Genomic DNA, 115,343 nt, shown 5'->3' on the forward strand with positions numbered 1-115,343 from the left:
TGAAGAAATCTGTATTGTCTAAAGGCATGTGAGATTGATTGGTAGTAACTCCCCAAGCAAAAGTTCCTTTGTCTTGTTGAGTGTTTCCTGCTAAAATTTCGAAAAATTCTGTAATTGCTAAAGAGTTTTTAGACAAAACAGCAACTTTATCTCCTTTCTTAAGGTTTAAGTCGATGTTAGAGAACAATAATTCTCCGTCTTTCGTTTTTTCAAGACCTTTTACATCTAAAATCTGATCACCAACTTCTCTTTCCATTTCAAAAATAATAGCTGGATATCTTCTAGAAGAAGGCTTGATATCATCGATGTTTAATTTATCGATCATTTTCTTTCTTGCAGTTGCTTGCTTAGCTTTTGCAACGTTTGAACTAAATCTCGCGATGAAATCCTGAAGTTCTTTCTTCTTTTCTTCCGCTTTTTTGTTCGCCTGAGCTCTTTGTCTTGTCGCTAACTGAGAAGCTTGGTACCAGAAAGAGTAGTTACCAGTGTAAAGGTTTAATTTAGCATAATCTAAATCTCCGATGTGCGTACAAACGGTATCTAAGAAGTGACGGTCGTGAGAAACCACAATTACTGTATTTTCATAATCAGCAAGGAAATCTTCCAACCATGAGATTGTATCAATATCAAGGTCATTCGTAGGTTCATCCAAGATCAACACATCAGGATTTCCGAAAAGCGCCTGAGCCAAAAGAACTTTTACTTTGTCTTTATTCTCTAGTTCGCTCATCATTTGCCAGTGCATATCGTCTTTGATACCTACATTTGAAAGCATAGTTTGTGCGTCAGATTCAGAGTTCCATCCACCCATTTCATCGTATACAACACCTAGTTCACCGGCTTTAATTCCGTCTTCGTCAGAGAAGTCTTCCTTTGCATAAAGGGCATCCATCTCTTCTTTTATTTCAAATAATTTTTTGTTTCCTCTTAAAACCGCTTCCAGTACAGTAAATTGATCGTAAGCAAAGTGATCCTGCTCAAGAACAGACATTCTTTTTCCAGGTTCCAAAGATACGTGTCCTGTTGTTGGGTCTTGTTTTCCTGTTAATATTTTAAGGAATGTAGACTTTCCTGCACCATTTGCTCCGATGATTCCGTAGCAGTTTCCTTTGGTAAACATTATGTTTACCTCGTCAAAAAGAACTCTTTTCCCGAATTGTAAAGATAAATTAGATACTGTTAACATATAGTTTTGTAAATTTGGCGCAAAATTACGAAAAGAATTTGGGTAAATTATAATAATGTAATACTCAAGTTTTTATATGAAAGCAAATTTTGTATATTTAATAACAAAATTTAATATAATGAAGATTGAAAAAACAGTCAGGATACTCAATAAAAGGGCTAGATTTGAATATGAAATTCTCGAAGAAATAGAGGCGGGAATGGTGTTGACCGGTACCGAAATTAAATCTTTACGCTCCTCTAAAGCATCTATTACAGAAGCTTTTTGCCAGTTCATCGATGGTGAATTGTATATCATTAATATGATGATTGATGAATATAAATTAGGCACTTTTTATAATCATAAAACAAAAAGGGAACGAAAGTTGCTCTTGCACAAAAGAGAATTGTTAAAATTTGAAAAAAAACTTAAGGATGCAGGGAATACAATAGTTCCGTTAAAACTTTATATTAATGATGGAGGAAAGGCTAAAATTCTTATTGCTTTAGGGAGAGGTAAAAAACTCTTTGATAAAAGAGAGGCAATAAAAGATAGAGAAAACAAACGAAACCTCGATAGAATATTAAAGAAAAGTTAAAAATCATCCTGAAAACTTTGTTTATAAAGAAAAATTATATTTATTTTGCAATATCAATTATTTAATCATTTAATTCTATGAAAAATCTAAAATTAGGAATTTCAGCATTGGCGCTTACGGTTGCCTCTACTGTTTTCGCTCAGACTACCAACAATCCGTGGATGATCGGGGTTGGTGCTCACGCGGAAAACCATACAGCACAGCGTGGTAATTTCAGTAACACGTTTTCTGCTACTAATTTGACGAAGAATATGTTCAATACGAACAATTTTTCTATTACACCACCACTTTCTAAGTTAACAGTTGCTAGAAACATTGGTAAAGGTTTAGTTATTGATTGGCAAACCTCTGTAGGAAATGTTGACAACAAAAGACTTAACATGGGTAAAGAGTTCATGTTAATGACTGGTCTTGGTTTCCAAGCTAAAGCTGCTGGTTTAATTTGGGACGAAGAGTCTTGGTTTGATCCTTACTTGAGAGTAGGTGCAAACTATTTAAGACATGATTACACTGCTCTTACTTTCCCAAGACAAACTTTCATCAACGGAAACCCTGCAGAAATGACATCTAATGGAGAAGATGGTATGGAAATGGGTAAAGCAAATCACTTTACAGTATCTACTGGAGCTGGTGTTAACTTCTGGTTAACTAAAAACTTCGGTTTGGGTGTACAAGGTGATTATGTTTCTACTCCAGGTGATAAAGCGAACTATGCTAACTTCTGGCAAGCTTCTGCTTCTTTGAACTTTAGATTCGGAAACAGAGACAGAGATAAGGATGGTATCTTAGATAAAGACGATTTATGTCCAGATACACCAGGTTTACCAGAATTCCAAGGATGTCCTGATACAGACGGTGATGGAGTTCCAGATAAAGACGATCAGTGTCCAGATGTTGCTGGTCCAGTTGAAAACGGTGGATGCCCTTGGCCAGATACTGATGGAGATGGTATTATCGACAAAGATGATGCTTGTCCTACAGTTGCAGGTCCTGCAGAAAATAACGGATGCCCTTGGCCAGATACAGACGGTGATGGTATCTTAGATAAAGATGATGCATGTCCTACAGTTGCTGGGGTTCCAGAATTCCAAGGATGTCCTCCTCCTCCTCCAGTTGATCCAATTGAAGTTGTTATTACAAGAGAATTCAAAGATCTTTTATTTGACTTCAACAAAGCTACAATTAGAAAAGAATCTAGTGGTAAATTAGATACAGCTGCAAAAATCATTAAAGATGCACCAGCTCAAAACTTTGTAATTGTTGGTATGACTGACAAAAAAGGTAGTGATGTTTATAACTTAAACTTATCTAAGCAAAGAGCTGCTTCAGTAGTTGCTGCTTTAGAAGCTAGAGGTGTAAACCCATCAGTATTGAAATCTATCGGTATCGGTGAACAAGATGCACAAGTACCAGAAACGGCTTCTGATGCTGAAAGACAAGCTGACAGAAAAGTTGTTGTAAGAGCTATCTCTGGATCAGAGTGGGAAACTTACAAAAAATCTGACTTACCAGTTAAAAAAGCTCCAGCTAAGAAAAAAGCTCCAGCTAAAAAGAAAAAATAATTAATTTTTCTAAATAATAAATACCTCCAGATTTCTGGGGGTATTTTTTTTGTTGTTGATTTTGAGTAATTTTGTCAAAATTTAAATTATAAAATGGGAAGAGCATTTGAATATAGAAAAGCCTCAAAAATGGCACGTTGGGATAAAATGGCCAAGACTTTTTCTAAAATAGGTAAAGACATAGCTTTAGCAGTAAAAGCCGGAGGAACAGATCCCGAAGCTAATCCTGCATTAAGAAGATGCATCCAAAATGCAAAGGGTGCCAATATGCCAAAAGACAATGTTGAAAGAGCAATCAAAAAAGCTGGCGGAGCTGATGCAGAAAACTATGAAGAGATCACTTATGAAGGTTATGGACAAGGTGGTGTTGCATTTTTCGTAGAATGTACAACCAATAATCCAACTAGAACTGTTGCCAATGTAAGAGCAATCTTCAATAAATTTGACGGTAATCTTGGAAAGAATGGTGAATTAGCTTTTATCTTCGACAGAAAAGGGATTTTCACGATCGATTTAGCTAAAATTACAATGGATTGGGATGATTTTGAAATGGAAATGATTGACGGTGGAGCAGAAGATGTTGAAAAAGATGATGAAGAGGTAATGATTACAACTGCTTTTGAAGATTTCGGTTCTCTATCTCACAAATTAGATGAGCTTAAAATAGAAGCTAAAAGTGCAGAATTACAGAGAATTCCGAATAATACGAAAGAGGTTACTCTAGATCAGTTTAAAGCAAATATGAAAATGCTTGATCGTTTCGAAGAAGATGATGACGTGCAAAACGTATATCACAATATGGAAATAACAGACGAACTTTTAGAGTCTTTATAGAAATAAATTGCTGTTTATAGCAAAGTATTATGTTTTGCCACGAATGCATGAATGTAAAATTTGTTTATTCGTGGCGATTTTTTAATATAGTGTAACAACAAAATAATATAGCATTCATATACAATTCATTTTCAATTAGTTTCTTTGCATAAGAATCAATTGTGAAATCGCCATCCTTGGTAAATGTAAATACTAATTGATATGGCGATCACTTTTGATCATTAGTAAGATAAATATCTGCAATTTGAAAAGAAACGTTGAACTTGTTATCATTTCGGATGTACATTTGGGAACTTACGGATGTAAGGCCAAAGAACTTCTACGGTATCTAAATTCTATTCAACCGAAAACGTTAGTTTTAAATGGTGATATCATTGATATTTGGCAGTTTAAAAAGTCTTACTTTCCTAAGCCTCATTTGAAAGTGATCAAAAAGATCATTTCATTCGCTACAAAAAATACAGATGTCTATTATATTACCGGTAATCATGATGAAATGTTCAGAAAGTTTACCGATTTCGAATTGGGCAAACTCAAAGTTTGCAACAAACTCTGCTTGGAAATTAATGATAAAAAAACATGGATCTTTCATGGCGATGTTTTTGATGCATCAGTACAACATTCAAAATGGATTGCCAAGCTTGGCGGAAAAGGTTATGATCTTTTAATTGTCATTAATAATGTTGTGAATTGGTTTTTAGAAAAAATGGGTAGAGAAAAATATTCATTTTCAAAAAAAATCAAGAACAATGTAAAAAAGGCGGTAAAGTATATCGGCGATTTTGAATTAACAGCTTCTGAACTTGCTATTGATAATGGTTATGATTATGTAGTTTGTGGTCATATTCATCAGCCTCAAATGCGTGAAGTTTCCAATAAAAAAGGTTCATGTACTTATCTTAATTCCGGAGATTGGATCGAAAATTTATCTGCTCTCGAATTTAATCAGAACGAATGGACAATCTTTCATTATGAAGATCACAAACATTTGCTGAAAGATGATGAATCTGAGGAAATTCAGGATATCAATAATTCGGATCTTTTGAAAATTGTAACTCAATTTACGTAGAATGAAGATTTTGTATGCATTTCAGGGAACAGGAAACGGTCATGTTGCTCGTGCGCAGGAAATTATTCCTATTCTTAAAAAATATGCTTGCGTTGATACTTTGATCAGTGGTCACCAATCTCAATTAAAGGCTGATTTTCCCATTAACTTTCAACATAAAGGTGTTTCTCTGCTTTATAATAAAACGGGCGGAATTTCCTATAAAAAAATCCTTTTTGAAAATAATTTTCTCGAAGCTTTTAAAACCATCAGACAAATCGATTTAAGCAAATATGATTTAATTATCAATGATTATGAGCCATTAACAGGATGGGCTTGTAAAACTAAAAATTTAAACATGATTGAGCTGAGCCATCAAGCTTCAATGAGTTTTAAAGAAACCCCAAAACCTGCAAAAAAAGATTTTTTAGGAAAATTGATTTTAAAATATTACGTTCCAAGTGAACGAAAAATTGGTTTTCATTTTGAAAATTATCATCCACAAATCAAAAAACCGGTCATCAGAAGAAAAATCAGAAATCTGAATCCTGATAAAAAAGGATTTTATGTGGTGTATCTTCCTAGTTTTTCTGATGAAAATATCATTAAAGTTTTAAGTGAAATTCCTGTAGAATGGAAAGTTTTTTCCAAACACAGCAAACTTCAGAGAAAGGAGAGAAATGTTGAGATTTTCCCAATTGATGAAATTCAATATTTAAAATATTTCGAAAACTGTGATGGAATTTTATGCAATGCAGGATTTGAAACTCCCGCTGAAGCTCTTTTTATGGACAAAAAACTGTTCGTAATTCCCATTCATAATCAATATGAACAGGAATGTAATGCATGTGCTTTAGACAAAATGGGAATTCCGAATTCTAAAATTTTAGATGTAGAAGAAATTAAAAACTGGGTCGCTTCAGATCTTCATTTTCAAGTAAATTATCCCGATGATATTGAAGATATTCTTCTGAAAGAAGTTTTAGCTTTGTAAAAAAATATCTTCTACATCATTCATTCTTCTCATCACGGCTCTTGCGTAAGAACAATGTGGATAAACTTTCCAATTGTTTTCTCTTGAAAATTTAATGGCTTCTTCTACCAAAAATTTTCCCATTCCGCGACCTTCAAATTCGGGATGAACTAGTACAAAAGAAATAATCAATTTATTGTCTTCAGGGAAAATAGTATAAGTCAATCTTCCAACTTCTTTGATTTCATTGTTGATTGTAATGACTCCGCCGTTTCCGGATTTATTGTTTTCGAATTTCATATTTATATTTTTGATTTAAACTAAAAATACAAAAACTGCACCGATTGCAAGCGAAGTTTAAATGAAGAAGATGTAAATGGTTAATTCGTTTCACTTGCTAGTTTATTTAGATTCAACAAAATTTCCTAGAATTTCTTTTTTAAGTGGAATCTTTTAAAAGAAAATATTAAATATTCCGTTTAATTCTTAAATTTGGCTAATGCGAAAATATCTTTATCTCATCATCTTATCACTTTCTCTTGTGAGTTGCTATACTTATCAGGTTAAAAAAACTGTGGATACAGCAATTGATAATAAACAGGCATCTAAAAATAACGCAGCTCTTGCAAATACCAATACTCCACAAACGGAAAGTATAAAGGCTAAATCTCAAAACCAAAGCCAAAATTCACAACAAACACCGGCTCCAGTGAATGTTCAGGAGAAACTTGCACCTAATAAAAATGTTAAAATTGATGTTGATGGCCGAGCTTATAAAGTAATTGTTGATCGATGGGAAGGAGACAGTCTGATTGCTCATCCGGTTCATAGCCGTGATAAAGTTCTGAAGTTCCATAAGAACCAGATTAATGCCGAAAAAATTGCTGAAAAACGCTTTTCACAACCTATTGCAGATATTATTACTGTTGTAGCTTATGCGGGTATTGGTTTCGGAATTTGGTCTCTTTTGCAGTAGTTTTTAATTTATAAAGAATATTTTTTCACTATTAAGGAGTTAAAAAAAAATCTGCTATAAATAAATTTTAGAAATCAATAAATTGATTTTGATTAAGTATCACTAAGCGTAACTCTTAAATTCTTAATGTTAATATTTCTAAAGTTTAAAAAAGATTCTAAAAATATTTAAAAATTAACGATTGACTAAATATCTTTCCCTGTATAATAATTGTAATCTTTAATAATAATTCCGATAAACTGTCTTTCGGTCATTTTTGTAGGATCTACTTCCAGTTTGAGAATACTTTTTATTTTGTCTGAAAGTTTTGTAATAACCTGTCTGTCGTCGATTCTCAGAGCTTTTAAGTAATTATCTTTTATAATTCTCATATCGTTATCGCTTAATCCGATTACTTGTGAAAAAGTGGGAATGTAGTCGGGATTGATGTTTTCAAGAATTGTATGAGAAATATTGATGTTATTTTTAAGTGAAATCACCGCTGTTCCCGAAGCCATGTCTCCTAATCGCTGATTATTTTTAGAAACAATCATAGAAACTAAACCTACAATTCCTGCGAATGTTGTATCAATCAATCTGAAAACCCATCTTATCAGATAATCTCCAAAACTTGCCTGGTAACCGTCAATTTTTACCACACGTATTTTCATTACTTTTTTTCCGGGAGTTTGTCCTTCCATCAAGCTTTCCAGAACAAGTGGATAAAGAGCAACAGGTAATGTGAGAACGATATAAACTGCGTTTTGAGACCATGAATCTAAACCATCTAAAATATATCCTAAATTGAAAATATTAAAAAATAAATAGAAGATTGCCACAAGATAAGCCACCTTAATGAGAAGATCGATAATGTACGCTACCATTCGTTCTCCGATACTTGCCGTGATAAAATTAATATTTACATTTTGGGAGGTATTAATCGCAATTTGAGACATAATTTTTATTATTTTAGCCTTACAATTATGAGAGAGGTTTATTTCATTAAACAAAATAAAGAAAAATGGTTGGGAATTGAGCAGGTTGTTCAAGGGAAAATTAAAAAAAATCCTGATGACCTGTCTTCGTTGTATATCAACCTTGTCAACGATCTTTCTTTTGCCCAGACTTATTACCCCAAAAGCAATACAACAGTTTATCTTAACCATCTTTCGTCTCAGATTTTCCAAAAAATTTATAAAACTAAAAGAGTTGAAGAAAATAGACTTGTTTATTTCTTTAAAACAGAAGTTCCTTTGATTGTTTACGAAAACAGAAGATATTTAATCTACTCCTTTTTGTTCTTTATATTTTTTATGCTGATCGGCGTTCTTTCGGCAATTTATGATAAAGATTTTGCGAATCTGATTTTAAGTGAAAGTTATGTGAATATGACTATCGAAAACATCAAAGAAGGAAATGCAGTCGGTGTTTATCAGGATGGTTCAACTTGGGGAAGTACCATCGGAATTACTTTCAACAACATTATCGTTGGTGCAAAATTATATATTTACGGGATTTTTGGTGGACTTGGAACTTTGTATCTTCTGATGCAAAATTCTGTGATGTTAGGAACTTTTCAGTATTTTTTCTACGAACACGGAGCTTTAGGAGACAGCGCAAGAGGAATCTGGCTTCACGGAACATTTGAAATTTTCAGTATGGTGGTTGAAGGAATGTGTGGTTTGATTCTCGGAACATCTATTCTTTTCCCGAAAACGCTTTCAAGATTTAATTCTTTTAAAAACGGATTCAAAAATTCATTCAAAATATTTTTAAGTACAGTTCCCTTTACCATTTGTGCCGGAATTATCGAAGGCTACGTAACAAGACATGCTTTAAACATGCCTTTGTCGCTCAATCTTTTTATCATTTTTGGCTGTTTGGGAATCATTGGCTTTTATTATTTTGTTTATCCACATATTGTTAACCGGAGAATAAAAAACACAATCAATGATGCAGTTTTATAAAAAAAGAGATTTCGGAGCGTTTATTAGCGACAGTTTTACCTTTTTCAAATTGTACGGTAAAAACTATTTCAGAAATTATATTCTGCTGAATGGGCTTTTGCTTATTCTGTTGGTGGCTGTATTTATTTTTGGTTACAGAGAATTGTTTATGCAGATTTTCGGTTCCAATATGAGTGGCGAAAGCTATTATTTCGAATCTTATTTTGAAGATAATATCGGAATGTTTATCGTAGTAGGATTGCTTACATTCTTGCTTTTTTTAATCATGATGATTGTCAATTATCTCTTCCCTGTTTTTTATCTTAAAAGATTGGCGGAAGGAGAGATGAAAATAAAAACCGATGATATTCTTGGTGACTTTAAAAAAAATGCAGGCAAAATAGGAAAGCTTTGTTTAGGAATGGTTTTCGTTGTGACACCGCTCTCGCTTATTGTAATGGGAATTTCTTATGCGATGATATTAATTGTTATCGGATTTTTTCTCATCTTATTAGTTTATCCGGTTCTATTTAATGTGGTCACCTTTTTAATGTACGATTACTTCAACAGCAAAAGAGGTTTTTTTGAAAGTTTAAGCTACTCTATACGATCTCAATTTTCTTACACGAATGGAAGAGAAAGATCTCCATTCTGGAAATATTGGGGTTCTACGGTCGTTATTTCAATTATTCTGTATGTAATTACGACCATTTTTACTGCAATACCGATGTTTTTTTTCATGTTGAAAATTACGACTACTGAGCCTGATGCAAATTTTGAACAAAATCCATTTGCCGGAAGTTTCGGAATAATGATGTTCGTGACATATGGAATTTCTTTGTTGATATCATTCTTTTTGTCGAATATGTTATACGTAAATTCAGGATTGATGTATTACGACAGCCGAAGAGATTTTCACCAGAAAGTAGAGCTGGAAGAAATAGAAACGATTGGAATCAATGAATAAATTTCTGGTTTTTTTACTGATTTTTCTAAATCTTGGGGTTTTAAAATCTCAGGAATATGAAGATGATGATTTTTCTGAAGTTTATATCGAAGACTCTGTGGTGACTTCGCATTACAAAAATATGTATGTTGCAGATTCTGTTTTAAAAGCGAATCCTCAAACCGAAAACACCGTTTCCCCAAAGAAGTTTAAAGAAAATCTGCCTTCAAGATACAAAGGAAATGAGTTTGATTATTCGACCTCAAAACCCAGAGAATCGTTTTTTGACAAACTTCAACGTAAGCTCGCTCAACTTCTTCGTAGTATTTTTGGGGAAACCAGTTTAGAAACTTCTTCACAGATTACAGGTGTTGTTATCCGCCTTTTTGCCATCATCGTAGTTGGATTTCTCCTGTATTTTATCGTTAAATATTTAATCAGTACCAATGGAAGTTTCTTTTTCGGTAAAAAGAATAAAAAAATTGAAATCAACGAAGAAGAGCTTCATGAAAACATTCATGAAATCAACTTTCCACAAAGTATTGCTAAGTTTGAAAATGACGGAGATTACCGTTCTGCGGTTCGGTATCAGTTTTTATATATTCTTAAAAAATTAAGTGATAAAAAACTCATCCTTTGGAATCCCGAAAAAACAAATAAAGATTACGTTTCCGAACTAAAAGCGGCACATCTTAAAAATGAATTTTACAACCTTTCCTATATTTTCGATTATGTTTGGTATGGCGAGTTCAGTATTGATGAGCAAAGCTATGGTAAATTTAAAAACCAGTTTCACGGATTCAAACCTTAATTAAACTTCTTAAAAATGAATAAAACTTTCAAAATATATGCTGTTATTTTCATCATTGTTATGGTGATTTTGGCATTGCTTGAAGTGAATAAAAAGGAAGTTACAGACTGGCGAAAAAACTATGATGTCAATCAAAAATCACCTTTCGGGCTCTTTGTTTTTAATAAAGAAGTCAAAGATTTGTTTAAAAACAATCTTACGAAACTTGATGTTGCACCTTATGATTATTACACTGAAAAAGATAAGAAACCACACAATATTCTCATCGTAGAAAGCGAAATGGATCAGGAATCCTGGAATAAAATTTTAGATGAAGTTTCCAAAGGTTCAGATGCAATGATAATTGCGAATCGACTTCCAAAAAATATTTCAGATACGATTGGTTTTTATGGTTCAAAAATTTCTTATGAAGACCAGAATATTCTAAAACTGACGGATAAAAAATATCAGAATGATTTTATTAAATTAGATAAATTCCCATCGGGAAGAGGTTTTTCTTACATTAAACCGAATGTTCAGGTTTTAGGAAAAACGGTCGAAGAAAACAATAAAGATCAGGCAAATTTCATCAAAACACCATTCGGAAAAGGAACAATTTATGTGCATTGCGAACCGCTTTTTTTAACGAATTATTATCTTTTGCAATCAGGAAATGTAAGATATGCGCAAAGTGTTTTTTCATATTTGAAAGACAGAGAAACTTTATGGTTTGTAGAAAGCAATACCAAAGAATCTCGTTCATTATTGCGTTTTATTCTTTCTAATCCGGCTTTAAAATATGCTTGGTGGGTATTTTTAGGAGGATTGGTTTTATTTATATTTTTTAATGTAAAAAGAAAACAACGAATCGTCCCAATTATTGAACCGTTGAAAAATACTTCTGCAGAGTTTGTGAAAAGTATTGGTAATCTTTACTTACAGGAAGGTGATTTCCATGATATGATGGCAAAAAAAGCTCAATATTTTTTAAATAAAGTAAGGCTCGATCTTCTCATTGATACCCAAGATCTAGATGAAGAATTTGCAAAAAAACTTCAACTAAAAACCGGAAAACCTGTAGAAATGGTTAATGAAGCAATCGTTCTGATCAGAAAAGCACAAGACCCTTATGCAAGCGTAATAAAAGAGGATCTAGCAAGAATAAATAGTCTCTTGGATGAAATTTTAAAATAAGAATGGTAATGAGGAAGGCTCCGTAGGAGTCTGACCTTTGTAGAAAAAAAATAGAAATGTGAAAATGAGCTCTGTAGGAGCGAAACGTTCAAAATAATAAAAACAAAATAGAATGGAAAATAACGAAGAACAAAATTTAACAAATCAAAATTCTATTAATTTAAATAAAGAATCAAAAGATCAGAGCCAATTTGAATCGAGAATTGATATGATTGAGCTTCGTGAAAATTTAAATAAAGTAAAAACGGAAATTGCAAAAGTAATTGTCGGTCAGGAAAATATGGTCGAACATCTTTTAGCAGCTTTACTTTCCAACGGTCACGTTTTGATTGAAGGCGTTCCGGGAGTTGCAAAGACCATTACGGCAAAATTATTGGCGAAAACTATTGATGTAGATTTTAGCAGAATACAGTTTACACCGGATTTAATGCCTTCTGATATTTTGGGAACGTCAATTTTCAGTATGAAAAATTCTGAATTTGAATTTAAAAAAGGACCAATTTTCTCAAGCTTTATTTTGATTGACGAGATCAACCGTTCTCCTGCAAAAACTCAGGCGGCTTTGTTTGAAGTAATGGAGGAGAAACAGATTACAATTGACGGAACCCGTTACGAAATGGATGAACCTTTCCTTGTTGTTGCTACTCAAAACCCAATCGAGCACGAAGGAACTTACCGACTTCCGGAAGCTCAGCTTGACCGATTTTTATTTAAAATCAATGTAGGTTATCCGAATCTGGAACAGGAAGTTGCAATTATAAAGAATCAACATGACAACAGACTTGAAGATAAGACTGAAGCGGTAAACAAAGTGATTACGGCACAACAGTTAAATAATTATCAGAAATTGGTAAAAGAAATTATTGTTGAGTCTCAACTGATCGAATATATTGCCAAAATTATCATCAATACAAGAGAAAATCAGTTTTTGTATTTGGGAGCTTCACCAAGAGCAAGTTTGGCATTATTAACGGCTTCAAAAGCTTTTGCAGCACTGAGAGGGAGAGATTTTGTAACGCCCGAAGATATCAAAGAAGCAAGTTATGCCGTGTTAAGACACAGAGTAATCGTTTCGCCGGAAAGAGAAATGGAAGGTTTAACTGCCGATGAAATTATCAGACAGATTTTGGAAGGAATAGAGATTCCTAGGTAAGTTGCAGGGAATAATAATTTCAGAATGTCGATGAACATTATGTTTGTCATGCTGAAAGTATCTCTACAAAATTTATTAAGATTCCTCCGGAATGACAAAGATTCAGCTTAATTTTAAATACTAAACGGTTAATAATTATAGAAATAAAAAACCTAAAATCTGCAACCTTGAAAAGACTATACATCAATATCCGCTTTTTTTTCGCACTCATCGGTGTAGGAATGCTCTATGTTTTAGCGTTTTTCTTTCCGTTTTTTATGATCTTAGGACACAGTCTTTTATTGCTGATCTTTCTTACTGTTTTTGTTGATTATTTGCTTATTTTCAGAGATAAAGATGCTGTTTTAGCACAAAGAATTTTACCTGAAAAATTATCAAATGGTGATGAAAATGCAGTGAAAGTTGATATTAAAAACAATTACAGTTTTAAAATTAATGTAAAAGTTATTGATGAAATTCCTTTTCAATTTCAAAAGAGAGATTTTTTGATAAGAAAGGAAATTCAATCAGGAAAAAATACATTATTTCAATATTTTTTAGAACCAAAAGAACGTGGGGAATATAATTTCGGAGCTTTAAATGTTTATGCTTCGTCACCGATTGGTTTCATTTCAAAAAGATTTATATTTCAGAAAGATACTTCCTTGGCTTCTTATCCGTCGTTTGTTCACTTAAGAAAATATGAACTGATGGCACTTCAGAACGAATTTTTATTAGGCGGAATCAAAAAAATCAGGAAACTGGGACACACAATGGAGTTTGAGCAAATCAAAGAATATGTTCCCGGTGATGATGTGAGAACGATTAACTGGAAAGCGACCTCAAAGACCAATCGTTTGATGGTGAATCAGTTTCAGGACGAAAAATCGCAGCGTATTTTTATTTTGATTGATAAAGGAAGAACGATGGAAATGCCTTTCAACGGCTTAAGTCTTCTCGATTATTCGATCAATGCGACAATGGCTTTGTCACATATTATTCTGAAAAAAGGTGACCGAGCTGGAATGATGACCTTCTCAAAAAAAGCTGAAAATAAAGTTGCTGCCGAAAATAAATCAGGACAATTAAGAAAAATTTCTGAAGCTTTATACAACATTAAAACCGATTTTTTTGAAAGCGATTTCAACAGATTGTATCAGGATGTAAGATATTCCATCAATCAGAGAAGTCTGGTTTTGCTTTTTACCAATTTTGAAACTTTGGATGGTTTAAACAGACAGATGAAATACTTAAGAGGAATGGCCAAAAACCATTTGCTGGTCGTAGTTTTCTTTAAAAACACGGAGATACAGAAACTGATGAATACCCATCCTGAAAGTATGCAGGGAATTTATGATGAAATCATTGCCGAAAAGTTTGAGTTTGAAAAGAAACTCATCATTCAGGAATTAAGAAAATACGGAATTTACTCAGTCTACACACTTCCCGAAAATCTGAATGTTGACGTGATTAATAAATATCTTGAAATAAAAGCAAGAGGGATTTTGTAGATTTGCAATAAGAAATAAGCAATAATGAAAATTACTTTAAACAGAATAAACGACGATTTTTTATTTGAATGTACCAATGCTCAGGGAAATTCAATTTTGTTAGATAATACCTCTCAACTGGGAGCAAAAGGGGTTTCACCAATGGAAAGTGTTTTGATGGCAGTTGCAGGATGCAGCGGAATTGATGTGGTTTCAATTTTGAAAAAACAAAGACAGGAAATTATAGGATTCAAAGCTGAGGTAGAAGGCGAAAGAGTTGCTGTAGATGATGCAAAACCATTCAAATCAATTAATGTAAAGTTTTTATTGGAAGGAAATATCGATCCTAAAAAAGCTTTGAAAGCATCCGAATTATCTTTCGAAAAATACTGTTCGGTTTCAAAAACTTTAGAACCTAATGTAGAAATCGGGTATGAAGTTTTTGTAAACGGAGAAAAAGTTGAGGGATAAAGCAATAGAGTGGGAGAGTTTTAGTGTTTGAGAATTATTGAATAAGAAAATATTTTCAACAACTCTCAAACACTACTTCACTCAAGCTCTCCAACCCAACTAAGCTAGTCTCGGCTTCATCAGTTTTGCCACAGTTGCAGTCCATCCTGTTTGATGCGAAGCTCCAACTCCGCGACCATTATCTCCGTGGAAATATTCATAAAATGTGATGTAATCTTTGAAATTTGGGTCGTAATTAAATTTATAATTCCCGCCGTTGAAAGCGCGTTGTCCGCTTTCATCTTTCAGAAAAATAGAGCAGAGTCTTCCGCTGATATTTTGGGCAACTTCATCTAAATTTTTCTTTTCGCCACTTCCGGTAGGAAATTCTACTTTTAAACTGTTTCCATAATAAAAATGGAAACGTTGTAAACTTTCAACAATCAGGAAATTGATAGGGAACCAAATCGGACCGCGCCAATTACTGTTTCCGCCAAACATTCTGCTATCGCTTTCTGCAGGTGTATAATAAACAACATTTTTATTACCATGAACTGTGAACACAAAAGGATTTTCTTCATAAACCTTAGACATTGCACGAATTCCGTAAGAACTTAGAAATTCTTTTTCGTCCAACATTCTTGTCAGAACTTTTGTAAGTCGGTTTTTACGAAGAATACTCATCAAATGTTTTCTGCCGCTTCCTTCTTCATCCCAGTGAGAAACTAAAGAAGTCAGTTCAGGTTTATTTTTTAAAACCCAATCCATTCTCTCTCGGAAATTAGGCATTTTACTGAGCAAATGATGATCGATAATTTCAACTGCAAACAAAGGAATTAAGCCTACAATACTTCTCAGCCTTAAAGAAACACTTTCTCCGTTTGCCAACTGTAAAACATCATAAAAGAAGCCGTCTTCTTCATTCCAAAGACCTTCTTTTCCTTCACCCATGTTTTCCATGGCTTCGGCAATATAAAGGTAATGCTCAAAAAACTTGATGGCCATATCTTCATAAACCTGATAATATTGAGCCAATTCCATAGAAATTCGCATCATGTTGAGCGCATACATGGCCATCCAGCTTGTTCCGTCGGCTTGCTCAAGATGTTCACCGTCTTTCAGTTCCATATTTCGGTCAAAAGCACCGATGTTATCTAGTCCTAAAAATCCGCCGCCAAAAATATTTTTCCCGTTTTTATCTTTTCTGTTGACCCACCAGGTAAAATTCAACAATAGTTTTTGAAAAACTTTTTCAAGGAATAAAAGGTCTGGTTTTCCGTTTGTTTTTTCATCAATTTTAAAAACCCTGAAGCACGACCATGCATGAACAGGCGGATTGACATCACTCAGATTCCATTCATAAGCGGGCATTTGTCCGTTCGGATGCATATACCATTCCTTAGTAAGCAAAAGCAATTGATTTTTCGCAAAATCAGCATCAATAATGGCAAAAGGAACGCAATGGAATGCCAAATCCCAAGTTGCATACCAAGGATATTCCCATTTATCAGGCATTGAGATGATGTCTTTATTGTGAAGATGTTCCCATTCTGTATTTCTTACATAATGATTAAAATCTCTCGGAGCTTCATAATTAGGGTCGCCTTTCAGCCATTTTCCTACATTATAATGATAGAATTGTTTGTTCCAAAGAAGTCCTGCAAAAGCTTGTCGCTGCACATTTTTTTCATCGTCATTAAATATATCCTGCTGAATTTCATCGTAAAATTCATTCGCTTCATTAATTCTTGCATTAAAAATATCATCAAACTGATAAAAAGCATCATCCATATCATACGGTGACAACCTGAATTCAAAAACTTCAGATTGACCTCCTTCGATAATTTCATCAATGATGAAGGCTGCTTTTGTACCCTTTCTTTCAGGATTTACAGTATTTTGCTGATGAATAATATAATCGTTGATTCCATCTTTATAGTAAGTATTTTCAACAGACGGAGTGCCATGAAGTTTAGGATGATTGGTTTCATTCTCACAGAAAACCTGTTCTGCATTTTTATTTTTTGAATAAAACTTTTTAATAGGAATACTGTCGTGAACCACATTGATGCAGCCTTCTTTTCCTCTTTCTACCTGACCTTTGTATTCATTATAACCCCATTTCCAGTTATTTCTAAACCAAGTTGTAGGTAAAATAACAATCGGGGCAGCTTGGTTACTTCGGTTACAGACCGTAACACGAATTAAGATATCATGAGCATCAGATTTACAGTAGTCTATGAAAATATCGAAATATTCATCTTTATCAAAAATTCCGGTATCGAAAAGTTCATATTCAGGTTCTTTTTTGGTGCGTCTTGCATTTTCTGCTACAATTTCGTCGTATGGAAATTCGTTGATAGGATATTTGTACACCATTTTCATATAGCTGTGAGTAGGTGTATTATCAAGATAGTAGAAAATTTCTTTAATATCTTCTCCGTGATTTCCCTGCGGATTGCTCAAGCCGAAAAGACGTTCTTTTATTCTTTTATCTTTTTTATTCCAAAATGAGAGAGCAAAACAAAAAAGTTGTTTGGTATCCGAAATCCCCGCGATTCCTTCTTCTCCCCATCGATACGTGTGGCTTTCTGCAATATCGTGGTTGGCAAAATGCCAAGCATTTCCGTTGGGGCTGTAGTCTTCACGCACATTTCCCCATTGTCTGTTGCTTACATAAGGTCCCCAGTTTTTCCAGTCTTTATCTTGTAATCTTTGCTTTTCGATATTCATTTTCAGCCATTTTCATTGCTAAGTTAATTTTTTTGATAAATAATTCCAATTTTTTTAATCTGAATAATTATTAACAACCTTCTCAAAACCCTGCTGCGATTACGTTTGGTATTATTTGTTAATTTTTTTTAATTTTTAAAATAAAAAGTTTTATCTTTGCACCATTCGTTCATTTACATATTGAAAATGTTATCAAGAAAGGTTGAGGGATTAGACCCTGTGAAACCTTAGCAACCCTTTGCGCAAGCAGAGAAGGTGCTACGTTCTACCAAATAAATTTATTTTGGACAGATAACTTACTGAAGTTCTTTTCAGCCATTCTTCTCATGGCATTTTCAAATTTATTTTTAATAATATATAATTTGAAAACAGAACTGCAACATATTAATTTTTTGTACAAAACCGATTCTCAGAGAGAATATCATATCCCGTTAAGCTACCAGCTTTTTGGGAAAGAACTCTTTTCAGCACCCATCATTTTGATAAATCATGCCTTAACCGGAAACTCGAATGTTGCCGGAGAAAAAGGTTGGTGGAAACAACTGATTGGCGAAAATCAGGTAATTGATACAAATAAATATACTGTACTCTGCTTCAATATTCCCGGAAATGGATATGACGATTTTTTTATTGACGAATATTCAGATTTTACCCCTTCAGATATTGCAAATATATTTCTGAAAGGTCTTGAATCTTTAAATATTAAAAACATATACGCTCTGATTGGAGGATCTTTAGGAGGTGGAATCGGTTGGGAAATGCTTTCGAAAAAACCTGATTTAGCTGAAATTTTTATTCCGATTGCCTGTGATTCTAAAACTCATGATTGGTTGCATGCTCAATGTCTCGTTCAGAAATTTTTATTAAATGGAAATGAAGAACCGTTGCAAAAAGCCAGAGTCCATGCAATGTTGTGCTACAGAACGCCTCAGTCTTTAAACGAAAGATTTCAAAATAAATTTAATCATGAAAAACAACAGTTAGAATCTGAAGACTGGCTGACTTATCATGGTAAATCTCTTGCCGAAAGATTTAGTTTAAAATCTTATCAACTGATGAATCATTTACTAATGAATATTAATGCAAACGAAAATATGTTAAAGAAAATTCAGGCACGAATGCACATGATCTCTGTAGATACAGATCTATTTTTTCCTGCCTCTGAAATCAGAAGCGGCTTTGAAAAGCTAAAGGAAAATAAAGAAGATGTTTTCTATCACGAGATCAAATCAGTTCATGGGCACGATGCCTTCTTAATGGAATACAGTCAATTAAATAATATCATAAATAACATTTTGTAGGAAAAAAAGAGTTTAAGGTAACTCTGTCTTATAAAAAAAATAAAAAAGGTTACAGATGAAAAGTAATGCAAACGAAATAAAATTTTTAAAGAACAGATCGATCATCAAATTTGAAGGAGAAGATTTTTTAGGTGAAATAGGGATTGATGGAAGAGTGTTTAAAGCGCTTACATTTGCGCGTATCAGTGTAGGAATAATTTCTCAACAGGCGGTAGAAAACGGATTGTCAATTTTGGTACACGAAGATGATTCTGAAAAAGCAGTAAACTGTCTTATCGAAGAGTTTGCTACGGAAAGAAAATCAGGAAAAGTTACCCAGATTTATAGTATCAACAATGTTTCTGTTATTGGTTTTGTGGCAGAGGATTTAAATAAAATACTTTCTGAACTGGCAAGAAATAACGTTTTTCCATTGTTGTTAAACCAGAATTCAAGCGAGAAACGTATCAATATTGTTGTGACATCTTCTCAGGATGAGAAAACTAAAAATATCATTGAATCTGAAATTTTCAAAAAACCAAAAACAGTTCACTTGGCAATTATCGGTCACGGAAATGTGGGGAAAACGTTGATAGAACAGGTTTTACATTCTTCGGAAGAAATTAAAAGAAGAAAAAATATACATCTGAAAGTAGTTGCTGTTGCTAATTCAAGAAAAATTGCTTTCAACAAAAAAGGATTTGACAACCAATGGAGCAATGAGGTTTTTGCCTCTGAAAAAACCTCTAATGTAGACGAATTAATTAATTTCTCTAAAGAAAATCAGCTTGAAAATCTAATTGTTGTTGATAATACAGCAAGTACAGATTTTGTTAAAAACTACCATGCTTTGGCAGAAAACGGGTTCGATTTAGTTTCTTCAAACAAAATTTTCAACACACTTCCAATCGAAGAATATCGTAAACTAAGATATACGTTGAACAAAAACAACAAGCGTTATTTGTATGAAACCAATGTTGGTGCAGGTTTGCCTTTAATTGATACGATAAAACTTTTACACCTTTCCGGTGAAAATATTACAAGAATAAAAGGTGTTTTTTCAGGAACATTGAGTTATGTTTTTAATAACTTCTCTTTGAGAGATGATAAATTTTCAACCATCGTCAATGAAGCTTTAGAAAAAGGTTTCACAGAACCAGACCCAAGAGAAGATTTATCAGGAAACGATGTGGCGAGAAAATTATTGATTTTGGCGAGAGAATTAGATTTGATTAATGAATTTAATGACATCAATATCCAAAACCTAGTTCCGGAAGCTTTACTTTCTATTTCAAAACAGGAATTTCTTTCAAGATTGGAAGATTTAGATGATGAATACGATAAAATTAAGAAAAATCAGGAGCCTGGTCACGTTTTAAGATACGTTGGAGATTTGCATGGAGATCTACAGAAAGAAAAAGGCAACCTGGATGTAAAATTGATTTCAGTTCCTGCAACTTCGGCTTTGGGACAGTTGAAAGGTTCAGATTCTATTTTTGAAATCTATACCGAAAGTTATGGTGAAAACCCAATTGTCATCATGGGAGCCGGAGCTGGAGCAAAAGTAACAGCAAGAGGCGTTTTCGGAGATATCTTAAGATTAAGTGAAACTAAATAATATTAATATAACAGTTTAATAATGTAACAGTTTACCAATATTTATTACAACTGTCATTCTGATTGAAAGAAAGTGAAAAGAAGAATCCTATTGTTATATTGTTAAACTGATACATTGTTACATTTTCAAACTATATGGAAAATTTCGAAACCTTAGCCATAAGAACCCAAACTGAAAGAACTCAGTTTGACGAGCATTCTACGCCTTTATACCTTACTTCAAGCTTTGTTTTTGAAGATGCGGAAGATATGAGAGCGAGCTTTGCCGAAGAAAAATCAAAAAATCTGTACAGCCGATTTTCAAATCCTAATGTTACAGAATTCACCGATAAAATTGCAAAAATGGAAGGCGCAGAAGCAGGTTATGCTTTCGCTACGGGAATGGCGGCAATTTATTCAACTTTTGCCACTCTGCTCAATGCGGGTGATCATATCGTAAGCTGTCAGTCGGTTTTCGGCTCTACGCATACGTTGTTCACAAAATATTTCCCAAAATGGAATATCGAGACCACTTATTTCAAAGCAGAGGATTCTGAAAATGTTGAAAAATACATTCAGTCCAATACGAAAATTTTATATCTGGAAACGCCGACCAATCCTGCGATTGAAGTATTAGATTTAGAATTTTTCGGAAAGATTGCAAAAAAGCACAATCTTATTTTCATTGTGGATAACTGTTTTGCAACTCCATATCTACAGCAACCGATAAAATACGGTGCAGATATCGTTGTTCACTCGGCTACAAAATTAATTGACGGTCAAGGTCGTGTTTTGGGTGGAGTAGCGGTTGGTAGAGAAGATTTGATTCGTGAAATTTATCTTTTTGCAAGGAATACCGGACCAGCAATGTCGCCTTTCAATGCATGGGTCTTATCTAAAAGCTTGGAAACTTTGGCAATCCGTGTAGAAAGACACTGCGAAAATGCTTTAAAAGTTGCTGAGTTTTTAGAAAACCATCCAAATGTTGATTTGGTAAAATACCCGTTTTTAAAATCACATCCTAATTATGAGATTGCCAAAAAACAAATGAAATTAGGTGGAAATGTTGTTGCATTCGAAATAAAAGGTGGTATTGAAGGGGGCAGAAACTTTTTAGATAAAATAAAAATGTGCTCACTTTCTGCAAACTTGGGAGATACCAGAACGATTGTCACGCATCCTGCATCAACAACGCATTCCAAGCTTTCCGATGAAGAAAGAAATGAAGTAGGAATTACTGCAGGTTTGGTTCGTTGCTCGGTAGGTTTAGAAAACGTGGAAGATATTATTGCAGATTTAAAGCAGGCATTAGATTAAACTAATTTGAGCAGCTTTATCCGCCTGAATTTATCCTGAGCTTGTCGAAGGATCTCGTTCAAGTCGGGCTGCAGAGATTCAGCGTAAAACCAGCCTTGACAAGGCTTAGAAATAAAAAGTTTGAAATAAATAAAGAGTCCTGAAAGGACGATTTAAATCAGAATAGGATAAAATCCTATTAAAATGAAAAGAACAATTTCAAAAAAAGTAAAATGAAAAATTCAGAACAACTATACAAAGCATTATCCGAAAGAATTTTAATTCTCGACGGAGCGATGGGAACCATGCTTCAGCGATACAAATTCGAAGAAGAAAATTACCGTGGCGAGCGTTTTAAAGATTGGGAGCATCCAGTAAAAGGAAACAACGATCTTCTTTCTCTTACGCAACCCGAAGCAATTGAAGAGGTTCATAGAAAATACCTCGAATCTGGAGCCGATATTCTGGAAACCAATACATTTTCCGGAACTACGATTGCGATGGCCGATTATTACATGGAAGAGTTGGTCTACGAACTGAATTACCAGTCTGCAAAAATTGCCAGAAAAGTTTGTGATGAGTTCACCGCTAAAAATCCGGACAAACCAAGATTCGTTGCCGGCTCTATTGGTCCTACGAATAGAACGGCAAGTTTAAGTCCGGATGTAAATGACCCTGGTTATCGTGCGATTACTTTTGAAGAGTTAAGATTAGCTTATAAACAACAGTCAGAAGCTTTGTTAGACGGCGGTTCAGACATACTTTTGGTAGAAACAATTTTCGATACTTTGAATGCAAAAGCTGCATTATTTGCAATTGATGAAATTCAGGAAGAAAGAGGAATTGAAATCCCGATCATGGTTTCAGGAACGATTACCGATGCTTCAGGAAGAACGTTGAGCGGACAAACCGCAGAGGCTTTTTTGATCTCAGTTTCGCATTTAAATTTATTAAGTGTAGGTTTCAACTGTGCTTTGGGAGCAAATCAATTAACGCCTTATTTAGAAACATTAGCGCATAATTCAGACTTTTTTGTTTCGGCATATCCTAACGCAGGTTTACCAAATGCTTTCGGGCAATATGACGAATCTCCCGAATTTATGGCTGAGCAGATTAGAGAATATGTAGAAAAAGGATTGATCAATATTATTGGTGGATGTTGTGGTACAACGCCGGAACACATCAAAGCAATCGCTGATTTAGTTGATAAATACGAACCAAGAAAAGTGAAAAATTTTGTATGATTTTTGATTGTTGAAAATTTAGAACGAGTACACAAAATACTTTTTTTAAATACAAAAACAACGATCCCATGGAAAAGCCAATTTATCTCAAAAATCCGGACGACGCCAAACTGTTTAATGAATTAAGAAAAAGAGTGAACCAGCGAGTAGAAAAACTTCCCCCAAACAGAGATGTTTACATTAAGATCAAAGCCATTATTTTGCCTTTGATCTATTTTGGCTTGTATCTATTTGCTCTTTTAAATGCAGATCAGCCGTGGATTTATATTTCTAGTTTTGTGCTGATGGGAATCTCTCTGGTTTTAATTTATCTGAATTTAATTCACGAAGCAGCTCACAATAATATTTTTAAAAGCAAAAAACTGAACAGTCTTGTATTGCAGATTTTTGATTTTGTGGGAGCTAACTCATACATCTGGAAAAAAAGACATATTGCAGCTCATCACGCTTACCCAAATGTTGACGGTTGGGATACCGACATCGAACAGAGCGGACTTTTATTAATCGTTCCATGGATTAAAGCAAAAGGAATTCAGAAATATCAGCATTTCTTTTTCTTTTTGGTGTATCCGCTTTATTTATTTAACTGGATGTTTATCAGAGATTTTAGAGATTTTTTTGATAATGAAAGGGTGATTCTGAAAACTCAGGGAAGAATTCCGGTTTCAGAAAAAATTAAGATGATAAGTTTCAAACTGTTTTACTTTTTTTATCAGATTGCCGTGCCTGTTTTATTTTTTAAAGTTTCCATAGGATTAGCTTTGGGAGCTTGGTTTTTACAGGTGATTGCAGCAAGTATTTTTGCACTTTTTGTGTTGTTGCCTTTGCATCCGCTTCCAGATAATGCTTTTCCGAAATTGGATGAAAAAAATGCACTTCCGTTCAGTTGGCTTCGCCATCAATTGGAAGTTACGAATGATTTAAAAGAAAATAATTGGTTTGTGAGAAACATGTTAGGAAACTTCAATTTTCACGTTGCCCATCATCTTTTTCCGAATTACAGTTATATGTATTATAACGAAATCACCGAGGAAATTGAGCAGTTTGCCAGAGAATATAATCTGGGTTACAAGCGATTTCCAATTTTTACTGCTTTAGGCAAACATGTTGATTTGCTGAAGCAAAATGCGAATAACGCTTATTTTATTTTAGAAGAATAATTAAATGAAATATTTAAGATTATCAGGGCTTGAACCTCTGATTATTACTCCGGAATCAAATTTCATCAACGTTGGTGAAAGAACGAATGTTGCCGGATCTAAAAAATTTTTAAGATTAATAAAAGAAGAAAAATTTTCTGAAGCCTTAGATATTGCCAGAGATCAGGTTGACGGTGGAGCTCAGATTCTTGACGTTAATTTTGACGACGGTTTGATTGATGGAAAAGCTTCCATGATTAAATTCCTGAATTTGATTGGTTCTGAACCGGATATTTCCAAAATTCCAATTATGGTCGATTCTTCCAAATGGGAAATTTTGGAAGCAGGTCTTCAGGTTGTTCAGGGGAAATGTGTAGTGAATTCTATCAGCTTAAAAGAAGGAAAAGAAGAGTTTGTAAAACATGCCAAAGCAATCAAAAGATATGGAGCTGCCGTTATTGTGATGGCTTTTGATGAGGTTGGTCAAGCTGACAATTATGAAAGAAGACTTGAAATCACCAAACGTTCTTATGATATTTTGGTTAATGAAGTTAAATTTCCTGCAGAAGATATTATTTTCGATTTAAATATATTTCCGGTGGCAACCGGAATGGAAGAACACCGTAGAAACGCAATCGATTTCATCGAAGCAACACGTTGGGTTCGCCAAAACCTTCCTTATGCTTCGGTGAGTGGAGGAGTTTCTAATGTTTCGTTTTCTTTCCGAGGAAATGATACAGTACGAGAAGCGATGCACTCGGTTTTTCTTTATCACGCCATTCAGGCCGGAATGAATATAGGAATTGTAAACCCTGCAATGCTCGAGGTTTATGATGAAATTAATAAAGAACTTTTAGAACTCGTTGAAGATGTAATTCTTGATAAAAGAGATGATGCAACGGAGCGTCTTTTAGATTATTCTGAACGGAATAAGTCAGTTAAAAAAGAAAAAGTTGAAGAATTAGAATGGCGTACTCATCCTTTACAGGAGAGAATTACGCATTCTTTGGTGAAAGGAATAGACCGTTTTATAGAAGAAGATGTAGAAGAAGCGAGGTTACAGTCTGAGAGACCACTTCATGTAATTGAAGTTAATCTGATGACCGGAATGGGCGTCGTTGGTGATTTGTTCGGAAGCGGAAAAATGTTTCTTCCACAGGTTGTAAAGTCTGCCCGTGTAATGAAAAAAGCAGTGGCATATTTGCAGCCATTCATCGAAGCTGAAAAAGATCAGGCACAGAAAGCAAACGGGAAAATTTTAATGGCAACCGTAAAAGGCGATGTTCACGATATTGGTAAAAATATTGTGAGCGTAGTTTTGGGATGTAACAATTACGAAATTGTCGATTTAGGGGTGATGGTTCCTGCTGAGAAAATTATACAAGCAGCAATTGAACATAAAGTTGATGTTATTGGTTTAAGTGGATTGATTACGCCAAGTTTGGATGAAATGGTCTACATCGCATCAGAATTGGAAAGGCAGAATCTTAATTTTCCTTTGTTGATTGGTGGTGCAACTACTTCAAAAGCGCATACTGCAGTTAAGATAGATTTAAAATATAAAAATGCTGTCGTTCATGTGAATGATGCTTCCAGAGCGGTAAATGTCGTAAGTTCTCTTTTGGGAGATCGGAATAAAGAATATGTAGACGATCTTAAAAATGACTACTCAGATTTTCGTGAAAAGTTTTTGAACAGACAGGTTGATAAAGAGTACGTTTCTCTGGAACAAGCAAGAGCTGATAAATTTAAAATTGATTGGGAAAATGAAGAAATATTCACTCCTAATCAACTAGGAATTCAGGTTTTTGAAAATCAGGATTTAGCAGAATTGATTCCGTTCATCGATTGGTCTCCATTTTTTAGAAGTTGGGATTTGCATGGAAAATATCCGAATATTCTTGAAGATGAGGTTGTAGGTGAACAAGCCAAAGAACTATTTGCAGACGGACAGAAAATTCTAAAGAAAATTGTTGATGAGAAGTTATTAACAGCAAAAGCCATCTTTGGAATTTTTAAAGCCAATTCAAACGAAACTGATGATATTTTGATTTATAATGAAAATAATCAGGAACAAGTTAAATTTTTAACCTTAAGACAGCAGGTTCAAAAGTCAAAAGGAAAAGATTATCTGGCGTTAAGTGATTTTATTGCCCCAAAAAGTACCGGAAAAACCGATTATATGGGAGCTTTTTGTGTAACAACAGGTTTCGGAACTGATGAATTATCAGATCAATACGAAAAAGATAATGACGACTACAATGCCATTATGGTAAAAGCCATCGCCGACCGTTTTGCAGAGGCTTATGCTGAATTTCTGCATAAAAAAGTCCGTACAGAATATTGGGGATATGCCAATCAGGAAAACTTGAGCAACGAAGATTTAATTGCTGAAAAATATAAAGGAATTCGTCCTGCGCCTGGTTATCCCGCATGTCCTGATCACTTAGAAAAACATGCGATTTGGGATCTTTTAAAAGTAAAAGAAAACATTGGAGTTTACCTTACCGAAAGTTTAGCTATGTTTCCTACGGCGGCTGTTTCAGGATATTATTTTGGAAGTCCGCATGCGAAATATTTTGGTTTAGGAAAAATCACAGAAGAGCAGGTGAAAGAATATTCAGAAAGAAAAGGAATTTCTTTGAGAGAGGCTAAGAAATGGCTTTCTCCAAATTTAGCAGACGGAATTTAATTTTTTGATTTTGCGGCGGCGAAGCCGCCGCAAAATCAAAAAATTCTTTAAAAAATTAAAACTTACTATTATTAAATGAAAATCACAGACCATATAAAAAACGCAAACGGAAAAACTTTATTCTCCCTCGAAGTAGTTCCGCCTCAAAAGGGAATCGGAATTGAAGATTTATATAAAAATATTGACCCTTTGATGGAATTTAAACCGCCATTTATTGATGTAACGACTTCCCGAGAAGAATATATTTATATTGACAAAGGAAATGGTTTGATGGAACGCAGAATTACCAGAATGCGTCCTGGAACTTTGGGAATTTGTTCAGCAATTCAACATAAATATGGAGTTGATACTGTTCCGCATTTGCTTTGCGGAGGTTTTACAAAAGAAGAAACAGAATATCTTTTGGTAGATTGTATGTATCTCGGAATCGATAATATTATGGCTCTTCGTGGCGACGCGATGAAAGGTCACCAGTATTTTGAGCCGACTTTAGGAGGTCATGCAAGTGCGATGGATTTAGTCAATCAGATCAATAATTTAGGTCGCGGAAAATACCTCCATGATGATGAACAAATTTGTGACGAACACAACAAATTCTGCATCGGAGTTGCTGGTTATCCAGAAAAACATATGGAAGCTCCTTCAATGAATTATGATTTAAAATGGCTGAAACAAAAAGTAGATGCAGGAGCAGATTATATCGTAACGCAAATGTTTTTTGATAATAAAAAATATATAGAATTTGTGAAAAAAGCTCGTGAAATGGGCATCACAGTTCCAATTATTCCGGGAATAAAACCGATTGCAACAAAAAAACATTTAAAATTATTGCCACAGGTTTTCAAAATAGATTTACCTGAAGATTTGATCAATGCTGTTGAAGGTGCTAAAAATAACGAAGCCGTAAAACAAATCGGTATTGAATGGGCAATTGCACAATGTAAAGAATTATTAGATTTTGGGGTTCCCGTTCTGCATTTTTACTCGATGGGGAAAAGCGATAATATTAAAAAAATAGCAGGAGAGTTGTTTTAATAAAATACGGCTGTTCATTTGGAACAGCCGTATTTTTGTTTTTTATTGATTTAAGAAAGTAACTAATTTTTTCAAGTCTTCCTCCTTATCAAATTTTATTTTATTTTCTTTGAAGAAAGTATTGAGTACTTCTTTTTTATCTGCGAATTGATCAATTATCTCTTTCTTGTTTTTCGGATTTTTTATAAACCCATTTTCTGTTTTGATGTAATAAATAGGATCTAAAGCTTTAAATACAGCTGGCCTATCAGTTGCGTAAGAGTTTACTGCAACTACTGCATCAATAAATTTAGTTTTAACTTTTTTATATAGAATGTTCTTTCCATTTACTAATTCGAAAAAGTAGCCAGATAGTTCATCATTAGTTTCTAATCGTACTAAAGTTTCTTTAGTTGTTGTAAAAGTCACTGTTGAAAAATTTTCATTCTTTGGAAGAACATATGGCTTGTCTTCTTTCATGAATTCAACTTCATCATTATAACTATTATATTTAGCTGGAGCAGATTCATTTGATCCAGAAAATTTAGCCACAATATATCCTTTGCTATAATAAGGGCTTCCTTGGATATCACTATAAGACAAATTTTTGCCAGCGCTTGGAGAGTTTACTTTATTAAAAATTGCATTATCTTGGGGTAAAAACTGTCCATTGTTTGCTAAAGAAAAGTTGGCTTGAGCGTTAATTGCTATTGCAAACAAAAATAATATGCTTGAAACTATCTTTTTCATTTTTAAATAATTTTATATACAATACAAATCTACAAATAAAATTCATTAGGTGTGGAGTTATATTTGTTTTTTTTGTGTTTTGATTGAGTTTATAATATGTAAACGCTAAATGATTTGAAATATTGTTAATTTGAGAATCAGGATTGTATTGAATCTTTAAAAATTATAAACATCTCTCGATTTAAATTTTATAATATTAATAATTTAAATCACAATTCCGGATGCCTCTCAAACTCTTTATCCCTATCAAAGAGATACCGGTAAGTTGCCAGTTTTCTGGTAACAGTCGTATCAAGATTTTCTGCGATTTTTATCATTTTAGGATTAAAATTACCAATCCATTGTAATTCAGTGGTTTTGAAATCAGTGTGCTTTCTTAGATGCTGAGTTCCTTCCCAAATCATGTATCCTTCAATACCTTTTTTCTGCCATTCAGGAACCACACCGAAAACGAGACCCACCATTTTCTCATTCTTTTTGAATTTTTTAACCCATAAAAATTTTAATTTTTCAATAATTCCGAATTTTCCGTTCAGGTATTTAAACCATTGATTCAGATCCGGAATATTCATCCACATGGCAACAGGTTTTTCATTTTCATAAACGAACCAAGAAATATGTTCATTAATGATTGGTTTCATTGTTTTAAACATTTTCAGAGTTTTTGATTCATCTAAACACTTTCCTCCACCGTGTGAAGCCCAAGCTTTATTGTAAATTAAGGTAAAATCTTTTGCAAATTTCTCCAAATTGTTCTTTTTCATCGGTCTTGCCGAAATCTCAGGATTTTTACTGTGTTTCGCATGCATCACGGTAAAAACTCTTGAAACTTCTGCGAAAATAGGTCTTGAAAAACACAATTGTTCGAAATAAATATTGAACCCGTAATTTTCAAAAAGCTCTTTATAATAAGGAAAATTATAATTCATTCCGTATAAAGGTTCTATAAAACCTTCTGTTAGAAGTCCCCAAAATTTATCACGTTCCCCGAAATTGATAGGTCCGTCCATCGCTTCAATTCCTTTTTCCTGAAGCCAGTTTTTGCAATGATTAAAAACAAAATTGGCAGTTTCCTGATCGTTGATGCAATCGAAAAAACCAATTCCGCCGGTAGGTTGATTCTGTTCGTAAGATTTATTGATGAAAACAGCAATCTTCCCTACAGTTTCAGATTTTTTTTTAAATAAAAACCTTACACACTCTCCGTTTTTATAAAATTTATTTTTCTCAGGGTTAAAAACTTCGTTAATGTCTTTGTCTAAAGGTCTGATATAATTTTTGTCATGTTGATAAAGTCTTGCTGGGAAATCGAGAAACTCCTTTTTTTGATGGGTATTTTGTACTTCTTCAACAGTGATCATAACTTTTTAACAGAATAAAACCGAAAGGTAATATTTTTCAGTATAAATTGAAATAGCCGAAAAGATTTTATCCGTATTTTTGTTGAAAAATTATTTAAAATGGTTGATTTTACCGATAACGATGATGATATTTTTACAGGAAAAGAGCATACCCCAATCCGTGAAGATGCTTTTGAGAAATCGCCACAGGAAAAAATAGAAAAAATTACCGAGCTTTTTGGTGAGATTATGGAAACATTAGGTCTCGATATGACCGATGATTCTTTGAAAGATTCTCCGAAAAGAGTTGCGAAAATGTATGTTAACGAAATTTTCGGAGGTTTACTTCCCGAAAACAAACCCGGAATTTCTACCTTTTCAAACAAGTACAAATATCGCCAAATGTTGGTGGAAAAAGATATTACGGTTTACTCTTTCTGCGAACATCATTTTTTACCGATTATAGGAAGGGCGCATGTTGCTTATATTTCAAACGGTGAGGTAATTGGTCTTTCAAAAATCAACAGGATTGTAGATTATTATGCAAAAAGACCACAGGTTCAGGAGAGATTGACGATGCAGATTGTAGATGCGTTGAAAGAAGCATTGGGAACAAAAGATGTCGCTTGTATTATTGATGCTAAACATCTTTGTGTAAATTGCAGAGGAATAAAAGATACGGCAAGTTCTACAATTACGGCAGAATTGAGCGGGATTTTCAGAACCAATCCAATTACGAGACAAGAGTTTCTACATTATGTAGGAAGCCATGCAAAACTGGATTATTAAATACCTGAAAAATGAACAGATTCTCACCTTTATTTCGACAAAGCAATCTGAAATTTGTTGTGATTTTATTGGGAATTGTTTCTTGCGGAAAAGAAAAGAGCAAAATAGCCACTTGTATCGAAGCCCGTCAGCTTGCAAAAGCAGATTTCGAAAAACAGAAATACGTTTTTTATGAATATCAATATTTAAATGATGATAAATCAAAAAATATTGATTTTGTAAATATTTTGAAACAAAAGAACATTAAAGTTATATTTAAGACAAAATATCCTGTTTCTTGCTTACCTGATGAGAGAGATAAACTTGAAGAAAGCAAAATTTGCTATCAAACACAGATGAACAACAGTATTACGGCTAAGTTTGGGCATAGTTTTTTGGATAGTGCAAGAATAGGAGTACAAAAAAACAATGATCTCAAATTGATAAAAATAATCAAGAAATGATAAAATTTAAAAAAGTTTCAAATCAGATATTCATCACAACCATTATTTGTTGTTGCTGTGAATGCTGGTGTTAAAAGATTTCTTTCTTTTAATATGTGAAACTGTAAAATAAATTTAAAAAATCATTAAATCAAAAATAAATGCAACTAAAAATATACAACTCTCTTGCGGGAGAAAAAGAAATATTTAAACCAATTTTAGAAGGAAATGTTGGAATGTACGTTTGTGGACCGACCGTTTACAGCAATGTGCATTTGGGAAATGTGCGAACTTTTCTTTCTTTCGATTTTATCTACAGAAGTTTAACGCATCTTGGGTATAAGGTAAGATATGTAAGAAATATTACTGATGCAGGTCACCTTACCGATGATGGAGATGTTAATAACGACCGTTTTGTAAAGCAAACCCGTCTTGAGAAATTAGAACCGATGGAAATTGTGCAGAAATATACTGTAGATTTTCACAAGGTTTTAGATATGTTCAATCTACTGCCTCCGAATATTGAGCCTACTGCGACTGGTCACATCGTAGAGCAGATTGAGCTGACTCAGAAATTAATTGAAACAGGTTTTGCTTACGAAAGCAACGGTTCTGTTTATTTCGATGTTTTGGAATATAATAATAGAGGTTTAAACTACGGTGAACTTTCAAAACGTAACATCGAAGAACTTTTTGCCAACACAAGAGATTTAGACGGTCAAGGAGAAAAGAAGAATCCTCAGGATTTTGCACTATGGAAAAAAGCTTCTCCTGCGCATATTATGCGTTGGAATTCTCCTTGGGGAGAAGGTTTCCCGGGATGGCATCTTGAATGTACTGCGATGAGCACGAAATATTTAGGTGAAACTTTCGATATTCATGGTGGTGGAATGGATTTGAAATTTCCACACCACGAATGTGAAATTGCACAGGGAAAAGCTTGCAACGGAGCTTCTCCGGTAAATTACTGGATGCACGCTAATATGTTGACGATGAATTCTCAGCGTATGAGTAAATCAACCGGAAATTATATTTTACCAATGCAACTGGTTTCTGGTGAAAATGATTTTTTTGAAAAATCTTTTCATCCTGCGATTGTTCGTTTTTGCTTTTTACAGGCACATTACAGAAGTGTTTTAGATATTTCTAATGATGCAATGTTGGCGAGTGAAAAAGGTTTCAGTCGATTAATGGAAGCTTTAAAAATATTAAATTCAATCACTCCGAATGATGAGAAACAGTCTGGTTTTAGTTTGGAAGATTGGAAAACCAAGTGTTATGATGCTTTAACAGATGATTTCAATTCACCTGTTCTGATTGCTCATTTATTTGAAGCGGTGAAATTTATTTTTGCTTTAAAAGATGAAAAAGAAACGATTTCAGCTAAAGATCTGGAAGATTTAAAATCTACATTAAATGCTTTTGTTTTTGATGTGTTAGGATTGCAGAATATTGAAGAAAATAATAATGAAAAATTAGATCAGACGTTACAGGTTTTAATTGAATTAAGAAATCAGGCAAGGAAATCTAAGAACTTTGACCTTTCAGACCAGATTAGAGATAAACTTTTAGCAGAAGGAATTGAGCTGAAAGATGGAAGAGAAGGTACAACTTACGTTTTGAACTAAAGAAAGTTTTTCAATTTATATCTCTCGCAGATTTTAAAGATTGCCCAGATTTTTTAAAAATAATTATCTGATCAATCTTTAAAATCTGCGAGAGTTTTTTTATGCTGAAAATTGTTATATTTTTAATAATATTTTTTCAAAATACAATTCAAAAATTGTTTAACTTAGTAAGACTAAAACAATTACAAATAAAAATTAACACATGAAAAAACATTTATTCCCTATTATTTTATTATTACTTGGAAATACAATCAATGCGCAACAAGATTTTTTTGCATTGGCAGGAAAAGATTCTCCAAGAATTGAGTTTAATGATTTCCGCGTAATGAATTCAGACGGAACTTCCGGTGAAAGTATTTTCGGAGTTTCTTCAGAGGCAAAAGTGATTTCCCAATCTAAAACAACAGCAGTTACTGAAGATAAAACTTCTTACAACCATGCTCAGTCAATGAATTTGGCGGCTTTAGCTTTAGATTCTTCGGGCAATAATTTGGTGTATATGCCAATGTTTTCGTCTAATATCTATGTTTTAAATCAAAAAACAAAAGAAATTACTTTAGTTGAAAATACTGTGGCAAGAGTTACTTCTTGTGATATCAATTCTCATATTACAAGAATGGCAACCGGTTATGACGGAAATATTTATGTTATTAATAATGCAGGAACACAATTTATTCAAATCAATAAAAAAAACAGTCAATACATTGTAAATGATTTAGGCATTATTAAAGATGATGCTTCGAACGGCAAAAATTCTTTTACTGCGATGGAAACAGGTTTTGGCGGCGATATGATTGCTGATGCAGATAATAACTTCTATGTTTTTGCAGCTTCTGGAAATGTATTTAAAGTTTCAACGAAAGAATTAAAGGCAAAATTTGTAGGTAAAATTACAGGCTTACCTGAAGCGTATTCTGTAAATGGAGCAGCAGTAAATTCTAAAGGAAAAGTAATGATTGCAAGCGCAAAAGGAGCTGCTTTGTATGAATTGAATCTTAATAACTTGGAAGCAAAACAACTTCCGGGTGAACAGAATTTGCATATTTATGATTTGGCAAGTAAATACTTTGCAAACGACAGAATTGCGGCTGTAAATACTTTGGCTAATATTGACATTTATCCAACAAAAGTTGATGAACAAACGATTACGGTGAATGTAAATGATAAGGCTGTTAAAGGAAATATTAAAGTGAATATTTTTGATGTTTCAGGAAAATCGGTGATGTCAACAACTTTATCTGTAAAAGACGGAAACCTTAATCAGCAGATTCAGCTTAGAAATCTGGTAACCGGAACTTATGTGGTGAGCATCACAGAAGAATCTGGTAAAAACTTATTGTCTAAGAAAATTTTGGTTACTAAATAAATTGACTTTTTTATAATATTTAAAGACCTTTCTTCAGTATTGAGGAAAGGTTTTTTAATGAATATTTGATATTGCAACAGCTTGTTTCTCAATTTTTAAGCGTATTTTTAGGGAAAATAGACATCGATGAAATTGTATTTTAATATTGAATATCATGCAAAACCAGGCGAGAGACTAAAACTTATTGTTGATGAAAAAGATTCTGCTGCCCGAAGTTACATGATGTTTCATACCGAAAATGGTTTGTGGAAATGTGAAGTAGATTTTTTTTCTAAATCAATTGCTTACAAATATCAGCTTAAAGACGAAAGAGGAAATATTTTGCGGGAAGAGTTTGTTCTGCATCATTTGGGTTTTCCTCACAACTATAAAGAGTTTTTAATTTTCGATGAATGGAACAGCAAAAACTTTCCGGAAAATTATCTGAACAATAAAATTTTAAGAAACAAACTTTCCCAATTAGTTCCACGAAAAATCTCGGTCTTAAAAAAACACACTCATTTATTCAGAATTGAAGCACCGGTTTATAATCCTAACTGGGAAATTGTTTTAATAGGAAATACACCTTCTTTAGGTAATTGGAGCTATGAAAATTCAATTCATTTATCTCAGACTGATTTCGGGATTTGGGAAGCTTCTGTTGATATTCCTGAAATTCAGCTTATTCAATATAAATACGCCATTTTTGATACAATTGAAGGAAAAATAATTGATATAGAAAGTGGTGAAAACAGGTCAACAATTCCCAATCAACAGAATGATGTTTTGCAGATTGTAGCAGATCATTATTTCAGATTTAAATCTTATCAAATGTATCACGATGCAGGTGTTGCAGTTCCTGTTTTTTCTTTGAGAACTCAAAATGGTTTTGGTGTAGGAGAATTTTCTGATTTAAAAAAACTGGCAGATTGGGCAAATAAAGCTTCTTTAGGGATTATTCAGATTTTGCCGATTAATGACACAACGGCCAATTATTCATGGACAGATTCTTATCCTTATGCGGCAGTTTCGGTTTATGCTTTACATCCTCAATATATTTCTATTGAAAATCTTGATTTTGAATTACCGAAAGAATTAGTTGAAGAGTTTCATGCAAAAAAATCAGAATTAAATTCTTTAGATTTAATTGATTACGAAAAAATGATTTCTGCAAAATGGAAATATCTTAAAGCTGTTTTCAATACCGAAAAAGAGAAGATTTATAAAGACAGAAGTTTCAAAAAGTTTATCAAAGATAATGAAGAATGGCTTTTACCCTATTCTGCATTTTGTGTTTTGAGAGATAAATACAAAACACCGAATTTCAACGAGTGGAAAACCCAAAAAAAATATATTGCAGGTAAAATTTCACCGTTTTTTTCAGCTAAAAATAAAGATTATGATGCTTCGATGCTTCATGCATGGATCCAGTTTCAGCTTCATAAACAATTAAAAGATGCTGTTGATTATATTCATGGTTTAGGAATTTCGTTAAAAGGAGATTTACCGATCGGAATTTATAGACATTCTGTTGAAGCATGGGCGGAACCTGATTTATTCGGAATGGATTTCCAAGCAGGAGCACCTCCGGATCAGTTTACGGAAATCGGGCAGAATTGGGAATTTCCGACTTACAACTGGGAAGCGATGAAAGCAGATGATTACAGGTGGTGGAAAAATAGATTCAAAGCGTTAGAACAGTATTTTGATGCGATGAGAATCGATCATATTTTAGGATTTTTCAGAATCTGGAGAATGCCAATTTCTGCAACTCAGGGAATTTTAGGATATTTTTATCCGGCTGTTCCTGTCATTTTTGATGAATTTAAAGCGAGACACATCCCTTTTGATTTTGAAAGATATTGTAAACCTTTCATTAATGATGAAATTTTGTGGAAATATTTTGGAGAAGAAACTTTTAAAGCTTTACAGTTTATCCATAAAAATTCAGACGGAACTTATCAATTTAAAGACGAGTTTAATACTCAAAGAAAGATTGCAGATTATTTTAAAAATCAACCTGAAGATATTTCTGAAAAATTAATTTCGCTTTGTGCGAATGTTTTATTCTTGACTGAAGAAAAAAACGGCGAAACGGTTTATCATCCGAGATTTAATGTTTTTAAAACTGAATCTTATCAATATCTTTCTGATTGGGAAAGAAGCTCTGTTTACGAGCTTTATCAGGATTACTTCTTTAAAAGACAGGATTATTTATGGAAAGAAAAAGCCATGGAAAAACTTCCGGTTATCCTGAATGCAACAGATATGTTGATTTGTGGCGAAGATTTGGGCATGGTTCCGGATTGTGTTCCTGAAGTGATGGATGAATTGGCAATTGTCGCATTGAAAGTTCAACGTATGCCTTCAGGAAATATTCCGTTTTCTAATCCTAAAAAAGCAGGTTACATGAATGTCGTTACAGCTTCTTCGCACGACAGTTCAACGCTTCGTCAATGGTGGAAAGAAAATCCCGGATCTACGCAGATTTATTTTAATCAACAATTAAATCAAAATGGAAAAGCGCCCAGTGATTTAGAACCTTATTTAGCCGAAATTATAATGAAACAGCATCTTTACAACGATGCAATGTTGGCAATTTTCCCTATTCAGGATTTCTTTGCAATGGATGAAAATTTAGTCAATTCGAAGATTGAGAATGAAAGAATTAATAATCCTGCAGTGTTTCCGCACTATTGGCGTTACAGAATGCATTTAAACCTTGAAAATTTAACAGAAAATGTAGAATTTAATCAAAAGGTTTCAAATTGGATTAATGAAAGTGGAAGAGGTTGATTAAAATTATTGTATTGAAAATCAATTGTTTAAAAATATTTTAAGAAGAAGTTTTATCTGTAGATTTAACTTCTTTTTTGTATCTATATCAAAAAGATAAGAATGAAAGTTCTGGATTAACCAATTAACGATTAATAAAATGAAAAATATATTTATAGGATTTGCATTAGGTTTGGCAACTTTATCATTTGCTCAGCAATATCCAAATAACGGTTGGGACAACGATGGATATTATGGAAATAATGACGGATATTACAGTGATGACGATGACAGGAATTATTTCCCAGATGACTATTACTACAACTATCCACAGGATTATTATCCTTCAGATTATTACCAGAGTTATTATAACGATTACAGACAGAGTATCATCAATATCAACTGGAACGGATTTTTTGCTCAACACAGATTAAACCGTTGGCAAATTGATCAGATTTTATATCTGAATAATTTATACTCAAGTTTTTCTTCGTGGAATAATTTCTACCGTTACAATCCGGATAGATGGTATTATGACAGGTTTTATGCAATGGAAAGAATTTTAGGACCAAGAGTTTTTGTAGTTTTCCAAAACAACTATTATCATGGTCGTAGTCCGATTGTATATTTCCAAAATTACAGAAGAACACATTATGTTCCGACATACAGAGTAATGCCTCGATATAGAAATGTGAATATCAATATTTATAAAGTTGACAGAAACAGCTTCCGTAGAAATGATAACCCAACATTGAATGTTGTAAGATCTTCACGAGCGGGAAGTATCAGAAATGGAAATTCTTCTGGTGGTTTTAGAAATTCAGATTCCAATAATGGCGTAAGAAATAACAACGGAAATAACGGTATCAGAAGCAATAATGGAAATGGTGGAGTGAGAAATAATAATGGAGGATTTAGAAATGATAATGGACGAAATGAAGGTGGACAAAGACACAGAGAGGCTACTCCAAGATCTGAAAACAATTCACCAAGAAACAATGGAAACGGAGGATTCAGATCTCAACCGAGAAATGAAAACTCGAGCCCGAGACAGCAAAATAATGCTCCAAGACAGCAGAATAATTCTAATGAAGGAAGAAATTCTGGCTTCAGAGGGAATTTAGTAAGGAATTAATTTTCATATATTATATTTGAGTGGTGTTGAGAGTGGATTTTTTATCTACTCTCTTTTTTATTTTATAAAATGTTGAAATATTAATAATTAAATTTAACATTATTTATGAATTTCATTTTTAACTTATGGCAAAATTCAGTATCAAAAAGATATAACAAAACAATTAATTAATTTAAGCACATGAAAAAATTAGTATTAGCCGCAGCCTTTATCGTAACAGGAAGTTTTGCAATGGCACAACAGGTAAATCCTCAAGACAAAAAAATTAACAGAGAGGAAATGCATAAAAAAATGGAGTTGAAGCAGCAGGAAAGAATGGCTGAAATGCAAAAGGAATTAAACCTGAATGAATCTCAGGTTGCAAAAATAAAAAATCTTCAGGAAAAACGTAAGGCTGATATGAAAGCTGAGTTTGAAAAAAACAAAGGCGAAAGACAGGCGAAAATGGAGAAGATGAAAGCTAAAAGACAGCAAATGGACAATGAAATGAAAACCATCTTGACTCCGGAACAATATGATAAATGGCAGGTTTCAAGAAAAGCTAAAATGGAAGAAAGAAAAGCGATGATAAAAGAAAGAGGTATGAAGCATGATAGAAAAATGATGGCGAAACCTCAGTCTGGAACCTCAATATAAGCTGATATAGAAGTTTATAATTTTGATTTTTAATGTTAGAAGGGCAGAAGTAATTCTGTCCTTTTTTATATTAAATCTAAATCTAAATTTTGTGAAAACTTTTCAATTCGCCTTTTAATGCGTAATTTTGAATATAAATTTTTTATTATGGTAAGTGAAAAAATTGCACAGCTAATAAACGAACAAATCGCTCACGAGCAATATGCGGCTCAATATTATCTTTCTATGTCTGCTTGGTTTTCAGCAAAAGATCTTGACGGAATTGCCAATTACTTCAGAGTTCAAAGCAAAGAAGAATTGATGCATGCCGAAAAAATGTTTGATTACCTAAACGATGTAGGTGGTGAAATCATCTTAGGTGAAATCGCAAAACCACCACACCAGTTTGAAAACGCAACAGATATTTTTGAGAAAGCTCTGGAGCACGAAAAGAAAGTAACTAAAAGTATTTTCAATATCGTGAAAAATGCAAATGATGAAGGTGATTTTGCAACGACTTCATTCATGCAATGGTTCATCAATGAGCAAGTAGAAGAAGAAGCAAGCGCTTCTCAGTACGTAACGAAAATTAAAATGGTGTGTGATAATCCATCTGCGTTATATCTTTTTGATCAGGAATTGGCGAAAAGAGTTTTTGTAGCAGATCCTACAGCCTAAAAATATTTTTTTGAAATTGTGAGTTTCGGCGGCACCAAAGGTGCCGCCGAAACTTTTTTAATTTTATAAATTCTCAGGAATATAAATCAGCTGTGTTTTAATAACCTTCATGCCTAGGTTTTCTAAAACAGATTTGTAGGTTTCAATTTGTTTATCGTTCTTTTCGGTTTCCATTCCGGTTTTAAAATCGACGATAATATAACCTTCGTCACCTTTTAAAATTCTGTCGGGACGATAAATTCTGCTGATTCCTCTCTCAGAAATCATGATGTCTTTTTCGTTAATCACTTTCCATTTTTCATCAAAAAATTCTGAATATTGATGGATTATTTTTTTGAGATCGTCTTTAATATTTCCTTTTTCTTCAAGCGTGATCTGACCTTCCAAAACATACGTTTCCAAAACCTTATCAATATCTTTTTCAATGTTGATTTTTGAAAGCAATTCATGTACAAAAAGTCCGATTCTTACTTTCTCATTTCTTACCTGATAATTTTTTGAAGGCGTAGCGATTTTTATTGAACTTGTATTTTCATGCTCGTTTCTCAGGGTCTGAATATTTTCAGTTTTAAACTCAGACTTCTTATGAGAGATTTGTTTTTTTAACATTTCAGGATGCGTTTCATACAAATCAAATTCATCAAGATCCTGAAGATTTTTAGATTGAATAAACTCCAAAATTTCTAAATTATTTGAAGTCTTATTTTGTTTCTGAAGGTAAAAAAACAACTGTTCTACGGGTCGTGTTGTGGCAACATATTGCAGACACAATCTGTCGACAAGATTTTTATAAGAATTTTCGTGATTAAATTTCTCAATGCCTTCATCATAAACTTCAAGATTTTTATTGAACTGATTGATGTTAACAGATTTTAAAACCGATTTTTCATCCGTTTCAAACCAGTTGCTAAATTCAGAATCACGGTTTTTATTCATCATCGGAATAAAAACGACCGGAAATTCAAGCCCTTTTGCTTTGTGAATCGTCATGATCTGAATCGCATCTATATTTTCGGAAGCCTGAATCGTATACGTTGAAGCTTCTTCGTCCCAATATTTCAGAAATTCTTTGGTACTTGCTCCTGCATTTTGAGTGAAATTGAAAAGCATTTCCAAAAAGTTGAGTAGGAAATCTGTTTCTTTGTGCTCAATCGAAAACTCGTTGATGTAATATTCAATAAAATTATAAAGATTAAATTTCGGAAAATGATCTTGTTTCAATTTTAAATGATACTTTTCTTCAATAAATTGAATGATGGTTTCATGCTGTTCTAAAGCCAGAATTTCTTTCATTTCTAAAGTGAAATCGGGCATGCTGATTCTTCCGAGTCTGTTGAGATAAAACATCATCATAATAAGATGAGGTTTGTTTTTCGGATTGGTTTCCCATTTCAAAAATTCAACAACAGCCAGTAGAGTATTTGATAATTCTAAAGTTAAACCTTTATCTGAAATCGTTTTAATATTGGTTTCTTCGCCATTGTAACTGACTTTCAGATTTCCTAATTTTTGTGAATAAGAGAAAATGTCAAAATTTCCACGGCACAAAATGGTAATATCTGAAAACCTGAAACCGTTATCCAGACATTCCTGAATATCTTTCTGCATTTTTTCTGAAACATCGTTGTAGAAATCTTCATTGGTCAAATTTTCAATGAGATTTACTTTTACTCTTCCATCAATACTTGATTTTGGATTTTGCTCGCCATCAACACCAAAAATATGCTGATGCTCTTCTTCAAGGTTTAAAGAATGAAAATGATACAGTTCATTATTAAACTGAACAATATTTTTAGCACTTCTCCAATTATCTTTCAGAACTAATAATTCTGCTTTTTTAGGGGTAAATTCCTTTTTGTTGATAATATCTAACATCAATTTACTTTCACCACCACGAAAACGATAAATGCTCTGTTTCGGATCACCTACCAAAGTAAAAGAGGTGTTTTCTGTCGAAATACTGTGATCTCTCAAAGGAACAAAATTTTGCCACTGCAATTCTGAAGTATCCTGAAATTCATCAAAGAAATAATGCTGAAACTGTGAACCTACTTTCTCGTAAATAAAAGCTGAAGGCTCATTTTTAAGATTTTCATTAATCAGAATATTGAATTTTGAAAGCAGAACCAAATCATTTTCTTCCTCAATTTTTCTCAACTCATCCTGAATATCTTTGTTGACTTTTAAAGGCAATAAAGCGGAAAGTATTTTTTCTTTTTTCTGAGTTTCGATGAACAGAAGAATGAGTTTCATTCTATTTTCAAGAAGTGGCTCTAGGATTTCTGAAATTTCTGCGTCTTTGTGTTTTGATTTTGCTGCGGCTCCTTTTCTGTATTTTTCAACCACAGATTCTTCTGATGTTGTTGGAAAAGGAAATCCAGACCTTTTTTTCTGATAAAAATCGACAACTTTCGGAAAAAATCCACCAATCCCATTTTTTCCCTGCGCAAAATCTTCAATCTCGATATTTCTAGATTTAAATAATTCGATGGATTGTAAAGCTAATTCTAATGATTGTTTTTTGTTGGATGTAATCTCTTTTCTTAACGTGTTTTTGATGTTTTCATAATTCTCATCATCAAATTCTTTATTGTCTTTCAGATGTTCGTAATGAATGTCTTTTACAAATTCTTTTGCAGAATCGTAAAGGTTTTTATTCAGATTAATTCTTTCGTTATTTTCCAGACTGTAATCCACATAATCCATAAACGAATTGGAAATATTCTCATTTTCCCCAATTTGATCGAGCATTTTGTCGACAGCTTCAATCAAAAATGGTTCTGCATCAATTTCAAGATTAAAATTTTTAGCCAAACCCAATTCATAAGAAAAACTTCGCACCAATCGAGAATTAAAACGGTCAATCGTCCCGATATTTAAGGTAGAATAATTATGCAGGATATAATCTAAAAGCTTCTTGGAACGGTGATGAAGTTCATCAATCGTTATTTTCAGGCCTTCGTTTTCAAACGCTTTCTGAATGTTTTTAAGATCATTATTCTCACGATAATTATCTGCCGTAAATTTGTTGAGCCATGAAAGAATTCTTTCTTTCATTTCGTTTGCAGCTTTGTTGGTAAACGTTAATGCCAAAATATTTCTGATGGATTGATGCTGATTGGGATATCTCAGACAAATCATCAGAAGCCTCTGTACAAGAGCATAGGTTTTACCGGAACCTGCTGAAGCATTGATTACTGTATAAGAGTTTGACATTTTTAACGAAAGATTTTATGCAATTTAGATAAAATTTAATTGAAAATTTAACAAATTGAAGCTGATATTTTAACAGTTTCGAAGTTTAAATTCAAAAAAAATATTAAAACCCGTTAAGTCTGGTTAAACTTGCTGTGTTAATGAAAAATAACTTTAGTTTTGCTTAATAAACAATAATCTGTGAAATATAAACTACTCTTTATTTTGTCTCTAATTTCTTTCATTCAAATGAATGCTCAAAACTATATTTTTGGGAAGATTTCGTCTGAAGATTTGTCTGAAGTTCCAAACGTGACAGTCATCAACCTGCGGACCGATGAGCAGGTTCTTACCAACAGAGACGGCCATTTTATGATTTCCGGAAGACAAGGTGATATTCTTCGTTTTTTTAAAAACGGATTTGAAAGAACAGACCAAAAAGTTTCCAAAGAAAATCTAGAATCACCAATGAACGTAAAATTGTTGAGGGCAGCAGAATTAATTGCTGAAGTAGAAATTAAAAAAGGACTCAGCGGAGATCTGAAAATAGATTCTAAAACATTAAATCAGCCAAAAAAAGTTGAGAAACTGAAAGCTGAAATTAATAATTATCTAAAACAAAAATCTGATCCAAGAATTTTAGCAGCCAGACCCGGTGAATTTGTGCAACCAAAAGGGCAGGGTTTTTCTATAGGAAAAGTGAAAAACAAATGGGATGATCTTGACTTGACAAATTATCTTGCTTATGCTTTGGGTGAGCAGTATTTTACCGATTTAAAAATAGAAAAACCTTTCATCAATCATTTTATCAACTATGTTCTTGCTGGTGGATTTGAAAGACAGAAAATTTTAAAATATGGCTTTGTGAGTGATGCTGATCTGATGAGGTTTCAAGGGGCAGTTTTGATGCGGATTTCTTCTTACCGAGCTCCACAAATTCAAAAATAAACACAAACGATGAGAAAAAATCTTGCTGTATTTTTCTTTTTTCTTACAATACATTTCTTTGGTCAGCAGAAAATAACGGGAAAAACATTGAGTGAGAACGATATGATTGTTACCTCAGTTTTGGTCGTCAATATTTCGAATGATCAGAAGGTTTACAGTAATTCTTTGGGTGAATTTTCTATTGATGGTTCTGAAAAAGATGAGATCAGATTTATCAAAAAAGGATACGAAAGAGCTTCACGAAAAGTTGTAAATGCAGAATCTCCAATGAATGTTGTTTTGGTAAGAATTCCTGAAGAGATAGAAGAAGTAGAAATAATTTCTACAACCGGAGATCTGTCTAAAGATTCTAAAAGACTGACTAAAATCGACAAAAAAGAGCAGCTTCAGAAAGCTATCGGCCTTCCAAAACCTCCTGAAAAACCTCGTGAAGTTCCGGCGGAAGTAAAGAAGGTTTTATTGGCTGCAGCTTTTGGAAATGTTGATGTACAAGCTGTTTTTGATTTGATAAGCGGAAAATCCAGAAGGCAGAAAAGATGGTACAAATATGAAGACGTACAGCTTGATATTACCTGGATCAGAAAAAGAATTGATGACGAATATTTTGTGAAAGACGGAATTCCAGCTGAAAGAATTCCGGAGTTTTTAGAATTCAGTTTTCTTATCAAGCCTGAAATAAGATCCTATGTGAAAGCTAAAAATATAAACAGAGTCATGTTTAATTTAGACAATGTGCTTCCGATTTATGTAGAACGCCTCAAGCAAAATAATAATACTGTTGAGCAAAAATGAGTACAGTTTTTGCAAAATTTTTAATACTGATTGCTTTACTGCAGGTAATTTTTACATTTTCACAGCAGAATATTTCCGGTAAAATTGTGGATGAAGATCGCAATAATCTAACTGGCGTTTTGGTTTTTAATACCACTAAAAATATAAAAACCTACAGCAATATTTCTGGTGATTATTTAATTGAAGCACAAGAAAATGATGAAGTGAAGTTTATAAAACAAGGTTTTTACCGGATTGATAAAATTATTAGAAAAGAAACATCAATTCTCCATTAGAAATACAGCTTGTAAGAGCTGAAACCCTGATTCAGGAAGTAGAAATTGACTATAAGCCTACTGGGAATTTAGGTAAAGATAGTAAACATTTGGAAGAGTCTAAGAAAGTTGCTGCTTTGCAATCTTCAATCAATGATTACATGAAATCTGAACTGAATGAGCCACTCCCGAAAAATGTCATTCCAAAATCTTTTCAAGGGCACGATTTTAAGGCAGGACATGTAAGTTTAGATATTTTTGAAACTATTGCAACGATAGTTTTTTTGACTAAAAAAGGTTCTATAACAAAAATTACCACTCCCAATTATGTTGAAACTCAAAATTTTCTTGCTAGAGTAAAATCAGAAATAGATTTGAGTATATTCAAAAAATACGGAATGGATGAAAAAAAAATCGATCATTTCCTGGCTTATGCGGAAACCGTAAATCATCTTTCAAAAAAATACCGTAAAGATTTTAATGCAGCTACTATTCTAAGTGAACTTCAGAATGCATTTGTGGAATATTCTAAATTGAATAAGGTGAACAATTAATTTTAATTATTTAAAATTGTGAGTAATCTTAATTCTGATTTGTATTAATGAGGATAAAACATAAATGATCGATAATCTTTTTTTAAAAGATGTTTTCCTATTCGGTAAATATTTTTTGATAAATGAATTATTTTTATTGTTTATCAATAAAATTTTATTACTTTTGACGCATTAACTTTAAAATAAATAATGATGTCAAAAACAAATAACTTCGTATTTTGGGGCTTATATATTGTAGCCTGGCTTATTTTTGTTGGTTTATGCGTTGAAGCAGGAGGTTTAATAGTAAATTTCTTTTTCAGTTTGTATAAACCTGAACTTATCCAAAATCTTTATCAAAAGTTGGATTTAACTGAAATGTATAACAACAGCAAATTGGTTTTTTTCGGTGTCTATGGTTTTATTCTAACCATTTCAATTTTAAAAGCTTGCCTGTTTTATACAGTTATCAGACTCATGCACACAATGGATTTGTCAAGACCATTCAGTACTTTCGTTGCAAAACAAATTTCAAAAATCAGTTATTACACCCTTTCAATTGGACTGTTAAGTTACATTGCCAAAGAATTAGTTGAAATTTTAATACATTATGGTTTTGTTACCGACCATTTAAACGAATTTTGGTCAGACAGTCAGGCGTTTATTTTGATGGGAGCTGTAATCTATATAATAGCGACGATTTTCAAAAAAGGAGTAGATATTCAAAACGAAAACGATTTAACGGTTTAAGATATGGCAATTATAGTAAATTTAGATGTTGTAATGGCCAAGCGAAAAATGTCACTTAATGAACTTTCTGAAAAAGTCGGACTGACTTTATCGAACCTTTCCATATTGAAGACAGGTAAGGCAAAAGCAATCAGATTTAGTACCTTAGAATTAATTTGTGATGTTTTGGAATGTCAACCGGGTGATATTTTAGAATATGTCAATGACGAACAAAAAACAGACACCCGCTAAAGGTTTTGTCATTATTGGAGAGAGATAGGTAAATTTCAATAATTATATTTCTGAGTCAATCTATAGACAAAAAAAATCCAGAGCATTAAAAAGCTCTGGATTTATATTTTAATGATAAACGATGTCATAAATTTCGTCTTTCACATCCTTTAAATTTTCAGGGGAGTAATTGGCAAGAAGCCAAAGTTTGAGGCTTTTTTTGCCTTCACCATAACTTGGCTGTACATACATTTCGTCAATCAGATTGAAACCGTTTCTCTGATAAAACGAAAAACGTCGTTTAGCATCTTCGTTCAAATGTTCAGGCTCAATTTCCAAAATAATTCTTGGATAATTTTTAAACAAATAATCGGTAATGTACGAACCTAATTTTTGATTTCTGAATTCTGAAAACACTTCAAAATGCTCCACAAAAACATAATTGCTCAACTCCCAAATAATAAGGTAGCCGATATTTTCTGTATTATTTAAAACAGAAATCACTTTTACATTCGGATGTTCAAATAATTTAATAAATTGAGACCATTCTCGTCTTTCATCTTCCGGAAAAGTCGTTGAATAAGAGTGAAAAATCTGTTGCACACGATAATCATCGGGTGACGTAATCTGTAAAAATTCCATAATTAAAGGTCAAAAACGCTTGGTCGTCTGGTGATAAAAATGTCTTTAATCCAAAGAGTAAAAGCCAGACCAAGATAAATTAAAAAGAAAAAACCTGCCGTTGCAAACGTAGAATAAATAAAGAAAACTCTCAGTTTGGAAACCGGAATTCCCAGTTTGGCACCCATTCTTGTGAGTACACCAAACCATTCGCGTTCCATTTTGTGGCGTAGATTATCAAACATTTTTTTAAGATTCTTTTAAAATTTTAAATCCGATACCGCAATTTAAGCAATTTTTTGCTTCGCAATAGTTTTTAAAATGATAAATCAAGCTTTGGCTTTCTAAAGAGGTTTTGATTTTTACCCCTAATTTTTTCCATTCTGTAATCACTGAATTCTTTTCAGACTGAATTTCGTTGTAGAATTTTAGAATTTCATCGTTGATGTTTTCATTTTTGTATTTGTGATAGGTGTATTTTATAGGAAGAATAGCATTCAAAATAATCAGTTCAATGAAATCTTTCGTTAAAACTTTTGGCTGATTTATCGTAGAGATTTTACCAAAATTAAAATGATTGTCCCAATATTCTGAGGCTTTTATTTCTTTAAAAATTTGATGTAAAACATTAGAATTTACTGCAGTAATCATCTTTGAGAATAAGTGTTGATGCTGAAAATAAAGATCAGCGAGTTGTGATAAACGAATTGTAGGGAAGTTTGGCGGGCGTAACCGAAGAAACTTAGGATGAATTGTAATTTCAGGAATAGTATATTTAGCTTTAAGAAACTCAAATTCTCTTTTCCATATTTTCATTTGCGGATCTTGTGGATTTTCTAACCAGCCGGAAATTCCGAAAAGTAAAACTTCAAGCTGTGTTTTATTTTGCCGGATTTTATTGATGATATTGAAATCGATACTTTCTGCAATCTGTTTAAATATTGATGCATTGACTTTTAAACCGAAAGAGTAGGCGAGATGATGAAACATAACGGCTTCATAATTATTTTTGTGACGCAGCAAATCTGCTTCTATTTCTAAAGATTTTTCTTCCAGTTTTTTAAGCAAATTTTCTTCATGAAAATTAACAGGGATTTTTGTAGAGCTGAAAACCTTTTCACAAGGAATAAAAAGATTTTCTTTCAGCAGATTTTCATATTTCTGAAAAACATTTTTATCTATATGGTCTCTCAATTCCAAGGTCGGAATATTCTGGTCTTTAAATTCTTTGATGTCAACATCATTCTGAAAAACTACATGTAAAATGATATTCTGATAAGCTGGGTCTTTTGAGTGTTGATGAAAAATCCAGTCGGAAGATTTTACATGAAGCTCGATGTTTCCGGCAAGAATCATGTTTTTGATTTTAATTTTTGCCATCAAAAAATCCGGTCCAGAATCGGTATTCCATTTCCCAAAATCTAAAATTTCAATAGCATTTCCGTCGGTGTCTTGGAAGTTGAAATGAGTAAATACTTTGAAGTTCCAAAGATATTGAAGCAATTTTTCATTCATCAGTTGTGGTTTTGTGTTACAACTAATTTAGTGAAAAATATTTTTTGAAATGATATTTTTTTTAATGAGGTTTTTAGGTTGCGCTCCTACGGAGCGCCGCGATTCGTAGATTAACTGATGTTTTCTACAAAGGTTCAGCTCCGAAGGAGCTGAACTAATTCAAAAATTTTCTTAAATGATGAAAAGCTATGTTCTCAATTCAAAAAATTATAAACAAAAAATCCAGAGCAAGAGCACTGGATTTTAATTTATTTGTAAGAGCTTCTAAGCTTTCGCAGGCTCCTTTTTGAAATTGGCAATCGTCGTTTTATACATTTCTTCATAAATAGGAAGAATGTTTTTCAGATCAAATTTTACAGCTTGTTCTTTAGCATTCATTTTCATTTGTGCTAAAAGTTCATCATTGCTCAAAAGTTTGATGCAATAATTGCTCATTGCTTCCACATTACCAATTTCCGCTAAAAATCCGGTTTCGCCCTGAATATTTACTTCAGGAATTCCGCCCGCATTTGAGCTGATTACAGGAGTGTATGCTGCCATTGCTTCTAAAGCTGCCAAACCGAAACTTTCCTGCTCGGATGGAAGTAAAAATACATCTGAAAGCTGTAAAATTCTATACAGATCATTTACTTTTCCTAACAATCTGATTTTTGATATTAAATCAGGGTTTTCTTCTAAGAACTGATTTACTTTTTCCATATCGGGACCTTCCCCTATAATAATCAATTTGGATTTTACTTTCTTTTCAACATTTTTAAAGATTTGTAAAACTTCATCCACACGTTTTACCGGACGTAAATTGGAAACGTGAATCAGAATTTTTTCATCCTCATTGGCAAACTGAGTTCGCTGACATTCATTAAGTTCATCAAATTCAGAATTATCAATAAAATTGGTGATTACCTGAATTTCTTTTTTGATATTAAAAAACTGTAAGGTATCTTTTTTCAGACTTTCTGAAACAGAAGTAATCGCATCTGATTGGTTGATAGAAAATTCTACCGCATGTTTATAGCTCGGATGTTGCCCCACCAAAGTAATATCGGTTCCGTGAAGCGTGGTTACCAAAGGAATATCGTTGTTGTCTTCCTTCAGCATTTGCTTTGCCGTAAATGCAGCATAAGCATAAGGAATGGCGTAATGAGCATGAAGTAAATCTAATTTATAAAGATTCACAACACGGTAAATCATCGAGCTCAACGCAATGTCATAAGGTTGATACTGGAAAAGAGGGTAGGTTTGAACATTCACTTTATGAAAGAAAATATTCGGATTGGTAATATCTAATCTTGCGGGAAGTGCCGAACTGATGAAATGTACTTCATAGCCTTTGTTGGCGAGAGACATTCCGAGTTCTGTTGCCACAATTCCGCTTCCGCCGTATGTTGGGTAGCAAAGTATGCCTATTTTCATTGTACTGTTGTTATTTTGAAGTGGTGAATTCTGTTGATTTTGAAAATTTAAATGGATCTAAAGTCATTCCCATTCCAGGTTTTAATTGATCATTAACCAAAACCGGAAGTTTTCCTGAAATTGTAGTCTTTCCACGAAATGCATCTGCAGTTGCCGTCATAGAATCATCGTTGTTTTCGTAAGAAACCAAAACGGTAGAAACTTTAGATAGATCAATATCCTTCAAAGCATATGCGCTTCCAAAAATATTGAGAATCACATTTTGGTTTTTTGTTAATTCTGATAAAATTCTCTTTGATTCTGTTGAGATTTTGTAAGGCTTGTAAGCAGTAGAGTTATCTTTATGAAAACCAACAATTACTGTAGAATTTGCCGGAATTGTATTAATTTCTGAAGCTTTTTTAATAATAACTTTAACATCAAGTTTTAACCTATTTTCAAAAGTCTGATAAGGAGCTTCTTCTAATGGAATATAGTAATAGGTTGTATTAGAATTTAAAGGAAGCAGTTTCTTTTCGTCTTTTAATAATGTTAAAGCATTTGAATAAAGATTTTGAACCAATTTTGTATGCGAATCATTATTGAGGTCGTAGTTAACATTTTCAGGATTTTTCGGAGTGTACTGGCTTAAACCTAAAAGATATTTGGTTAATAAAATTTTCTTCACACTTTCTTCAACTCTCGATTGAGAAATTTCTCCTTTATCAATTGCTTTCTGAATGAGTTTTTTACCTTCGGAAACACCTTGTGAAAAAAGCATGATGTCATTTCCTGCCTTGAAAGCCAAAGCATCCAGTTCGCCCGGTTTGTATTTATTCGCTACAGCGCCCATATTTAAAGCATCGGTGATAATTAAACCTTTGTAACCAAGTTTTTCTTTTAATAATCCTGTGATAATATTTTTTGAAATAGAAGCAGGAATTCCTTTTCCAGACTCTAAACTTGGAACATACAAATGCGCAACCATCACGCCACCAATTCCTTTATTCATTAAAGCTTTGAAAGGCGCTAATTCTATTTTATATAATCTATCCAAGTTATGAGAAACTACGGGAAGATCAAGGTGAGAGTCTGTATTGGTATCACCGTGTCCCGGAAAATGTTTGATAGCCGCAAGAATATTGTTGTCTTGCAAACCATTTGCATACGATAATGCAGATTGGGTCACATTAGAAACTTCTGAACCAAAACTTCTGTTTCCAATAATCGGATTGTTTGGATTGGTATTGACATCAACAACAGGTGCAAAATCCCAATTGATGCCCATTCTTTTGCAATCTTCGGCGATTTTCGCAGCCATCTTATAAATAAGATCTTTATCCTGAATTGCGCCCAATGTCATTGCCCACGGAAATTTGTGAGCAGTATTGATTCTTTGGTAGAGTCCCCATTCTGCATCCATTCCGATCATCAACGGCACTTTTGATTTTTGTTGAAATTCATTCACAAGATTAATTTCTCTTGCTGCATCATCCTGCATCAGAATCAATCCGCCGATTTTATCGTTTATAACAATATTCCTTACCTGATTAATATGGTTTTCGTCTTTATTGGTGTAAAGCGCCACAATAAAAAGCTGACCCAGTTTTTCATCCTGTGAAAGACTGTTGTAAGTTTGGTTGACCCATTCTTTTGCTTTTTTAAGATCATGTTTTGAAATATCCTTTGGCTGATATTGCGCCGAAAGATTTACACTGAATAAAACGGTAATTAAGAGAAAATTAAAAACTAATTTCTTCATGATTTTTGAATATGAACAAAAATACGATTAAAAAAATGATGAATACTAAAGTTTTTATGATTTTTGGTATATGTTTTGATTCCGCCATTAGTAATATTAAAACTTATTTAAAATGAAAAAAATTATTCCATTTTTAATGCTTGCATTTGTCAGTGTATTTACTGTTAGTTGTGATAATGATGATGATAATGTACAGTATGTAGATAATGACACTGTTGCAGGAGTTATAGAGATTACTAGAAGTTTCCAATATAATAGTACCACAGATCAACATTATATTAATCAATCAATCAGTATATTACCTTCTGATATGGTTTTGGTATATAGATTAAAAGATCTTTCCGGAAGTAATAATGTTTGGGAACAGATTCCTAAAACTATTTACCTGAACAATGGTAATGAATTAGATTATGATTTTGATTTCACAAAAAATGATGTACAAATCTATATTGGTGGAACTTATGATGTAACTACTACGCCAATTTATTATAATAATCAAAAATTCAGAATTGTTTTAGTTCCTGCAGATATTGTAAATAAAGGTGCTAAAGCTCCTGTTGATTACAGCGATTATAATGCAGTTATCAAGTATTTTAAAATTAACGATTCAAAAGTTACTAAATACTAATTAAGCAGAATCTTTTCAAATTTTTATAATAAAAAAGCGCCGGAAATTTATTTTTCGGCGCTTTGATTTATTTGATTTAAATTATTTCTGGTCATCTAAAAAATGACCGAAGAAATCTTTTTTTGTCTGTAAATATTCTTTACTATTTTCGTTTGCAGGGATTTGCAACGGAACTCTTGAGTTGAGGTTGATGTTGCTATCTTTTACAAACTTTACCTTTTCCGGGTTGTTGGTTAAAAGGTTGATATTTCCTATTTTCAGTTGATTTAGAATTTCGATAGCGATACCAAAATTTCTGTCATCGGCAGGTAAGCCAAGCTCCAGATTTGCCTGTACCGTATCAAAACCTTTTTCCTGAAGAGAATATGCTTTAAGCTTATTGATGATTCCGATGTTTCTGCCTTCCTGACGGAGATAGATGATAAGTCCTCCATTTTCATGCATATATTTCATTGCTGCATCAAGCTGTTGCCCGCATTCGCATTTTTTTGAATGGAAAACTTCTCCGGTAATACATTCAGAATGAAAACGTACATTAACAGGCTGAGAAAAATCTGTATTTTCTGCAACTACTGCCATGTGCGGCATCCAGTCATTTTCATCTTCCGAAAAAGCGATCATTCGGAAATTACCGTGTTCTGTAGGAACATTAGCTTCCGCCTGAATTTTAATCATTGAATTGTTTTGTTTATTTTTTTCCGTTTACAGAATCTTCTATTACGGTAATATTAGTTTTTAGTCTTACCAAATATCTGTTTAATACTTCGTCTTCATCCTTTTTAAGATATTTTCTTAATTTTTGGATGTTTTTGTAAGATTTTTCCAGATTTCTGATGGTCTTGTTTTTACCTGAGCTATTTCCTGCAGCTACAGCATACAAATAATTTTGAAGAGTGTACTTTAAAGTACTTACTTCATCATTTACAGCAGTATTGGTAAATTTAGGAAAAGTAGAAATCAGATTAGTGATCTCTGAGGCATTTACATTTTCGGTAATATTGATGCTTATACTTTTTGAATTTTCAGAATCAGATTTTGCCTCACTTGAGAATGTGTTTGATAAAGGCGATAAATTCAGCTTTTCAGTGGCACAAGAAGTGATTAATAAAAATATTCCAAGAAAAAGTAGTCGTCTCATTTTTGCTCCTTTTGGTAAAGGATTGGGTTAAGACTTTCATCGTTGTACATTTTCATTTGTTTGTACACTTTCATCTTAACATCACCGTTTTCAATATCTGTAAGTAATTGAATAATTGAAGTTGACAAATCTTCTTTCTGAGTAAGCAATACATCTAATTTTGCTTGGCAATTTTGACGGTGCTCTTCAGATGCAGATTCTCTGTTGGCTTCCAACGACATATGATAAACCTTTAATGCCAAAATAGATAATCTGTCAACAGCCCAAGCGGGAGTTTCAGTATTTATTTTTGCATCAGATTTAGGAGTAATATTTTTATATTTATCTAAAAACCAACTGTCTATAAATTCCACTAAATCAGTTCTTTTTTGATTTGAAGAATCTATTGTCCTCTTTAATTGAAGAGCTTCAACAGGGTCTATGTTTTCATCTCTAATAATATCTTCCAAATGCCATTGAACGGTATCAATCCAGTTTTTAGCATACAAAATCCGTTCCAAACTGTCTGTTTCAAAAGGATTTGTTACAGGTGTCTCAACGCTGTCTAATACATGATAATCTTCAATTGATTGGTTGAAGGTTTTCCAGGCAGTATCGGTGAAATTCATTGAAATGAAGAATTATTTAGTTGCTGTTTGAATTATTGTTTGAAGGATTATTCTCCGTAGTTTTTGTTTCCGGCTTGTCTTCTTCTTTAATAGCGTCTTTAAATTCTTTAATTCCAGAACCCATACCTCTCATCAATTCAGGGATTTTTTTACCTCCGAAAAGTAATAAAAGAATGATGGCAACGATAAGGATGTGCTGCCAAGATAAGGCGAGTATTGTTAATGTATACATTTCTTAAATTTTTGCAAAGTTAATCTTTTTTTAATATGAAACCCAACCTAATGGGTCAACTGCATTATTTCCATTCCATATCTGGAAATCAAGCGTATAAGTGCCGTCAAAATCCTGAGCAACTGCTCCTACCACTGTTCCTGCAGAAACCTGTTGGTTCTTAGAAACCGTTGTGCTGCTTAGATTTGAGTAAATGGTAAAATAATCACCATGTTTTATCATTACCGTTCTTGTACCGTCTGCCGAAGGAATGACCTGAGATACCACTCCAGGGAAAACGGCTCTTGCAGAAGTTCCTTTTGCTACGGATATTTTAATACCGTTATTTTCTTCCCAAATCGATTTAAAGACCGGGTGTTGTTGTCTTCCGAATCGATGGGTAATTGTTCCTTGCGCAGGCATAGAAATTCGCCCTTTGTTTGAAACAAAATTGCTTCCTGCAGCTGGAGCAGATACACCATAATTGGTCATTGCTTTTGTTTCAGCCGCTTTTTTATCGCTTTCTTTTTTCTTTTCTAAAGCTTCTTCTGCAGCTTTTGCAGCATTTAATTTTGCTGTTGCTTCTTTAGCTCGCAATGTAGCTTCTTCAGATGCTTTTTTAGCGGCAATTTTTCGGGCTTCATCTTTTGCACTGGCCTCACTTCTTGCTGCCTCTTCATTTCTTTTTCTTTCTTCTTCCTCTCTTTTAGCAACTAAATCTGCAGCTTTTTTAGCTTCTGCTTCGGCTAATTTTCTTTCTTTTTCCAAAGCTTCGGCACGAGCTTTTGCTTCTGCTTCAATTCTTGCTTTTTCTCTGTCTGCAGCGATTTTTGCTAAACGAATTTTTTCCGCTTCTGCTTTTCTTCTGCTTTCTTCTTCAGCTTTTGCAATTCTTATTTCTTCAGCAATAATGGCTCTTATTTGCCCTTCTAAAGCTTTAGACTGAGATTGTTTTTGTCTAAGATCAGCGGTAAGTTTTGTTTCATTTTTCTTGAAATCTGTCACCAACTGTTCTTTCTGAGTACGCTCAACACTGATAGTTGTTAAATCTTTTTTCTGATTAACTAACAGGTTTTCTTTTTCGTTTGCCGATCTCTTTTTCTGTTCAACAGATTTTTTAAGCGCAACGGCAGCTGTTGTTATTTCAGCAGCTTTTTTATCCTGATAATCTGAATATTGCTTTAAATATTGTACTCTTCGTAATGCTTCCCCCAAACTTTTTGATGAAAGTATAAAAGTTACTTTATTTTGTACTCCTTTGTTTTTGTAGGCATTTACCAAAACTTGAGCGTAATTTTTTCTTAAAACTGCAAGCTCTCGGTTTTGCCTGTTGATTTCAAGCTGACGAAGATATATTTCGTCTTCAATAAATCTTTTTTCTTTTTGCGTATTATTATAAACCTTTTCTCTAAGCGCTAATTTTTTATTAACGTTATTCAAATATGAGATAGACAATTTAGATTCGTTTCTTGTTTTTGCCAAATCTGAATTTATCTGAGATATCTGTTTTTTTAGATCAGCATTTTGCTTTTGCAATTGTTCTTTGGTTTGTTGACCATATTGTAAACCGAACAGCAAAATGCCTATTAAAAAGCTAATTTTTTTAATCATTTAATATCAATTTTCTTATAATTGGCTGGAACAGAATAAGGTGTTTCCATCCTCGAAAAGTCAAATTTCGTGTTTTCCATTAAAATCTGGCTTGTTTTAGAACCTTTTATAATTATTTTAACATTTTTTGGTAGCTTTACTTCATTCGGAAAGGTCTCCCAGTTTTCATATACGATTTCAATAGCATCATTGGATTTTACATCTTGTAATTTTACCCAATTTAAATTAAAATCTTCAGTGTACTGCATTTCTACTTTGTATTCTCTTGTAACTTCGTCAGTAACGATCTTCTGGTTTGTAATGGAAGTCAGCTGGTAACCTTCAGAGTTTTTTACAATTTTTGAATTACTGTTGGTGATGTGCATAAATGTACGTCCCATCAAGAGTTTTTCTAAAGTTTTATAATCAATAAAATTAACATTCAAAAGATTATTGAGATAATCAAAATCTGAATCTATGTAATTTTTATTATATCTGTCCATAGCCTTAATTCCTTCCGGCGTTATAATCGCTCTTGCTGCAGGAATGATTAAAAAAGTAATATTAGACCATATTTTTTTATCATTTTCGATGTAAATTGTTGCGTCAAGCGGACTTACCCTTAAATCACTTGCTGTAATTTTACTGCTGATTTTTACATGTTCAAATTTGGGATGTAGAAATATTTTCTCATAAAATGTCAAACGATCCTGAATGTTTTTGGCATCTTTAGGATCATTTTTATCTGAATTTTGTATCTGGATGCTGTCATTCTCAGAAGGATTCTGATTAAGGGCTTTTCTGCTTTTGCAGGAAAGTACAGTCAGTGTAAGAATCAGGAAGATAGCCCAGTTTTTCATATGATGTTTTATTGTTTTTGTAGCGAATGTAATCTTTTCGATTTTATTTGCAGATTTTTAGTAACCTTTTGCAATATTAACGCCAAACCACACAAAATGTTATTGTGTGGTTCTCTCAACGTTATTTTATTTTAAATTTATTTTGATAAAAAATCTAAAACTGAAAAATCTCCTAAAGAAATTTCTCTGGCTACTCCAAAATAATGAGCAGAGCTTCCTATCATTGAATTGGAAAGATTTCCGTGATCAATCACTGTTTTCTCCTGAATCAGCGAGTTGTCAATATTAGAATTGATTACTTTTGTTCCTTTACCTAATGAAACGTAAGGTCCGATTTTTGAGTTTGAAATTTCAACTCCTTCACCGATATAGCAAGGTTGAATAATTAAAGAATTCTGAATATTGGCAGATTCAGGATAAGCTGTAAACTCATCTTTTTCATATTCTAAAATCTTACCATTGGTTTCTACAGTCGCATTTTTGTTTCCACAATCCATCCAGTCATCTACTTTTCCTAAAGAAAATTTAGCACCGGCTTGACGAAGATTCTCTAAAGCGGTTGTCAATTGATATTCTCCGCTTACTTTAATATTATTATCCATGATATGGTTAATTTCAGCCATCAATTTTTCTGCTGAATTAAAGTAATAAATACCAATGATCGCCAAATCTGAAACAAAAGTCTGAGGTTTTTCGATGAAATCTGTGATAAAACCGTAATCATCCAATTTTACAACACCAAAAGCAGAAGGATCGTCTACCTTTTTCACCCAAATTACACCATCAGAATTAGTATCTAAAGTGAAATCTGCTCTGAAAAGTGTATCTGCATAAGCAATCACAACATTTCCTTGCATAGATTCTTCAGCACATTTTATCGAATGAGCTGTCCCAAGAGGTTCAAGCTGATGATAAATGGTTCCTTTTGCGCCAAGTTTTTCTGCTATTTTAAGTAATGATTCTTCTACTTCAGTTCCAAAATCTCCGATAATAAACGCTACCTCTTCAATTTTTTCACCTGCCACTTTAGCAATATCTTCTACTAATCTCTGTACGATTGGTTTTCCTGCAATCGGAATCAATGGTTTTGGAACGGTTAAAGTATGTGGTCTCAATCTTGAGCCCTTTCCAGCCATTGGAACAATAATTTTCATATGTGAATGTTTGTTTTTATTTATAAAGTTTAATTAAGCCCTTCTTAGAATTTTATTAATCATTGTTCTTTCGTTATATGCTAAAAATGCAATAAAGAAAAGAAACAATCCGTTTCCAATTAAATAATTGTGTCGGAAATAATAAAATGATATCATCGAAATCGCAATAGATAATGAAAGATATATTGCTATTTTGGATGTGTTATAATGAATGGGATATTGTGATTTCCCCCAAAGGTATGAAATAATCATCATGCTTGTATACGTGATTAATGCTGCAAAAGCACTTGCCCAATATCCGTAGCTAGGAATAAATGTAAAGTTGATGAAAATAGTAATTGCAGCTCCGATTAAAGAAATATACAGCCCAACTCTTGTTTGGTCTGAAAGTTTATACCAGATTGATAAATTTAAATAAATCCCTAAAAATAATGCACCTAACATTACAAATGGAATGATCTCAATTCCCTCATAGTAAAGTGGGTTTCCCAAATATTTTTCAGCAATCCATTGAAGATTTACCATCAATCCCATGTAAATTAAACAGTTGCAAATCACAAAGATATCCATTAAAACAGCGTAGGTTTTATGATTGTTTTTGTCTTTAAAGCTGGAAAAAAAATAAGGTTCAATTCCTAATTGGTAAGCCTGTCTGAAAACCGTTATGAAAGTTGCAATTTTATAAACTGCTCCATAAACTCCGATCTGATGTTTTGCTTCTTCTTTTGGAAGCCAAAATTTTAAAAACTGTCGGTCTAAAGTCTGATTGATAATTCCAGCTAATCCGGCAATCATTACAGGCCAGGAATAATTCATAATTCTTTTCCAAAGCTTGAAGTCGAATTTTTTAAAGCTAAAATTCACAAATTCTTTTCCAACAATCAATAAAGTGATAATGCTTTGAACTAGATTGGCGATGAAAACATAGCCAACACCAAATTCAGGATTATATTTAATTCCTAAAATACCATTAGGATAATTAGGGAGCCATTTAATGAAAAATACAACAAGAAAATAATAAGCTAAAGCTCCAATTACTTTTGAAAGCATATACTGAATAGGCTTTCCTTCTAATCTTAAAATTGCAGAAGGTATTGTTGCAAATGCATCAATCGAAAGCATAAAAAGAAAAATTACCAGATAATTAACCTGATCCGGAGTTTCGAAAGCATTCGCTAGATCCTGCCTGAAAACATATCCTAAAATTAAATAAATAAAGCCTGTTCCTAAAATACTTAGAGCACAGGTAGAAACCAAAGTTTTCTTATCAATATCGCCTTCCTGAGCAAAACGGAAGAATGAAGTTTCCATTCCGTGAGTCAGAAAAACGGTAATTACTCCGGCAATAGAATACCAATCCACAAAAGGTGATGAAGCTGAAGGTCCGAAAGCTTTTGTTACGATGGGTGCAATAAGAAAAGGGAAGATTCTTACCAATACAGAACTGAGCCCGTAAACAGCGGTTTGTCCAAATAGTTTCTTATACAATTTCAGGTTTTTAAAATGCAAATGTAAATATTAGAATTCATAATTTTCTGATTGATGTTTAAAAATCACTTTGGAAAATATTAAATTTGTGCAATATCAATCTTATATCTAAAAAGTAAAAATGAAAATTCTTATAAAAAATGCTCAAATCGTCAACGAAGGAAAAATTATCAAAAGTGATATTCTGATTGAAAACGATTTGATTTCTAAAATTGATTCTCAAATTTCTGAAGATGCAGACCAGATTATCGATGCTGAAGGAAAATATCTTTTACCTGGAGTAATCGATGATCAGGTACATTTTCGTGAACCTGGTTTAACGCACAAAGGCGATATCGAATCTGAATCTCGCTCAGCCATTGCAGGAGGAACGACAAGTTTTATCGAGCAGCCAAATACGGTTCCGAATACGGTTAAGCAGGAATTGTTAGCGGATAAATATGAAATTGCTTCTCAAAAAGCTTACGCCAATTACGGTTTCATGATGGGCGGAACGAATGATAATTTGGAAGAAGTTTTGAAAACAAACCCAAGAAATGTTCCCGGAATTAAATTGTTTTTAGGTTCTTCCACAGGAAATATGTTGGTTGATAATCCAGAAACTTTAGAAAATATTTTCAGCAATACAAAAATGCTGATTGCGGTTCATTGTGAAGATGAGGCAACGATAAAAGCTAATACTCAAAAATATTTGGATGAGTATGGCGAAGATATTCCTGTGAAATTCCATCATTTAATCAGAAGCGAAGAAGCTTGTTATAAATCTTCATCAAAAGCAGTTGAATTAGCAAAAAAAACAGGAGCAAGGCTTCATGTTTTTCACCTTTCCACTGCTAAAGAAATGGAACTTTTCAGAAATGATATTCCTTTAAAAGATAAAAAAATCACAGCAGAAGTTTGTGTTCATCATTTAACATTTACGAATGAAGATTACGACACAAAAGGTGGATTAATCAAATGGAATCCTGCGGTAAAAACTCAAAAAGACAAAGATGCACTTTGGGAAGCTTTGTTGGATGACAGAATCGATGTGATTGCAACCGATCATGCACCTCACACTTGGGAAGAAAAACAGAATGTATATACAAAATGCCCTTCCGGAGCACCTTTAGTTCAGCATTCTTTGGTGGTAATGTTAGAAAATTATAAAAACGGAAAGATTTCTTTGGAGAGGATTGTTGAAAAAATGGCTCACAATCCTGCGATTTTGTTTAGAATTGAGAAGAGAGGTTTCGTTAAAGTAGGCTACAAAGCAGATTTAGTTTTGGTTGATTTAAATGAAAAATGGGCGGTCGAAAAAGAAAATATCCTGTACAAGTGCGGTTGGAGTCCATTGGAAGGGATGAGTTTCCATTCTAAAGTGACGCACACTTTCGTTAATGGAAATCTGGTTTACGAAAATGGTAAAGTCAACGAAGAAAAATTCGGAGAGCGTTTGCTTTTTGAAGTTGAAGAATAAATATCAATAGGAGCGGGCTTTAGCACGCTTTTTATTTTAATAATAATTAGCTTTAGCTAAAATTTAAATCTCTCGCAGATTAAGCAAATTTTGCAGATGATAATATTGAAGAATCTGCCTAATCAGCTCAATCTGCGAGAGAAATTATCTAACAATTCATTGATTTAAGCAATCACAATACTTTCAATTCCTTTTTCTAAAGCGGTTTCTTGAAGATGCGGAAGTCCTAAACCTTCAGCTCGGAAAACACTCACATCAGTCACTCCAATGAAGCCAAGTACACTTTTAAGATAAGGAACTACGAAATCATAAGATTGGTAATCGCCTTCAGAAAATACAGAGCCACTTGCAACTGCGATATACGCTTTTTTATTTTTCACCAAGCCTTCAAAACCATTTTCAGAATACTGAAAGGTCATTCCGCCACGCGCAATGTGATCAATATATGCTTTCAAAGCTGAAGGGATTCCGAAATTGTAAATCGGAACAGAAATAACAATAACATCCGAAGCCATCAATTGGGCAATTGCATCATCTGAACGTTTTACCGCTTCATTTTGCTCAGAAGTTCTGCTTTCTACAGGAATAAACCATGCATCAACCTGTTCTTCACCCAAATGAGGAAACGGTGTTCTCAATAAATCTAAAGTGGTAATTGAATGTTCAGGATAAGCTTCCTGCAGTTTTTCTTCAATAGCATTTCCTAATGTTCTGCTTGCCGAACCATTTGTTCTCGGACTTGAAATAATGTGAAGTATGTTTTTCATAATGTAAATATTTATTTTTTTGATAAGTAAAAATTTCTTCAGCAAAATTATGTACATTTACTTATGAAAAGTAAGTAGTAAACAAAAGGTTAGTACTAACCTTTTAGTTAGTTTTAAAATTAATTTTTATGGAAAACCCTATCGAAAGTGAAGAAATTGTTTGCAGAGGAAGATGTGGCGAAAGTCTTTCGGCTGTTGAAGATGCCATTTATGTCATTGGAGGAAAATGGAAACTGAAAATCATTATTGTTTTACAGGAATTGGGAAATGTTCGTTTCAATGATCTGCAAAGAACAATTGGCGGGATTTCCGCAAGAGTACTTTCCAATGAATTGAAAGATTTGGAACTGAATGGTTTTGTAAAAAGAGTAGTGCATAGCGAGAAAACACCGGTTGTTGTAGAATATATTTCCACCGATTACAGCAGAACGCTGAAAACTGTGATTATGTCGCTTTCTGACTGGGGCAGAAATCACAAAAAAAATATTAGGGAAGATTCGTTTGTTCAATCTTAAGAGGTTAAAATATCAAAAAAATTAAATCGATTAATTACCAATCGTTGTTTTTTTCGAAATACAAAATGCCGTTTTTAGTTTTAAGAATATCACCGTCGTTTTCAAGATTTTTCAAAATGCGACTCACTACTTCTCGGGAAGTACCTAGATTATTGGCGATTTCTTGGTGGGTTATTCTTAAAGGGTTTCCGTGATTAACCTGTACCTGGTCTTTAATGAAGTTTAGAATTCTTTTATCAAGCTTATAATATATCGCATTATTTACTTTAGATACAATATCGGAAAGCCTGTTTTTGTATTCCAGATAAAAGACTTTGTTGATTTCAGGATATTTCAGAAGCCATTGGTGCAGTTTTTCTACAGGAATCAATATAAGCTGAGAATCTTTTACAGCTACAGAATAAACACTGCTTATATAATTGCTGAAAATAGATGAAAACGTCATAGAGCAACTTTCGCAAGGCTTTACATAATAATGTATAAATTCGTTTCCATCATTCAACGAAAATACTTTTAGAGATCCTTTAGATAAAATAGGAACAAACCTGTTTCTTTGGCCTTCTCTCATAATTTCGTCTTTAGCACCTACGTTTTTTATGAGAACATTATATTCAAACTCATGGAGAAAATCTTTTCCAAGAAAGCCAAACTTTTTTACAATAGTTTTTCTGTACATTAAATTATTTCAAGTATTATTAAATAATAAGCTCCATTTTAAAATTTTTCAAAAATCTATGAAAACAGATTTAAAATGGTTCTGAAGCGACGATTAAAAATTTAGTCGAAAACTTATCCTGCCTTTAATAGAATTACTTTTTTGGAACATTTAAAAAAGATAACTCTGAAAAAAACAATTCGAAATAAATGGTAACATACAATGTGTTTTTATATTTTTAAATAATCATTTTGCAGTTTAGTTTCTGTAATCCTAAAAAAAACTAGCAGTAAATTCTTTTATTTAAAATTAAATATCATCAAGAAAACTTAATCAAGTTTTGATGATGTTGGTACAATCCGTCTAATAAAAGAGATTGCACTTTGTTGGCAGCAAACTGCCTCAATATGGTTAGGTTTTTTGTGGAATAATCTTTAAATCTGTCTGGATGAAAACCTACAGGATCCTGCAACAAATCTGTTACGATGAAATCCTGCTCAGTAAAGAGAAGATCAAACCTTGTTCTAATAGTTTCGGAGAACGCATGAGTGAAAAAGTCATTAAACCCAATATGCACTACAGTCGATTTTTCGTTCAAGATATCGATTGCAGTTAATTCTTTTACAAAAATAATTTTTTTTGGTTGTAATGTTAGCTCTCTTTCTTTATTAATTAATATTTGAGTGCTTTCATAGGTGATGATAATATTGTAAAAATAATTGGAATAATTTTTATTCAAGCTCAAAACGGCTACTTTGAAATCTTTCATATCATTCATTTTGTACAATGTGGTGCTAAATTAGGCGCTGTTTAAAGTACGCAATGGTTTTGGTAGAAACTCCTTAAAACTCAGTGGGTTTTCAGCGCAATATTCTTTTTTTATAGTAAAGCGTTTTGGTGTTTTTATTTCAGAGTGATTTTCTTGGGTGTAACGTTTTTTCCATACTTTTAAAACCTCTGCAGAGAGATTATATTCATTCAGAATTTGATCTTCAGATTTTAATTCTAGTCTTAATAATGAAAGCAAATTCATGATTTCATTAATGCTGTAAACCGATTTCCAGAAATCTTCCAGCTTACGTTGATGTTGAGAAGAACTATTTGTTTTTTTTTCTAATCTTGTGTAACTTTTCATCTTATCGGTATCATCTTTAAGCCAAATATTTTCAAAAAATTTATTGAGTTTATTTTTAATAAAAGATTTGCGATTGCTTACAAACAAAGGTTTTTTTGAATCTTCTTCGATAAATTTATGGGCGTAATGGTTTTCTGTTTCAAAAACAGACTCTTTTAGAAATTCGTGAACTAGACATTTTTTACTCAAGCTTGCTTGAGAGCATTTTTCTTCTGAACAATAAGACAGAATCGTTTTTAATTTAATATCGCAATTATTCATTTTAAAAAGAAAATACAGACGTTCTGGTTATAACAATTAATTATTTAGACTGAATAAAAATCATTATGAAAACAAAAATGATAAATATGAATCTATGAAACGGTGATAAAAGTCACAATGATCTTTTTTTTTAGCTAAGTAGATGGAGTACAGCAAAAGAAAAATGCCTTCAAAGCAGAGAAGGCATTTTTAAATTGTAATAAGCAGAAAAAAAGTAATGTTTTCAGAGACAAAAAAGTATGAAATAATATCAGAAAAGATAGTATTAGAAATAGTTTATGAAGATGATTAATAAAAATGGACTTTAACTAAAACATAATTTTTCCCCTCATGGATTAAGCAAATTTTGCAGATCATTGAATAGAAAAAAATCTGCGTAATCAGCCAAATCTGCGAGAGAAAAAAACAATCATCTATGAAAATCTGAGGAATCTGTAGGAGATTTAATTAAAAGACTGTCGAAATTCCAAAGGCGACATATTTGTTTTCTTTTTAAAGAGCGTAGAAAAAGACTGCGAATGCTCAAATCCCAATTCATACGCAATTTCGCTCACCGAAAGTTCAGTCGTCGAAAGCTTTTCTTTGGCTTTACTGATCAGCTTTTCATGAATATGCTGCTGCGTATTTTGTCCGGTATGAACCCGCAAAAGATCACTCAAATAATTCGGAGAAAGATTCATCGCTTCTGCAATTTGATGAACTGTTAAAAGTCCTTTATCAGAAGATTCTTGATTAAAATAATCATTCAGAAAAGTTTCAAATTTCGTTAAAAGCTGATGAGTTCCACTTTTTCGGGTGATGAATTGTCGTTCATAAAAACGCTTCGAATAATTCAATAACAATTCAATCTGCGACAAAATGATTTCCTGCGTATGATGATCAATATGCTGACATTCCTTGTCAATTTTATTCATAATTTCAAGCAAATCATTCTCCTCATCTTCAGACAAATGTAAGGCTTCATTCACTGCATACGAGAAAAATCCATAAGACGAAATAGTCTTTGCCAATGAGTGTTTCAGCAGAAAATCTTCATGGAAAATCAACAAATAACCCGTATTTTCACAATCCATAGTCTGCAAATCCAAGTACTGCACCTGATTCGGTGCCGTAAAACTCAAAACACCTTTATCATAATCATAATGTTGCTGTCCGTATTTTATTTTTCCGGTTGCATTTCGTTTCAGAGCAACGCAGTAATATCGACTCACAAAACCCTTCCAGACCTCATCTTCAATAAAAATACTTTCCGAAAGATTAATCACACTTACCATCGGATGTTTCGGTTCAGGAAGCGAAAGCAGTCTGTGAAAAGCAGAAATAGATTTTATAGTGTTCATAACTTTTTATTTTTTTAGGGCGCCTTTTTCCGTCTTCCACTCCCGCTTTTTTGTTCCGCTTCGCTCCACAAAAAGAGCTCCGTTCAAGCCGGGGCGCAACAGTATTGCGTTTAAGCAATCTGTCATTCTGACGAAGGAAGAATCTCACGAATATAATAATGGGGAGATTCTTCACTACATTGCATTTCGTTCAGAATGACAAACTACAAATAAATTAATTTTAGAAAAAGATTAATAATCCAAAAGTCCCATGCCGAATTCGTCATACGTTGCTCCGGTATCTGTTCCCAAAGGTACAATACTTTCTAACTTTTGAAGCTCACTTTCAGACAATTCAATCTTAGAAGCTTCAATATTCTGTTCAAGATATTTTCTGCGTTTTGTTCCCGGAATAGGAAGAATCCCTTTGCTGATGATCCACGCCAAAGCCAATTGAGATGATGTAATATTTTTTTCTTTTGCCATATCTTCAATCGCTTTTACCAATTCGATATTTTTTTTGAAATGTTCTCCTTGAAAACGCGGAATTCCTCTTCTAAAATCATTTTCAGGCAAGTCATCAATTGTACGAATCTGTCCGGATAAAAACCCTCTTCCAAGCGGAGAATACGCCACAAAACCAATTCCCAATTCGTTCAAAGTTTTGATCACTCCTTTTTCTTCAACGGTTCTTTCAAAAAGAGAAAACTCACTTTGCACTGCCGAAATCGGATGAATTGCATGAGCTTTTTTCACCGTTTCAGAAGATACTTCCGACAAACCGATATATCCGATTTTACCTTCCTTCACCAATTCGCTCATTGCTCCGACCGTTTCTTCGATAGGTGTGTTTTTATCCAGACGATGCATGTAATAAAGGTCGATGTAATCTGTTTTTAGATTTTTCAACGAACGCTCAACCGACTTTTTTACATAATCTTTTGTACCATTGATTTTCCAGGTTACCTGGTCATTGTCATCAATTTCCCATCCGAATTTTGTGGCAATAATATACTCGTCACGATTGCCTTCAATAGCTTTTGCAATCAATTGTTCGTTTTTAAAAGGACCATATAAATCTGCGGTATCCAAAAAGTTCCCACCCAATTCCAAAGAACGGTGAATCGTTGCGATGGCTTCTTTTTCATCGGTTTTACCATACATATCTGCATCACCAAAACCTGTCATTCCCATACATCCCAAACCAATATTTGGAACGATTAATCCCTGACTTCCTAATTTTACTTGATTCAATTTCATATTGTTGATTTTTATTGATACAAAATTCAGCAGAAATTAAAAATCGGATGTATGCAAAACCATGGTTGTCGTATGCAAATTACGGATTATGGTTTTCAAGTATAATCACCAATAAAAAGATCTGCGCAATCAGCAAAATAAGTGGGATAAAAGTCATAGCAGCTTTTGTCATTTCGAGGAACGAGAAATCTATAATTTAAAATGAAAAATAGATTCTTTACTTCTCTCTCGCTCCATTCAGAATGACAAGGTGTTAAATAAATATTTGTGAAATCTGAGGGAGAAAAAAGAATTTGTCATCCCGTAAAAATCTCAACAAAGTAAAACTAACTTTAGATTCTTCCCGAATGACAAATTTATGAATAACTAATTGTGAAAATTAGTGCAAAATATTAGTGTAATTGGTGTTTAAAAATATTTAAATAAAATTATTTTCTAGGTTTAGAACTCATATAAAAACTCAATTTTCCACCATTTATAATATCAGAATGTTTCAAAGTAAAGTTTTTAATTTCCTTTCCATTCAATAGAATTTTTTGAACATAAATATTTTTCGGACTTTGATCGATCGCCTCAATTTCAAAAGTTTTTCCGTTTTCCAAATTCAAAACAGCATGATCAATCGCCGGACTTCCAATGGCATAATCTTCCGAACCTGGAGCAACAGGATAAAAACCAAGCGAACTCAAAATATACCAAGCGCTCATTTGTCCGGTATCGTCGTTTCCGCCTAATCCATCGGGTGTCGCTTTGTATTGCATTTCCAAAATTCTTCTGATTTGCGCCTGAGTTTTCCAAGGTTGCCCCGCCCAATTGTAAAAATAAGCAACATGATGAGCAGGCTCATTTCCGTGAACATAACCGCCAATAATTCCTTCTCGTGTAATGTCTTCGGTATCCGCAAAAAACTCGTCTGGTAAATGCATGGTGAACAATTCATCCAATTTTGAAGCAAATTTTTTCTTTCCACCCATCATTTTAATTAATTCGTCCGGATTTTGGGGAACAAAGAAACTGTAGTTCCACGAATTTCCTTCGATAAAACCTTGTCCGTGCGTACTTAATGCATTAAAATCTTTTTTAAAACTTCCGTCAGCCAAACGAGGACGCATAAATCCTACTGTTTTATCAAAATTATTTTTCCAGTTTTCAGAACGTTTGATGAATTGATTGTAAATTTCTGTTTCTCCTAAATGTTTCGCCAATTGAGCAATTGCCCAGTCGTCGTAGGCATATTCTAAAGTATTTGAAACCGAGGTGCCACTTTTTTCAGCAGGAATATATCCTTTATCAATGTAATATCCGATTCCTTCATAATCTCTTTTATTGGCAGTTTCTATACAGGCTTTTAAAGCAGCTTTTGCATCACCGTTATAATTTCCTTTAATAATCGCATCTGCTACTACACTTACGCTGTGATAACCGCTCATACACCAATTATCATTCGCATAATGCGACCAAATTGGTAACATTTTCATAGAAAACTGATCGTAATGTGCCATCATCGATTTCACCATGTCACCGTTTCTTTTCGGTTGAATAATATTGAAGAAAGGATGAAGCGCACGATAGGTATCCCAAAGTGAAAACGTTGTATAATTAGTAAAACCTTCCGCTTTATGAATGTTTTGGTCTAAACCTTTATACTCTCCATTCACATCCATATAAGTTGTCGGATTGATAAACGTATGATACATTGCCGTATAAAAATTCGTTTTTTCTGGTTCAGAACCTTTAATGACGATTTTGTTTAATTCTTTATTCCAAATTTCCTGTGTTTGTGTTTTCACTTGGTCAAAAGATAAGTTTCCAGTCTCTTTTTCTAAATTTTCTAAAGCATTCGCTTGACTTACCGGTGAAATTGCAAGCTTAATTTCAATCGCTTCATTTTCATTGGTGTCAAAATCAAAATACATTTTTATATTTTTTCCTGCGATTTCCGGAAAGTTTTTTGTTTGGTCAAATTTTCTCCAAAATCCACCGTAAACCTGTTTTCCATCATAATTTTTCTGGCCGTAAGATTTAAATGGCTTTGAAAATGTCATCGCAAAATAAACCGTTCTCGTTCTTGCCCAACCGTTGGTTTGTCGATAACCGGTAATTGTATTTCCGTTTTCTACGCGAACATAAGTCCAGACATTTTTACCATCATAATTATAAATTCCGGCCATCAAATCTAAAATAATATGCGCTTGGTCAGATTTTGGGAAAGTATAACGATGAACACCGACTCTTGTTGTAGAAGTTAATTCGGCTAAAATATTATGATCGTCTAACTTTACTTTGTAATATCCAGCTTCTGCGGTTTCATTTGCATGTGAAAATCTGCTTCTATAGCCACTTTCTGGATGAGTTGCTGTTCCGGGATTCAACTGTAATTTTCCAACAGTCGGCATCACTAAAAAATCTCCTAAATCAGAATGTCCGGTTCCGCTAAAATGGGTTGAGCTGAAACCAACAATCGTTTTGTCTTCATATCTGTAACCTGCGCAATATTTATAAACATCACCGTTATATTTTCCATTCATTTCGTAGGAAATTGTATCGGTTTCCGGACTAAGCTGAATAGCTCCAAAAGGGGCAGTTGCACCGGGATAAGTGTGTCCCATTTTTTCTGTACCGATTAACGGATTGACGTATTGAACCAGTTTTTCGGATTTTTGAGCTTTATTTAAACCAAAAATTAAAAGAAATATAAAAATAGGAGTTCCGGAATTTTTCATAAGATCTAAATAATGAAATTATGTTAAATATAAAAAAATGTTTGCTAACAAATTACAGTATTGAATCTAATCTATTTTATAAAAAAAGCGATTTAAAAAACCATATACAAGATTTTTATCCTGCTTTTTAAAATTATCGTCGATTATGATGGTGCCTTTTGGCTGAAATCTAATAATTGGTTGGTAATCATCAGCAATTTTTATTTGTTTATAGGGTATTCCGTGTTCTTCAAGTCTATCTAGATTGCTAGGGAAATACCTTGCATCTATTTCAACTGTTTTTCCGGATTTCTTGAGCATGTCTAAAATATAATAGGTTTTTTCAGTTCCATAAATATTTAAGACGGTAATGGATGACAAGAAGAATAAAATATTAACAAATAAAATTCCTTTCAGTATAAAAAGATATTTGATTTTCATATTATTTACTTCCAATATAAGCAGCAATATCAGTGGGATCAGATAAAATTGGGGAATATATCTTACCCACCAAGGATCAGAAATGATCAATACTGAAGCTAAGATTGGAAGAATGCTAATAAAAAGTATTTTTTGCTGATGAGTAAGATTTTTCAGACGTTTATAATTGACGATAAAAAATAATAATAAAACGATCAAAAAACCACTATAAAATATCCCAAATCCTCCTACACCAATATCTGCATCAGCTAACCTATTCAGCTCTTTTTGAGAAACACTGAATGGAATTTTATAAGACATGTTATCTTTATCAAAAGAACCTGTTTTGGTAAATAATGTAAATGCAAGTTTTTCTATTCTATTATTATTTCTTACAAATCCTTCTGGTGCAAAGCGCTCAAGAATATCTATTGAGCCTTCTCCTCTTAAAGGATAAAATATATGCTTTCCTTCTTTTAAATTTGTAATATATGGGTTGTAATTGCACAATATTAATAAAAAAGAAGCGCATAGTAATGGCAATATTAAGGCTTTAAGTGATGATATTTTTTTCAAAAACAACAAAATAACTAATATACAGACAGTCAGTACACCCAATGTTGGCATTGAAGTAAATTTTAAACTTCCACCTATCGTTAAAGTTGCTATGATCAATGCTATATAAATTCTTTCTTTTGTTTTGATAAAAAGAAAAAGAGAACTCAAAAAGCAAATGATAAACGAATAGCTAAGGCCATCTACATAAAAAGTTAAAATTTGCGAAATTACAACTGGATTGGCAGCTATGAGAAAAGCAAAGATCCATTGTCGTTTAAGATCAATACTAAAGAATTCCAAAACTTTTTTTGTGATCAGCAATGAAGCGATAAAAAGAAAAATATTGATGGCTTTCGCTGTTTCTATTTTACCCCAAAAATAATATATACAAGACTGTATGACCTCGGCCCCTTTTGGATAATGCTCCGTCCATACCTTCATCGTACGAGAATGAGATTCAAAGTAAATAGGATTCCAGCCATTTTTCAACTGAATGATACTTTCCTGATGATAGCTTTGCCCGTCTGCAGAGAGATCAAAAAAATAACCGCTGATCAAAAAACCAAATAATAAAATGAGCGCTGTAGTAAACCCAGAAATAAAATTAACTCTACATATCAAAAAAGAGATAATGACCGACAGCGGATAATAGGCTCTTGTTACAGGAAAGTTAAAAAAAAGACCAAGCTGAGAAATAAGCAAGCAAATGAAAAGATGGAAAATAACAATAAATATTATTTTTTCGAGATAAATTTTATTCATATTCTGCATTTATACAAATATAAAATATTGTAAGAATAAAAGATCAATTAAAAAAAATGAAATTAGAGATAAGGTTATTATTCAGCAAAGCGAAAGCCAATTCCGTGAATGTTTTCTATCGCAACAGTATTCTCATCCGCAAAAACTTTTCTCAGTCTTGAAATAAAAACATCAAGACTTCGTCCCATAAAATAATCATCATCGCCCCAAATTGCCTTCAAAATATCCTGTCTTTTTAGAACAGTATTTTTATGACGAATAAAATACAAAAGCAGATCAGATTCTCTTTGGGTAAGTGTAATGGTATTCTGGGTATCGTTTAAAGTATAGTTTTTAGGGTCGAAATTGTACTTCCCAACTTTATATTTTTGTGGAAAAGTTTCTGTTTTTTTAGAACGTTTCAGAAAAATTTCAATTTTCAAAATCAATTCCTCGATGCTGAAAGGTTTCACTAAATAATCATCTGCTCCGATTTTTAAACCTTTAATTCGGTCTTCTTTTAAAGCTTTAGCAGAAGTGAAAATGATTGGGATTTCTGCGTTTTTATCTCTTATTTTTTGAGCTAAATCGAAACCGTTCATTTCGGGCATCATAATATCAAGTAAACAAATATCAAAATCTTTGGTGTTGAACGCTTCAAACGCTGATTTTCCGTCTGAGCAATGTTCTATTTCATAATAATTTTCCAAGCTGTCCTGAATCAGAAAAGCTATGGTTTCATCATCTTCTGCGTATAGAATTTTAGATTTATCCATCATTTACACAAATTAAATTAAAACGGAAAAAACAGAGTAATGGTGATGCCTTTATCTGCATTGTTTTCAACTGATATTTTCCAGTTATGCTGCTGAACGATTTTTTTTACATAAAATAATCCCAGCCCAAACCCGTTGATTTCATCACTATTATTGGCAGGAACTCTATAAAATTTATCAAAAATATGATTGATATTTTTCGCAGGAATACCCATTCCGTTATCTTTAAACTTTAAATATAAGCCTTTTGAATCTTTCACCGAAGAAATAAGAATTTCAGGTTTTGTTTCGCAATATTTAATAGAGTTATCTAAAAGATTGTAAACGATATTGGTAAAGTGAAATTCATCTGCTAAAATTGAAATATCATTTTCAATATCTATCTGAATTGAAATGGTTTCATTTTTCTGTTTAATAGTTTCTGCAATCTCCTCAATAAACGGTTTCAAAATTATTTTCTGAGGTTTTAATGATAATCCTGAAGCATCATTTTTCGCAATATTCAGTATTTTTTCAATATGATTATTCAGTTTAAAGCTTTGATTAATGATAATTGATGTGTAGGTTTTCAACTTGGGGTTTTCTTGCACGACTTCCTGTTTGTTAAGTGCTTCAGAAGCTAATAATATTGATGATAAAGGAGTTTTAAACTCATGCGTCATATTGTTGATAAAATCGCGCTGTAATTCTGAAAATTTCTTCTGCTGAATAATTGTATAAATGGAATAAACATAAACGAGAAGAATAATGATCAGTGCAAAAGTCAGAAGATACCAAAAACGCAAAGAGCTAATCAGGTAAGTAGTTTTGTCGGGGAAACGTATTGAAAAATAATACGTTAGATTTTTATGTTTTGGAAACTGAATTACCTTTTCACTTGGCTCTTCCTGATGACTGGTCATATATTTTCCATACATCATCTGGTCGCTGTGACAATTGTACAATGCGTAAACATAATCTGTATTAATTTGAAATCTCGTAAATTCTGTTTTCAGATAATGCTCAAGAACTGCGGGGTGAAATTCATTATTAATATTAACAACATAATAATCATTTGCAATAATCTGAACTGGATTTTCTGTGAAAGATGATTTGCCTTCAGTCATTTTGTCAACAACCTCCATTAGAGCGATGTTTACTTTCTGATTAAATTTTCTGTCCTCAAGATTATAAGCTTGTTTGGTCCACATAAGTTGAGCTATCAAAATTCCGATGATAGCAACCAATCCAAGGCTTATAATAATATTGAGCTTTTTAATTTCCATTTCCAGAAGCAATATTATCCAAAAATATCTATAATTTTTTTACCATTAACAACTCGTTAACAAATGTTTGATAACGGTTAACAACTTACAATCATTTTCAGCTCTACATTTGTTAAAACAAAAAAATAATTGTTATTTGATTTCATAACTACTAAAAATTTATACACATGAAAAATTTAAAAATTACAGCGCTTCTTGCGGTTTTGGCATTCTCTCCGTTTTATGCAAACGTATTCCCGGTAACTCCGGCTTCAATTGTTAAAAAAGTAGCAGAAGCTGCAAAATGGAAATCAGAAACTATCGATGTAGGAAAAATTCCGCAAGGGAAACCAAAAATCATCAGATTTGAATTCACCAATACATCGTCACAGCCAATTATGATTGATAAAGTTGCGCCTTCATGCGGATGTACAACTGCTGATTATACACAAACTAAAATTTTACCAGGAAAAACAGGATTTGTTGAAGCAAGTTACAATGCTGCAGCTGAAGGTCCGTTTTCAAAGTCAATTACAGTGACGATGAGTGACAACCAAAACCCAAAAGTACTTTCTTTTAAAGGTACTGTTGTGAAGTAATTAATTTAATCTTGTTCAATATAAAAAACAGTCTGTCAATTATTTGACAGACTGTTTTGTTTTTATTTGGAGCTGTTTCTCGCTTTCCGCACTCGCTATTTTCCTACTTTGGCTCAGCAGCGGCGAAGCCGCCGCTGAGCCAAAGTAGGAAAATGAGCTCAAACAAATGCTACAATCGAGGCTAAGATTGTTTTTAATATTTGTAAGAAATCTTTGAAATATTTTACGCTAAAAACAAAAACAATTATTTGAAGCATTATTTATACATCTATTTTAGAGGATTGCGTTTTAATATTTATTATTTTTAAGAAAAAATAAAACGTATGAATCTTTATACACAACCGATGTTGCGTGAAGACGCTCTAAAAGATAAAGTTGCTATTGTTACGGGAGGCGGAAGCGGTCTTGGAAAAGCAATGACCAAATATTTCCTGCAATTAGGCGCACAAGTGGTGATCACTTCCAGAAATTTGGAAAAGCTTCAGGTTACTGCAAAAGAACTGGAAGATGAAACGGGAGGAAAAGTACTTTGTGTAGCTTGTGACGTAAGAAATTGGGATGAGGTTGAAGCGATGAAAGAAGCCACTTTAAAAGAATTCGGAAAAATTGATATTCTATTAAATAATGCAGCCGGAAATTTTATTTCGCCTACAGAAAGATTAACGCATTCTGCTTTCGATTCTATTTTAGATATTGTTTTAAAAGGAACAAAAAACTGTACACTTTCTATCGGAAAACATTGGATTGATTCAAAAACTCCGGGAACAGTTTTAAATATTGTGACAACTTATGCGTGGACAGGTTCTGCATACGTTGTTCCATCAGCTTGTGCAAAAGCAGGCGTTTTAGCGATGACGAGAAGTTTAGCCGTTGAGTGGGCAAAATATGGAATTCGTTTTAATGCGATTGCTCCTGGACCGTTTCCTACAAAAGGAGCTTGGGACAGATTGCTTCCGGGAGATCTGCAGGAAAAATTTGATATGAGAAAAAAAGTTCCGTTGAGAAGAGTAGGAGAACATCAGGAATTGGCAAACCTTGCTGCGTATCTGGTTTCAGATTATTCAGCTTATATGAATGGAGAAGTCGTTACAATCGATGGTGGAGAATGGCTTCAGGGTGCAGGCGAATTTAATATGCTTGAAGATATTCCGCAGGAAATGTGGGATGCTTTGGAAGCAATGATTAAAGCAAAAAAATCCAATTAGTTATAAATTATTAGTTATGAATGATGAGTTTTTAATTTCTGGTGATTTAATTATTGCTAATAACTAAAAAACATTACGAATAAAGCTTCTCTATGAAACATAAGTTTTATTTTTGTTCTTTAATTTAAATTAGAACCCTAATGAATTTCAGATTTTCAACTTTATTACTATTTGTTTTTGCATGGAGCTTTTCTCAGAATTTAAAAGTAATGTCTTTCAACATCAGACTCAATGTAGAATCTGATAAAGAAAACTCATGGACAAACAGGAAACAGGATGCGGTAGATTTATTGAGCTATTACCATCCGGATTATTTCGGCGTTCAGGAAGCACTTCCGGAGCAGATGAAAGATATTAAAAATGGTTTAAAGAACTACGATTATGTAGGTGTAGGTAGAGACGATGGTAAAGAAAAAGGCGAATTTTCGGCTATATTTTATGATACCGAAAAATTACAGGTGGTAAAATCGGGAACGTTCTGGCTTTCAGAAACTCCGGAAAAACCGTCGAAAGGTTGGGATGCTGCTTACAACAGAGTTTGTACGTATGCTGTTTTTAAAGATAAAAAATCGAAGAAAGAATTTTTGGCAATGAATCTTCATTTCGATCATGTAGGAAATGTGGCAAGAGTAAAATCTGCAGATTTGATTTTAAAGAAAATTAAAGAGATCAATCCTAAAAATTTACCTTTAACATTAAGCGGTGATTTTAATTTGACAGACGATACAGAGCCGATAAAAATAATTTCTCAAAACCTGAAAGATACTTTCTACAACTCAGAAACAAAACCTTACGGACCGAAAGGAACATTTACAGCATTCAACGTAACCGAAGTTCCGCAGGAAAGAATTGATTATATTTTTGTAAAAGGTTTTAAGATAAAATCTCACAGACATATTAACGACAGAAGAGAAAATCTGCTGTATCCGTCGGATCATTTCCCGGTTTTGACAGAGCTGCAGTTTTAAAATATTAATTCTCAGGAAAATCAATCTCAAATCCAATTCCTCGCAGGGATTGGATTTTTATTTTGTCGTCATGCTGAAAATATTTTCGCAGTCGGCTGATAAAAACATCAAGACTTCTTCCGGTAAAATAATCATTGGTTTCCCACAAATTATCGAGAATATCGTCTCGTTTGATTGTTTTATGATTGAATTTCAAAAGATAAAGCAAAAGATCTTTTTCACGAATGGTGAGTCTTATTTTTTCATTAGGATGAGAAAGCAAAAGTTTTTCTGTATCTAAAATATAGCTTCCGATGCTGTATTGAGTAACTGTTTCCGAAACTAATGTTCTTTTTAGAATATTTTTAATTCTTAAAATTAATTCTTCCGGATCGCAAGGTTTTGAGATGTAATCATCTGCTCCGATTTTCAGTCCTGTCAGGCGATCTATTTTCTGATTTTTTGCTGTTAAAAATAAAAGCGGGAAATCGGGTTTGGTTTTTAAGATTATTTTTGCCAAAGAAAACCCATCGAGATTGGGCATCATAATATCTAAAATCCCAATATGAAAAGGGAAATCTGACTGTAAAATGGGTAAAATATCTTCAGGATTCTGAAACCATGAAACTTCAAAATCTTCAAGCTCGAGATATTGTTTCAGAATCATTCCAAAATCTGAATCGTCTTCTGCCAATAAAATCTTAATCTTCATAAGGAAGTGAAATTTTAAAAGTTGTTCCTACATTTACTTCACTCGTAATCTCAGTTTTTCCGCTATATTTTTCAACAATTTTTTTCACGAAAAATAAACCCAAACCTAAACCTTTGCTGTTGTGAATGTTGTTGGATTGTATTCTGTAAAACTTTTCGAAAATATTTTTCAGTTCGTTCTGTTCCATTCCGTTTCCATTGTCTGCCACAATAATTTCGAGCTTATTTTGAATGGTTTTTATATCGATTTTAATTTCGGAAGCCCCATATTTCACACTGTTTTCGCAGAGATTTTTAATCACGGTTTCCATCAGTTTTTTATCAAAAGGGAGCACTTTTGAAACTAAATTATTAAGTTTAAAATCAATGTTCTCGTAAGTAAAAGCCAGATCGTGAATGAAAAAATCCCAGTTTTCTGGCTGTATGATAGAACTTTTTTCGTTAAAATCTTCGGGGTGAAGCTGCAACATTAGATCTTCAAGTCTTAGAATTTGTCGGTCAATTAAAGGTAAAATTTCCGGAGTGAATTCTTTCTTTAATGTTTTTGAGGCAATCTTCAACGTAGCAATTGGAGTTTTAAATTCGTGTGAAATATTGTCTACAACAGTGTGCAAAACCTCAACTTGCTTTTGCTGTCTGATTAAATTTTTAACAGTGAAAATATATAAAATCAATACACTCAGTAAAATAGCAACGCAACATAAGATGAGCAAAGTTAGGTCTTGAAAAACAACAGTGTTGATATTTAAAATTTCAAAATCTGTCTGGCTTCTTACAAAAAAAGAATCGTCTCTCTCAAGTTGATTGCTTTTATCAGATCTTGAAGTAGAAGAAGTTTCCCATTTTCCGGTATTAGAAATTCCGGCTTTTGTGATCTTGTTTCGCGTTTCGTATAAAGTGACTGGTTTATCGATCAGTTTTATATTTTTCGGAACATAAACAATTGATAAAAAACTGAGTTCTTACGGCAATTTTGTAGCCTTCCTTCTCAAATTTATGGTCTATATAATCACTTAATTTATCTTGCGTGATTTTTTTGTTTTTTTCGAAATAGTTTAAAAACTCTTTTTTGCTGATCTTCTTATTGTTGAATTCGGCAAAGATTTTCCTTTGACCTTCATCACCCAAATTACTTGCACCGCCAAGATTTTCCAGATTATCGATGTAATCATCAATTCTCTTATGAACATCGCTGTAGATTTCCCGCTTTTTTACCTGAGAAGTTTTGTACATAAAATATACCTGAATACCCAATAATAGCAGAAATAAAGCTGCAAAAAGAGAGATAAGATATTTGCTTTTAGAAATCATTGAAGCAAATATATACATTTCGTGAATGCATTTTTACCATTAACCTCGCATTAACCTTCCGTTAACCGAAATTCTCGGTGGCAATATTCAATTTTGTGACAGTAAAATATCAAACTCATTTGAATTAAAATTAAAACTAACTGAAATGTATAAATGTCTTCTCTTTCTTATTTTCCCGGTTTTTATGTTTTCGCAGTCGCAGAAAATTTCCGGAACCGTTTTTAATGCTGATAAAGAAAAACTCGATTCTGTAAAAGTGGAATTGTATAATCATGAGAACACTTTAATTAAATCTTTTTTTACCGATTCTGAAGGTCGGTTTTCGTTTGATAATCTTTCATCAAGATCTTTTAAGCTAAAAATTAATAATGAAAAATACCTTTTATTTGAGAAAAATATCGAAGCTAAAAATGAGATTGAAGTTTTAAATGTCATTTTAAAAAATAATCAGAAAGATATTGAAGCAGTAACGATTACCAAGAAAAAACCATTGGTGAAAAGAAAAGTAGACCGTTTGGAATTTAATGTAGAAAACAGCAATATTTCTTCACTCAACGCTTGGGAAATTCTTAAAAAAACACCTCAGGTTACCATTAATAATGATGTTTTGGCAGTGAAAGGCGGAACTTCGGTTTTAATAACCATAAATGATAAAAAAGTAATGATGACAGGTGAAGAACTCAAAAATTTTCTTGAAAATACACAAGGCGACGATGTGAAGTCTGTAGAAGTTATTACCAATCCGCCTGCAAAATATGAAGCTCAGGGTGGGGCAGTTCTGAATATTGTAATGAAGAAAAATAAAATTGAAGGCTATCGTGGAATTCTTTCTTCAAAATATATTCAAACTCAATATGCAAAAGGAGTTGCAGGGCTTTCGCAATATTACAAAAAAGATAAACTTTCGGTAATGGGAAGCTATTTTCGGGGAGGAGGAACATATTATCGTGAAGGTACAGATTATGTAAATTATCCTGAAGACGGCACAACCTGGATCAGTACAATGAACCGGAAAGATCAAAATAAAAGCCAGAATACAGTAAACTTTAATGTAGAATATGAAATCGACAGCCTTACAACGGCGAGTCTTAATTATTCAGGATTTTTTGCCCCCAAATCTTTTGGAACTTATTTCGTCCCAACTTTGATTTATAACACACAGAATGTAGCAGAATCTAATTATACAACGATTAACGATCATCATTCCAGAACAATTAATAATTCATTAAGTTTTCAAATTGACAGAAAACTGAATAAAAAAAGCAGTATTTCGTGGATCAATTATTTTACAGCAAACAATTCAAGCAAGTATCAGAATGTGTTGACTTATTTAAATTTTATTAATGAGAATCCAAGGGAAACAAATTTTATGACCAACAATAAAAGCAATGTTCAGCTATATTCTACACAATTTGATTATCAATGGAAAAATGAAAAACTGGAATTAGAATCTGGTGCGAAATACAGCTTTGTAAAAACGAACAGTTTGCTTGATTTTTCGGATAACGAAAATGGGCAGTTTCAGTACAGGCCGGAAAAAAGCAGTCTTTTTGATTATAAAGAGCACAACTTTGGAATTTATACATCAATAGCTTATAATCTTGGAAAATGGAATTTCAAAGGCGGACTTCGTGCAGAAATGACCGATTTGGAAGGTATTGTTTCTGAACCTTATGAAGTAAATAAAAACAATTACTGGAGTTTGTTTCCAACTTTTTATGCACAATATACCACAGAAAATAAACATGAGTTTGGTTTTTCTTATGGCAAAAGAATCAGCAGACCGTATTATTCATGGCTGAACCCTGCGAAATCGTATTACAATTTATTCTCATATTATCAGGGTGATCCCAAGTTGAAAGCAACGATTATTCACAATTTAAATCTTACCTATTCATTCAAAAACTGGAATTTAGATTTTTATTACCGAAAAGAAATTTTCCCCTCAATGGAAATCTCATATCAACAGCATGAAAACAATAATCTGATTTATTATTTTACCAATATTGAGAAAGAGGAGGCTTTTGGAGTAAGTCTTTACAAAAGTTTTGAAATTAAACCTTGGTGGAGTTTAATTGTTTCTGAAAATCTGGAGCACAACGAAAATTATTTTAAGGGAATAGACGGAGCTTTAAATAAAAACAAAGTCTGGAACTTGGTTTCAAATATCTCAACAAGTTTTACTTTAGACAAAAATTCAGACTGGAAGATGGAATTAGGTCATAAATATTATTCGCCGTCAATTCAAGGGACCTTTAAAATTTCCAGTCAATGGTCGGCTTATTTTGTAATGAACAGAAAGTTTTTCAATAAAAAATTAGAAGCTGCATTTATTTTTAATGATATTTTCAGATCGACACAGCAAAAAATAAGCACCAAATATGGTAATCAGGATAATTACTTTTTAGATTATCAAGATACCCAAGGTTTTACTTTTTCTCTAAAATATAATTTTGGAAATCAGTCGGTGAAAAATTCAAAAACAATCAAAAAAGCTGATGAACAGGAAAGATTGTAATGAATTTCTAAAACCAATTGAAGTGTAAAAATTAAAATCCTTTTTCAAAATGAAAAAGGATTTTAAAATATTATTTATGTACTAATATACTCTTAATCCTGATCTTGATCCTGATGAAGAAACTACAGATTGCATTCTTGTTTTTTGTCCGCTAGAGAACATAAACATAGCTGAATCATCCACATAGTCCATATAATTCATAAACATTACAGACCTTGATACTCCACTACAAGTATTATACAAAGGATACGAAGGTTTTCCTACATTGGCTGTAGTTTGTGTAGGAGTGTCAGTTACATAGTCAGTTCCACAGTTTGCATCTCCCCAAATATGTCTTAGGTTTAAATAGTGCCCTACTTCATGGGTTGCTGTTCTACCTAAATTAAATGGAGAGGAAGCTCCTGTTTTTCCGAAATAAGGTGCGGCGATTACTACACCGTCATTCCATAAACCTGCTGATTCCGGAAATGTTGCGTACCCAAGAGTGTCTCCATTGGGACTCGGCATACTGCTTACCACCCAAATATTTAAGTAATTAGTAGGGTTTGTTGCATTAATGCCTCCTGTTGACGTTTTTTTCATAGCATCATTGCTGCTCCAGCTTGATTTGGTGGTAGATTTTCTGACCGTATTTACGAGCTTAAATCTTACTTTTACATCGCCGGCTTTTACAGACTGGAATGCGGAAGGTATTTTGCTAACGTCACTATTGGTGCCGCCAAAATCAGCATTTAATACGGCGATCTGTTCTGCTATTCTTGCATCAGAAACATTTTGTGACGTGGTTTTGTATAAAACATTTACAATTACCGGAATTTCAACGGTGCCATCTGCGAGAACTTTTCCTAATTTAATTTCATTGAGGAATTTTTCAGTATGAGCTTCTAAAGTTTCATACTTCATTTTTAGTTCTGGATTTTTTTGCAATGCCTCCTTACGGATTTCTTCAGAAGGGCAGCTTCTTTTTGCAGCGGTATTGACTAAGTTTTCTGAATCACTTACTGATTCTTGCGTAATGTTGTCGTTGTTACAAGCCGACAGAGAACCTAATATAAAGGCTCCAAATAATAGTTTTTTCATAAATTCTGATTTTTTTGGTGATTTTCAGAATGTGAATTTATATTATTATATAATGCAATTTGCGAAATGAATGTTAAAATTTGCTAAAATTAACGTTTTTTAATATGCATTGTATAGTATTTTTAATATTATGTTAAGTTTTTTCTTGAATTATTGATTGGAATTTTATTTTTTTTAATGTATTTCTTTCGAAGATTTGAAAACCAATCTGTTTTTTTTAATATAATTAAAATGAAGAGATATAAAACAAACAGGTTTGCATCTTTAAATTTTAATAAAAAATAAAAGCGGTGAAATATTCACCGCTGTAGTTTATTGAATTTTGTTTTTCAAGATTAAATAATCTCAAGAGAAGGTCTGCATTCTGGTTGTCCACAGCTAAAACTTATTTCTGAACATTCTGATGTGGCACATGGACCGCCACTTGTAGAACCATCATAATAAGTAATCATACGACATGAACAATCTAGTTTTCCGCCCATAATCGTTTTTAATGCTTTTCTTTTTAATTTTTTCATAGTAATTTAGTTTTGTTAGTAAATGTTTGGTAATCATAAAGATATGAAATATTTTTAAAATTGTTAAATAATATCCAAAAAAAATAAAAATGACTTGATAAAACGACAATTGCTTTCAGAAGGCTTGAAAAACAACTTGTTTCATCGATATAATCTAAAGTATAATTTAGAAAATCTGTCTTTGAAAAATTTAAAAAGCAGATGAAAAGGAAAGATTGTAGATCTCTTTGATTAATCTGTTCAACTGAAAATTTTTAACAGAAAAAAGTGCTGTACAGCAGGGAAATTTCTGTAATTAATGATAGATTTGCAGCGATTATTTAATTCGTTAATAATAAATAATAAAATTATCAAATGAAAAAACAGACCATTGCATTATTTTGTATAGCAATATTTAGTATTTCGTGCGCTCAGAAAAATGATAAACAAGGCGATAGCAAATATACAGATGACCAAAAAGCGTCATATTATATAGGTTTAAATATTGCGCAAAACATGAAACAAGAAGGTTTCAAAGTAGATGCAGATCTTTTGGCTCAGGCTATTAAAGAAGAGATGAATGGAACAAAGAAACTGATGCCTGCTGAAGAAATGAATGCTTTTATGCAGGATTTTATGCAGAAACAAAATGAAAAAAAGCAATCTGCAGCATTAGTACAGGCGGGTGAAAATAAGAAAAAAGGTCAGGATTTTCTTGCAAAAAATAAAACCAACCCAAAAGTAAAAACCACTGCTTCAGGTTTGCAATATGAGGTATTGCAGGAAGGTGACGGCAAAACAAAACCAACGGCTACAAATGTTGTGCAGGTAAAATATACTGGTAAACTTTTGGATGGAACTGTTTTCGACTCTACCGATAAAAATGGAGGTAATCCAATGGATATTAACTTAGGTAGCGTAATCAAAGGCTGGACGGAAGGTATTCAATTGATGAGCAAAGGATCTAAATACAGATTTTATATTCCTTCAGACCTTGCTTATGGAGATCATGGAGCAGGTGCTGCAATTCCGGCAGGTTCTACAATTATTTTTGATGTAGAATTAGTAGATGTAAAATAAGTTTAATTTATTTTCCCAATAAAAAAAGAAGCTGAAAAGCTTCTTTTTTTATTGGGAAAATTCTGAGTAGATCATTAGCTACGATTCTGCAAAACCATTTTTGATCGCAAAAACAGCTAAACCGACTCTTGTTTTAAGATCAAATTTTTCACAGAGCTGATCGCGGTAGCTCTCTACAGTTCTTGGGCTGCAGCACATTTTTTCTGCAATTTCTTTATAGCTGAGTTCGGTAACAGTGTAAGTAAGAAATTCTTTTTCTCGTTCTGAGATTTTCTTTTTTTTCTCATTATTTTTTTCGTCACTCATATTCGAAAAAATAATTTTTGATGCCCAATCCGGGTAAAAAAAACCGTCGCTATTTAGCTTTGTAAGTGCAATTTCCAGATCTTTCGGATGAGTATTTTTAAGAAGATAACCTTTGGCTCCGTTTCTTATCATTTTGATAACACTATTGTCATCGCCCTGCATACTGAGTGCCATTACTTTAATATTTGGATGATTTTCTTTAAGCCATGCAGCAGTTTCAAAACCATTCATAAGCGGCATACTGATGTCCAGAAGAATGATATCCGGAATTTTCTGCCCACTTTCAAACTTGTCAATCATGTCTTTTCCGTTTTCGGCCACATCAATTACTTCAAAATCTTCGAAGTTATCTATAATTCCTTCAAGCGCTTTAGCGATCAATAGATGATCGTCAACAATTACGATGGTCTTTTTCATGGTCGTTTTTTTAGTTTTATTTCAATTACAGTACCAACGTTTTCGTTGCTTTCAAGATTAAACTCGGCTCCGATGATTGCTGTTCTGTTTTTCATATTGGTAAGCCCGATTCCGTTGGAGAGAATTTTGTCGATGTCAAAACCAATTCCATCATCATTAATTTTTAATTCCCAAAGATTTTCTTCGGTTGTATTGAGTTTAATGAAAATATTTTTACACTTTGAATGTTTAATACTGTTCTGAATAAACTCCTGTGTAATTCTCAATAAAACATTTTTATAAACAAAATCGAGATCGAGATGTTCAAAATTATGCTCAAAATGAATTTTGCATTTCTTTAATACACTTGCATTATCTACTTCTTCCTGAATTAAAGTTACAATGTCTTTCTGATTAATGTTATCATCGGTTAATGTTTTTGAAAGACTTCTCAAATCCTGCAGAGACTGATTGATAATTTGCGAAACCTGATCTATTCTTTCGCTTTCTTCTAAAACTTTGTTTTCATAAAGCAACTGTTGTATGTAAAGACTTGCTAACGTGAGTTTTTGCCCAATATTATCTTGCAGTTCACGACCGATTTGCTGCATCGTTGCCTGCTGAATTTCGAGCTGGGTTGCTAAAAGCTCTTTTTGATGAATTTCATTTTTAAGCTGAATTTCATTAAGATATTCTATTTTTCTCTGCTTATACTTTCTAATGTAAATCATCACAGCGACAATAAACATCGCAAAAAAGACGTTGAAAATAACAATCGTTAAGAGTAATTCTGTTTTCCCCATATAAATGAACTTGCAAATAGCAGATACATAATAATTCCGGAAATAAGAAAATAATTAAAATAGAGATCCCAGAGATGCTTATGTTCTAATAATTGGAAATAAAATGTCCAAAAAGGAAGAGTTCCTATATAAAACAAAGTTACGCCAAGATTAATGTAAAACATCCTGTTTTTCGTAAAATTAAGGATGTTATCAGAGTTAATTTGCTTATAATACTCCATAATTACCAAAAACATCAAAAGCAGACTCCCTAACGTATAATTGAAAGAGAAAATCTGCTTGTTTTTTAAAAAATAGAGTTCATTTGGAATATACGACAGCAGAAAACCCACTGTAAATATCCAAAATAGTGTTTTCCGGTTTAATGACTGGTAAGCATAAAGCCAATATAAAAAAATGAACTCGAAAGGAATTACAAAATAATTATAGAATGCATTTTTTGAATATGAAATATAGGCTCCACCATATTTTCCAAAAATTTCGCAACTGAAAATAATAATAAGAAAAAACGAAAAATAACGATAATGGCTATCTTTAATTTTTTTGTAAAATAGGATAGAAGCCAAGGCTGCAATACCCTCGCTTATTCTCATGCTGTGCTGTAAAAATAGTTGGAAATCGGTCATTAAAGATAAATTAGTAAGACTCTACGATTGATGCACCTGGAGGAACCAAATCTCCGTGATTCTGAGCTAAGGCGATTTTTCCACTTACAGCAAGTGCTTTTCCCTCTTCCAAAGGATTAAAATCATAATTAAGACCTTCTTCCTTCTTTGTAGGAATCATCACCAATGTATGTCTTTTGGCATAATTAGAAGGAATAGGTTGTTGTGGCACTTGAGGATACGCTGCGTAATAAAAACGGATTCCCAAATCTGCACTTGGTACATTCGGATCGATTGTTTGAGCCTGAGTTTCTATTTCAGCAATAAAGTTTTTAAGAGTTGGCAAATCAAACCAAATAGAGTGTGCATCATCCATCGCCATATTTTGATTAATGCAATCTAATTGATTGTTTCGATAATTGTCTACCAAATTTTGAATAAGATCTACTGGAAGTGTTAAGTTGGTGTTGTTCATTTTCTTAGGTTTTATGGTTATATTTTGTACAAATTTGCAAAAAAAACTCTTTAAAGTCTTCCGTTTTTTTACTGTAAATCCTGTCTTTGCAATTTATTTTCCCATTTAAAAAAATAAGTACCACAGAATGAGATCTGTGGTACTTACCCAAAAATTAATTTATATATGAAAAAAAACTACTTATTTTTCAGCAGGTCTGAAAACCAAACCTGTTTCCTCAAAATAATCTAAAGTGATTCTATCGCCGTCATTTACATTTCCTGCAAGAATTTCTCTCGATAATTTGTTTAAAACTTCCTGTTGTATTACTCTTTTTAAAGGTCTTGCTCCGAAAACAGGATCGTAACCTTTGTTCATTAAATAATCTACAGCATCTTGTGTTGAGGTCATAATGATATTTCGTTTTGCTAACAAATCATTGTATCCTCTCAACTGATATTGAACGATTTTTCCAATTTCTTTTTTTCTTAAAGGTTGGAATAATACCGTCTCGTCAATTCTGTTTAAGAATTCCGGACGAAGCGTCTGTTTCAGCAAATCGAAAACTTCAATTTTAGTTTTATCAACAATCTCATCTTGGTTTTCTTCGGTAATATTTTCAAAATTCTCCTGAATAATATGCGAACCAAGATTCGAAGTCATAATGATAATCGAATTTTTGAAATTCACGACTCTACCTTTATTATCCGTCAAACGACCATCATCCAAAACTTGTAACAACGTGTTGAAAACATCAGGATGCGCTTTTTCAATTTCATCTAAAAGCACCACAGAATAGGGTCTTCTTCTCACAGCTTCCGTCAATTGTCCACCTTCGTCGTAACCAACATATCCTGGAGGAGCTCCAACCAATCTCGAAACTGAATGTCTCTCTTGATATTCACTCATATCAATTCTCGTCATATTATTTTCGTCATCGAATAAAAACTCTGCCAACGCTTTTGCCAACTCAGTTTTACCGACACCTGTTGTTCCTAAAAACAAGAAACTTCCGATTGGTTTTTTCTCGTCACTTAAGCCTGCTCTGTTTCTTCTAATTGCATCTGCAACCGCTGTAATCGCTTCTTCCTGACCAACAACTCTGTGATGAAGCTCGGTTTCAAGATGTAACAGTTTTTCTCTTTCAGATTGTAAAAGTTTGGTAACCGGAATTCCTGTCCATTTTCCGATAACTTCTGAAATGTTTTCTGCAGTTACTTCCTCTTTAATCAATTCATTCTGATGGTTTTGCATTTCCAATTCAAGTTTTTGCAAAGCATCTTCTTTCTCCTTAATTTTTCCGTACTGAATTTCAGCCACTTTTGCATAATCTCCGGCTCTTGAAGCTCTTTCAGCTTCGAGTTTCAGAGATTCAATATCTTTTTTGATCTGGGTTAAATCCTCAGATTTTTGTTTTTCTTTCAGCCATTTTGCATTAATTTCATTTCTTTCTTCAGAGATTTTTGAAATATCTTCTTTTAAATGGTCGATTTTCGTTTGGCTTCCTTCTCTTGAAATCGCTGCCAATTCAATTTCCATCTGCATCAGTTTTCTGTCGAGAACATCGAGTTCTTCAGGTTTTGAATTGATTTCCATTCTCAATTTGGCTGAAGCTTCATCAATCAAATCAATCGCTTTATCCGGTAAAAATCGGTCCGAAATATATCGTTGAGACATTTCTACCGCCGCAATAATTGCTTCGTCTTTGATTCTTACTTTGTGATGTGCTTCATATTTATCTTTAATTCCACGAAGGATTGAGATTGCAGATTCTGTATCTGGTTCCTCCACCATTACTTTCTGGAAACGTCTTTCTAATGCTTTATCTTTTTCAAAATATTTTTGATATTCATTCAAAGTCGTAGCACCAATGGCTCTTAATTCTCCTCTTGCCAAAGCAGGTTTCAGAATATTGGCAGCATCCATCGCACCTTCACCACCTCCGGCTCCAACCAAAGTATGAATCTCATCGATGAAAAGAATAATCTGTCCGTCAGATTTTGTCACTTCGTTTACGACAGATTTCAGACGCTCTTCAAATTCACCTTTATATTTTGCACCGGCAATTAACGCTCCCATATCTAATGAATACAAAGTTTTATCCTGCAAGTTTTCAGGAACGTCACCATTGATAATTCTGTGTGCGATTCCTTCTGCAATAGCCGTTTTACCAACACCGGGTTCACCAATTAAGATTGGGTTATTTTTTGTTCTTCTCGAAAGAATTTGTAAAACTCTTCTGATTTCTTCATCACGACCGATTACCGGGTCAAGTTTTCCTTCAGCAGCAAGTTCGTTGAAATTTTTTGCATATTTATTTAAGGATTGATAAGTTTCTTCCGAACTTGCAGAAGTAGCTTTGCTCCCTTTTCTTAATTCTTTGATTGCGCCTTCTAAAAGACTTTTTGTAACGGCCATATCTTTCAGCATTTTCGAAACTTCAGAATTGGTTTCTAGTAATGAAAGCCACAAATGTTCGATGGTTACAAACTCATCATCCATTTTTTTTGCAATGTTGGGCGCATCTAGCAAAACCTTGTTTGCTGATTGTGAAAGATAAATATTCCCTCCCTGTACTTTTGGAAGTTTTTCAAGATTTTCACGGTTGCGCTCTCTTACCAAATTGGCATCTGCTTCAGATTTTTTTAGTAAGAAAGGCGATATATTTTCATCTACCTGAAAAATTCCTTCCAGTAAATGTTGAGGTTCTATTTGTTGATTGCCAAATTCCATTGCCACTTGTTGTGCAGCTTGGATGGCTTCTTGAGATTTTACGGTATATTGATTTAAGTTCATATTTTATGTATTTTTGGTTTTCTTGTAATTTTACTTTCATTTATAGATTTTAGACATCAGATTTCAGACCATAAGAGTCTCATAAATGTTAATTTTTCAAATCAGATTTTCTAATTTCTGATGTCCTCAATCTTATCAATCATTTAATTCGTGAAGATTAATTCAAAAACTGTTCAATTATTGATTTTTTAAAAATAATGGACAAAATTTCCGAAATATTCATTTTTAGGTGTATTTTTGAAAGACAAAATTTCCGATTTTAAATAATTCAGCGGAGAATCGGGAAATATGAGTCAGTAATCACTAAACAGGAAAAGATTATAAAATATAGGAAAGATTGTAAATGATTACATGAAAATCAGGATATTAAAATCAGAATAATTACTTTTGCACTTTACCTATGGAGTTAAAAGAAAAACAGATCAAAATACTTGAAGTCGCTGTAGAACTTTTCAAAGAGAAAGGCTATATGGGAAGTTCGGTAAGAGATCTTGCAACAAAACTAAATATTAAAGCAGCGTCATTGTATGCGCACATCCGTTCTAAAGAAGAAATTCTTGAGTGGATTTGCTTTGGGGTTGCACATGAGTTTTTTGCAGAACTTCAGGAAGTAAAAAATACAAATGTTTCTCCGCAGGAAAAGCTTAATTTATTTTTAGATAAACATTTATCGGTTGTTCTTAAAAACCGCGATGTTACGCATATTTACTCTAATGAATGGAAACATTTAGAGGAAAGACTGCCTGAATTTATTGAATTAAGAAAAAATTATCAGCAGGAAGTAGAGCAACTCATTTCTGAAATTTATCAGGCTGAAAGCTGGGAACTGAAATCTTCTGCTTTTACGACAAGATTTATCCTTCACACCCTTAATAATTCTTATTTCTGGTTTAAAAGAAATATAGAATCAACGTCTGAAATTACCAATGAGATAAGAGATAAACTGCTTTTTGGTCTCTTGGGAAATCAAAAATAGTTTTAGCTTTTAGACTTAATTTTAACTGAGAAATTTTTAACACATTAGTTACATAAAAGTTTTTTGATGTGTATAATTAAGAACACTTTAGTTTTTGAAAATCGTTGATTTTCTCTTATATGCTCTAAATATTTTCAAAGATTTAAACTAAAAACTAATGTGACTAATGTGTCAAAAGTTTTATGGACTTAAGAAATATTCGTTCTTATCATTCATCAATGTTTTTGATATTTCGTTCCCTTACTTTTGTTCTATCTTAAAAAAACAAAAATATGGAATTAGGAATAGGAATGTTTGGCGACTTGGCTTTTGACCAGACTACCGGAAAATATAGAAATGCAGGAATTAAAATCAGAGAAATTCTTGAGCAGGTAAAATTAATGGACGAGGTAGGAATCGATGTTTTCGCAATGGGAGAACATCACCGTGCAGATTATGCGGTTTCTTCACCTGAAATCGTTTTGGCTGCCGCTGCAAGTATGACAAAAAATATAAAATTAGCAAGTGGAGTAACGGTTTTGAGTTCATCAGAACCTGTAAAAGTCTATGAAGATTTTGCCACATTAGATTTAATTTCTGATGGAAGAGCGGAGATCTTTGTCGGACGAGGAAGTTTCATTGAATCTTTTCCACTTTATGGATATTCTCTAAACGATTACGAAGAACTTTTTGATGAAAAATTAGAATTATTACTAAAAATAAATTCAGAAGAAAACGTTTCGTGGACTGGGAAATTACGTGCTCCGATGCAGAACCAAACCGTTTATCCGAGAGCAAAAAATAACGGGAAACTTCCAATTTGGAGAGCTGTTGGCGGAACTCCACAATCAGTTTTAAGTGCAGCACAATTGGGAATGCCTTTGGTGGTTGCAATTATTGGCGGAATGCCGATTCAGTTTAAAAATTTAATAGAATTCTATAAGCAGGAATATCGTAAAGCAGGACATAATGAATCAGAAATGCAGATCGCCATTCATTCACATACTTTTGTAAGTGATGAAAAAGAAGTTGTGGACGGATATTTTCATAATTATAAATCTCAGATGGATCGCATTGGAGCTTCCAGAGGTTGGTCCCCTTATACAAAAATGCAGTATGAAGGCGGAAGGAATAAGGATGGTGCTTTATTCATCGGAAATGCCAATGAAGTTGCCGATAAAATCAAATATATGAAAGAAATTTTCGGGATTACAAGATTTATCGGTCATATGGATGTAGGAGATCCTGCGAATGATGTAATGATGAAATCTATTGAATTATTTGGAGAAAAAGTAGCTCCACAAGTAAAATAAATTAAAGCTCCGTTGAATATTGCAACGGAGCTTTTTATGATTTATACTGTATCAAACTTGGCTTTATATTCATTCAGAAGATTGGCGAGATCTTTAGCAGACATTCCGTACGTATCAGGAAATGCTCCGATTTTTCCTTTCATTTTAGAGTTTTCCAGAAGTTTTTCATCGATGGTAAAAGTGACCAATTTATTAACGAAAATAAATTTAGTTTTAAAACCACTCACAGCCTGCCAAGGAATGAAGGTTGTTTTGAAAAGATTTTTCATTTCAATTCCTCTTTCACCGATTTTAAGGTAAGATGCATTGGGAATCATATTGATTACAAAAATAATAAAACAGATCCCGAAGAAGAAAATATTTAAAACTGCAACCAGCATATTTTTTTCTAAAAGTGAAATTCCTAAAACTATAAAAGCAGTACTAATGAGAATAAGAGTTATATTTTTTATTTTTCCGGGTTTTAAAGTAAGTGGTAAATTTTGCATGGGTAATTAAAATTAGAATGTAAATAAAAAAACTAAATATTAAGCAATCTCAATCAGACTTCCTCTTTCCTCATCTTTCGTAATATTCAGCGAAACCGGAATTTTCTCTTTCAGTTCTTCAACGTGCGAAATAATTCCCACAATTCTGTTCTCTTTCTGAAGATTCATCAGTGTTTCAAATACGATATTCACAGATTCCAGATCCTGAGTTCCGAAGCCTTCATCGATAAAAAAGAAATTTTTCTCAGATTGTGCATTCGTTTGTACGCTTTCTGCCAAAGCCAAAGCCAGACTCAGTGAAACCTGAAAAGCCTGCCCTCCGGAAAGCGTTTTCACACTTCGGCTGCGTCCTTCATTCAGATAGTCGATAATTTCAAAATCACTGTTTTCGTTCAGCTGTAAACTCAACTGATTTCTTGTCATCCGATGAAAACGTACATTCGCATGATCACACAATTGACGAAGATAAATCGAAGAAACATATTGTACAAAACCGGCTCCTTTAAAGAGATTGGTCATAATCTTCAGATTTTCTGCACGCTTTTGAAGTTGAGATAAATCCTTCAGTAAATCTTCTTTTTTCTTGAATTCTTTTTCAAGTCTTTCAATTTCAGTGGCGATTTTTACCACAGAATTATTGACGATTTTTAAATCATTTTCAAAAGCTTTGAATTGATTTTCAGTTTCTGCAAACTGTTCTTCATCAAATGAAAAATCTTTGAGTTTGGCTTCCAGATTGAGAATGTCGTTTTTTACAATTTCAAATTGAATTCTGAATTGCTGAATCTGATTTCTTGTTTCCTGAACATTAATTTCCTGTGCAAGAATTTGCAGGGTTTCTTCTAAAGTGTTGAATTTCTGTTCTGATAAAGAATTTTCAATCAGGATTTTATTAGCAGAAATTTCTTTTTCCAATTCTGAAATTCGTTTTTCTAATTGATCAACAATTGTTTTTTGTTCAGCTAATTTTGGAGAAATTTCTTCTTTTTCCTTATTTAATTTTTGATAATTTTCTTCAGTCTCAAGGTTCGATTGTGATAATTTATTGTAAATTTCTTCGGTTTCAAGGATTGGTTTTTTCTCGTAATCAAGCCAGCTTAAAACTTTTAAATTACTTTCGTTGGTCTTGATTTGCTCTTCTTTTTTCGCCTCATCAAGCCTGAATTTTTCTAAAGCTTTATTGTAATTATCAAGATTTTCTCGCTCTTTTTCAAGATTTTTTTGCTCCAAACCGATTTGTTGGTTCAGTTCTTCAATTTGCTTTTCAATGGCAAAAGATTGTTGCCTTTTTTCTTCAAAATCATTTTGATTTTCAGAATTAAATTCTGTCCAGCTAAAGTTTTTTAAATGCTCTGCAATTTGAGTTTGAATTTGCTTTAAATTATCTTCTTCAGATTTCTGTTGTTCCTCAAAAATCTTTTTTCGGTCAAGAATTTTTTCTATTTCTAAAGATTGTTTTTGAATATGATCTTTTTGAATTTCAATCTGCTCAATCTTTTTCTGAATTTCATTTAATTCAGAATTCACATCATCAAATTCTACAATATTCGGATGTTCCAAAGCGCCACAAAGCGGACAAGATTCTCCGTCGTGCAGTTCGTTGGCAAAGTGAGCCAGTTTTTGCTGCACTTCTAGATGATTTCGCTTTTCAGAAAGTGTTTTTTTCTGATTTTCTAAAGTTTCAGTTTGAGTTTTAAAATCATTTCTAAAAGTCTCAGGATTGATTTCAAAATGTTTTAAGTCTTCTGATATTTTTCCAACTTCAATTTTTATTAAATCAATTTTTCCGGTCTGATTTTGTAAATTTTCATTTAATCTTTTCTTTTCTGAAAACCAGTTTCCGAGATTTAAAAGTAAAGTGGAATCTAATTTTTTAGGTTTTAAAAGTTCTGCATTTTTAGAAAGGTTTTCAATTTTTTGCTGAATTAATTTCTGATGGGTTTCAACCTCTTTTACTTTTTCAGAACCTTTTTTTGTTCTTTCTTTTAAGGTTTCAATTTCTCCCGAAAATTTCTGCATTTGTAAAATCAAACTCAAATCATTTTCCTGAGTTTTAGACTGATTTAATGCTTCATATTGTGGCTGAATTGCAGAAAGTTTATTTTTTATATCTTCAAACCGAATTTCAGTTTCCTGTACAATTTTAAATTGAGTTTCTTTATTTTTCTGTTGTTCTGAAATTTCTTTCTGAAGCTTATTTCTTTCAGAAATTAATGGTGTGAAAATTCTGAAAACTTTGTCAAATACTTCAGTTTTTGTTTCTAAAATGTCGATTTCCTTTTTCTGTTGATTCAGTTTCTCAAACTCAGATTTCTTTTGTTTCAGCGATTCAAAATCAGTTTTTAAATTTTTAAGTTGTTGATATTTTTGTTCAATTTTTATAAACTGAATTTTTACATTTTCAAATTTTTGCTGCTCAATTTTTAAATTCTCTTTCTGAATCAAAATTTGCTCTTCGTTAACTTCTTCAAAACCTTTCAATTGGCCTTCCAACTGATCCAGTTCTGATCTGTTTTTGTAGTTTAAAACTGAAACATTATTCTGCAAATCAAAACGCTGAAGACTGAAAATCTCCTTCATCATGTTCGTTCGGTCTGTCGCGCCCAATTCCAGAAATTCTTTAAACTGACCTTGAGGAATAATAATGGTTCGCTTAAAATTGGCATAACTCAAACCAATGAGTTTTTCAGCATTGGAATGTTCCAAAGGAATCCAGTTTTCATTTTTCCATTCATAGAAAGTGACGCTCGGAGTTTTTACGTCTTCAAAATTTTTAGAATTACGTTTAAACTCTCTTGTAGCACGGAATTTTTTGTTTTCAAAATTGATGAAATCAAACTCAATATAAGATTTATTCGATTTCAAATTCATCATATTGTAAGCACGTTTATCTCTGGAATTGAGACGCTCCGTTTCGCCGTACAACGCAAAAGAAATGGCTTCCAAAATAGAAGATTTCCCGGAACCAACCGAACCGAAAATTCCGAAAAGACCTGCTTCTGTAAGATTTTCAAAGTCGATTTTCTGACGTTCCTGATAAGAATAAAGACCTTCTAAAGTCAGTTGAATTGGAATCATAATGTTATGTTTGATTTCAAAAATTAATATTGCATTGTTGTCATTTTGAGCGCAACGAAGTGGAGTCGAAAAATCTTAAATATTTGTATTTTAAAAGATTCTTCATTTCATAATGCTTCGCAAAATTTCATTCAGAATGACAAAAAGAATTTTTAAATAAAATTTAAAAAGCCCATTAAAAATCTTATAACCTGAAACTTCTTAATGGCTTAAAAATATTTTAGATAAAATTATTTTTCGGAAGCAATTTCGTTAAACAAATTAATGAGTTCCTCATTGGCTTCCTGACCGCCATTTTTAGATTTAAAATAATTGTTAAATAAAGTTTGAATATCCTGACTCAGGTTGATTTCACTTAATTGATTTTCATTAAAATCCTGATTTTTAACTTTCGGAATGAGATGCACAATTCCGTTATGAGATTGATAGATGAGTTTTCTCTCTTCGGCTTTTAAAAAAGTTTCACTTTCTAAGGTCAATTCAACTAAAGTATTTGGGTTTTCTTTCAGCCATTCAATTGTATTTTCAATGGAGTCAAACGTTTTTCTGACGAGTTTTTTACCGTTTTGTAAAGCAATTTTCTCAAATGAAACATTTTTATTGGGTTCAGCTTCAATAATGGAAACATACTTCGTTTGTCCGGCTTCGCTAAAGCTGTAACACAAAGGCGAAGATGAATAGACAACAGGCTTTTCATCAGTTCCTATATTTTGAAAACCATGCAAATGTCCTAAAGCTGTATATTGAATCTGCTGCGGAATAATATCTGAAAAAACTAGGTCTGCATTTCCTATTTTAATGGGCTTTTCTCCTTCCGGTTCTTCCAAAATAGGAGCACCTTTTTTGTTCATATACAAATGCGTTATCAAAAGATTGATGCCATTTTGATCGCAAAATGCATCAGCAGTTTTTTTCCAGTTTTCGGCTAAAACTCTATTGAGTTCCTCTTCTTTATTCTCTCCAAAATATTCTTTTAAACGAACCTCATTTGCATAAGGAGTGTGCAAAATTCTGACAGGGAAATCTTGATTTTTAAATTCTAATTCAATAAAACCTTCTGTTGATTTTGAAACTTTGAAATGTTCAAGCTCAAAAGGATTGATTGTCGCTTTTGGATGTCCGATTAAAATAATTCCGCATTCGCGCGCTAAAGGATCGGGTGCATCGATCAAACTTGGCGAATCATGATTCCCGGAAATGGCAATAACGGGACGTTTTCCATTTAATGATAAACATTTTAAAGTTTTATAAAAAAGTTCCGTCGCTTCAACACTCGGATTAAAATTGTCAAACAAATCTCCGGCAACCAGAACCAGATCAACATTTTCACGATCTGCGATATCAACAATTTCGTTCATCACCAAAACCTGTTCTTCTAATCTAGAAAAACGGTCGAGACGTTTACCCAAATGCCAATCGGCGGTGTGGAGGATTTTCATAATTTATTATCTGCATCTCTTGCTTTAAAATCTTCTCGAATTTGTTTTAAACGTGCTTTTCTTTCTGCTTCCGCATTTTGTATTTTACGTTTTTTCTGGTCGATTTTCTTTTTATTTTTCTTCCTGTTAGCTTCGTTATTTTTGCTCATATTGATTATCGGAATGAGTAATTTTTATAGATAAGAAATACCTTCATCAAAAATACTAAAGATTAAGAGTTTAAACAATTTTAGTAGATAAGTCTGATAAAATATTTTAATTTTACTGCGTTATGGAAGAAAAATCAAAAGATCCTTTACACGGAAAAAGACTTGATGCCATTCTTGAAGAGTTGGTAGAATATTATCAGGGCTTTGAAGAATTGGGAAAACAAATTAATATCAAATGTTTTACAGATAATCCGAGTATCAATTCGTCATTGAAGTTTTTACGAAAAACAGACTGGGCGAGAGCAAAAGTTGAAAGTCTGTATCTGTATGTTTTAAGACAGAAAAAAAGGGAAGAATCAAAAAATAGAAAGTAATATGTTGAAGATTATTCTTTACATGTAATTTCTTAATCAATTCTTTCAAAAACAGTATATTTGTGCCGTTAATCGTGATAGGAATTCACGAAAAAAAGAAAAAATATGACAATCGAAAACAATCATGTGGTAGCTGTAAAGTATATTCTTCACACTATCGAAGAGGATGGAACTAAAACTCTTGTAGAAGAAACAACTGCAGAAAATCCACTTACATTTTTATATGGTTTGGGAATGATGATTCCAAAGTTTGAGCAAAATATCCATGGTTTGAAAGCTGGTGATACTGCTGCTTTTGTAATTCAGCCTGAAGAAGCTTACGGTGAAAAGCAAGATGATGCTATCGCACAATTGCCAATCGATATGTTTGCAGAATCTGGAGTTCCGCCAATCGGAGCTATTTTACCTTTATCTGATAACCAAGGAAATAATTTCCAGGCTTTTGTAGTAGAAGTTACTCCGGAAGTTGTTGTGGCAGATCTTAACCATCCAATGGCTGGAAAAGTTTTAGATTTCCAGGTGGAAATTTTAAACACTCGTCCTGCAACAGAAGAGGAGTTGTCTCACGGTCACGCTCATGGAATTGACGGAAACGAGGCTCACTAAGAAATATTTAGAATAAAATATGAATGTCCGGTTTTTTAATCGGACATTTTTTGTTTTTTACCACAAAAGTCACAAAAGAATATCCTAAACTTTTTAAGTCTAATTATTTTGAAAACATAAGAACAAAAAAGAGGAGTAATTAATTATTTGTAGAAAGCTTTTTTGCTCTTTTAGACATTTTTTAGAACTTAAATTTGCAAATTCATTAGTCTATAAATTCTCCCGAAACATAATACCATCTGTTTTGAATCATTTTAAATGTAGATAATTCGTGATGCATTTGTTTTTCGCCGTTTTCATCGGTGTAATATGCCTTGAATTCTACTTTATTCATTGAAGGTTTATTTACAATTTCAAGTTTTGTCCATTCATTGATTTCTCCCCATTCCTGCAAATCTTTTGTATTGTGGAATTGCCTTTTGCTGGGAGAAGTCGTTTCCATTAAGTATTTTCCATTCGGAATGGCAAATGCAGAAAATCTTGAGCGCATCAAAGCTTCGGCAGTTGGAGCATTTTTTTCTCCGGTATGGTAAGGTTTGCAACATTCTTCGTATGTTTTTCCGGAGCAGCAAGGACAGTTCATTCTTTTATTTTTTGATGTACAAAAGTCGCAAAAGTTTTGGAATGTAGGTTTAAAATTTAATTTTCATTTAATTCATTAAAAAGCAGGGAGATTATTAAATAATAATTAAAATAAGATGAAGTTTATAAAACTTATTTTGTTCTTAGAGAGATATTAATATTTTTGTGATACTTTACAAGTATAAATACTTTATCGATGAAAAAAAATATCTTCTTTTTACTTTTCGGATTTTTCAATGTATTCTCGGCGCAAAATGGTTATGAAATCAGCATCAAAACCAAAGGTATTGCGAAAGATGTAATGTATCTTAAAATATTTAACGGGACGGTTTCAGATTCTTATGCGGTAGATTCTGCAAAGATTAGTGACAAAACACCGGTTGCAAAATTTGTTCAAAAACAGAAAGTTTTAGGAGGAATCTATAAATTGGAACTAAAATCTAATAAATCTGCCTTAAATATTTTGGTCAACAATGGTGCGAAAATATCATTTAACCTAGAAGGAAGTGAACTTTTAGGACTTATGCCTGAACAGGAACCTAATATTGGTTTTCTCACTTTTGAAAGACAATCGGGAAACATCGAAAAAAAATTAGAGCTTTTAAAAGCTGTTCAAAAAAAATATCCGAGTCCTACGCTTGATCTTTATACCAAACTCGAAGAAAAAAGAAATATAAAACTTCCGGAAAATTTAGAAGAAAGGAAAAAATTACAGGCCAGTTTTCTTGCAGATATAGATCTTAATGAAAGACGAATTCAGATACTTCCGAACTCGTATCAGTTTTTGTTTAAATACATTAATATTCTTCCGATTGATAACGAAAACTATAAAATCGGCGTAGATCGACTTCTGAAAGGACAAAACTTTGATTCTAAAAATTATCTGTTTTATCTGAAATGGATTTTTAAAAATCTTGAATATTATAGTCAGAAAGGGATGAACGATGCTTATAAATATACGTTCAATACTTATTTGAATGATATGAAGTGCGTCAATAAAAATGAGACGTTTTACAAAAGTATTGCCGCAAAACTTTCTGCTTTGGAAGCTGTACCAATAGGAAGTACCATTGCAAATACCGAGATGCAAAAATTAGATAAAACAATGATAAGCCTTTCTGATATTTATGCGAAATCGAAATATACATTCGTCATGTTTTACGATCCGGAATGTGTGCATTGTCAGGAAGAAACGCCCGGAATTGCAACTTATATAGCAAGTCTTAAAAATTCTGGTGTAGATATCCAATCGGTTTCTTATCTTAATACACCCGATGATAAAAAATGGGCAACTTTTGTAAAAGAAAAAGGCTTGGAAAGCTGGATCAATGTGAAGAGTAAAAATAACGACCGCACTTATGTGGAAAAACTGGAAATCTCTTCTAACCCGAATTTTTTATTATTAGATTCTCAAGGGAAAGTTTTATTGAAAAAATATAACCAACAGGAAATTGCTAAAATTCTTATGTCGGCACAATAATAAATAGATTCTAGATATTATAAAAAAGCATCCAATTTGGATGCTTTTTTAAGTTTATTTAATAAAACCTCTGTTTCTCAACAACGGCTTAATATCCGGATCGTGTCCTGTGAAATCTCTAAATGCCTGATTAAGATCTACAGAATTTCCTACAGAAAGAATGTATTTTCTGAAACGGTCACCATTTTCTCTTGTAAGACCGCCATTATTTTTAATCCATTCCCATGCGTCATTATCTAAAGTTTCAGACCATAAATAAGCGTAATATCCTGCAGAATAACCACCGCCCCAAATGTGTGCAAAATAAGGAGTATGATATCTCGGAGGAACAGTAGCTAAAGTAAATCCGTGATTATTTAACGATTGTTTTTCAAAATCTAAAACCGGAAGCAATTGACTTTCATTGGTCACAGAATGCCAATCCATATCCAAAGCTGCTGCAGAAACCAATTCGGTCGTCATATAACCTTGGTTAAATGTTGATGCTTTTTTAATTTTATCAACCAAAGCTTGTGGAATAGGTTGTTTTGTTTCGTAATGAAGAGCATAATTTTTCAAAACTACCGGATCTAAAGCCCAATGTTCGTTGATTTGAGATGGGAATTCTACGAAATCTCTCGGTACACTTGTTCCTGAAAGTGAAGGATATTTCTGGCTTGCAAACATTCCGTGGATAGAGTGACCAAACTCATGGAAAATTGTTGAAACATCATCATAACTGATTAAAGAAGGTTTTCCCGGAGCCGGTTTCTGATAATTATAACAGTTTACAATCACAGGTTTTGTTCCCAATAAATACGATTGCTCAACGTAGTTGCTCATCCAGGCTCCACCGCTTTTAGAATCTCTTGTGTAGAAATCAAGATAATAGATTGCGATAGATTTTCCGTCATGATCGAAAACTTCATAAGTTACCACATCAGGATGATAAACAGGAAGATCTGTTCTTTTTTTGAATGTTAATCCATAAAATTTTTCGGCAGCGAAGAAAACTCCTTTTTCCAAAACGGTTGTAATTTCAAAATATGGCTTGATTTGGTTTTCATCTAAATCAAATTTTGCTTTTCTTACCTGTTCAGCGTAAAAATTCCAATCCCAAGGTTCTACTTTGAAACCTCCTTTTTGCTGATCAATAAGATCTTGAATATCTTTTGCTTCACGTTTTGCTGTTTCTACCGCAGGATTTGCAACTTGATTCATCAGCTTTACTGCAGCTTCAGGGTTTTTAGCCATTTGATCTTGCAATTTCCATTCTGCGAAACTTTTTTTGCCTAAGATCTGAGCTTTTTTTAGTCTTAATTTGGCTAATTTTTCAATTGTTTCTCTCGTGTCATTGGCATCACCTTTTTCAGCTCTTTGCCAAGATGCTTTGAACAATTTTTCTCTTGTTGCTCTGTTGGTAAGATTTTGCAAAAGAGGTTGCTGAGTAGTGTTTTGTAAAGCTAAAAGATATTTTCCGGGTTGTCCTGCAGTTTTTGCATCGCTTGCTGCAGCTTCAATTTCGTCTGTTGAAAGTCCGTCTAATTCTTTAGCATCAGAAAAGAAAACGCCACCTTGCTTTCTTGCTTCCAATAATTTGTTGGAATACTGAGTAGAAAGTGATGCCAATTCCTGATTTACTTGCTTTAATTTTTCTTTGTCAGCAGAAGAAAGATTAGCTCCTGCGATTTCAAAATTCTGTTTGTAAAACTGCAGTAATCTTTTGCTTTCAGAATCTAAACTGTTTTCTGTGATCGATTTTATTCTTTTATACAGATTTTCATTCAGGTACATTTTATCAGAATGAGCTGCAAATATCGGAGCATATTCTTCGTCCAAAGCCTGCAAAGTAGGATTGGTATTTGCGCTTGTAAGATTTGAAAATGTAATTGTGGTTCTTTTTAGAACTTCGCCACTTTTTTCTAATGCAACAATGGTGTTTTCAAAAGTTGCCGCTTCGCTATTGTTGGCGATTTTCAGAATTTCAGCATCGTGCTGTTTTAATCCAAATTGAAATGCTGGTTTGAAATGTTCGTTTTTAATTTTATCAAACTCGGGAGTTTCATACTGAAGTTTGCTTTTCTTCATAAAAGGATTTGAAGAAAGCGAAGCATCAGGAACAGGCATTTCCTGTTTTATGTCGTTTGTTTTCATTGTGGTACAAGAGTAATTGAATGCCAAAGCAGAAATTAACAATGCTGATGAAATGTGTTTCATGGGCAGATATTTATTATTTTAAAAGTCATATAGAATCTCTTTTGATTTTAAAAATTGTTTTTATTGTCAATTGTAAGAGATTTTATAATTTAGTTGTTATTAAAGTATAAAGATATTAAAAACTAAACTTCTAAACATTAAAACATGAAATCGCTATGATTTTTCACACTCAAACACTGGTGAAGATGACGCGATTGAATATGTTCATTAAAAAAAATAAAATATTTAACTATGAAATATACAGCAATTTTACTTCTTTCAGGATTAGTGATTTTCACTTCTTGCAAAAAAAATGAGAACAAAGAAGGCAAATCAACTTGGTTACCCGACGTTACTAATAAAGATCACGGATCTCTAAAACAAAAAGAATTTAAAGGTGATTTTAATGAAATTGAGGTTTCTCAGGCTATTGAAGCAGAGATTATTAAATCTGATGTTGAAAGAGTAGTGATTTCTGCACCTGCAAATATTATTGACGAAGTTTTGGTGGACAACAGTGGCGACGAACTTCATATTCACTACAAAACAGGAGTACGTGTAATGAATACCAATAATGTGAAAGCTAAAATTTATGCTAAAGATTTTAAAAAACTTGAAGCAAACTCTGCTGCCATCATTATTGTAAGAGATCAGTTCACTCAGGAGAAAACGGATGTTGAGATTTCAAGTGCAGCTCATATTTCAGGGAAACTTGAAGCCAACGATCTGGATATTGATGCAGGAAGCAGCGCTACTTTCAAAGGGCAAATCTGGGCGGTAAACCTTAATATTGAAGCTTCTTCTGCAGCAGATGTTACAATATCCGGAAAAACCAAAAATGCAAATCTTACTTCATCTTCAGGAAGCGGTATTTCTGCAAAGGATGTGGTTGCTGAAAATGTGAAAGCTGAAGCTTCAAGCGGAGCAAGTGTAGAAATCGGTGTTTCTTCAAAATTTGAAGGTCATGCATCTTCAGGCGGAAGTGTAAAAGGAATTAAAAAAGGAAATGTAACTACCGTAACCAAAGAAGAAAGCAGCGGTGGAAGTGTAGATATTCAATAATTTATTCTTGGGTCTCTTCATCATCATCGTCTGTAGATGAGGTTTCCCAATCTTTATTTTCAAAATTTAAATTATCATAAGCCAACAACTCCTCCTCTCGCTGGAGGAGTTCTTTTGTGGTAAAAAGACGCATATCTTCATCATCTTTTGATTTTGCCAGTTTTCGGATTGATGCTTTGTCGATTGCCATAAATCTTTGCCCAAGACGACGTGCTGCATACTTTCGCATTCCGGTTTCCTGTAAAACATCTACTGCCATTTCTACTGCGGTTCCCAAAGTTTCACGATAAATATTATCAATTCCTTTGTCTAAATACTCGTATGCATCGATCCTGTTTTTAGCACGAACAAATATTTTCACATTAGGATATTGCTCACGAACCAATTCTGCAACAAATCTATTGTCGTCGGGATCGTCAAGACATAAAACCAAAATTTCCGCTTCTTCAATTCCTGCAGCTCTCAAAACGGGAATTCTTGTAGCATCTCCGTAATAGACTTTAAAACCATAACTTCTTAGTAATTTCACTCTATCAGAATCCCTGTCGAGAACGGTTGCTGAGATTTTATTGGCTTTAAGGAGTCTTCCTACAGTGCTTCCAAAATGTCCGAAGCCTACAATGATGATTTTTTTCTGAGAAATATTGCCGTCAAGAATATCAAAATCTGATTTTACTTCCGGAATTTCTTTGATGAATTTAGGAGTAATCAGTCTGTCATTAATAATTAAAAGAATAGGGGTTATGCACATTGTAATGGCGGTGATTGCCATCATTTGAGCATTCATTTCCGCATTGAATAGATAAAGATCAGAAGCGTAATTGATCAAGACAAAAGCAAATTCTCCGACCTGAGAAAGTGCAAAAGCATAGAATAAACTTTGTGGGGTATCAATTTTAAAGAATTTTCCGATCGCAAAAAGAACAAAAAATTTCACGGCTAAAACCACAAAAACAGTGCTGAAAATGAAAACAGGATCCTGAGCAATGACGTTAAAATTCATCGTAGAACCTACACTTACAAAAAATACTGCGAGAAGAAGTCCTTTAAACGGATCGATGTGTGCTTCCAATTCGTGGCGGAATTCACTGTTTGCCAACATGACGCCTGCTAAAAAGGCTCCTAAAGCGGGAGACAATCCGATGGCAACCATTAATTCTGAAACTCCTATCACCAAAAATAAGGAAGAAGCGGTTAATAATTCCGTCATTCCTGCTTTTGAAACGTATCTCAAAAAGGGTACAAAAACATATCGTCCCAATAGAATTAGAATAACAACACCGAAAATTACGGTTCCTGCCTGAAGCCATTCCGGAAGTTTCTGAATTAAAATCTGAACCTCATTATCATGATGTCTTGCTTTGTAATTCGCAATGATAGGTAAAATCGCCAAAATAGGGATGACGGCAATATCCTGAAATAAAAGCGTGGAAAAAGATGCTTCACCTGCGGTGGTTTTAAGATTATTTTTTTCCTGTAAAGTCTGTAAAACAATTGCTGTTGATGATAATGCAAAACACATCGCAATCGTAATGGCTCTGTCGATTTTCCATCCTGCTAAAAAAAAGATCAGGAAAAGTAGCGAAATGGTAAGAGTCATCTGAGTAAGACCGAGACCGACAATTTTCTTTCGCATTTCCCAGAATTTCCTGGGTTCCAATTCTAGTCCAACCAAAAATAGAAGCATGATAACCCCAAATTCACTGGCGTGCATAATTCCGTCGACATCACGTCCTGTTAGTTTTAAAACATACGGTCCGATGATAATTCCACCTAAAATATAACCGATCACTGAGCTTAAACCTAATTTTCTTGCGAGCGGAACCATAATAATGGCAACGCCCAAAAAGAGTAAGGTGTTCATCGCTAAGCTAGATTCCATATTATTGATTTAGGGTTTCTACAAATTTCTTTTTCTGTAAAATGATTTCTTTTTTTGATAGTTTATTGGCTTCATAAACGATGGTAATATCTTTGATATTAGCATTAAAAACTTTTAAAGAAACAATTAATCCGCTGATCATTTCTTCGATAGTATATTTGTAAGTCCCTTCTTTTGAAAAAGATTTTTCTTTTCCACCGGTTGTTACAACGATATAAACTTCTTTGTTTTCAAGCGGGTTGTTTTCGCCTTCTTTAATCCAGTTCCTGTCAAACACCTCATCAATCCACAATTTTAACAACGGTGGAATTCCGAACCAAATAATAGGAAACTGAAAAATAAATCGGTCATAATTCTGAAGCCTTTTCCGTTCTCTGAAAGCCGCAATATGAAAGTCGGGATATTCTTCGTACAAATCACGAAGGGTAAAATGCTGATGACGAACATAGAAATTAATTAACTCTACATTAGAATTTGAATGTTCCAGATAAGGATGGGCAAAAACCACCAGCGTTTTTTTCATAGACCCCGTTTTCAGTAAATATAATGAAAATTCAGAAAAATTTGAAAATTTATGGTAGGTTTAATGAAATTTTAATCAGGTGAAATATTACTTTTCTAAAGGTAAGGTCGTCTTTGTATCATACCGAATTACAAATGTATTGTACGGAGGACTACATGCTATCTCGATAAATCCTCCTCCATATTCATCTTTAAGTTTCATCTGAAAATGTTTTTCAACCTTTGGAATATTTTTATAAGGCGATTTGTCAAACAGACTTGAATCTTTTGCGAAAGGAATTAACAGCTTTTGCAAACTGTCAAATTCTTTATACTTATCTTCAGTGTTATTAAATTCTATTAACTGTGTAACTGAAAAGGTTTTGTCATTCGGTACAAGTGAGACATATAATTTTTTAATTTCACTTTTAAAATACGGATTTTTTTCTCCGCTTGATTCATATGCTGTAAAAGGCTCAAATTCTTTTGGAACGTTTGTATATTTTAATTCCTTAAAATTCAAAGAGGAATTGTTGAGTACAGATTTATAACCGTTTTGTAATTCGGAATTAAAGAATATAGAATTTAAAACCGGAATTTCTTTTTGTTTTTTACATGAAATTATTGTGAAAAATATAACAATAACAAGAACTGCTTTTTTCAAAATTTTAAAGTTTAATTGTAAGGAATTACCATCCACCAGAAGCTCCGCCACCGCCAAAACTTCCGCCGCCGCCGAATCCTCCAAAACCGCCACCGCCTCGAGAACTTCCGCCACCGAATCCGCCTCCAAAACTTCCAGGGAAAGGGAATGGAAAAAATCCGCCTGGATAATTTCTTCGCCCTCTTCGACTTATCGTAATGTCGCCATCATCATCGTTTCCGCCGCCTCGATTTCCAAAAAAGATAGCGAGAATAATGAAAATAACGAAAGCAATAACGAGTAGTTTTGTAACACTTACATCTCCAGATTTATTCTTGGTGGCAATTGGTTTAAACTTTCCCTGAATCGCTTCCATGATAGCATTGGTTCCGCCATTAATACCTTCATACCATTTTCCCTGTCTGAAATTGGGGGTAACGATATAGTCTAAAATCTGTCCGGCAACTGAAGCAGTTAAATATTGTTCAACTGCTCTTCCTTGCTGAATCGACATCGTTCGGTCGTCTTTAGCAATCAGAAAAACAACTCCGTTGTCTACATCTTTCTGGCCGATTCCCCATTTTTCGCCAAACATCGTCGCCAAATAATTAACATCTTCGCCTTTTGTAGATGGAATGATAATAATTTCGATTTCCGTTGAGGTAGAATCTGCGAATTTAATTAGCTTATTATTCAGTTCATTTTTTTCCTGTGTTGTAAGCAGATTTGCCTCGTCATAAACAGGGTATAGAACTGCAGGTTTTTCAGGAATAGTGTACTGTGCTGATAAAAAACCATAACAGCAGACTAAGATGAACGTGAAAAATAGTTTAAGAGAATGTAATCTCATTGGGTAATTCGTTGTGATTTTCTCCTTTTATTGGAAAATGTTTTTTTAATTCTAAACCGGTTTCAAGAATTCCGCTTTTTAAAGCCTGATAAAAATGACCTTTTGAAAATTCTGACGTAATATAATCGTGCAGATGATCCCAATAAGACTGATGTACTTTTTCGTGAATTCCGGTGTCACCAATAATCGTTAAATATTTTTTCTCAAAATTAACATGAAAAAGAACCGCATTTTTTTCTGCGGTTTTATCTTTACAAAGTTCTTTAAACACCTCAAAAGCAGTTTCTGCAATCTGATGATCTGTTGTAGAATCAATATGTACACGAATTTCTCCGGTAGAATGTTGCTCTGCCGACTGAATCGCTTCTACCAAAGAATCTATTTGCTGATTTGTGAGAAAACGGTTCATTATTCTGTAAATACGCTTGGTGCATTTTCTGCTCCAGCTTGTGCTTTAAATAAAGGTTTTTCTTTGAAATTGGTAAAGTTTGCCAAGATATTATTAGGAAACTGTTTGATCGAAATATTATAATCTCTTGCAGCATCGTTGTAATAAACGGTTTCGGTTCTAATGCTGTTTTCTATAGCAATATATTCTCTTTGAAAATTGATGTATTGCTGATCTGCTTTCAGATTAGGATAAGATTCTACAACCGCCATTAATCGGCTTAATGCTCCAGATAATTCTCCTTGCGCAGCCTGAAATTTAGCCATATCTTCTTCCGTAAGATTAGACGGATTGATATTGATAGAGGTTGCTTTTGAACGAGCTTCCACAACTTTTGTTAATGTTTCCTGCTCAAATTTTGAATATGATTTTACCGTTCTTTCCAAATTAGGAATTAAGTTGGCTCTTTTCTGATAGACAGTTTGTACGTTAGACCATTTTGCATCAACTTTCTGTTCCTGTGCTACAAAATTATTGTATCCGTTTTTCCCCCAGAAAAAAAGTACTCCAACGATGATAAGAAGAGCAATGCCGATGGTTCCGGCGCTCAGACAACCTTTATTTTTCATATGTGAATTTTTAATAGTTTACGAAACTGCATTTTTTTAAGTTTTTTTAAAACAGCGATTTCAAAAATTTAAATTTTAATTATTTTTTGTGCTAACCAAATATACAAATTAAGTGCTAATTTTGCAGAAAATTTATTGAATGACAACAATTGTGGTGGCAATGGGAGAAAAAAACGAGATTGGTTCTGGTAATCAGTTATTGTGGCACCTTCCGAAAGATTTAAAACATTTTAAAGACTTAACTTCGGGACACCCGATTATTATGGGAAGAAAAACGTATGAAAGCATAGGAAAAGCACTTCCCAACCGTACCAATATTGTTGTTTCAAGAAAGAAAAACTGGTTTCAGGAAGGGGTTTTAATTGTTGGAAGCCTTAAAGAAGCTGTGAAATTTGCAAAAAAAATTGACGAAAACATCTTCATCATCGGTGGCGGAAATGTTTATGAACAAACCATGGAAATTGCAGACCGTCTTGAAGTAACTTTGGTAAAAGCAAATTTGGAAGCCGATACTTATTTTCCAAAAATCAACGAAAAGATTTGGAAAAAAACAGGAGAAATCTGTCACGAAAAAGATGAAAAAAATCAATACGATTTCTGCTTTCAGACTTATGAAAAGGTTAATGGTTAATAGTTGTTGGTTGATCGTTTTTTAATGTGTGAAAATTTAATTAGAAACCATCTTCTATCAACTAAAAACTAACAACCAAATTTCCTATCTTTGCACTTCTAAAATTTAATAATGAATAAGTACATAAAAATCATAGTTGCAGCACTTCTGATTATTGGAGGTCTTTATATGATGTTTTTTACAAGAAATTTAGGCTGGGGAATTGTAATTTTCCTTTTGGCTGCATTGCCAATTTTCTTATTTTTTAAGAATGAAAATATTCTTTTAGCTTTTTGGCAGTTGAGAAAACAAGACATGATTAAAGCTTCAAAGTTTTTAAATAATATTAAAGATTATAAAACTGAACTTCATAAAAACCAATACGGATATTATCATTATTTACAAGGTTTGGTTTTAGCTCAGGAACATCCTACACAAGTAGAACCTTTGATGAAAAAAGCTTTGGATTATGGTTTGAATATGAAACATGACCGTGCAATGGCAACGCTTAATTTGGCAGCCGGAGCAATTTCTAAAGGAAGAAGACAGGAAGGACAAAAACTTTTGGAAGAAGCAAAAAGATTAGATTCTGCAGGAATGATGGCCGATCAGATCAAAATGCTGAAAGACCAGCTGAAAATGCCAACCATGCAAAAGCATATGCACAATCCTAATATGAGAAATAGAGGGAAGTTTTAATAACATATAAAATAATAAAAAATGCACTAATTGATTTTAGTGCGCATTTTTTATTTTCTGGACGGAGGTGGAGGAGGAGGTTCTGGCGTTTCAAAGAATTTGTCATTGGGATAAAGTTTTTTTCTAATTAAAGAGAGTTTGTCCAATTTCGTGAACTTATCACCTAAACCGTCATCATTGAAATATTGTCTTTGATTTTTATTAGGATAATAAACTGTTACCAAGGGTGAAACATATTCCCGATTAGCTCTATTTTCGGTTTTTAAATATTTAAAATAATTTTCAAAAGAAAGAGAATTGTTGAGCTTAAAAGGATAAATGATTTTGGGTAAAGTTTGTTGCTGCTTTTCAAATGAACTTATCTCGGAATGGGTTTCTAAATATAAGGTGTCATTTTCTTTCACGAAATTATATCTCTCAGATGCAGCATACATACATGCTGAAAGATTAACATAAACCTCCAAGGTATCTCCATTTTCCATTTTTTCTGAAAATTGATAGAGGTCTTTTTCCAAGTCGAACTTACTTTCATTATTACAAGAAAATAGTATGGATAAAGCTAATAAAAAGGTTGCTTTTTTCACAAAGTTTACATTTCAGCATCATTATTGTAACCATAAAATTTAGGCATTTGCCAATGATATTTTACAGCTAATGTTCTAATGGCAACAATCAATAAAATTGTAAAAATCTGAATAATTGTATAAGACAGACCTGTGAAAGTAGTCAATAACAAGAATATCGCTCCACCAATAATACAGGCGCTTGCATAAATTTCTTTTCGAAAAATTAAAGGAATTCTATTGAGTAAAATATCCCGGATAATTCCGCCGAAACAACCGGTAATAGTTCCAAGTCCGATACAGATTAAAGGATGAATGTCTGCGTTTAAACCTTTCTGAACTCCGATGATGGTAAATAATCCCAATCCGAAGCTATCGAAAATAAATAAAGTCACTTTAAAGTTTTTCTCGATTGATTTAAAAACCATCGAAAAAATAGAGGTTATTAAAATCACGCCACACATCAAAAGATCGTGCATCCAAAAAACAGGAATGTCGAGCAATAAATCTCTCACTGTTCCTCCACCAACAGATGTTACGAAGGCAATAATCAAAACTCCGAACGGATCAAGTCTTTTCTGCATTGCTGCAAAACTTCCCGACATCGAAAACGATATCGTACCAAGAATTTCTATTGCAAAATTGATTTGTTCGTGCATCTTTGATAAATGATTTTAGATAAATGATAAAAGATTGAATGTCTGAAATCATTAATCTCTTACCATCTATCATTTATTTTTCTACTCTTACCGCTTCAGGAACCAAAAGTTCATATTCGCCACCGTGGTTTATGATTTCTCTTACGATGCTGCTGCTGATAAATGATTTTCCTGATGAAGTCAAGAGGAAAACAGTTTCGAGTTTTTTATGAGCCAAGGTTCTGTTGGTATGAGCAATTGCCTTTTCAAATTCGAAATCGGCAGGATTTCTTAAGCCTCTTAAAATAAACTGAGCATTTTTTTCAAAGCAATAATCAACGGTTAAGCCTTCAAAATGATCAACTTCCACATTGGGAAATTCGGCTACCGAATTTTGTATGAATTCCATTCTTTTTTCAAGCGGAAACATATATTTCTTCTGAGAATTCTGACCAATAGCGATAATTACTTTGTCGAAAAGCGCAGCTGCTCTTTCGATAATATCATAATGTCCTAAAGTAATCGGATCAAAAGACCCCGGAAAAACAGCAATTTTCATGCGCAAATAAAGTTATAAGTTATGGGTTATCAATTATGAGTTGTTTTTACTCTAATTTCTAACTTCTAATATCTAGTTTCTCTTTTGTAAAGCTTTCTCAACCTCGTTTCCACAAAGATCTTTGATTGAAATTCCATAAATTTTTGCCTGTTGAGGAAGAATGCTTGCCGGAGAAAACCCTGGGTTGGTATTCATTTCAAGCATGTAAGGAATTCCACCCATTAAAATAAATTCACTCCTCGAAAAACCACTCATTCCAAGAGAATTGTAAGCTCTTTTTGCAATTTCTTCCACTCTTTTTGTGGTTTCGGCATCTATTCTTGCCGGAGTAATTTCTTCTGAAGCGCCTTCGTATTTGGCTTCGTAATCGAAAAATTCGTTTGTAGGAACAATTTCTGTAATTCCTAAAACGATGGTTTCACCTTTAAAATCAATCACTCCCACAGAAACTTCCATTCCATCAAGGAAACTTTCAATTAAAATTTCATCATCTTCTTTAAAAGCGATTTCGGTTGCAGTGATGAGTTCAGATTTGTCTTTTACTTTAGAAATTCCCAGTGAAGAACCCGACTGATTAGGTTTTACAAATACAGGAAGTCCTAATTCATTAATAATTTTGTCAACATTAATATCTTCTCCTTTTCTTAAATAAACACTTTTTGCAGAAGGAATTCCATATTTTGAAAGTACCGCTAAAGTATCTTTTTTATTGAAGGTTAATGCGCTTTGGTAGAAATCGCAACCGGTATATTTCTGTCCTATAGCATCCCAATACGCCTGAAGAATTCCGTTTTCACCCGGAGTTCCGTGGATGATATTGAAGCATGCATCAAATTTCAGAACTTCATTATTATCTAAAGTGACTGAAAAATCACCTTTGTTGATGGGTTTTTTATTTTCATTTTCATCCAGAAAATACCATTCTTCTTTCAGAATAACCACTTTATAGACATGATAAAGGTCTCTGTCTAAAGAATCATATATTAACTGGCCACTTTTCAGAGAAACTTTATATTCGTCAGAATAGCCTCCCATAACTACGGCAACGTGTTTTTTGCTCATATCCATATTATCAATAAAGGCAAATTTAAACATTTTATATATTGAAATAAATGAATTTTGATTTTTTTGAAAGCAAAAATGAAATCTGCTAAATAAAAACTTCAATATAAAATTATTAATTATCTTTGTCGTTATTATTAAAGTATTTTTAAGTATGCTTAAATCACTTTTCAACTGGAAAGTTTTACTCAATTTATTAGTAGCCATCGGTATTTTCGTAGGATTGGTATGGCTTACTTTCCGTTGGTTGGAGTACCACACCAATCATGGGCAGGAAATTCCTGTTCCTAATGTTGTCAACAAATCAGTGCACGACGCTGTAAAAATATTAGAAGATGCAGGACTCGACTATGAAGTTGATAGTGCAGCTTACAACCCTAAATACAGACCGCTTCAGGTTTTAAAGGTTTATCCTTCTCCTGGATCCCGTGTAAAAGACGGAAGAGCGATTCAGCTGATGGTTAATCCTAAAAGCTGGGCTCCGGTTGCTGTTCCTGATGTTATCAATAAATATTCAGGATTGGCTTTCCAAAGATTGGAACAGGTAGGCTTGAAGGTTAATGATACTATTTATGAACCGAGCATTCAGAAAGATGCTGTTTTAAGAATTTTATTTAAAGGAAATTCTATAAAACCGGGAACTAAAATTCCAAGATTCTCAGTGATTGATGTTGTGGTAGGATCTGGTCCTATGCGAAATATTGCCATTCCAAATGTTGTGGGATTAACGGTGAAAGAAGCGAAAGCTTTGATTGCAAGAAATCTTTTTGAAGTTGGTCTTGTAGATCATGAAGATGGTGGAAATGATGATTCAGATATTGTGTACTACCAAGATCCGGCATCGGGAGATGCGCGAGATCAGGGAATGCAGATTGATCTTTGGGCAAGTAAAAAAACACCTGCCGAACTACGTGGGAAAATAGAAATACTTAATTCTACTTACCGTATGAGAGTAGATACTACTTTGCCTCCGGTAAGATATGACGAAGTTCCTAATTTCCAGGATCCACCACCGATCAATGATCCGGTTCCGGCTCCTGCACCTCAGAAAAAGGAAACTCCAAAAACTGAGACGCCAAAAGCAAATGGAACTTCAACAAAACCTGCAACTACAGGTGATAAACCAAAATCTGGTGCATCGACGACAACTCCTGCAACAGAAAAGCCTAAAGCTAAAAAGGTAATTATATAAATTGATTTTTAATTTAAAATAAAAAAAGGCTTCAACTTTAATTATGTTGAAGCCTTTTATATAGATAAAGCAATGACAGAAGATAACGAGGATTTTTTAGACGAAGAATTTTTAGATGCCAATAACAGTGTTGACATTGATGATGAAAATAAAGGTCTTTATGAGCATCTTAATATTACAGTTGATGGCAATCAGGAACCTTTAAGAATAGATAAGTTTTTATTTAACTTCAGGCAAAATTCTTCAAGAAATAAAATTTCGCAGACTTGCCGTGCCGGAAATGTCGTGGTTAACGGAAATCCTGTAAAGCAGAATTATAGAGTAAAACCGGGAGATCAGATTTCTGTTTTACTAACGCATCCACCTCGTGAAAACGTTATTGTTCCGCAAGATATTCCTATTAATATAGTCTATGAAGATGACGATTTGATTGTTGTAGACAAAGAACCTGGAATGGTGGTTCACCCAGGATTTGGAAACTGGGATAAAACTTTGGTGAATGCTTTGGCTTTTCATTTCCAGAAAAATGGCCAGAAATCAGATTTAGACAGAGTAGGTTTGGTTCACAGAATAGATAAAGATACATCTGGACTTTTGGTAATTGCCAAAACTGAGTATGCTTTAAGCTTTCTTGCCAAACAATTTTTTGAAAGAAAAACGAAGCGTCTGTATTGGGCTTTTGTCTGGGGTAATGTGAAGGCCGATGAAGGTACCATTACGGGGCACATCGGAAGGCATCCTAAAAACAGAATGCAGATGTACACTTATGTTGATGGAAGCCAAGGAAAGCATGCCGTTACCCATTATAAAGTTTTAGAGCGTTTCAAATATATGACTTGGGTAGAATGTAAGCTTGAGACCGGAAGAACGCATCAAATCAGAGCACATTTTAAACATATCGGTCATACATTGTTTAATGACGAGAGATATGAAGGAAATGTTGCTTTGAGAGGAGTTAATCTTCCTAAGTATAAGCACTTTATAAAAAATGTGTTCGATGTTTTACCTAGACATGCACTTCACGCCCATACTTTAGGGTTTATACATCCAACCACGAAAAAGGAATTGTATTTTGAGAGCCCAATGCCTCAAGATATGGCGGATGCTGTAAAAAAATGGAGAAATTATTTAGAAAACTAAAAATATATTGAGATTTTTTTTATATTTGTTGAATTGAAATCAAGATTTGTTATGAGAAAACTATATGCTATCGTATGTTTAGCTCTTTTGTCGAATGCATACAAAGCACAAGAATCACTACCATACTATCAACAATATCTTTTGGATGGTGAGTTCCTGTTCAACCCTGCACAATACGGTAAAACAGACTACGTACAACTTAACCTAAACTATCAACAACAATTTTCAAAATTCAGCGAGTCTCCAAACGTGCAGTCTGTAGGGATTAACGCGAATATTTTTGACAGAGTAGGAGCGGGTATTTCCGTTTTTAGAGATAGCAACGGTCCTATTTCAGCTGGAGGTATTACAGCTGGTGCATCTTATTTCATCCCACTAAGTAGTGAAGGGGAGAGAAAAGATCAGTTTTCTTTTGGTACAAGTGTTAACTTCTACAATATGAATTTTGATTACTCAAAAATCAATACTGAAGACGGTTACGACCCATTATTGCAAGGTAATGAAAGTAATATCTTTATGGCATATGCAAACTTCGGTTTAGCAGCTACTTATAGAGGGATTTTCGGGGGTGTTTCCGTAAATGATATCGCATTAAGCAATGATGAATCTATTGTAAACAATTATGAACCTTCTCCAATCAAGTTTTTCTTAAACTTAGGTTACGACTGGAAGATTGCAGACAATATTGCAATTACTCCTTCAGTTTTGGTAAATTTAAATACCAATTCTACAAGAATGACAGACTTCAACTTGATGGCTACATTCTCTAACGATATCAACGCATTCTCTTTTGGGGTGAGCTACAGAGCTGTTCAAAACAGATTTGATAATCAGGAACTAAGTGTTTCTCCAGTGGTAAAAGTAAGATTCAACAAATTTATGATTGGTGCTACTTACAACCTTGGAATGTCTGATATTCAGACTTATGGAGGAAACAGCTTCATGCTTGGAGTTGGTTATAACTTCGATAACTTTATTAATCATAGAGGATTTAGATATTAATCAATTTAATTTAAATAAATTTGAGCTCTGAAATTTTTCAGGGCTTTTTTTATGATTTACATTCACATCCCTTTCTGCAAACAGAAATGCAGCTATTGCAATTTTCATTTTTCCACTTCTTTGAATTTTAAAGATGAAATGCTGGATGCGATGAAAAAGGAAATTTTCCTTAGAAAAGACGAACTTCAGAATAAAAATTTGCAGTCTCTCTATTTTGGCGGAGGAACTCCTTCTGTACTTTCTGCAGATGAAATTAAATCTTTAATTGATGAGGTTTTAAAACATTTCAATTTTAATAATGATATCGAAATTACTTTAGAAGCCAATCCCGATGATCTGAATTCTCAGTTTTTAAAAGGATTATCAGATTCTCCGGTTAATCGTTTGTCTATCGGAACTCAAAGTTTTTTTGATGAAGATTTAAAACTGATGAATCGTGCACATAACGCATCTGAAGCAGAAGGTTCAATTAAAAGAGCGCAGGATTTCGGATTTGAAAATTTAAGTATTGATTTAATTTACGGTTCGCCAACTTCCAATCTGGAAATCTGGAAGGAAAATTTAAATAAAACCATTGCGCTTGAAATTCCACATATTTCGTCTTATGCTTTAACGGTTGAGCCGAAAACAGCTTTAGAGAACTGGGTTTCGAAAGGAAAAGTTGCAAACCCTAAAGAAGAAGAGCAAAACCGTGAGTTTTATTACATGGTTGATTTTCTGAAAGATCATGGTTTTGATCATTATGAAGTTTCCAATTTTGCCAAAGAAGGGTTTTATTCAAGACACAATTCTGCGTATTGGAAATATCAGGAATACTTGGGAATTGGCCCTTCCGCACATTCTTACAACGGAAATGATGTGCGAAGCTGGAATGTTGCCAACAACCAACAGTACATCAAGAAATTAAATTCAAATATTTTAGCCAAAGAAACCGAAATTCTTTCTCAACAGGATCAGTTTA

General features: G+C 33.2%; 110 protein-coding genes and 1 riboswitch (2 of these 111 cut by a window edge). Of the genes, 54 read left to right on the top strand and 56 right to left on the bottom strand.

The window, feature by feature from the left end:
* Positions 1-1,186 carry the 5' portion of an ABC-F family ATP-binding cassette domain-containing protein gene (locus tag BUR17_RS14250; protein WP_074230997.1) on the bottom strand. 437 nt of this gene lie to the left of the window's left edge, so only the first 1,186 of its 1,623 coding nucleotides appear in the window; its start codon is at positions 1,184-1,186; its stop codon lies beyond the left edge, outside the window.
* A gap of 118 nt (positions 1,187-1,304) precedes the next feature.
* Between BUR17_RS14250 and smpB the strand changes: the two genes are divergently transcribed.
* From smpB to BUR17_RS14275, 5 genes are all read left to right on the top strand, one after another.
* Positions 1,305-1,763: an SsrA-binding protein SmpB gene (smpB, locus tag BUR17_RS14255; protein ID WP_074231262.1), complete on the top strand. Its 459-nt coding sequence runs from the start codon at positions 1,305-1,307 to the stop codon at positions 1,761-1,763.
* A gap of 77 nt (positions 1,764-1,840) precedes the next feature.
* Positions 1,841-3,325 carry an OmpA family protein gene (locus BUR17_RS14260; protein ID WP_074230998.1) on the top strand — a complete coding sequence of 495 codons (1,485 nt, stop codon included), beginning with the start codon at positions 1,841-1,843 and terminating at the stop codon, positions 3,323-3,325.
* Between the two features lie 93 nt (positions 3,326-3,418).
* Positions 3,419-4,159, top strand: coding sequence for a YebC/PmpR family DNA-binding transcriptional regulator (locus tag BUR17_RS14265; protein ID WP_074230999.1), 741 nt, complete (start codon positions 3,419-3,421; stop codon positions 4,157-4,159).
* Between the two features lie 244 nt (positions 4,160-4,403).
* The gene (locus BUR17_RS14270) at positions 4,404-5,228 is read left to right on the top strand and encodes a UDP-2,3-diacylglucosamine diphosphatase (protein ID WP_074231000.1); all 825 of its coding nucleotides are present in this window, start codon (positions 4,404-4,406) and stop codon (positions 5,226-5,228) included.
* A 1-nt stretch (position 5,229) separates the two neighbouring features.
* Positions 5,230-6,201 carry a glycosyltransferase family protein gene (locus BUR17_RS14275; protein ID WP_074231001.1) on the top strand — a complete coding sequence of 324 codons (972 nt, stop codon included), beginning with the start codon at positions 5,230-5,232 and terminating at the stop codon, positions 6,199-6,201.
* Here the strand turns inward: BUR17_RS14275 and BUR17_RS14280 are convergent.
* On the bottom strand, positions 6,190-6,480 hold the full coding sequence (locus BUR17_RS14280; RefSeq protein ID WP_074231002.1) for a GNAT family N-acetyltransferase: 291 nt from the start codon (positions 6,478-6,480) through the stop codon (positions 6,190-6,192). The genes BUR17_RS14275 and BUR17_RS14280 overlap by 12 nt on opposite strands.
* 199 nt (positions 6,481-6,679) lie before the next feature.
* Here BUR17_RS14280 and BUR17_RS14285 point away from each other — a divergent pair, with 199 nt between their 5' ends.
* Positions 6,680-7,156 carry a hypothetical protein gene (locus tag BUR17_RS14285; protein ID WP_074231003.1) on the top strand — a complete coding sequence of 159 codons (477 nt, stop codon included), beginning with the start codon at positions 6,680-6,682 and terminating at the stop codon, positions 7,154-7,156.
* Positions 7,157-7,341: 185 nt separating this feature from the next.
* On the opposite strand, the gene BUR17_RS14290 is transcribed toward BUR17_RS14285, so the two are convergent.
* Entirely contained in the window at positions 7,342-8,091 is a 750-nt protein-coding gene (locus BUR17_RS14290; RefSeq protein ID WP_074231004.1) for an RDD family protein, read from the bottom strand.
* A gap of 27 nt (positions 8,092-8,118) precedes the next feature.
* Between BUR17_RS14290 and BUR17_RS14295 the strand changes: the two genes are divergently transcribed.
* The 7 genes from BUR17_RS14295 (at position 8,119) to BUR17_RS14325 (ending at position 15,104) form a co-directional block, all read left to right on the top strand.
* Positions 8,119-9,102, top strand: coding sequence for a stage II sporulation protein M (locus BUR17_RS14295; protein ID WP_074231005.1), 984 nt, complete (start codon positions 8,119-8,121; stop codon positions 9,100-9,102).
* Positions 9,086-10,048 (top strand): DUF4013 domain-containing protein, encoded by a 963-nt coding sequence (locus BUR17_RS14300; protein WP_074231006.1) that lies wholly within the window; start codon positions 9,086-9,088, stop codon positions 10,046-10,048. The genes BUR17_RS14295 and BUR17_RS14300 overlap by 17 nt, the downstream gene beginning before the upstream one ends.
* Positions 10,041-10,838: a DUF4129 domain-containing protein gene (locus BUR17_RS14305; RefSeq protein ID WP_074231264.1), complete on the top strand. Its 798-nt coding sequence runs from the start codon at positions 10,041-10,043 to the stop codon at positions 10,836-10,838. Before BUR17_RS14300 ends, BUR17_RS14305 begins: the two co-directional genes overlap by 8 nt.
* Positions 10,839-10,853: 15 nt before the next feature.
* Positions 10,854-12,011, top strand: coding sequence for a DUF4350 domain-containing protein (locus tag BUR17_RS14310; RefSeq protein WP_074231007.1), 1,158 nt, complete (start codon positions 10,854-10,856; stop codon positions 12,009-12,011).
* Between the two features lie 208 nt (positions 12,012-12,219).
* A complete protein-coding gene (locus tag BUR17_RS14315; protein ID WP_378087488.1) occupies positions 12,220-13,164 on the top strand; it encodes an AAA family ATPase in 945 nt (314 codons plus the stop codon).
* A 167-nt stretch (positions 13,165-13,331) separates the two neighbouring features.
* A complete protein-coding gene (locus BUR17_RS14320; RefSeq protein ID WP_074231009.1) occupies positions 13,332-14,654 on the top strand; it encodes a DUF58 domain-containing protein in 1,323 nt (440 codons plus the stop codon).
* A gap of 24 nt (positions 14,655-14,678) precedes the next feature.
* Positions 14,679-15,104: an OsmC family protein gene (locus BUR17_RS14325; RefSeq protein WP_074231010.1), complete on the top strand. Its 426-nt coding sequence runs from the start codon at positions 14,679-14,681 to the stop codon at positions 15,102-15,104.
* A gap of 99 nt (positions 15,105-15,203) precedes the next feature.
* Here the strand turns inward: BUR17_RS14325 and BUR17_RS14330 are convergent, their stop codons facing one another.
* Complete coding sequence (locus BUR17_RS14330; protein WP_074231011.1) at positions 15,204-17,816, bottom strand: MGH1-like glycoside hydrolase domain-containing protein; 2,613 nt, start codon at positions 17,814-17,816, stop codon at positions 15,204-15,206.
* Positions 17,817-18,002: 186 nt separating this feature from the next.
* A riboswitch (SAM riboswitch) is annotated at positions 18,003-18,114 on the top strand.
* Between the two features lie 64 nt (positions 18,115-18,178).
* Between BUR17_RS14330 and BUR17_RS21250 the strand changes: the two genes are divergently transcribed.
* From BUR17_RS21250 to metF, 7 genes are all read left to right on the top strand, one after another.
* Positions 18,179-19,117 (top strand): alpha/beta fold hydrolase, encoded by a 939-nt coding sequence (locus BUR17_RS21250; protein ID WP_228418749.1) that lies wholly within the window; start codon positions 18,179-18,181, stop codon positions 19,115-19,117.
* A gap of 55 nt (positions 19,118-19,172) precedes the next feature.
* Complete coding sequence (locus BUR17_RS21255) at positions 19,173-20,714, top strand: ACT domain-containing protein (protein WP_074231013.1); 1,542 nt, start codon at positions 19,173-19,175, stop codon at positions 20,712-20,714.
* Positions 20,715-20,848: 134 nt separating this feature from the next.
* Positions 20,849-22,009 (top strand): O-succinylhomoserine sulfhydrylase, encoded by a 1,161-nt coding sequence (locus tag BUR17_RS14345; protein ID WP_074231014.1) that lies wholly within the window; start codon positions 20,849-20,851, stop codon positions 22,007-22,009.
* Between the two features lie 212 nt (positions 22,010-22,221).
* Positions 22,222-23,232: a homocysteine S-methyltransferase family protein gene (locus BUR17_RS14350; protein ID WP_074231015.1), complete on the top strand. Its 1,011-nt coding sequence runs from the start codon at positions 22,222-22,224 to the stop codon at positions 23,230-23,232.
* Positions 23,233-23,300: 68 nt separating this feature from the next.
* Positions 23,301-24,392 carry a fatty acid desaturase family protein gene (locus tag BUR17_RS14355; RefSeq protein WP_074231016.1) on the top strand — a complete coding sequence of 364 codons (1,092 nt, stop codon included), beginning with the start codon at positions 23,301-23,303 and terminating at the stop codon, positions 24,390-24,392.
* A 4-nt stretch (positions 24,393-24,396) separates the two neighbouring features.
* Positions 24,397-27,063, top strand: a complete 2,667-nt coding sequence (gene metH, locus BUR17_RS14360; RefSeq protein WP_074231017.1) for a methionine synthase — start codon at positions 24,397-24,399, stop codon at positions 27,061-27,063.
* A 75-nt stretch (positions 27,064-27,138) separates the two neighbouring features.
* Positions 27,139-28,098: a methylenetetrahydrofolate reductase [NAD(P)H] gene (gene metF, locus BUR17_RS14365; protein ID WP_074231018.1), complete on the top strand. Its 960-nt coding sequence runs from the start codon at positions 27,139-27,141 to the stop codon at positions 28,096-28,098.
* 42 nt (positions 28,099-28,140) lie between these two features.
* Here metF and BUR17_RS14370 read toward each other — a convergent pair whose 3' ends face one another.
* Positions 28,141-28,827: a hypothetical protein gene (locus tag BUR17_RS14370; protein WP_074231019.1), complete on the bottom strand. Its 687-nt coding sequence runs from the start codon at positions 28,825-28,827 to the stop codon at positions 28,141-28,143.
* Between the two features lie 209 nt (positions 28,828-29,036).
* Positions 29,037-30,188, bottom strand: a complete 1,152-nt coding sequence (locus BUR17_RS14375) for a hypothetical protein (protein WP_074231020.1) — start codon at positions 30,186-30,188, stop codon at positions 29,037-29,039.
* A 99-nt stretch (positions 30,189-30,287) separates the two neighbouring features.
* On the opposite strand from BUR17_RS14375, the gene folE reads away from it, so the two are divergent.
* The 8 genes from folE to BUR17_RS14415 all read left to right on the top strand — a co-directional run bounded on the left by folE (position 30,288) and on the right by BUR17_RS14415 (position 39,554).
* Complete coding sequence (gene folE / locus BUR17_RS14380) at positions 30,288-30,956, top strand: GTP cyclohydrolase I FolE (RefSeq protein ID WP_074231021.1); 669 nt, start codon at positions 30,288-30,290, stop codon at positions 30,954-30,956.
* 11 nt (positions 30,957-30,967) lie between these two features.
* Positions 30,968-31,399 (top strand): hypothetical protein, encoded by a 432-nt coding sequence (locus BUR17_RS14385; RefSeq protein WP_074231022.1) that lies wholly within the window; start codon positions 30,968-30,970, stop codon positions 31,397-31,399.
* 140 nt (positions 31,400-31,539) lie between these two features.
* Complete coding sequence (gene cysS, locus BUR17_RS14390) at positions 31,540-33,006, top strand: cysteine--tRNA ligase (protein WP_074231023.1); 1,467 nt, start codon at positions 31,540-31,542, stop codon at positions 33,004-33,006.
* 202 nt (positions 33,007-33,208) lie between these two features.
* The gene (locus BUR17_RS14395; protein ID WP_074231024.1) at positions 33,209-34,372 is read left to right on the top strand and encodes a T9SS type A sorting domain-containing protein; all 1,164 of its coding nucleotides are present in this window, start codon (positions 33,209-33,211) and stop codon (positions 34,370-34,372) included.
* Between the two features lie 126 nt (positions 34,373-34,498).
* Complete coding sequence (locus tag BUR17_RS14400; protein WP_074231025.1) at positions 34,499-37,147, top strand: 4-alpha-glucanotransferase; 2,649 nt, start codon at positions 34,499-34,501, stop codon at positions 37,145-37,147.
* Between the two features lie 139 nt (positions 37,148-37,286).
* On the top strand, positions 37,287-38,261 hold the full coding sequence (locus BUR17_RS14405; protein ID WP_074231026.1) for a hypothetical protein: 975 nt from the start codon (positions 37,287-37,289) through the stop codon (positions 38,259-38,261).
* 180 nt (positions 38,262-38,441) lie between these two features.
* Positions 38,442-38,897: a hypothetical protein gene (locus tag BUR17_RS14410; RefSeq protein WP_074231027.1), complete on the top strand. Its 456-nt coding sequence runs from the start codon at positions 38,442-38,444 to the stop codon at positions 38,895-38,897.
* Positions 38,898-39,044: 147 nt separating this feature from the next.
* Complete coding sequence (locus BUR17_RS14415) at positions 39,045-39,554, top strand: ferritin (protein ID WP_074231266.1); 510 nt, start codon at positions 39,045-39,047, stop codon at positions 39,552-39,554.
* A gap of 63 nt (positions 39,555-39,617) precedes the next feature.
* Here BUR17_RS14415 and BUR17_RS14420 read toward each other — a convergent pair whose 3' ends face one another.
* Entirely contained in the window at positions 39,618-42,770 is a 3,153-nt protein-coding gene (locus tag BUR17_RS14420; RefSeq protein WP_074231028.1) for a UvrD-helicase domain-containing protein, read from the bottom strand.
* Between the two features lie 228 nt (positions 42,771-42,998).
* On the opposite strand from BUR17_RS14420, the gene BUR17_RS14425 reads away from it, so the two are divergent.
* The 6 genes from BUR17_RS14425 to BUR17_RS14450 all read left to right on the top strand — a co-directional run bounded on the left by BUR17_RS14425 (position 42,999) and on the right by BUR17_RS14450 (position 46,257).
* Positions 42,999-43,697, top strand: a complete 699-nt coding sequence (locus tag BUR17_RS14425; protein WP_228418752.1) for a hypothetical protein — start codon at positions 42,999-43,001, stop codon at positions 43,695-43,697.
* 9 nt (positions 43,698-43,706) lie between these two features.
* Positions 43,707-44,489, top strand: coding sequence for a hypothetical protein (locus BUR17_RS14430; protein WP_074231030.1), 783 nt, complete (start codon positions 43,707-43,709; stop codon positions 44,487-44,489).
* Complete coding sequence (locus tag BUR17_RS21020; protein ID WP_074231031.1) at positions 44,486-44,764, top strand: hypothetical protein; 279 nt, start codon at positions 44,486-44,488, stop codon at positions 44,762-44,764. The genes BUR17_RS14430 and BUR17_RS21020 overlap by 4 nt, the downstream gene beginning before the upstream one ends.
* An 89-nt stretch (positions 44,765-44,853) precedes the next feature.
* Positions 44,854-45,297 carry a hypothetical protein gene (locus tag BUR17_RS21025; RefSeq protein ID WP_228418754.1) on the top strand — a complete coding sequence of 148 codons (444 nt, stop codon included), beginning with the start codon at positions 44,854-44,856 and terminating at the stop codon, positions 45,295-45,297.
* Positions 45,298-45,489: 192 nt separating this feature from the next.
* The gene (locus tag BUR17_RS14445; protein ID WP_074231033.1) at positions 45,490-46,026 is read left to right on the top strand and encodes a DUF2975 domain-containing protein; all 537 of its coding nucleotides are present in this window, start codon (positions 45,490-45,492) and stop codon (positions 46,024-46,026) included.
* Between the two features lie 3 nt (positions 46,027-46,029).
* Positions 46,030-46,257 carry a helix-turn-helix domain-containing protein gene (locus tag BUR17_RS14450; protein WP_074231034.1) on the top strand — a complete coding sequence of 76 codons (228 nt, stop codon included), beginning with the start codon at positions 46,030-46,032 and terminating at the stop codon, positions 46,255-46,257.
* Positions 46,258-46,365: 108 nt separating this feature from the next.
* Here the strand turns inward: BUR17_RS14450 and BUR17_RS14455 are convergent, their stop codons facing one another.
* From BUR17_RS14455 to BUR17_RS14475, 5 genes are all read right to left on the bottom strand, one after another.
* Positions 46,366-46,878 (bottom strand): GNAT family N-acetyltransferase, encoded by a 513-nt coding sequence (locus tag BUR17_RS14455; protein WP_074231035.1) that lies wholly within the window; start codon positions 46,876-46,878, stop codon positions 46,366-46,368.
* A gap of 2 nt (positions 46,879-46,880) precedes the next feature.
* Entirely contained in the window at positions 46,881-47,102 is a 222-nt protein-coding gene (locus BUR17_RS14460; protein ID WP_034678114.1) for a PspC family transcriptional regulator, read from the bottom strand.
* Positions 47,103-47,106: 4 nt separating this feature from the next.
* Positions 47,107-48,372 (bottom strand): DUF2851 family protein, encoded by a 1,266-nt coding sequence (locus tag BUR17_RS14465; protein ID WP_074231036.1) that lies wholly within the window; start codon positions 48,370-48,372, stop codon positions 47,107-47,109.
* Between the two features lie 264 nt (positions 48,373-48,636).
* Positions 48,637-49,785 carry an N-acetyl-alpha-D-glucosaminyl L-malate synthase BshA gene (bshA, locus tag BUR17_RS14470; protein WP_074231037.1) on the bottom strand — a complete coding sequence of 383 codons (1,149 nt, stop codon included), beginning with the start codon at positions 49,783-49,785 and terminating at the stop codon, positions 48,637-48,639.
* A gap of 10 nt (positions 49,786-49,795) precedes the next feature.
* On the bottom strand, positions 49,796-51,526 hold the full coding sequence (locus BUR17_RS14475) for a glycoside hydrolase family 3 protein (protein ID WP_074231038.1): 1,731 nt from the start codon (positions 51,524-51,526) through the stop codon (positions 49,796-49,798).
* 112 nt (positions 51,527-51,638) lie between these two features.
* On the opposite strand from BUR17_RS14475, the gene BUR17_RS14480 reads away from it, so the two are divergent.
* Positions 51,639-52,154, top strand: a complete 516-nt coding sequence (locus BUR17_RS14480; RefSeq protein ID WP_074231039.1) for a hypothetical protein — start codon at positions 51,639-51,641, stop codon at positions 52,152-52,154.
* Between the two features lie 81 nt (positions 52,155-52,235).
* Here BUR17_RS14480 and ribA read toward each other — a convergent pair whose 3' ends face one another.
* From ribA to BUR17_RS14520, 8 genes are all read right to left on the bottom strand, one after another.
* Entirely contained in the window at positions 52,236-52,829 is a 594-nt protein-coding gene (ribA, locus tag BUR17_RS14485) for a GTP cyclohydrolase II (RefSeq protein WP_074231040.1), read from the bottom strand.
* 13 nt (positions 52,830-52,842) lie between these two features.
* Positions 52,843-53,292, bottom strand: a complete 450-nt coding sequence (locus BUR17_RS14490; protein WP_074231041.1) for a hypothetical protein — start codon at positions 53,290-53,292, stop codon at positions 52,843-52,845.
* Positions 53,289-53,900, bottom strand: a complete 612-nt coding sequence (locus BUR17_RS14495; RefSeq protein WP_074231042.1) for a DUF4254 domain-containing protein — start codon at positions 53,898-53,900, stop codon at positions 53,289-53,291. The genes BUR17_RS14490 and BUR17_RS14495 overlap by 4 nt, the downstream gene beginning before the upstream one ends.
* 16 nt (positions 53,901-53,916) lie before the next feature.
* Positions 53,917-54,132, bottom strand: a complete 216-nt coding sequence (locus BUR17_RS14500) for a twin-arginine translocase TatA/TatE family subunit (RefSeq protein WP_074231043.1) — start codon at positions 54,130-54,132, stop codon at positions 53,917-53,919.
* 30 nt (positions 54,133-54,162) lie between these two features.
* The gene (locus tag BUR17_RS14505) at positions 54,163-55,722 is read right to left on the bottom strand and encodes a murein hydrolase activator EnvC family protein (RefSeq protein WP_074231044.1); all 1,560 of its coding nucleotides are present in this window, start codon (positions 55,720-55,722) and stop codon (positions 54,163-54,165) included.
* Positions 55,719-56,561, bottom strand: a complete 843-nt coding sequence (locus BUR17_RS14510; protein WP_074231045.1) for a DUF4292 domain-containing protein — start codon at positions 56,559-56,561, stop codon at positions 55,719-55,721. The genes BUR17_RS14505 and BUR17_RS14510 overlap by 4 nt, the downstream gene beginning before the upstream one ends.
* A 137-nt stretch (positions 56,562-56,698) precedes the next feature.
* Complete coding sequence (locus BUR17_RS14515; protein ID WP_074231046.1) at positions 56,699-57,715, bottom strand: sugar phosphate nucleotidyltransferase; 1,017 nt, start codon at positions 57,713-57,715, stop codon at positions 56,699-56,701.
* A 33-nt stretch (positions 57,716-57,748) separates the two neighbouring features.
* Positions 57,749-59,203, bottom strand: coding sequence for a lipopolysaccharide biosynthesis protein (locus BUR17_RS14520; RefSeq protein ID WP_074231047.1), 1,455 nt, complete (start codon positions 59,201-59,203; stop codon positions 57,749-57,751).
* A 121-nt stretch (positions 59,204-59,324) separates the two neighbouring features.
* On the opposite strand from BUR17_RS14520, the gene BUR17_RS14525 reads away from it, so the two are divergent.
* Positions 59,325-60,662, top strand: coding sequence for a dihydroorotase (locus BUR17_RS14525; protein WP_074231048.1), 1,338 nt, complete (start codon positions 59,325-59,327; stop codon positions 60,660-60,662).
* A 164-nt stretch (positions 60,663-60,826) separates the two neighbouring features.
* Here BUR17_RS14525 and BUR17_RS14530 read toward each other — a convergent pair whose 3' ends face one another.
* Positions 60,827-61,429 carry an FMN-dependent NADH-azoreductase gene (locus tag BUR17_RS14530; RefSeq protein ID WP_074231268.1) on the bottom strand — a complete coding sequence of 201 codons (603 nt, stop codon included), beginning with the start codon at positions 61,427-61,429 and terminating at the stop codon, positions 60,827-60,829.
* A 128-nt stretch (positions 61,430-61,557) separates the two neighbouring features.
* On the opposite strand from BUR17_RS14530, the gene BUR17_RS14535 reads away from it, so the two are divergent.
* A complete protein-coding gene (locus BUR17_RS14535) occupies positions 61,558-61,944 on the top strand; it encodes a winged helix-turn-helix transcriptional regulator (protein ID WP_074231049.1) in 387 nt (128 codons plus the stop codon).
* Positions 61,945-61,978: 34 nt separating this feature from the next.
* On the opposite strand, the gene BUR17_RS14540 is transcribed toward BUR17_RS14535, so the two are convergent.
* From BUR17_RS14540 to BUR17_RS14580, 9 genes are all read right to left on the bottom strand, one after another.
* Positions 61,979-62,620, bottom strand: a complete 642-nt coding sequence (locus tag BUR17_RS14540; RefSeq protein WP_074231050.1) for a Crp/Fnr family transcriptional regulator — start codon at positions 62,618-62,620, stop codon at positions 61,979-61,981.
* Between the two features lie 298 nt (positions 62,621-62,918).
* On the bottom strand, positions 62,919-63,368 hold the full coding sequence (locus BUR17_RS14545) for a hypothetical protein (protein ID WP_143747590.1): 450 nt from the start codon (positions 63,366-63,368) through the stop codon (positions 62,919-62,921).
* A gap of 30 nt (positions 63,369-63,398) precedes the next feature.
* Positions 63,399-63,995 carry a hypothetical protein gene (locus BUR17_RS14550; protein ID WP_074231052.1) on the bottom strand — a complete coding sequence of 199 codons (597 nt, stop codon included), beginning with the start codon at positions 63,993-63,995 and terminating at the stop codon, positions 63,399-63,401.
* Between the two features lie 443 nt (positions 63,996-64,438).
* On the bottom strand, positions 64,439-65,335 hold the full coding sequence (locus BUR17_RS14555) for a helix-turn-helix domain-containing protein (protein WP_074231053.1): 897 nt from the start codon (positions 65,333-65,335) through the stop codon (positions 64,439-64,441).
* A 231-nt stretch (positions 65,336-65,566) separates the two neighbouring features.
* Entirely contained in the window at positions 65,567-66,574 is a 1,008-nt protein-coding gene (locus BUR17_RS14560; RefSeq protein WP_074231054.1) for an aldo/keto reductase, read from the bottom strand.
* 428 nt (positions 66,575-67,002) lie between these two features.
* The gene (locus tag BUR17_RS14565; RefSeq protein ID WP_074231055.1) at positions 67,003-69,297 is read right to left on the bottom strand and encodes a GH92 family glycosyl hydrolase; all 2,295 of its coding nucleotides are present in this window, start codon (positions 69,295-69,297) and stop codon (positions 67,003-67,005) included.
* 66 nt (positions 69,298-69,363) lie between these two features.
* Positions 69,364-71,016 carry a hypothetical protein gene (locus BUR17_RS14570; protein ID WP_143747591.1) on the bottom strand — a complete coding sequence of 551 codons (1,653 nt, stop codon included), beginning with the start codon at positions 71,014-71,016 and terminating at the stop codon, positions 69,364-69,366.
* 77 nt (positions 71,017-71,093) lie between these two features.
* Positions 71,094-71,771 carry a response regulator transcription factor gene (locus tag BUR17_RS14575; RefSeq protein ID WP_074231270.1) on the bottom strand — a complete coding sequence of 226 codons (678 nt, stop codon included), beginning with the start codon at positions 71,769-71,771 and terminating at the stop codon, positions 71,094-71,096.
* Positions 71,772-71,788: 17 nt separating this feature from the next.
* Positions 71,789-73,036, bottom strand: coding sequence for a sensor histidine kinase (locus BUR17_RS14580; RefSeq protein ID WP_074231057.1), 1,248 nt, complete (start codon positions 73,034-73,036; stop codon positions 71,789-71,791).
* A 167-nt stretch (positions 73,037-73,203) separates the two neighbouring features.
* On the opposite strand from BUR17_RS14580, the gene BUR17_RS14585 reads away from it, so the two are divergent.
* The 3 genes from BUR17_RS14585 (at position 73,204) to BUR17_RS14595 (ending at position 75,787) form a co-directional block, all read left to right on the top strand.
* Positions 73,204-73,614 carry a DUF1573 domain-containing protein gene (locus tag BUR17_RS14585; protein WP_074231058.1) on the top strand — a complete coding sequence of 137 codons (411 nt, stop codon included), beginning with the start codon at positions 73,204-73,206 and terminating at the stop codon, positions 73,612-73,614.
* A 323-nt stretch (positions 73,615-73,937) separates the two neighbouring features.
* Positions 73,938-74,819, top strand: coding sequence for an SDR family oxidoreductase (locus tag BUR17_RS14590; RefSeq protein WP_074231059.1), 882 nt, complete (start codon positions 73,938-73,940; stop codon positions 74,817-74,819).
* A 140-nt stretch (positions 74,820-74,959) separates the two neighbouring features.
* Positions 74,960-75,787 carry an endonuclease/exonuclease/phosphatase family protein gene (locus BUR17_RS14595; RefSeq protein ID WP_074231060.1) on the top strand — a complete coding sequence of 276 codons (828 nt, stop codon included), beginning with the start codon at positions 74,960-74,962 and terminating at the stop codon, positions 75,785-75,787.
* A gap of 4 nt (positions 75,788-75,791) precedes the next feature.
* On the opposite strand, the gene BUR17_RS14600 is transcribed toward BUR17_RS14595, so the two are convergent.
* The 3 genes from BUR17_RS14600 to BUR17_RS21035 form a co-directional block, all read right to left on the bottom strand.
* Positions 75,792-76,478 carry a response regulator transcription factor gene (locus BUR17_RS14600; protein WP_074231061.1) on the bottom strand — a complete coding sequence of 229 codons (687 nt, stop codon included), beginning with the start codon at positions 76,476-76,478 and terminating at the stop codon, positions 75,792-75,794.
* Complete coding sequence (locus BUR17_RS21030; RefSeq protein ID WP_228418757.1) at positions 76,468-77,091, bottom strand: sensor histidine kinase; 624 nt, start codon at positions 77,089-77,091, stop codon at positions 76,468-76,470. The genes BUR17_RS14600 and BUR17_RS21030 overlap by 11 nt, the downstream gene beginning before the upstream one ends.
* A 292-nt stretch (positions 77,092-77,383) precedes the next feature.
* Positions 77,384-77,806: a hypothetical protein gene (locus BUR17_RS21035; protein ID WP_228418761.1), complete on the bottom strand. Its 423-nt coding sequence runs from the start codon at positions 77,804-77,806 to the stop codon at positions 77,384-77,386.
* Positions 77,807-77,933: 127 nt separating this feature from the next.
* On the opposite strand from BUR17_RS21035, the gene BUR17_RS14610 reads away from it, so the two are divergent.
* Positions 77,934-80,306: an outer membrane beta-barrel family protein gene (locus BUR17_RS14610; RefSeq protein WP_074231062.1), complete on the top strand. Its 2,373-nt coding sequence runs from the start codon at positions 77,934-77,936 to the stop codon at positions 80,304-80,306.
* 81 nt (positions 80,307-80,387) lie between these two features.
* On the opposite strand, the gene BUR17_RS14615 is transcribed toward BUR17_RS14610, so the two are convergent.
* Both BUR17_RS14615 and BUR17_RS14620 read right to left on the bottom strand, forming a co-directional pair.
* Positions 80,388-81,386 (bottom strand): zinc metalloprotease, encoded by a 999-nt coding sequence (locus BUR17_RS14615; protein ID WP_074231063.1) that lies wholly within the window; start codon positions 81,384-81,386, stop codon positions 80,388-80,390.
* Positions 81,387-81,721: 335 nt separating this feature from the next.
* Positions 81,722-81,904 carry a hypothetical protein gene (locus BUR17_RS14620; RefSeq protein WP_074231064.1) on the bottom strand — a complete coding sequence of 61 codons (183 nt, stop codon included), beginning with the start codon at positions 81,902-81,904 and terminating at the stop codon, positions 81,722-81,724.
* A gap of 354 nt (positions 81,905-82,258) precedes the next feature.
* Here BUR17_RS14620 and BUR17_RS14625 point away from each other — a divergent pair, with 354 nt between their 5' ends.
* A complete protein-coding gene (locus BUR17_RS14625) occupies positions 82,259-82,963 on the top strand; it encodes an FKBP-type peptidyl-prolyl cis-trans isomerase (protein WP_074231065.1) in 705 nt (234 codons plus the stop codon).
* Between the two features lie 78 nt (positions 82,964-83,041).
* On the opposite strand, the gene BUR17_RS14630 is transcribed toward BUR17_RS14625, so the two are convergent.
* The 5 genes from BUR17_RS14630 to clpB form a co-directional block, all read right to left on the bottom strand.
* Positions 83,042-83,686 (bottom strand): response regulator transcription factor, encoded by a 645-nt coding sequence (locus BUR17_RS14630; RefSeq protein WP_074231066.1) that lies wholly within the window; start codon positions 83,684-83,686, stop codon positions 83,042-83,044.
* Positions 83,683-84,468, bottom strand: a complete 786-nt coding sequence (locus BUR17_RS14635) for a sensor histidine kinase (protein ID WP_074231067.1) — start codon at positions 84,466-84,468, stop codon at positions 83,683-83,685. The genes BUR17_RS14630 and BUR17_RS14635 overlap by 4 nt, the downstream gene beginning before the upstream one ends.
* The gene (locus BUR17_RS14640; protein WP_074231068.1) at positions 84,444-85,094 is read right to left on the bottom strand and encodes a hypothetical protein; all 651 of its coding nucleotides are present in this window, start codon (positions 85,092-85,094) and stop codon (positions 84,444-84,446) included. Before BUR17_RS14640 ends, BUR17_RS14635 begins: the two co-directional genes overlap by 25 nt.
* Before the next feature lie 10 nt (positions 85,095-85,104).
* Positions 85,105-85,548 (bottom strand): hypothetical protein, encoded by a 444-nt coding sequence (locus BUR17_RS14645; protein ID WP_074231069.1) that lies wholly within the window; start codon positions 85,546-85,548, stop codon positions 85,105-85,107.
* Positions 85,549-85,728: 180 nt separating this feature from the next.
* Positions 85,729-88,323, bottom strand: coding sequence for an ATP-dependent chaperone ClpB (gene clpB, locus BUR17_RS14650; protein WP_074231070.1), 2,595 nt, complete (start codon positions 88,321-88,323; stop codon positions 85,729-85,731).
* A gap of 400 nt (positions 88,324-88,723) precedes the next feature.
* Between clpB and BUR17_RS14655 the strand changes: the two genes are divergently transcribed.
* Both BUR17_RS14655 and BUR17_RS14660 read left to right on the top strand, forming a co-directional pair.
* Positions 88,724-89,299, top strand: a complete 576-nt coding sequence (locus BUR17_RS14655) for a TetR/AcrR family transcriptional regulator (protein ID WP_074231071.1) — start codon at positions 88,724-88,726, stop codon at positions 89,297-89,299.
* A gap of 272 nt (positions 89,300-89,571) precedes the next feature.
* Complete coding sequence (locus BUR17_RS14660; RefSeq protein ID WP_074231072.1) at positions 89,572-90,591, top strand: LLM class flavin-dependent oxidoreductase; 1,020 nt, start codon at positions 89,572-89,574, stop codon at positions 90,589-90,591.
* Positions 90,592-90,632: 41 nt separating this feature from the next.
* On the opposite strand, the gene BUR17_RS14665 is transcribed toward BUR17_RS14660, so the two are convergent.
* The 4 genes from BUR17_RS14665 to BUR17_RS20870 form a co-directional block, all read right to left on the bottom strand.
* The gene (locus BUR17_RS14665; RefSeq protein ID WP_074231073.1) at positions 90,633-91,079 is read right to left on the bottom strand and encodes an STM3941 family protein; all 447 of its coding nucleotides are present in this window, start codon (positions 91,077-91,079) and stop codon (positions 90,633-90,635) included.
* A gap of 39 nt (positions 91,080-91,118) precedes the next feature.
* Positions 91,119-94,157: an AAA family ATPase gene (locus BUR17_RS14670; protein ID WP_074231074.1), complete on the bottom strand. Its 3,039-nt coding sequence runs from the start codon at positions 94,155-94,157 to the stop codon at positions 91,119-91,121.
* Positions 94,158-94,387: 230 nt separating this feature from the next.
* The gene (gene sbcD / locus BUR17_RS14675; protein ID WP_074231075.1) at positions 94,388-95,596 is read right to left on the bottom strand and encodes a metallophosphoesterase family protein; all 1,209 of its coding nucleotides are present in this window, start codon (positions 95,594-95,596) and stop codon (positions 94,388-94,390) included.
* Entirely contained in the window at positions 95,593-95,745 is a 153-nt protein-coding gene (locus tag BUR17_RS20870) for a hypothetical protein (RefSeq protein ID WP_167594302.1), read from the bottom strand. Before BUR17_RS20870 ends, sbcD begins: the two co-directional genes overlap by 4 nt.
* A 122-nt stretch (positions 95,746-95,867) precedes the next feature.
* Here BUR17_RS20870 and BUR17_RS14680 point away from each other — a divergent pair, with 122 nt between their 5' ends.
* The gene (locus BUR17_RS14680; protein WP_074231076.1) at positions 95,868-96,119 is read left to right on the top strand and encodes a VF530 family protein; all 252 of its coding nucleotides are present in this window, start codon (positions 95,868-95,870) and stop codon (positions 96,117-96,119) included.
* Between the two features lie 105 nt (positions 96,120-96,224).
* Positions 96,225-96,725: an FKBP-type peptidyl-prolyl cis-trans isomerase gene (locus BUR17_RS14685; RefSeq protein WP_074231077.1), complete on the top strand. Its 501-nt coding sequence runs from the start codon at positions 96,225-96,227 to the stop codon at positions 96,723-96,725.
* Between the two features lie 205 nt (positions 96,726-96,930).
* Here the strand turns inward: BUR17_RS14685 and BUR17_RS14690 are convergent, their stop codons facing one another.
* A complete protein-coding gene (locus tag BUR17_RS14690; protein ID WP_074231078.1) occupies positions 96,931-97,308 on the bottom strand; it encodes a YchJ family protein in 378 nt (125 codons plus the stop codon).
* A gap of 195 nt (positions 97,309-97,503) precedes the next feature.
* On the opposite strand from BUR17_RS14690, the gene BUR17_RS14695 reads away from it, so the two are divergent.
* Entirely contained in the window at positions 97,504-98,787 is a 1,284-nt protein-coding gene (locus tag BUR17_RS14695) for a TlpA family protein disulfide reductase (protein ID WP_074231079.1), read from the top strand.
* Between the two features lie 54 nt (positions 98,788-98,841).
* Here the strand turns inward: BUR17_RS14695 and BUR17_RS14700 are convergent, their stop codons facing one another.
* Entirely contained in the window at positions 98,842-100,983 is a 2,142-nt protein-coding gene (locus BUR17_RS14700) for a M3 family metallopeptidase (protein WP_074231080.1), read from the bottom strand.
* A 231-nt stretch (positions 100,984-101,214) separates the two neighbouring features.
* Between BUR17_RS14700 and BUR17_RS14705 the strand changes: the two genes are divergently transcribed.
* On the top strand, positions 101,215-102,024 hold the full coding sequence (locus BUR17_RS14705; protein ID WP_074231081.1) for a head GIN domain-containing protein: 810 nt from the start codon (positions 101,215-101,217) through the stop codon (positions 102,022-102,024).
* Between the two features lies 1 nt (position 102,025).
* On the opposite strand, the gene BUR17_RS14710 is transcribed toward BUR17_RS14705, so the two are convergent.
* The 6 genes from BUR17_RS14710 to BUR17_RS14735 all read right to left on the bottom strand — a co-directional run bounded on the left by BUR17_RS14710 (position 102,026) and on the right by BUR17_RS14735 (position 106,917).
* Entirely contained in the window at positions 102,026-103,906 is a 1,881-nt protein-coding gene (locus tag BUR17_RS14710; RefSeq protein WP_074231082.1) for a monovalent cation:proton antiporter-2 (CPA2) family protein, read from the bottom strand.
* 1 nt (position 103,907) lies between these two features.
* Positions 103,908-104,429 (bottom strand): NAD(P)H-dependent oxidoreductase, encoded by a 522-nt coding sequence (locus BUR17_RS14715; protein WP_074231083.1) that lies wholly within the window; start codon positions 104,427-104,429, stop codon positions 103,908-103,910.
* Between the two features lie 87 nt (positions 104,430-104,516).
* Entirely contained in the window at positions 104,517-105,071 is a 555-nt protein-coding gene (locus BUR17_RS14720; RefSeq protein WP_143747592.1) for a hypothetical protein, read from the bottom strand.
* A gap of 25 nt (positions 105,072-105,096) precedes the next feature.
* Complete coding sequence (locus tag BUR17_RS14725) at positions 105,097-105,900, bottom strand: TPM domain-containing protein (RefSeq protein WP_074231085.1); 804 nt, start codon at positions 105,898-105,900, stop codon at positions 105,097-105,099.
* Positions 105,881-106,309: a TPM domain-containing protein gene (locus tag BUR17_RS14730; protein WP_185116693.1), complete on the bottom strand. Its 429-nt coding sequence runs from the start codon at positions 106,307-106,309 to the stop codon at positions 105,881-105,883. Before BUR17_RS14730 ends, BUR17_RS14725 begins: the two co-directional genes overlap by 20 nt.
* The gene (locus tag BUR17_RS14735; RefSeq protein ID WP_074231087.1) at positions 106,309-106,917 is read right to left on the bottom strand and encodes a LemA family protein; all 609 of its coding nucleotides are present in this window, start codon (positions 106,915-106,917) and stop codon (positions 106,309-106,311) included. Before BUR17_RS14735 ends, BUR17_RS14730 begins: the two co-directional genes overlap by 1 nt.
* Positions 106,918-107,056: 139 nt before the next feature.
* Between BUR17_RS14735 and BUR17_RS14740 the strand changes: the two genes are divergently transcribed.
* Together BUR17_RS14740 and BUR17_RS14745 are read left to right on the top strand one after the other, a co-directional pair.
* The gene (locus tag BUR17_RS14740) at positions 107,057-107,548 is read left to right on the top strand and encodes a dihydrofolate reductase (RefSeq protein WP_074231088.1); all 492 of its coding nucleotides are present in this window, start codon (positions 107,057-107,059) and stop codon (positions 107,546-107,548) included.
* 111 nt (positions 107,549-107,659) lie between these two features.
* The gene (locus BUR17_RS14745) at positions 107,660-108,226 is read left to right on the top strand and encodes a hypothetical protein (RefSeq protein ID WP_074231089.1); all 567 of its coding nucleotides are present in this window, start codon (positions 107,660-107,662) and stop codon (positions 108,224-108,226) included.
* Between the two features lie 50 nt (positions 108,227-108,276).
* On the opposite strand, the gene BUR17_RS14750 is transcribed toward BUR17_RS14745, so the two are convergent.
* The 4 genes from BUR17_RS14750 to BUR17_RS14765 form a co-directional block, all read right to left on the bottom strand.
* Positions 108,277-108,810, bottom strand: coding sequence for a hypothetical protein (locus BUR17_RS14750; protein ID WP_143747593.1), 534 nt, complete (start codon positions 108,808-108,810; stop codon positions 108,277-108,279).
* Between the two features lie 5 nt (positions 108,811-108,815).
* A complete protein-coding gene (locus BUR17_RS14755) occupies positions 108,816-109,448 on the bottom strand; it encodes a trimeric intracellular cation channel family protein (RefSeq protein ID WP_074231091.1) in 633 nt (210 codons plus the stop codon).
* A 73-nt stretch (positions 109,449-109,521) separates the two neighbouring features.
* Positions 109,522-109,986: a pantetheine-phosphate adenylyltransferase gene (coaD, locus tag BUR17_RS14760; RefSeq protein ID WP_056034859.1), complete on the bottom strand. Its 465-nt coding sequence runs from the start codon at positions 109,984-109,986 to the stop codon at positions 109,522-109,524.
* A 72-nt stretch (positions 109,987-110,058) separates the two neighbouring features.
* The gene (locus BUR17_RS14765; RefSeq protein WP_074231272.1) at positions 110,059-111,048 is read right to left on the bottom strand and encodes a D-alanine--D-alanine ligase; all 990 of its coding nucleotides are present in this window, start codon (positions 111,046-111,048) and stop codon (positions 110,059-110,061) included.
* 154 nt (positions 111,049-111,202) lie between these two features.
* On the opposite strand from BUR17_RS14765, the gene BUR17_RS14770 reads away from it, so the two are divergent.
* From BUR17_RS14770 to hemW, 4 genes are all read left to right on the top strand, one after another.
* Positions 111,203-112,240, top strand: a complete 1,038-nt coding sequence (locus BUR17_RS14770) for a PASTA domain-containing protein (RefSeq protein WP_074231092.1) — start codon at positions 111,203-111,205, stop codon at positions 112,238-112,240.
* Positions 112,241-112,312: 72 nt separating this feature from the next.
* Positions 112,313-113,380 (top strand): RluA family pseudouridine synthase, encoded by a 1,068-nt coding sequence (locus BUR17_RS14775; RefSeq protein ID WP_074231093.1) that lies wholly within the window; start codon positions 112,313-112,315, stop codon positions 113,378-113,380.
* 51 nt (positions 113,381-113,431) lie between these two features.
* A complete protein-coding gene (locus BUR17_RS14780; protein WP_074231094.1) occupies positions 113,432-114,382 on the top strand; it encodes a PorP/SprF family type IX secretion system membrane protein in 951 nt (316 codons plus the stop codon).
* Positions 114,383-114,433: 51 nt separating this feature from the next.
* A protein-coding gene (gene hemW / locus BUR17_RS14785; protein WP_074231095.1) for a radical SAM family heme chaperone HemW crosses the window boundary here: on the top strand, positions 114,434-115,343 show its 5' portion. The gene runs 215 nt beyond the window's last position; 910 of the gene's 1,125 nt are visible here — the first part of the coding sequence; its start codon is at positions 114,434-114,436; its stop codon lies beyond the right edge, outside the window.

The sequence above is a fragment of the Chryseobacterium scophthalmum genome (assembly GCF_900143185.1).
Lineage (GTDB): Bacteria > Bacteroidota > Bacteroidia > Flavobacteriales > Weeksellaceae > Chryseobacterium > Chryseobacterium scophthalmum.

What these genes read in the sequence shown, in the direction of transcription:
- BUR17_RS14295 (WP_074231005.1), top strand. Translation starts at nt 8,119, where the DNA reads ATGAGAGAGGTTTATTTCATTAAACAAAATAAAGAAAAATGGTTGGGA.
- BUR17_RS14775 (WP_074231093.1), top strand. Translation starts at nt 112,313, where the DNA reads ATGACAGAAGATAACGAGGATTTTTTAGACGAAGAATTTTTAGATGCC.
- BUR17_RS14260 (WP_074230998.1), top strand. Translation starts at nt 1,841, where the DNA reads ATGAAAAATCTAAAATTAGGAATTTCAGCATTGGCGCTTACGGTTGCC.
- BUR17_RS14445 (WP_074231033.1), top strand. Translation starts at nt 45,490, where the DNA reads ATGTCAAAAACAAATAACTTCGTATTTTGGGGCTTATATATTGTAGCC.
- cysS (WP_074231023.1), top strand. Translation starts at nt 31,540, where the DNA reads ATGCAACTAAAAATATACAACTCTCTTGCGGGAGAAAAAGAAATATTT.
- BUR17_RS14290 (WP_074231004.1), bottom strand. Translation starts at nt 8,091, where the DNA reads ATGTCTCAAATTGCGATTAATACCTCCCAAAATGTAAATATTAATTTT.
- BUR17_RS14600 (WP_074231061.1), bottom strand. Translation starts at nt 76,478, where the DNA reads ATGAAGATTAAGATTTTATTGGCAGAAGACGATTCAGATTTTGGAATG.
- BUR17_RS14680 (WP_074231076.1), top strand. Translation starts at nt 95,868, where the DNA reads ATGGAAGAAAAATCAAAAGATCCTTTACACGGAAAAAGACTTGATGCC.
- BUR17_RS14350 (WP_074231015.1), top strand. Translation starts at nt 22,222, where the DNA reads ATGAAAAATTCAGAACAACTATACAAAGCATTATCCGAAAGAATTTTA.
- BUR17_RS14700 (WP_074231080.1), bottom strand. Translation starts at nt 100,983, where the DNA reads ATGAAACACATTTCATCAGCATTGTTAATTTCTGCTTTGGCATTCAAT.
- BUR17_RS14525 (WP_074231048.1), top strand. Translation starts at nt 59,325, where the DNA reads ATGAAAATTCTTATAAAAAATGCTCAAATCGTCAACGAAGGAAAAATT.
- BUR17_RS14665 (WP_074231073.1), bottom strand. Translation starts at nt 91,079, where the DNA reads ATGCAAAATTTACCACTTACTTTAAAACCCGGAAAAATAAAAAATATA.
- BUR17_RS14670 (WP_074231074.1), bottom strand. Translation starts at nt 94,157, where the DNA reads ATGATTCCAATTCAACTGACTTTAGAAGGTCTTTATTCTTATCAGGAA.
- BUR17_RS14275 (WP_074231001.1), top strand. Translation starts at nt 5,230, where the DNA reads ATGAAGATTTTGTATGCATTTCAGGGAACAGGAAACGGTCATGTTGCT.
- BUR17_RS14580 (WP_074231057.1), bottom strand. Translation starts at nt 73,036, where the DNA reads ATGGAAATTAAAAAGCTCAATATTATTATAAGCCTTGGATTGGTTGCT.
- BUR17_RS14400 (WP_074231025.1), top strand. Translation starts at nt 34,499, where the DNA reads ATGAAATTGTATTTTAATATTGAATATCATGCAAAACCAGGCGAGAGA.
- BUR17_RS14635 (WP_074231067.1), bottom strand. Translation starts at nt 84,468, where the DNA reads ATGGGGAAAACAGAATTACTCTTAACGATTGTTATTTTCAACGTCTTT.
- BUR17_RS14370 (WP_074231019.1), bottom strand. Translation starts at nt 28,827, where the DNA reads ATGAAAAAGATAGTTTCAAGCATATTATTTTTGTTTGCAATAGCAATT.
- BUR17_RS14315 (WP_378087488.1), top strand. Translation starts at nt 12,220, where the DNA reads ATGATTGAGCTTCGTGAAAATTTAAATAAAGTAAAAACGGAAATTGCA.
- BUR17_RS14725 (WP_074231085.1), bottom strand. Translation starts at nt 105,900, where the DNA reads ATGAGATTACATTCTCTTAAACTATTTTTCACGTTCATCTTAGTCTGC.
- BUR17_RS14640 (WP_074231068.1), bottom strand. Translation starts at nt 85,094, where the DNA reads ATGACCGATTTCCAACTATTTTTACAGCACAGCATGAGAATAAGCGAG.
- BUR17_RS14780 (WP_074231094.1), top strand. Translation starts at nt 113,432, where the DNA reads ATGAGAAAACTATATGCTATCGTATGTTTAGCTCTTTTGTCGAATGCA.
- coaD (WP_056034859.1), bottom strand. Translation starts at nt 109,986, where the DNA reads ATGAAAATTGCTGTTTTTCCGGGGTCTTTTGATCCGATTACTTTAGGA.
- BUR17_RS14455 (WP_074231035.1), bottom strand. Translation starts at nt 46,878, where the DNA reads ATGGAATTTTTACAGATTACGTCACCCGATGATTATCGTGTGCAACAG.
- BUR17_RS14325 (WP_074231010.1), top strand. Translation starts at nt 14,679, where the DNA reads ATGAAAATTACTTTAAACAGAATAAACGACGATTTTTTATTTGAATGT.
- bshA (WP_074231037.1), bottom strand. Translation starts at nt 49,785, where the DNA reads ATGAAAATAGGCATACTTTGCTACCCAACATACGGCGGAAGCGGAATT.
- BUR17_RS14575 (WP_074231270.1), bottom strand. Translation starts at nt 71,771, where the DNA reads ATGGATAAATCTAAAATTCTATACGCAGAAGATGATGAAACCATAGCT.
- BUR17_RS14505 (WP_074231044.1), bottom strand. Translation starts at nt 55,722, where the DNA reads ATGATTAAAAAAATTAGCTTTTTAATAGGCATTTTGCTGTTCGGTTTA.
- BUR17_RS14715 (WP_074231083.1), bottom strand. Translation starts at nt 104,429, where the DNA reads ATGAAAAAAACGCTGGTGGTTTTTGCCCATCCTTATCTGGAACATTCA.
- BUR17_RS14535 (WP_074231049.1), top strand. Translation starts at nt 61,558, where the DNA reads ATGGAAAACCCTATCGAAAGTGAAGAAATTGTTTGCAGAGGAAGATGT.
- BUR17_RS20870 (WP_167594302.1), bottom strand. Translation starts at nt 95,745, where the DNA reads ATGAGCAAAAATAACGAAGCTAACAGGAAGAAAAATAAAAAGAAAATC.
- BUR17_RS14765 (WP_074231272.1), bottom strand. Translation starts at nt 111,048, where the DNA reads ATGAGCAAAAAACACGTTGCCGTAGTTATGGGAGGCTATTCTGACGAA.
- smpB (WP_074231262.1), top strand. Translation starts at nt 1,305, where the DNA reads ATGAAGATTGAAAAAACAGTCAGGATACTCAATAAAAGGGCTAGATTT.
- BUR17_RS14265 (WP_074230999.1), top strand. Translation starts at nt 3,419, where the DNA reads ATGGGAAGAGCATTTGAATATAGAAAAGCCTCAAAAATGGCACGTTGG.
- BUR17_RS14685 (WP_074231077.1), top strand. Translation starts at nt 96,225, where the DNA reads ATGACAATCGAAAACAATCATGTGGTAGCTGTAAAGTATATTCTTCAC.
- BUR17_RS14450 (WP_074231034.1), top strand. Translation starts at nt 46,030, where the DNA reads ATGGCAATTATAGTAAATTTAGATGTTGTAATGGCCAAGCGAAAAATG.
- BUR17_RS14615 (WP_074231063.1), bottom strand. Translation starts at nt 81,386, where the DNA reads ATGAAAAAACTATTATTTGGAGCCTTTATATTAGGTTCTCTGTCGGCT.
- BUR17_RS14490 (WP_074231041.1), bottom strand. Translation starts at nt 53,292, where the DNA reads ATGAGACGACTACTTTTTCTTGGAATATTTTTATTAATCACTTCTTGT.
- clpB (WP_074231070.1), bottom strand. Translation starts at nt 88,323, where the DNA reads ATGAACTTAAATCAATATACCGTAAAATCTCAAGAAGCCATCCAAGCT.
- BUR17_RS14495 (WP_074231042.1), bottom strand. Translation starts at nt 53,900, where the DNA reads ATGAATTTCACCGATACTGCCTGGAAAACCTTCAACCAATCAATTGAA.
- BUR17_RS14695 (WP_074231079.1), top strand. Translation starts at nt 97,504, where the DNA reads ATGAAAAAAAATATCTTCTTTTTACTTTTCGGATTTTTCAATGTATTC.
- BUR17_RS14285 (WP_074231003.1), top strand. Translation starts at nt 6,680, where the DNA reads ATGCGAAAATATCTTTATCTCATCATCTTATCACTTTCTCTTGTGAGT.
- BUR17_RS14735 (WP_074231087.1), bottom strand. Translation starts at nt 106,917, where the DNA reads ATGAAAAATAAAGGTTGTCTGAGCGCCGGAACCATCGGCATTGCTCTT.
- BUR17_RS14585 (WP_074231058.1), top strand. Translation starts at nt 73,204, where the DNA reads ATGAAAAATTTAAAAATTACAGCGCTTCTTGCGGTTTTGGCATTCTCT.
- BUR17_RS14345 (WP_074231014.1), top strand. Translation starts at nt 20,849, where the DNA reads ATGGAAAATTTCGAAACCTTAGCCATAAGAACCCAAACTGAAAGAACT.
- BUR17_RS14705 (WP_074231081.1), top strand. Translation starts at nt 101,215, where the DNA reads ATGAAATATACAGCAATTTTACTTCTTTCAGGATTAGTGATTTTCACT.
- BUR17_RS14655 (WP_074231071.1), top strand. Translation starts at nt 88,724, where the DNA reads ATGGAGTTAAAAGAAAAACAGATCAAAATACTTGAAGTCGCTGTAGAA.
- ribA (WP_074231040.1), bottom strand. Translation starts at nt 52,829, where the DNA reads ATGATTAAAATTCAGGCGGAAGCTAATGTTCCTACAGAACACGGTAAT.
- metH (WP_074231017.1), top strand. Translation starts at nt 24,397, where the DNA reads ATGAAATATTTAAGATTATCAGGGCTTGAACCTCTGATTATTACTCCG.
- BUR17_RS14690 (WP_074231078.1), bottom strand. Translation starts at nt 97,308, where the DNA reads ATGAACTGTCCTTGCTGCTCCGGAAAAACATACGAAGAATGTTGCAAA.
- sbcD (WP_074231075.1), bottom strand. Translation starts at nt 95,596, where the DNA reads ATGAAAATCCTCCACACCGCCGATTGGCATTTGGGTAAACGTCTCGAC.
- BUR17_RS14570 (WP_143747591.1), bottom strand. Translation starts at nt 71,016, where the DNA reads ATGAATAAAATTTATCTCGAAAAAATAATATTTATTGTTATTTTCCAT.
- BUR17_RS14300 (WP_074231006.1), top strand. Translation starts at nt 9,086, where the DNA reads ATGATGCAGTTTTATAAAAAAAGAGATTTCGGAGCGTTTATTAGCGAC.
- BUR17_RS14375 (WP_074231020.1), bottom strand. Translation starts at nt 30,188, where the DNA reads ATGATCACTGTTGAAGAAGTACAAAATACCCATCAAAAAAAGGAGTTT.
- BUR17_RS14770 (WP_074231092.1), top strand. Translation starts at nt 111,203, where the DNA reads ATGCTTAAATCACTTTTCAACTGGAAAGTTTTACTCAATTTATTAGTA.
- BUR17_RS14480 (WP_074231039.1), top strand. Translation starts at nt 51,639, where the DNA reads ATGAAAAAAATTATTCCATTTTTAATGCTTGCATTTGTCAGTGTATTT.
- BUR17_RS14530 (WP_074231268.1), bottom strand. Translation starts at nt 61,429, where the DNA reads ATGAAAAACATACTTCACATTATTTCAAGTCCGAGAACAAATGGTTCG.
- folE (WP_074231021.1), top strand. Translation starts at nt 30,288, where the DNA reads ATGGTTGATTTTACCGATAACGATGATGATATTTTTACAGGAAAAGAG.
- BUR17_RS14630 (WP_074231066.1), bottom strand. Translation starts at nt 83,686, where the DNA reads ATGAAAAAGACCATCGTAATTGTTGACGATCATCTATTGATCGCTAAA.
- BUR17_RS21035 (WP_228418761.1), bottom strand. Translation starts at nt 77,806, where the DNA reads ATGTATATATTTGCTTCAATGATTTCTAAAAGCAAATATCTTATCTCT.
- metF (WP_074231018.1), top strand. Translation starts at nt 27,139, where the DNA reads ATGAAAATCACAGACCATATAAAAAACGCAAACGGAAAAACTTTATTC.
- BUR17_RS14475 (WP_074231038.1), bottom strand. Translation starts at nt 51,526, where the DNA reads ATGAAGAAATTAGTTTTTAATTTTCTCTTAATTACCGTTTTATTCAGT.
- BUR17_RS14395 (WP_074231024.1), top strand. Translation starts at nt 33,209, where the DNA reads ATGAAAAAACATTTATTCCCTATTATTTTATTATTACTTGGAAATACA.
- BUR17_RS14755 (WP_074231091.1), bottom strand. Translation starts at nt 109,448, where the DNA reads ATGCACGAACAAATCAATTTTGCAATAGAAATTCTTGGTACGATATCG.
- BUR17_RS14740 (WP_074231088.1), top strand. Translation starts at nt 107,057, where the DNA reads ATGACAACAATTGTGGTGGCAATGGGAGAAAAAAACGAGATTGGTTCT.
- BUR17_RS14745 (WP_074231089.1), top strand. Translation starts at nt 107,660, where the DNA reads ATGAATAAGTACATAAAAATCATAGTTGCAGCACTTCTGATTATTGGA.
- BUR17_RS14550 (WP_074231052.1), bottom strand. Translation starts at nt 63,995, where the DNA reads ATGAATAATTGCGATATTAAATTAAAAACGATTCTGTCTTATTGTTCA.
- BUR17_RS14460 (WP_034678114.1), bottom strand. Translation starts at nt 47,102, where the DNA reads ATGTTTGATAATCTACGCCACAAAATGGAACGCGAATGGTTTGGTGTA.
- BUR17_RS14420 (WP_074231028.1), bottom strand. Translation starts at nt 42,770, where the DNA reads ATGTCAAACTCTTATACAGTAATCAATGCTTCAGCAGGTTCCGGTAAA.
- BUR17_RS14555 (WP_074231053.1), bottom strand. Translation starts at nt 65,335, where the DNA reads ATGAACACTATAAAATCTATTTCTGCTTTTCACAGACTGCTTTCGCTT.
- BUR17_RS14510 (WP_074231045.1), bottom strand. Translation starts at nt 56,561, where the DNA reads ATGAAAAACTGGGCTATCTTCCTGATTCTTACACTGACTGTACTTTCC.
- BUR17_RS14430 (WP_074231030.1), top strand. Translation starts at nt 43,707, where the DNA reads ATGAGAAAAAATCTTGCTGTATTTTTCTTTTTTCTTACAATACATTTC.
- BUR17_RS14545 (WP_143747590.1), bottom strand. Translation starts at nt 63,368, where the DNA reads ATGAAAGATTTCAAAGTAGCCGTTTTGAGCTTGAATAAAAATTATTCC.
- BUR17_RS14620 (WP_074231064.1), bottom strand. Translation starts at nt 81,904, where the DNA reads ATGAAAAAATTAAAAAGAAAAGCATTAAAAACGATTATGGGCGGAAAA.
- BUR17_RS14465 (WP_074231036.1), bottom strand. Translation starts at nt 48,372, where the DNA reads ATGAATGAAAAATTGCTTCAATATCTTTGGAACTTCAAAGTATTTACT.
- BUR17_RS14595 (WP_074231060.1), top strand. Translation starts at nt 74,960, where the DNA reads ATGAATTTCAGATTTTCAACTTTATTACTATTTGTTTTTGCATGGAGC.
- BUR17_RS14410 (WP_074231027.1), top strand. Translation starts at nt 38,442, where the DNA reads ATGAAAAAATTAGTATTAGCCGCAGCCTTTATCGTAACAGGAAGTTTT.
- BUR17_RS14515 (WP_074231046.1), bottom strand. Translation starts at nt 57,715, where the DNA reads ATGAAAATTATTGTTCCAATGGCTGGAAAGGGCTCAAGATTGAGACCA.
- BUR17_RS14305 (WP_074231264.1), top strand. Translation starts at nt 10,041, where the DNA reads ATGAATAAATTTCTGGTTTTTTTACTGATTTTTCTAAATCTTGGGGTT.
- BUR17_RS14645 (WP_074231069.1), bottom strand. Translation starts at nt 85,548, where the DNA reads ATGAACAACACCAACTTAACACTTCCAGTAGATCTTATTCAAAATTTG.
- BUR17_RS21255 (WP_074231013.1), top strand. Translation starts at nt 19,173, where the DNA reads ATGAAAAGTAATGCAAACGAAATAAAATTTTTAAAGAACAGATCGATC.
- BUR17_RS14330 (WP_074231011.1), bottom strand. Translation starts at nt 17,816, where the DNA reads ATGAATATCGAAAAGCAAAGATTACAAGATAAAGACTGGAAAAACTGG.
- BUR17_RS14355 (WP_074231016.1), top strand. Translation starts at nt 23,301, where the DNA reads ATGGAAAAGCCAATTTATCTCAAAAATCCGGACGACGCCAAACTGTTT.
- BUR17_RS14710 (WP_074231082.1), bottom strand. Translation starts at nt 103,906, where the DNA reads ATGGAATCTAGCTTAGCGATGAACACCTTACTCTTTTTGGGCGTTGCC.
- BUR17_RS14590 (WP_074231059.1), top strand. Translation starts at nt 73,938, where the DNA reads ATGAATCTTTATACACAACCGATGTTGCGTGAAGACGCTCTAAAAGAT.
- BUR17_RS14500 (WP_074231043.1), bottom strand. Translation starts at nt 54,132, where the DNA reads ATGTATACATTAACAATACTCGCCTTATCTTGGCAGCACATCCTTATC.
- BUR17_RS14385 (WP_074231022.1), top strand. Translation starts at nt 30,968, where the DNA reads ATGAACAGATTCTCACCTTTATTTCGACAAAGCAATCTGAAATTTGTT.
- BUR17_RS14425 (WP_228418752.1), top strand. Translation starts at nt 42,999, where the DNA reads ATGAATGCTCAAAACTATATTTTTGGGAAGATTTCGTCTGAAGATTTG.
- BUR17_RS14310 (WP_074231007.1), top strand. Translation starts at nt 10,854, where the DNA reads ATGAATAAAACTTTCAAAATATATGCTGTTATTTTCATCATTGTTATG.
- BUR17_RS14625 (WP_074231065.1), top strand. Translation starts at nt 82,259, where the DNA reads ATGAAAAAACAGACCATTGCATTATTTTGTATAGCAATATTTAGTATT.
- BUR17_RS14565 (WP_074231055.1), bottom strand. Translation starts at nt 69,297, where the DNA reads ATGAAAAATTCCGGAACTCCTATTTTTATATTTCTTTTAATTTTTGGT.
- BUR17_RS21020 (WP_074231031.1), top strand. Translation starts at nt 44,486, where the DNA reads ATGAGTACAGTTTTTGCAAAATTTTTAATACTGATTGCTTTACTGCAG.
- BUR17_RS14660 (WP_074231072.1), top strand. Translation starts at nt 89,572, where the DNA reads ATGGAATTAGGAATAGGAATGTTTGGCGACTTGGCTTTTGACCAGACT.
- BUR17_RS14730 (WP_185116693.1), bottom strand. Translation starts at nt 106,309, where the DNA reads ATGAACCGTTTTCTCACAAATCAGCAAATAGATTCTTTGGTAGAAGCG.
- BUR17_RS14540 (WP_074231050.1), bottom strand. Translation starts at nt 62,620, where the DNA reads ATGTACAGAAAAACTATTGTAAAAAAGTTTGGCTTTCTTGGAAAAGAT.
- BUR17_RS14280 (WP_074231002.1), bottom strand. Translation starts at nt 6,480, where the DNA reads ATGAAATTCGAAAACAATAAATCCGGAAACGGCGGAGTCATTACAATC.
- BUR17_RS14415 (WP_074231266.1), top strand. Translation starts at nt 39,045, where the DNA reads ATGGTAAGTGAAAAAATTGCACAGCTAATAAACGAACAAATCGCTCAC.
- BUR17_RS14405 (WP_074231026.1), top strand. Translation starts at nt 37,287, where the DNA reads ATGAAAAATATATTTATAGGATTTGCATTAGGTTTGGCAACTTTATCA.
- BUR17_RS14610 (WP_074231062.1), top strand. Translation starts at nt 77,934, where the DNA reads ATGTATAAATGTCTTCTCTTTCTTATTTTCCCGGTTTTTATGTTTTCG.
- BUR17_RS14560 (WP_074231054.1), bottom strand. Translation starts at nt 66,574, where the DNA reads ATGAAATTGAATCAAGTAAAATTAGGAAGTCAGGGATTAATCGTTCCA.